The sequence below is a fragment of the Mesorhizobium sp. A623 genome (assembly GCF_054489405.1).
The window spans coordinates 1-112,128 of sequence record NZ_JBTMXB010000008.1 but is presented as its reverse complement, the minus strand read 5'-3'; the positions used below and the strand labels follow the sequence as shown (position 1 = coordinate 112,128).

Annotated in this window: 109 protein-coding genes, 3 tRNA genes, 2 other RNA genes and 2 pseudogenes (1 of these 116 only partly in view); 33 read left to right on the top strand and 83 right to left on the bottom strand. The window is 62.8% G+C overall.

The window, feature by feature from the left end:
- The 13 genes from rpoB to ACX3P1_RS10665 all read right to left on the bottom strand — a co-directional run.
- A protein-coding gene (gene rpoB / locus ACX3P1_RS10725; RefSeq protein ID WP_459079564.1) for a DNA-directed RNA polymerase subunit beta crosses the window boundary here: on the bottom strand, positions 1-81 show its beginning. 4,056 nt of this gene lie to the left of the window's left edge; the window shows 81 of its 4,137 coding nt (coding positions 1-81); its start codon is at positions 79-81; its stop codon lies beyond the left edge, outside the window.
- Between the two features lie 198 nt (positions 82-279).
- Positions 280-654, bottom strand: coding sequence for a 50S ribosomal protein L7/L12 (gene rplL, locus ACX3P1_RS10720; protein WP_459079563.1), 375 nt, complete (start codon positions 652-654; stop codon positions 280-282).
- 54 nt (positions 655-708) lie between these two features.
- On the bottom strand, positions 709-1,227 hold the full coding sequence (gene rplJ, locus ACX3P1_RS10715; RefSeq protein ID WP_459079562.1) for a 50S ribosomal protein L10: 519 nt from the start codon (positions 1,225-1,227) through the stop codon (positions 709-711).
- 381 nt (positions 1,228-1,608) lie between these two features.
- A complete protein-coding gene (gene rplA, locus ACX3P1_RS10710; RefSeq protein ID WP_459079561.1) occupies positions 1,609-2,307 on the bottom strand; it encodes a 50S ribosomal protein L1 in 699 nt (232 codons plus the stop codon).
- Between the two features lie 4 nt (positions 2,308-2,311).
- Positions 2,312-2,740, bottom strand: a complete 429-nt coding sequence (rplK, locus tag ACX3P1_RS10705) for a 50S ribosomal protein L11 (RefSeq protein WP_459079560.1) — start codon at positions 2,738-2,740, stop codon at positions 2,312-2,314.
- 210 nt (positions 2,741-2,950) lie between these two features.
- On the bottom strand, positions 2,951-3,490 hold the full coding sequence (gene nusG, locus ACX3P1_RS10700; protein ID WP_459079559.1) for a transcription termination/antitermination protein NusG: 540 nt from the start codon (positions 3,488-3,490) through the stop codon (positions 2,951-2,953).
- Between the two features lie 27 nt (positions 3,491-3,517).
- Positions 3,518-3,721 (bottom strand): preprotein translocase subunit SecE, encoded by a 204-nt coding sequence (secE, locus tag ACX3P1_RS10695; protein ID WP_459079558.1) that lies wholly within the window; start codon positions 3,719-3,721, stop codon positions 3,518-3,520.
- Between the two features lie 426 nt (positions 3,722-4,147).
- A tRNA-Trp gene (locus tag ACX3P1_RS10690) sits at positions 4,148-4,223 on the bottom strand.
- A gap of 99 nt (positions 4,224-4,322) precedes the next feature.
- The gene (locus tag ACX3P1_RS10685; RefSeq protein WP_459079557.1) at positions 4,323-4,856 is read right to left on the bottom strand and encodes a putative glycolipid-binding domain-containing protein; all 534 of its coding nucleotides are present in this window, start codon (positions 4,854-4,856) and stop codon (positions 4,323-4,325) included.
- A gap of 255 nt (positions 4,857-5,111) precedes the next feature.
- Positions 5,112-6,287, bottom strand: coding sequence for an elongation factor Tu (gene tuf, locus ACX3P1_RS10680; protein ID WP_459079556.1), 1,176 nt, complete (start codon positions 6,285-6,287; stop codon positions 5,112-5,114).
- A gap of 304 nt (positions 6,288-6,591) precedes the next feature.
- Complete coding sequence (locus tag ACX3P1_RS10675) at positions 6,592-7,107, bottom strand: hypothetical protein (RefSeq protein WP_459079555.1); 516 nt, start codon at positions 7,105-7,107, stop codon at positions 6,592-6,594.
- Between the two features lie 91 nt (positions 7,108-7,198).
- Positions 7,199-7,272: transfer RNA gene (locus ACX3P1_RS10670), tRNA-Gly, on the bottom strand.
- Positions 7,273-7,352: 80 nt separating this feature from the next.
- Positions 7,353-7,437: transfer RNA gene (locus tag ACX3P1_RS10665), tRNA-Tyr, on the bottom strand.
- Positions 7,438-7,629: 192 nt separating this feature from the next.
- Between ACX3P1_RS10665 and ACX3P1_RS10660 the strand changes: the two genes are divergently transcribed.
- The gene (locus ACX3P1_RS10660; protein WP_459079554.1) at positions 7,630-8,490 is read left to right on the top strand and encodes a TrmH family RNA methyltransferase; all 861 of its coding nucleotides are present in this window, start codon (positions 7,630-7,632) and stop codon (positions 8,488-8,490) included.
- A gap of 112 nt (positions 8,491-8,602) precedes the next feature.
- Here ACX3P1_RS10660 and ACX3P1_RS10655 read toward each other — a convergent pair whose 3' ends face one another.
- From ACX3P1_RS10655 to ACX3P1_RS10640, 4 genes are all read right to left on the bottom strand, one after another.
- The gene (locus tag ACX3P1_RS10655; protein WP_459079553.1) at positions 8,603-8,791 is read right to left on the bottom strand and encodes a DUF2065 domain-containing protein; all 189 of its coding nucleotides are present in this window, start codon (positions 8,789-8,791) and stop codon (positions 8,603-8,605) included.
- 6 nt (positions 8,792-8,797) lie between these two features.
- Positions 8,798-9,754: a protease modulator HflC gene (gene hflC / locus ACX3P1_RS10650; protein WP_459079552.1), complete on the bottom strand. Its 957-nt coding sequence runs from the start codon at positions 9,752-9,754 to the stop codon at positions 8,798-8,800.
- The gene (gene hflK / locus ACX3P1_RS10645) at positions 9,754-10,872 is read right to left on the bottom strand and encodes an FtsH protease activity modulator HflK (protein ID WP_459079551.1); all 1,119 of its coding nucleotides are present in this window, start codon (positions 10,870-10,872) and stop codon (positions 9,754-9,756) included. Before hflK ends, hflC begins: the two co-directional genes overlap by 1 nt.
- 162 nt (positions 10,873-11,034) lie before the next feature.
- Positions 11,035-11,556, bottom strand: a complete 522-nt coding sequence (locus ACX3P1_RS10640; protein ID WP_459079550.1) for a dihydrofolate reductase — start codon at positions 11,554-11,556, stop codon at positions 11,035-11,037.
- 157 nt (positions 11,557-11,713) lie between these two features.
- Here ACX3P1_RS10640 and cobF point away from each other — a divergent pair, with 157 nt between their 5' ends.
- Entirely contained in the window at positions 11,714-12,487 is a 774-nt protein-coding gene (gene cobF, locus ACX3P1_RS10635) for a precorrin-6A synthase (deacetylating) (RefSeq protein ID WP_459079549.1), read from the top strand.
- A 556-nt stretch (positions 12,488-13,043) separates the two neighbouring features.
- Here cobF and ACX3P1_RS10630 read toward each other — a convergent pair.
- The 4 genes from ACX3P1_RS10630 to modA form a co-directional block, all read right to left on the bottom strand.
- On the bottom strand, positions 13,044-13,385 hold the full coding sequence (locus ACX3P1_RS10630) for a winged helix-turn-helix domain-containing protein (RefSeq protein WP_459079548.1): 342 nt from the start codon (positions 13,383-13,385) through the stop codon (positions 13,044-13,046).
- Positions 13,386-13,467: 82 nt separating this feature from the next.
- Positions 13,468-14,580 (bottom strand): molybdenum ABC transporter ATP-binding protein, encoded by a 1,113-nt coding sequence (gene modC / locus ACX3P1_RS10625; protein ID WP_459079547.1) that lies wholly within the window; start codon positions 14,578-14,580, stop codon positions 13,468-13,470.
- On the bottom strand, positions 14,577-15,281 hold the full coding sequence (gene modB / locus ACX3P1_RS10620) for a molybdate ABC transporter permease subunit (RefSeq protein ID WP_459079546.1): 705 nt from the start codon (positions 15,279-15,281) through the stop codon (positions 14,577-14,579). The genes modC and modB overlap by 4 nt, the downstream gene beginning before the upstream one ends.
- A 19-nt stretch (positions 15,282-15,300) precedes the next feature.
- Positions 15,301-16,101, bottom strand: coding sequence for a molybdate ABC transporter substrate-binding protein (gene modA, locus ACX3P1_RS10615; protein WP_459079545.1), 801 nt, complete (start codon positions 16,099-16,101; stop codon positions 15,301-15,303).
- Between the two features lie 175 nt (positions 16,102-16,276).
- On the opposite strand from modA, the gene ACX3P1_RS10610 reads away from it, so the two are divergent.
- A complete protein-coding gene (locus ACX3P1_RS10610; protein WP_459079544.1) occupies positions 16,277-16,486 on the top strand; it encodes a TOBE domain-containing protein in 210 nt (69 codons plus the stop codon).
- A 51-nt stretch (positions 16,487-16,537) separates the two neighbouring features.
- Here the strand turns inward: ACX3P1_RS10610 and ACX3P1_RS10605 are convergent, their stop codons facing one another.
- Both ACX3P1_RS10605 and ACX3P1_RS10600 read right to left on the bottom strand, forming a co-directional pair.
- Complete coding sequence (locus ACX3P1_RS10605; protein WP_459079543.1) at positions 16,538-17,344, bottom strand: thymidylate synthase; 807 nt, start codon at positions 17,342-17,344, stop codon at positions 16,538-16,540.
- A gap of 258 nt (positions 17,345-17,602) precedes the next feature.
- The gene (locus ACX3P1_RS10600) at positions 17,603-17,911 is read right to left on the bottom strand and encodes a DUF2853 family protein (RefSeq protein ID WP_459079542.1); all 309 of its coding nucleotides are present in this window, start codon (positions 17,909-17,911) and stop codon (positions 17,603-17,605) included.
- Between the two features lie 163 nt (positions 17,912-18,074).
- Here ACX3P1_RS10600 and ssrA point away from each other — a divergent pair.
- Together ssrA and ACX3P1_RS10590 are read left to right on the top strand one after the other, a co-directional pair.
- Positions 18,075-18,434, top strand: a transfer-messenger RNA (tmRNA) gene (ssrA, locus tag ACX3P1_RS10595).
- Between the two features lie 113 nt (positions 18,435-18,547).
- The gene (locus tag ACX3P1_RS10590) at positions 18,548-19,102 is read left to right on the top strand and encodes an AAA family ATPase (RefSeq protein ID WP_459079541.1); all 555 of its coding nucleotides are present in this window, start codon (positions 18,548-18,550) and stop codon (positions 19,100-19,102) included.
- Between the two features lie 45 nt (positions 19,103-19,147).
- Here the strand turns inward: ACX3P1_RS10590 and ACX3P1_RS10585 are convergent, their stop codons facing one another.
- Positions 19,148-20,353, bottom strand: coding sequence for a multidrug effflux MFS transporter (locus tag ACX3P1_RS10585; protein WP_459079540.1), 1,206 nt, complete (start codon positions 20,351-20,353; stop codon positions 19,148-19,150).
- 166 nt (positions 20,354-20,519) lie between these two features.
- Between ACX3P1_RS10585 and ACX3P1_RS10580 the strand changes: the two genes are divergently transcribed.
- The 4 genes from ACX3P1_RS10580 to ACX3P1_RS10565 all read left to right on the top strand — a co-directional run bounded on the left by ACX3P1_RS10580 (position 20,520) and on the right by ACX3P1_RS10565 (position 22,299).
- Positions 20,520-21,200 (top strand): TetR/AcrR family transcriptional regulator C-terminal domain-containing protein, encoded by a 681-nt coding sequence (locus ACX3P1_RS10580; RefSeq protein ID WP_459079539.1) that lies wholly within the window; start codon positions 20,520-20,522, stop codon positions 21,198-21,200.
- Between the two features lie 118 nt (positions 21,201-21,318).
- Positions 21,319-21,852, top strand: coding sequence for an SspB family protein (locus ACX3P1_RS10575; RefSeq protein ID WP_459079538.1), 534 nt, complete (start codon positions 21,319-21,321; stop codon positions 21,850-21,852).
- Positions 21,853-21,868: 16 nt separating this feature from the next.
- Complete coding sequence (locus ACX3P1_RS10570) at positions 21,869-22,060, top strand: DUF4169 family protein (protein ID WP_459079537.1); 192 nt, start codon at positions 21,869-21,871, stop codon at positions 22,058-22,060.
- Positions 22,057-22,299 (top strand): ribbon-helix-helix domain-containing protein, encoded by a 243-nt coding sequence (locus ACX3P1_RS10565; protein ID WP_459079536.1) that lies wholly within the window; start codon positions 22,057-22,059, stop codon positions 22,297-22,299. The genes ACX3P1_RS10570 and ACX3P1_RS10565 overlap by 4 nt, the downstream gene beginning before the upstream one ends.
- 94 nt (positions 22,300-22,393) lie before the next feature.
- On the opposite strand, the gene ACX3P1_RS10560 is transcribed toward ACX3P1_RS10565, so the two are convergent.
- Entirely contained in the window at positions 22,394-26,338 is a 3,945-nt protein-coding gene (locus ACX3P1_RS10560) for an AsmA family protein (protein WP_459079535.1), read from the bottom strand.
- Positions 26,339-26,530: 192 nt separating this feature from the next.
- Between ACX3P1_RS10560 and ACX3P1_RS10555 the strand changes: the two genes are divergently transcribed.
- Together ACX3P1_RS10555 and ACX3P1_RS10550 are read left to right on the top strand one after the other, a co-directional pair.
- Positions 26,531-27,163 carry a DUF1326 domain-containing protein gene (locus ACX3P1_RS10555; protein ID WP_459079534.1) on the top strand — a complete coding sequence of 211 codons (633 nt, stop codon included), beginning with the start codon at positions 26,531-26,533 and terminating at the stop codon, positions 27,161-27,163.
- Between the two features lie 11 nt (positions 27,164-27,174).
- A complete protein-coding gene (locus tag ACX3P1_RS10550) occupies positions 27,175-27,951 on the top strand; it encodes a DUF2182 domain-containing protein (protein ID WP_459079533.1) in 777 nt (258 codons plus the stop codon).
- A gap of 12 nt (positions 27,952-27,963) precedes the next feature.
- On the opposite strand, the gene ACX3P1_RS10545 is transcribed toward ACX3P1_RS10550, so the two are convergent.
- On the bottom strand, positions 27,964-29,373 hold the full coding sequence (locus tag ACX3P1_RS10545; RefSeq protein WP_459079532.1) for an FAD-binding oxidoreductase: 1,410 nt from the start codon (positions 29,371-29,373) through the stop codon (positions 27,964-27,966).
- 103 nt (positions 29,374-29,476) lie between these two features.
- On the opposite strand from ACX3P1_RS10545, the gene ACX3P1_RS10540 reads away from it, so the two are divergent.
- Positions 29,477-29,962, top strand: coding sequence for a thioesterase family protein (locus ACX3P1_RS10540; protein ID WP_459079531.1), 486 nt, complete (start codon positions 29,477-29,479; stop codon positions 29,960-29,962).
- Positions 29,963-30,091: 129 nt separating this feature from the next.
- Complete coding sequence (locus ACX3P1_RS10535; protein ID WP_459079530.1) at positions 30,092-30,301, top strand: hypothetical protein; 210 nt, start codon at positions 30,092-30,094, stop codon at positions 30,299-30,301.
- 8 nt (positions 30,302-30,309) lie between these two features.
- On the opposite strand, the gene ACX3P1_RS10530 is transcribed toward ACX3P1_RS10535, so the two are convergent.
- On the bottom strand, positions 30,310-30,558 hold the full coding sequence (locus ACX3P1_RS10530) for a hypothetical protein (RefSeq protein ID WP_459079529.1): 249 nt from the start codon (positions 30,556-30,558) through the stop codon (positions 30,310-30,312).
- Between the two features lie 226 nt (positions 30,559-30,784).
- On the opposite strand from ACX3P1_RS10530, the gene ACX3P1_RS10525 reads away from it, so the two are divergent.
- Positions 30,785-31,180 carry a hypothetical protein gene (locus ACX3P1_RS10525; RefSeq protein ID WP_459079528.1) on the top strand — a complete coding sequence of 132 codons (396 nt, stop codon included), beginning with the start codon at positions 30,785-30,787 and terminating at the stop codon, positions 31,178-31,180.
- An 84-nt stretch (positions 31,181-31,264) separates the two neighbouring features.
- Here ACX3P1_RS10525 and ACX3P1_RS10520 read toward each other — a convergent pair.
- Positions 31,265-33,577: pseudogene (locus ACX3P1_RS10520) on the bottom strand (glucose/quinate/shikimate family membrane-bound PQQ-dependent dehydrogenase).
- A 187-nt stretch (positions 33,578-33,764) separates the two neighbouring features.
- Here ACX3P1_RS10520 and ACX3P1_RS10515 point away from each other — a divergent pair.
- The 3 genes from ACX3P1_RS10515 to ACX3P1_RS10505 all read left to right on the top strand — a co-directional run bounded on the left by ACX3P1_RS10515 (position 33,765) and on the right by ACX3P1_RS10505 (position 38,492).
- Positions 33,765-36,485, top strand: coding sequence for a UvrD-helicase domain-containing protein (locus ACX3P1_RS10515; RefSeq protein ID WP_459079527.1), 2,721 nt, complete (start codon positions 33,765-33,767; stop codon positions 36,483-36,485).
- Positions 36,486-36,884: 399 nt separating this feature from the next.
- Positions 36,885-38,210 (top strand): DUF2778 domain-containing protein, encoded by a 1,326-nt coding sequence (locus ACX3P1_RS10510; protein WP_459079526.1) that lies wholly within the window; start codon positions 36,885-36,887, stop codon positions 38,208-38,210.
- Positions 38,211-38,294: 84 nt separating this feature from the next.
- Positions 38,295-38,492, top strand: coding sequence for a hypothetical protein (locus ACX3P1_RS10505; protein WP_459079525.1), 198 nt, complete (start codon positions 38,295-38,297; stop codon positions 38,490-38,492).
- A 16-nt stretch (positions 38,493-38,508) separates the two neighbouring features.
- Here ACX3P1_RS10505 and ACX3P1_RS10500 read toward each other — a convergent pair whose 3' ends face one another.
- Together ACX3P1_RS10500 and ACX3P1_RS10495 are read right to left on the bottom strand one after the other, a co-directional pair.
- Entirely contained in the window at positions 38,509-38,790 is a 282-nt protein-coding gene (locus tag ACX3P1_RS10500) for a hypothetical protein (protein ID WP_459079524.1), read from the bottom strand.
- A gap of 93 nt (positions 38,791-38,883) precedes the next feature.
- The gene (locus ACX3P1_RS10495) at positions 38,884-39,312 is read right to left on the bottom strand and encodes a low affinity iron permease family protein (RefSeq protein ID WP_459079523.1); all 429 of its coding nucleotides are present in this window, start codon (positions 39,310-39,312) and stop codon (positions 38,884-38,886) included.
- A gap of 281 nt (positions 39,313-39,593) precedes the next feature.
- Here ACX3P1_RS10495 and ACX3P1_RS10490 point away from each other — a divergent pair, with 281 nt between their 5' ends.
- Positions 39,594-40,781, top strand: coding sequence for a hypothetical protein (locus ACX3P1_RS10490; RefSeq protein WP_459079522.1), 1,188 nt, complete (start codon positions 39,594-39,596; stop codon positions 40,779-40,781).
- Positions 40,782-40,843: 62 nt separating this feature from the next.
- Here the strand turns inward: ACX3P1_RS10490 and ACX3P1_RS10485 are convergent, their stop codons facing one another.
- The 3 genes from ACX3P1_RS10485 to ACX3P1_RS10475 form a co-directional block, all read right to left on the bottom strand.
- On the bottom strand, positions 40,844-41,191 hold the full coding sequence (locus tag ACX3P1_RS10485) for a hypothetical protein (RefSeq protein ID WP_459079521.1): 348 nt from the start codon (positions 41,189-41,191) through the stop codon (positions 40,844-40,846).
- A 191-nt stretch (positions 41,192-41,382) separates the two neighbouring features.
- Positions 41,383-42,021 carry a DapH/DapD/GlmU-related protein gene (locus tag ACX3P1_RS10480; RefSeq protein WP_459079520.1) on the bottom strand — a complete coding sequence of 213 codons (639 nt, stop codon included), beginning with the start codon at positions 42,019-42,021 and terminating at the stop codon, positions 41,383-41,385.
- A 100-nt stretch (positions 42,022-42,121) separates the two neighbouring features.
- Positions 42,122-42,625, bottom strand: coding sequence for a CreA family protein (locus ACX3P1_RS10475; protein ID WP_459079519.1), 504 nt, complete (start codon positions 42,623-42,625; stop codon positions 42,122-42,124).
- 203 nt (positions 42,626-42,828) lie between these two features.
- On the opposite strand from ACX3P1_RS10475, the gene ACX3P1_RS10470 reads away from it, so the two are divergent.
- The 3 genes from ACX3P1_RS10470 to ACX3P1_RS10460 all read left to right on the top strand — a co-directional run bounded on the left by ACX3P1_RS10470 (position 42,829) and on the right by ACX3P1_RS10460 (position 46,277).
- Positions 42,829-43,407 (top strand): SCO family protein, encoded by a 579-nt coding sequence (locus ACX3P1_RS10470; RefSeq protein ID WP_459079518.1) that lies wholly within the window; start codon positions 42,829-42,831, stop codon positions 43,405-43,407.
- A 17-nt stretch (positions 43,408-43,424) separates the two neighbouring features.
- Entirely contained in the window at positions 43,425-44,300 is an 876-nt protein-coding gene (locus ACX3P1_RS10465) for a 50S ribosomal protein L11 methyltransferase (RefSeq protein WP_459079517.1), read from the top strand.
- Between the two features lie 132 nt (positions 44,301-44,432).
- Entirely contained in the window at positions 44,433-46,277 is a 1,845-nt protein-coding gene (locus ACX3P1_RS10460; protein ID WP_459079516.1) for an aminopeptidase P family protein, read from the top strand.
- A gap of 235 nt (positions 46,278-46,512) precedes the next feature.
- On the opposite strand, the gene ACX3P1_RS10455 is transcribed toward ACX3P1_RS10460, so the two are convergent.
- The 23 genes from ACX3P1_RS10455 to mraZ form a co-directional block, all read right to left on the bottom strand.
- A complete protein-coding gene (locus ACX3P1_RS10455) occupies positions 46,513-46,809 on the bottom strand; it encodes an AzlD family protein (protein ID WP_459079515.1) in 297 nt (98 codons plus the stop codon).
- The gene (locus tag ACX3P1_RS10450; RefSeq protein WP_459079514.1) at positions 46,806-47,549 is read right to left on the bottom strand and encodes an AzlC family ABC transporter permease; all 744 of its coding nucleotides are present in this window, start codon (positions 47,547-47,549) and stop codon (positions 46,806-46,808) included. Before ACX3P1_RS10450 ends, ACX3P1_RS10455 begins: the two co-directional genes overlap by 4 nt.
- Before the next feature lie 110 nt (positions 47,550-47,659).
- Positions 47,660-48,349 (bottom strand): DUF2461 domain-containing protein, encoded by a 690-nt coding sequence (locus tag ACX3P1_RS10445; protein ID WP_459079513.1) that lies wholly within the window; start codon positions 48,347-48,349, stop codon positions 47,660-47,662.
- A 2-nt stretch (positions 48,350-48,351) separates the two neighbouring features.
- Positions 48,352-50,502: an NAD-dependent DNA ligase LigA gene (gene ligA / locus ACX3P1_RS10440; protein WP_459079512.1), complete on the bottom strand. Its 2,151-nt coding sequence runs from the start codon at positions 50,500-50,502 to the stop codon at positions 48,352-48,354.
- 129 nt (positions 50,503-50,631) lie between these two features.
- On the bottom strand, positions 50,632-52,308 hold the full coding sequence (recN, locus tag ACX3P1_RS10435) for a DNA repair protein RecN (RefSeq protein WP_459079511.1): 1,677 nt from the start codon (positions 52,306-52,308) through the stop codon (positions 50,632-50,634).
- Positions 52,309-52,314: 6 nt separating this feature from the next.
- Complete coding sequence (locus ACX3P1_RS10430) at positions 52,315-53,202, bottom strand: outer membrane protein assembly factor BamD (RefSeq protein WP_459079510.1); 888 nt, start codon at positions 53,200-53,202, stop codon at positions 52,315-52,317.
- A 193-nt stretch (positions 53,203-53,395) separates the two neighbouring features.
- Positions 53,396-54,346, bottom strand: a complete 951-nt coding sequence (gene lpxC, locus ACX3P1_RS10425) for a UDP-3-O-acyl-N-acetylglucosamine deacetylase (RefSeq protein ID WP_459079509.1) — start codon at positions 54,344-54,346, stop codon at positions 53,396-53,398.
- A gap of 323 nt (positions 54,347-54,669) precedes the next feature.
- A complete protein-coding gene (ftsZ, locus tag ACX3P1_RS10420) occupies positions 54,670-56,337 on the bottom strand; it encodes a cell division protein FtsZ (RefSeq protein ID WP_459079508.1) in 1,668 nt (555 codons plus the stop codon).
- Between the two features lie 67 nt (positions 56,338-56,404).
- Positions 56,405-57,709: a cell division protein FtsA gene (gene ftsA / locus ACX3P1_RS10415; protein WP_459079507.1), complete on the bottom strand. Its 1,305-nt coding sequence runs from the start codon at positions 57,707-57,709 to the stop codon at positions 56,405-56,407.
- Positions 57,706-58,644: a cell division protein FtsQ/DivIB gene (locus ACX3P1_RS10410; protein WP_459079506.1), complete on the bottom strand. Its 939-nt coding sequence runs from the start codon at positions 58,642-58,644 to the stop codon at positions 57,706-57,708. Before ACX3P1_RS10410 ends, ftsA begins: the two co-directional genes overlap by 4 nt.
- Entirely contained in the window at positions 58,632-59,558 is a 927-nt protein-coding gene (locus ACX3P1_RS10405; RefSeq protein ID WP_459079505.1) for a D-alanine--D-alanine ligase, read from the bottom strand. The genes ACX3P1_RS10410 and ACX3P1_RS10405 overlap by 13 nt, the downstream gene beginning before the upstream one ends.
- Positions 59,559-59,812: 254 nt before the next feature.
- Entirely contained in the window at positions 59,813-60,778 is a 966-nt protein-coding gene (murB, locus tag ACX3P1_RS10400; RefSeq protein WP_459079504.1) for a UDP-N-acetylmuramate dehydrogenase, read from the bottom strand.
- Positions 60,775-62,172 carry a UDP-N-acetylmuramate--L-alanine ligase gene (murC, locus tag ACX3P1_RS10395; RefSeq protein ID WP_459079503.1) on the bottom strand — a complete coding sequence of 466 codons (1,398 nt, stop codon included), beginning with the start codon at positions 62,170-62,172 and terminating at the stop codon, positions 60,775-60,777. Before murC ends, murB begins: the two co-directional genes overlap by 4 nt.
- Positions 62,169-63,296, bottom strand: a complete 1,128-nt coding sequence (murG, locus tag ACX3P1_RS10390) for an undecaprenyldiphospho-muramoylpentapeptide beta-N-acetylglucosaminyltransferase (RefSeq protein ID WP_459079502.1) — start codon at positions 63,294-63,296, stop codon at positions 62,169-62,171. Before murG ends, murC begins: the two co-directional genes overlap by 4 nt.
- A 7-nt stretch (positions 63,297-63,303) precedes the next feature.
- Positions 63,304-64,461, bottom strand: coding sequence for a putative lipid II flippase FtsW (ftsW, locus tag ACX3P1_RS10385; RefSeq protein WP_459079501.1), 1,158 nt, complete (start codon positions 64,459-64,461; stop codon positions 63,304-63,306).
- Complete coding sequence (gene murD, locus ACX3P1_RS10380) at positions 64,461-65,861, bottom strand: UDP-N-acetylmuramoyl-L-alanine--D-glutamate ligase (protein WP_459079500.1); 1,401 nt, start codon at positions 65,859-65,861, stop codon at positions 64,461-64,463. The genes ftsW and murD overlap by 1 nt, the downstream gene beginning before the upstream one ends.
- 10 nt (positions 65,862-65,871) lie before the next feature.
- Positions 65,872-66,954, bottom strand: a complete 1,083-nt coding sequence (mraY, locus tag ACX3P1_RS10375) for a phospho-N-acetylmuramoyl-pentapeptide-transferase (RefSeq protein WP_459079499.1) — start codon at positions 66,952-66,954, stop codon at positions 65,872-65,874.
- Between the two features lie 24 nt (positions 66,955-66,978).
- Positions 66,979-68,397, bottom strand: a complete 1,419-nt coding sequence (locus ACX3P1_RS10370; protein ID WP_459079498.1) for a UDP-N-acetylmuramoylalanyl-D-glutamyl-2,6-diaminopimelate--D-alanyl-D-alanine ligase — start codon at positions 68,395-68,397, stop codon at positions 66,979-66,981.
- Positions 68,394-69,848 carry a UDP-N-acetylmuramoyl-L-alanyl-D-glutamate--2,6-diaminopimelate ligase gene (locus ACX3P1_RS10365; protein WP_459079497.1) on the bottom strand — a complete coding sequence of 485 codons (1,455 nt, stop codon included), beginning with the start codon at positions 69,846-69,848 and terminating at the stop codon, positions 68,394-68,396. Before ACX3P1_RS10365 ends, ACX3P1_RS10370 begins: the two co-directional genes overlap by 4 nt.
- Positions 69,849-69,909: 61 nt before the next feature.
- Positions 69,910-71,619, bottom strand: coding sequence for a peptidoglycan D,D-transpeptidase FtsI family protein (locus tag ACX3P1_RS10360; protein WP_459079647.1), 1,710 nt, complete (start codon positions 71,617-71,619; stop codon positions 69,910-69,912).
- Positions 71,619-71,987 carry a cell division protein FtsL gene (gene ftsL / locus ACX3P1_RS10355; protein ID WP_459079496.1) on the bottom strand — a complete coding sequence of 123 codons (369 nt, stop codon included), beginning with the start codon at positions 71,985-71,987 and terminating at the stop codon, positions 71,619-71,621. The genes ACX3P1_RS10360 and ftsL overlap by 1 nt, the downstream gene beginning before the upstream one ends.
- A 6-nt stretch (positions 71,988-71,993) precedes the next feature.
- Complete coding sequence (gene rsmH, locus ACX3P1_RS10350) at positions 71,994-73,010, bottom strand: 16S rRNA (cytosine(1402)-N(4))-methyltransferase RsmH (RefSeq protein WP_459079495.1); 1,017 nt, start codon at positions 73,008-73,010, stop codon at positions 71,994-71,996.
- On the bottom strand, positions 73,007-73,459 hold the full coding sequence (mraZ, locus tag ACX3P1_RS10345; RefSeq protein ID WP_459079494.1) for a division/cell wall cluster transcriptional repressor MraZ: 453 nt from the start codon (positions 73,457-73,459) through the stop codon (positions 73,007-73,009). Before mraZ ends, rsmH begins: the two co-directional genes overlap by 4 nt.
- Before the next feature lie 403 nt (positions 73,460-73,862).
- On the opposite strand from mraZ, the gene ACX3P1_RS10340 reads away from it, so the two are divergent.
- On the top strand, positions 73,863-74,969 hold the full coding sequence (locus ACX3P1_RS10340; RefSeq protein WP_459079493.1) for a cystathionine gamma-lyase: 1,107 nt from the start codon (positions 73,863-73,865) through the stop codon (positions 74,967-74,969).
- Positions 74,970-74,972: 3 nt separating this feature from the next.
- On the opposite strand, the gene ACX3P1_RS10335 is transcribed toward ACX3P1_RS10340, so the two are convergent.
- The 8 genes from ACX3P1_RS10335 to ACX3P1_RS10300 form a co-directional block, all read right to left on the bottom strand.
- Positions 74,973-75,221: a type II toxin-antitoxin system RelE/ParE family toxin gene (locus tag ACX3P1_RS10335; protein ID WP_459079492.1), complete on the bottom strand. Its 249-nt coding sequence runs from the start codon at positions 75,219-75,221 to the stop codon at positions 74,973-74,975.
- Between the two features lie 73 nt (positions 75,222-75,294).
- Complete coding sequence (locus tag ACX3P1_RS10330; protein ID WP_459079491.1) at positions 75,295-75,579, bottom strand: type II toxin-antitoxin system ParD family antitoxin; 285 nt, start codon at positions 75,577-75,579, stop codon at positions 75,295-75,297.
- A 184-nt stretch (positions 75,580-75,763) separates the two neighbouring features.
- Positions 75,764-76,187: RNase P RNA component class A (gene rnpB / locus ACX3P1_RS10325), an RNA gene on the bottom strand.
- A 63-nt stretch (positions 76,188-76,250) separates the two neighbouring features.
- Complete coding sequence (locus tag ACX3P1_RS10320) at positions 76,251-76,949, bottom strand: lytic transglycosylase domain-containing protein (protein ID WP_459079490.1); 699 nt, start codon at positions 76,947-76,949, stop codon at positions 76,251-76,253.
- A 178-nt stretch (positions 76,950-77,127) separates the two neighbouring features.
- Positions 77,128-77,898 carry an N-acetylmuramoyl-L-alanine amidase gene (locus ACX3P1_RS10315; protein WP_459079489.1) on the bottom strand — a complete coding sequence of 257 codons (771 nt, stop codon included), beginning with the start codon at positions 77,896-77,898 and terminating at the stop codon, positions 77,128-77,130.
- A complete protein-coding gene (locus ACX3P1_RS10310; RefSeq protein ID WP_459079488.1) occupies positions 77,895-78,614 on the bottom strand; it encodes a TerB family tellurite resistance protein in 720 nt (239 codons plus the stop codon). Before ACX3P1_RS10310 ends, ACX3P1_RS10315 begins: the two co-directional genes overlap by 4 nt.
- 146 nt (positions 78,615-78,760) lie before the next feature.
- Complete coding sequence (locus tag ACX3P1_RS10305; protein WP_459079487.1) at positions 78,761-78,985, bottom strand: hypothetical protein; 225 nt, start codon at positions 78,983-78,985, stop codon at positions 78,761-78,763.
- A gap of 141 nt (positions 78,986-79,126) precedes the next feature.
- Positions 79,127-80,506 carry a serine hydrolase domain-containing protein gene (locus ACX3P1_RS10300; protein ID WP_459079486.1) on the bottom strand — a complete coding sequence of 460 codons (1,380 nt, stop codon included), beginning with the start codon at positions 80,504-80,506 and terminating at the stop codon, positions 79,127-79,129.
- A 218-nt stretch (positions 80,507-80,724) separates the two neighbouring features.
- Here ACX3P1_RS10300 and ACX3P1_RS10295 point away from each other — a divergent pair, with 218 nt between their 5' ends.
- Positions 80,725-81,516, top strand: coding sequence for a glycoside hydrolase family 25 protein (locus ACX3P1_RS10295; RefSeq protein ID WP_459079485.1), 792 nt, complete (start codon positions 80,725-80,727; stop codon positions 81,514-81,516).
- A gap of 72 nt (positions 81,517-81,588) precedes the next feature.
- Positions 81,589-82,767, top strand: coding sequence for a lytic murein transglycosylase (locus ACX3P1_RS10290; protein WP_459079484.1), 1,179 nt, complete (start codon positions 81,589-81,591; stop codon positions 82,765-82,767).
- 398 nt (positions 82,768-83,165) lie between these two features.
- Here ACX3P1_RS10290 and metF read toward each other — a convergent pair whose 3' ends face one another.
- On the bottom strand, positions 83,166-84,080 hold the full coding sequence (gene metF, locus ACX3P1_RS10285; protein ID WP_459079483.1) for a methylenetetrahydrofolate reductase [NAD(P)H]: 915 nt from the start codon (positions 84,078-84,080) through the stop codon (positions 83,166-83,168).
- Positions 84,080-85,102 (bottom strand): ArsR/SmtB family transcription factor, encoded by a 1,023-nt coding sequence (locus tag ACX3P1_RS10280; protein ID WP_459079482.1) that lies wholly within the window; start codon positions 85,100-85,102, stop codon positions 84,080-84,082. The genes metF and ACX3P1_RS10280 overlap by 1 nt, the downstream gene beginning before the upstream one ends.
- 116 nt (positions 85,103-85,218) lie before the next feature.
- Here ACX3P1_RS10280 and tsaA point away from each other — a divergent pair, with 116 nt between their 5' ends.
- The 3 genes from tsaA (at position 85,219) to ACX3P1_RS10265 (ending at position 87,062) form a co-directional block, all read left to right on the top strand.
- Entirely contained in the window at positions 85,219-85,716 is a 498-nt protein-coding gene (tsaA, locus tag ACX3P1_RS10275; RefSeq protein WP_459079481.1) for a tRNA (N6-threonylcarbamoyladenosine(37)-N6)-methyltransferase TrmO, read from the top strand.
- Positions 85,713-86,030, top strand: a complete 318-nt coding sequence (locus ACX3P1_RS10270; protein ID WP_459079480.1) for a DUF2293 domain-containing protein — start codon at positions 85,713-85,715, stop codon at positions 86,028-86,030. Before tsaA ends, ACX3P1_RS10270 begins: the two co-directional genes overlap by 4 nt.
- A gap of 84 nt (positions 86,031-86,114) precedes the next feature.
- The gene (locus ACX3P1_RS10265; protein WP_459079479.1) at positions 86,115-87,062 is read left to right on the top strand and encodes an aminotransferase class IV; all 948 of its coding nucleotides are present in this window, start codon (positions 86,115-86,117) and stop codon (positions 87,060-87,062) included.
- Positions 87,063-87,122: 60 nt separating this feature from the next.
- On the opposite strand, the gene ACX3P1_RS10260 is transcribed toward ACX3P1_RS10265, so the two are convergent.
- The 3 genes from ACX3P1_RS10260 to ettA all read right to left on the bottom strand — a co-directional run bounded on the left by ACX3P1_RS10260 (position 87,123) and on the right by ettA (position 90,835).
- Entirely contained in the window at positions 87,123-88,244 is a 1,122-nt protein-coding gene (locus ACX3P1_RS10260; protein WP_459079478.1) for a beta-ketoacyl-ACP synthase III, read from the bottom strand.
- Between the two features lie 156 nt (positions 88,245-88,400).
- On the bottom strand, positions 88,401-89,171 hold the full coding sequence (tam, locus tag ACX3P1_RS10255; RefSeq protein ID WP_459079477.1) for a trans-aconitate 2-methyltransferase: 771 nt from the start codon (positions 89,169-89,171) through the stop codon (positions 88,401-88,403).
- 14 nt (positions 89,172-89,185) lie between these two features.
- Positions 89,186-90,835, bottom strand: coding sequence for an energy-dependent translational throttle protein EttA (gene ettA, locus ACX3P1_RS10250; protein WP_459079476.1), 1,650 nt, complete (start codon positions 90,833-90,835; stop codon positions 89,186-89,188).
- 224 nt (positions 90,836-91,059) lie between these two features.
- Between ettA and ACX3P1_RS10245 the strand changes: the two genes are divergently transcribed.
- The 3 genes from ACX3P1_RS10245 to ACX3P1_RS10235 all read left to right on the top strand — a co-directional run bounded on the left by ACX3P1_RS10245 (position 91,060) and on the right by ACX3P1_RS10235 (position 94,893).
- The gene (locus ACX3P1_RS10245) at positions 91,060-91,989 is read left to right on the top strand and encodes an alpha/beta fold hydrolase (RefSeq protein ID WP_459079475.1); all 930 of its coding nucleotides are present in this window, start codon (positions 91,060-91,062) and stop codon (positions 91,987-91,989) included.
- Positions 91,990-92,074: 85 nt separating this feature from the next.
- Positions 92,075-93,247: a CaiB/BaiF CoA transferase family protein gene (locus ACX3P1_RS10240; RefSeq protein ID WP_459079474.1), complete on the top strand. Its 1,173-nt coding sequence runs from the start codon at positions 92,075-92,077 to the stop codon at positions 93,245-93,247.
- A complete protein-coding gene (locus tag ACX3P1_RS10235) occupies positions 93,244-94,893 on the top strand; it encodes a thiamine pyrophosphate-binding protein (protein WP_459079473.1) in 1,650 nt (549 codons plus the stop codon). Before ACX3P1_RS10240 ends, ACX3P1_RS10235 begins: the two co-directional genes overlap by 4 nt.
- A 14-nt stretch (positions 94,894-94,907) precedes the next feature.
- Here the strand turns inward: ACX3P1_RS10235 and ACX3P1_RS10230 are convergent, their stop codons facing one another.
- The 9 genes from ACX3P1_RS10230 to aptA all read right to left on the bottom strand — a co-directional run bounded on the left by ACX3P1_RS10230 (position 94,908) and on the right by aptA (position 104,681).
- Positions 94,908-96,188 (bottom strand): cystathionine gamma-synthase family protein, encoded by a 1,281-nt coding sequence (locus ACX3P1_RS10230; RefSeq protein ID WP_459079472.1) that lies wholly within the window; start codon positions 96,186-96,188, stop codon positions 94,908-94,910.
- 170 nt (positions 96,189-96,358) lie between these two features.
- Complete coding sequence (locus ACX3P1_RS10225) at positions 96,359-97,324, bottom strand: ABC transporter substrate-binding protein (RefSeq protein ID WP_459079471.1); 966 nt, start codon at positions 97,322-97,324, stop codon at positions 96,359-96,361.
- 25 nt (positions 97,325-97,349) lie between these two features.
- A complete protein-coding gene (locus ACX3P1_RS10220) occupies positions 97,350-98,459 on the bottom strand; it encodes an ABC transporter permease (protein WP_459079470.1) in 1,110 nt (369 codons plus the stop codon).
- Positions 98,456-99,334, bottom strand: a complete 879-nt coding sequence (locus tag ACX3P1_RS10215) for an ABC transporter permease (RefSeq protein ID WP_459079469.1) — start codon at positions 99,332-99,334, stop codon at positions 98,456-98,458. The genes ACX3P1_RS10220 and ACX3P1_RS10215 overlap by 4 nt, the downstream gene beginning before the upstream one ends.
- 121 nt (positions 99,335-99,455) lie before the next feature.
- Positions 99,456-100,286 carry an ABC transporter ATP-binding protein gene (locus ACX3P1_RS10210; protein WP_459079468.1) on the bottom strand — a complete coding sequence of 277 codons (831 nt, stop codon included), beginning with the start codon at positions 100,284-100,286 and terminating at the stop codon, positions 99,456-99,458.
- On the bottom strand, positions 100,286-101,737 hold the full coding sequence (gene hydA / locus ACX3P1_RS10205; protein WP_459079467.1) for a dihydropyrimidinase: 1,452 nt from the start codon (positions 101,735-101,737) through the stop codon (positions 100,286-100,288). The genes ACX3P1_RS10210 and hydA overlap by 1 nt, the downstream gene beginning before the upstream one ends.
- Before the next feature lie 60 nt (positions 101,738-101,797).
- Positions 101,798-103,048, bottom strand: a complete 1,251-nt coding sequence (locus tag ACX3P1_RS10200) for a Zn-dependent hydrolase (RefSeq protein ID WP_459079466.1) — start codon at positions 103,046-103,048, stop codon at positions 101,798-101,800.
- 14 nt (positions 103,049-103,062) lie between these two features.
- A complete protein-coding gene (locus tag ACX3P1_RS10195) occupies positions 103,063-103,353 on the bottom strand; it encodes a cupin domain-containing protein (RefSeq protein WP_459079465.1) in 291 nt (96 codons plus the stop codon).
- Positions 103,353-104,681 (bottom strand): omega-aminotransferase AptA, encoded by a 1,329-nt coding sequence (gene aptA / locus ACX3P1_RS10190; RefSeq protein ID WP_459079464.1) that lies wholly within the window; start codon positions 104,679-104,681, stop codon positions 103,353-103,355. Before aptA ends, ACX3P1_RS10195 begins: the two co-directional genes overlap by 1 nt.
- 239 nt (positions 104,682-104,920) lie before the next feature.
- Between aptA and ACX3P1_RS10185 the strand changes: the two genes are divergently transcribed.
- Positions 104,921-105,550 (top strand): TetR family transcriptional regulator C-terminal domain-containing protein, encoded by a 630-nt coding sequence (locus tag ACX3P1_RS10185; RefSeq protein ID WP_459079463.1) that lies wholly within the window; start codon positions 104,921-104,923, stop codon positions 105,548-105,550.
- A 48-nt stretch (positions 105,551-105,598) separates the two neighbouring features.
- Here the strand turns inward: ACX3P1_RS10185 and ACX3P1_RS10180 are convergent, their stop codons facing one another.
- The 4 genes from ACX3P1_RS10180 to ACX3P1_RS10165 all read right to left on the bottom strand — a co-directional run bounded on the left by ACX3P1_RS10180 (position 105,599) and on the right by ACX3P1_RS10165 (position 109,490).
- The gene (locus ACX3P1_RS10180) at positions 105,599-106,060 is read right to left on the bottom strand and encodes a carboxymuconolactone decarboxylase family protein (protein ID WP_459079462.1); all 462 of its coding nucleotides are present in this window, start codon (positions 106,058-106,060) and stop codon (positions 105,599-105,601) included.
- Between the two features lie 14 nt (positions 106,061-106,074).
- On the bottom strand, positions 106,075-106,590 hold the full coding sequence (locus tag ACX3P1_RS10175; protein ID WP_459079461.1) for an RrF2 family transcriptional regulator: 516 nt from the start codon (positions 106,588-106,590) through the stop codon (positions 106,075-106,077).
- Positions 106,591-106,809: 219 nt separating this feature from the next.
- On the bottom strand, positions 106,810-108,123 hold the full coding sequence (gene preA / locus ACX3P1_RS10170) for an NAD-dependent dihydropyrimidine dehydrogenase subunit PreA (RefSeq protein ID WP_459079460.1): 1,314 nt from the start codon (positions 108,121-108,123) through the stop codon (positions 106,810-106,812).
- Between the two features lie 2 nt (positions 108,124-108,125).
- Positions 108,126-109,490 carry an NAD(P)-dependent oxidoreductase gene (locus ACX3P1_RS10165; RefSeq protein ID WP_459079459.1) on the bottom strand — a complete coding sequence of 455 codons (1,365 nt, stop codon included), beginning with the start codon at positions 109,488-109,490 and terminating at the stop codon, positions 108,126-108,128.
- A gap of 242 nt (positions 109,491-109,732) precedes the next feature.
- Between ACX3P1_RS10165 and ACX3P1_RS10160 the strand changes: the two genes are divergently transcribed.
- Together ACX3P1_RS10160 and ACX3P1_RS10155 are read left to right on the top strand one after the other, a co-directional pair.
- On the top strand, positions 109,733-110,509 hold the full coding sequence (locus ACX3P1_RS10160; protein WP_459079458.1) for a VOC family protein: 777 nt from the start codon (positions 109,733-109,735) through the stop codon (positions 110,507-110,509).
- Between the two features lie 111 nt (positions 110,510-110,620).
- Complete coding sequence (locus tag ACX3P1_RS10155) at positions 110,621-111,211, top strand: transglycosylase SLT domain-containing protein (RefSeq protein ID WP_459079457.1); 591 nt, start codon at positions 110,621-110,623, stop codon at positions 111,209-111,211.
- A 42-nt stretch (positions 111,212-111,253) separates the two neighbouring features.
- Here ACX3P1_RS10155 and ACX3P1_RS10150 read toward each other — a convergent pair.
- A pseudogene (locus tag ACX3P1_RS10150) lies at positions 111,254-112,128 on the bottom strand (peptide ABC transporter ATP-binding protein); the annotation flags it as partial.

Genomic DNA, 112,128 nt, shown 5'->3' with positions numbered 1-112,128 from the left:
CGGCATTTCCGCCACTTCCGGAATTTTCCCGAAGAATTTCCTGACGCGTCTGCGGCCATTGAAAGTCTGTGTCTGGGCCATCGTCGCTCCTTAGCTACCTTCTCGGGGCAACCTCGCCGCGGTTGCCTTGCCTCGCTGCCGCTTGCGCCGCAGCCTGTCCAGAACGGGAGAAAACCCGTTTCCGGAAAGCCGCGAACGGCCCTCGGGAAAGAGGTTTCCGACAAATATCCCCGCTGCGGGGACGGTGGGCGGCGAAAAGCCGCCCACCAACACCACTGATTACTTCAGTTCGACCTTGGCGCCGGCTGCTTCGAGCTGGGCCTTGATCTTGTCGCCGTCAGCCTTGTTGACGCCTTCCTTGACCGCCTTAGGAGCCGCTTCGACCAGATCCTTGGCTTCCTTGAGGCCAAGACCGGTGATGGCGCGGACTTCCTTGATGACGTTGATCTTCTGAGCGCCGGCTTCGACGAGCATGACGTCGAATTCGGTCTGCTCTTCAGCCGGAGCGGCGGCAGCGGCACCACCGGCAGCAGCAACAGCCACCGGAGCAGCGGCGGAAACGCCCCACTTTTCTTCCAGAAGCTTCGACAACTCAGCCGCCTCAAGGACGGTCAGCGCCGACAGTTCGTCTACGATCTTTGCGAGATCAGCCATGTTTGTATTCCTTCGTAAGGTTCGAACGTGTGTTTATGATGGTGAGGAACGGCCTCATGCCGCCTCGTTCTTCCGGGCATAGGCGCCGATGACGCGCGCGACCGAAGCCGCTGGCGCATTGACGACCTGGGCGATCCGGGTTGCCGGCGTGGCGATCATGCCAACCAGCCTTGCGCGCAACTCGTCGAGCGACGGGAGTGCGGCCAGAGCCTTCACACCGTCGGCGTTGAGCGAGGTCGAGCCCATCGCGCCACCGAGAATGACAAGCTTGTCATTCGTCTTGGCGAAATCGGACGCGATCTTCGGCGCCGTAACCGGATCTTCCGAATAGGCAATCAGCGTCTGTCCTGTGAACAGATCGATGATGCTGTCGGATTCCGTGCCCTGAAGAGCGATCTTGGCTAGCCGGTTCTTCGCGACTTTGACGGTGCCACCGGCAGCGCGCATTTTCGACCGAAGGTCGTTCATTTGCGCGACGGTGATACCGGCGTAGTGGGCCACGACGACTGAACCAGCGCCTTTGAAAGCGTCGTTCAGGCTCGTGACGAGTTCGCGTTTTTCCGCTCTGTCCACTGCCTATCTCCAGTTGACCCCCGTCCTCGTAAAAGGGCAGGCGTCGGGTTACCTTTTGCCGGTCGGGCTATCCAGAAAGTCCAGATCTCCCGAACGACGCTCGAGGATCCTGCCCCCTTTCGCCACACCGCCCCGAAGAACGGTGCGCAGACAAAAGGCAAACACGGTTCGAACCTTTCATCGGAGCCAAAAGCTCCTTTGTCCGGTCTTCACCCGTCTCATGCAGGCCCGCATGAATTAAGGTCCAGATGGTTCGGACCGCCCACAATCTCGGACAGGATGCCGAAAGTCTTTCGACTTCCGACGTTCCAGACCCCAAACAGTGGGGCCCGGAATTCTTCAGCGGATCAGCGCTTTGTGCGCCGATCCGAACAATTCATCTCAGGACTCGGCAAGGCTCGCCACGTCCAGCTTCAGGCCGGGGCCCATCGTCGAGGTGACGGACACCTTCTTGACGTAGATGCCCTTGGCGCCGGTCGGCTTCGCCTTCGTCACCGCATCGGTGAAGGCGCGGATGTTTTCTTCCAGCGCCTTGACGTCGAACGACAGCTTGCCGACGCCGGCATGGATGATGCCGGCCTTTTCAACGCGGAACTCGACAGCGCCACCCTTGGACGCCGCAACAGCGGCGGTGACATCGGTGGTCACCGTGCCGACCTTGGGGTTCGGCATCATGCCGCGGGGCCCGAGCACCTTGCCCAGACGACCAACGAGCGGCATCATGTCCGGCGTGGCGATGCAGCGATCGAAATCGATCGTGCCTTTCTGGACGATTTCCACCAGTTCTTCCGCACCGACGATGTCCGCGCCGGCCGCACGGGCTTCATCAGCCTTGTCGCCACGGGCGAAAACCGCGACGCGCACGGTACGGCCGGTGCCGTTCGGCAAATTGACCACGCCGCGGACCATCTGGTCGGCATGGCGCGGATCGACGCCGAGGTTCATCGCGACTTCGATCGTCTCATCGAACTTCACCGTCGAACGATCCTTGAGCAGCTTCAGGGCATCACCCAAGGCATAGGCCTTGTTGGGGTCGACGCCTTCGCGGGTCTTGGCTACACGCTTTGCAATCTTTGCCATGATCTCAGCCCACCACTTCCAGGCCCATCGAACGGGCGGAGCCCTCGACCATGCGCATGGCCGACTCGACGTCGTTTGCGTTCAAATCCTTCAGCTTGGCAGTCGCGATCTCGCGCACCTTGTCGCGGGAAATCGTGCCGACGCTGACCTTGCCCGGCTCCTTCGAGCCCGACTTCAGATTGGCTGCCTTCTTCAGGAAAAAGGCCACCGGCGGCGTCTTCATGACGAAGGTGAACGACTTGTCCTGATAGTAGGTAATGACGACCGGAATGGGCGAACCCTTTTCCAGTTCCTGGGTCTGCGCGTTGAACGCCTTGCAGAACTCCATGATGTTGATGCCACGCTGACCAAGTGCCGGTCCGATCGGGGGCGACGGCGTCGCCGATCCCGCGGAAACCTGCAGCTTGAGCTGGCCTGCAATTTTCTTAGCCATCTCTCTTCCTGCTTTCTGTCATGCCGGCCCGTTGATCGGGAATGCCGGCGGTTGCAGTTCGGTGGTGCGGTTCGCATGGCCGGCTAAAGCCACACTCGCCTCCCACCCTCTTCTTGGGCACCGAACCGACGAAACCTGGTGGTTTGCGGCTCCATGCCCGGTTGCGCGATCGTCTGCGCACCCCCTCGCCTTGCGGCGAAGGATTTCGGATCAGCCCTTTTCGACCTGTCCGAATTCCAGATCGACCGGCACGGCGCGCCCGAAGATCGAAACTTCCACCTTGAGCCGCGCACGCTCCTCGTCCACTTCCTGGACGAAGCCGTTGAACGAAGCGAACGGACCATCCGAAACGCGGATTGCCTCGCCGATCTCGAAGGTAACCGACGGCTTCGGCCGCTCGACGCCCTCCTGCACCTGGTGCAGGATGCGGTCGGCTTCCTTGTCGGTGATATGCATCGGCTTGGACGTATGCTTGTCCTCGCCGAGAAAACCCGTCACGCGCGGGATATTCTTGACCATGCTGATGATCGCATCGTTCAGATCCGCCTTCATCAGCACATAACCGGGGAAGAATTTGCGCTCGGCATCGACCTTCTTGCCACGGCGAATCTCGACCACCTTCTCGGTCGGCACGACGACCTGCTCGACGCGCGCGCTCAGGCCCTTCTGCTCGGCCTTCTTCAAAATGTCCTCAGCGACCTTTTTTTCAAAGTTCGAATAGGCGTGGACGATGTACCAGCGCGCGGTCATTTCAAGATGTCTCCGTAATCGCCGGACTTATTGCCCAATGCCAAGGATCTTCCCGACAGCGAAGCCCATGATCATGTCGGCGCTAAAGAAAAACACCATGGCAAGGACGGCGAAGGCCAGAACCATCAACGTCGAGATCACGGTTTCGCGCCGCGACGGCCAAGTCACCTTGGCGGTTTCCGCGCGAACCTGCTGGAGAAATACGAAAGGATTATTGGTCTTCGACGCCATATGCCGCTCTGTCTTCAAGATTCGTTGACCGAATCTCCTGGATGATCCCGCTGGCCGGGATATGCCGTTCCAATTTGCCCACACCGGTATAGCGCGAAAAGCCGTTTCGCCTGCTGGTTCCGCCGCTTGACGCCTCGTTCGCATCAACCGATGCAACCATGCCGCCATGCAAATCGGACGCGTAAAGCCGATTTCTCAGCTCCACGCGTCGCGTGTCTGTTATCGTCTACATAAAACCGATTCTCCATCCACGCAAGTGGAAAGCACCGGCTTAATGCCCAAACACCGCATCGGAACCATCCAGTCGTCCCGTCCCGGCTATGCTGCTGTTATGCCTTGTTCTACCCAATATGGCAAGGCACCGGCCGATTTTCAACGCATCGGCCTGAAACTATCTGCAATCAACCATTTCACCGTCCGGTGAACTGGCACGGGCAGCAGGGTTCGAACCTACGACCTGCGGTTTTGGAGACCGCCGCTCTACCAACTGAGCTATGCCCGTAACCGCCACGCGTCATGCGCATGGCAGGCGCTTCCTAAAAGCTTCCGCGCCATCTGTAAAGACGCGATGAGCCCATCCACCCGTGATTTGGCCCTGTACCTATGCAAGCCGGCGAAAAAGCCCGGGATAGGTCGCAACAAAGCCGTCTGGTCCGAAAGACACTTCGCGACGGAAATCGCTATCCAGCGATTCGTAGCGATAAAGCCGTCCTTCCTCCAGGCAGGTATAGCGCTGCGGATCGACAGATATGGCAAGGCTCGGCACGTCGACATAGGCGGTGCGGATTTCCGCGCTTTCGCCTCGGGCGAGCCCCAGCCGCCTGACCGGAAACGTGTTGGTGAATGGCGTGATCGAAATATCCGGCTCCAGCGCGCCGTCGAGTTCGGGCGCCGGCCGGCCGCCGACACTCCAGCGCGCCCGGCCGTTGCTTTCCAGAAGCAGCGTCTCGCCGCCGGCCAGTGTCACCTCGACGCGCCTCGCCTGCCATGCTCGGTCGATCCCGATGCGAAAACGGGCGGCGAACGGATCGGAGCCGATGGCAAACCCGTCCGCGACAAGGCCACCGCCCAGCGGGCGCAAAAAGATATGCTGGATGCCCGGCCCTATTTCTTCGCGCCAGCGCAGGATCGTCATGCCGCTCTCCTCGACGTCTGAGCGTTTCGTGGTTAGATGGAAACATTCTGCCGGCGATGGTTCGAGACAAGGTCGAGGGCTTTGTCGATGGCCGCACTGGGGTGCGGTCGAGACGAAGACCGAAGGATTTGGCTCGAACCGGCCCGGCAGAATGTTTCCAGCTGGCCGTGAAGCGCTCAAAGAATAGCAGCCTAACGAAAAAGGGGCAGCCCGAAGGCCGCCCCTTTCGAAGTCATGCTGACAGAAGCTGCCGGCTTATTCCTTGATGGAAGCAACAATGCCTGCACCAACCGTACGGCCGCCTTCACGGATAGCGAAGCGCAGCTTCTCTTCCATGGCGATCGGCACGATCAGTTCCACATCGACCGTGATGTTGTCGCCCGGCATCACCATCTCGGTGCCTTCCGGCAGCGACACGATACCGGTCACGTCCGTCGTGCGGAAATAGAACTGCGGACGGTAGTTGGTGAAGAATGGCGTATGACGGCCCCCCTCTTCCTTGGTCAGGATGTAGGCTTCCGCCACGAACTTCTTGTGCGGCTTCACCGAACCCGGCTTGGCCAGAACCTGGCCGCGCTCAACGCCTTCACGGTCGACGCCGCGGATCAGCGCGCCGATGTTGTCGCCGGCCTGGCCCTGGTCGAGCAGCTTGCGGAACATTTCAACGCCGGTAACCGTCGTCTTCGAGGTGTCGCGGATGCCGACGATCTCGACTTCCTCGCCAACCTTGACGATGCCGCGCTCGACGCGACCCGTCACCACCGTGCCGCGACCCGAGATCGAGAACACGTCCTCGATCGGCAGCAGGAACGGCTTGTCGATCGGACGCTCAGGCGTCGGGATGTACTCGTCCACCGCCGCCATCAGCGCGCGAACCGCGTCTTCGCCGAGTGCCTTGTCGCCGTCATTGAGCGCGACAACCGCCGAACCCTTGATGATCGGCGTGTCGTCGCCGGGGAACTCGTACTTCGACAGAAGCTCGCGAACCTCAAGTTCGACCAGTTCCAGCAATTCCGCATCGTCGACCAGGTCGACCTTGTTCAAGAACACCACCAGCGCCGGAACGCCAACCTGGCGGGCAAGCAGGATGTGCTCGCGCGTCTGCGGCATCGGGCCGTCGGCGGCCGAAACGACCAGGATCGCGCCGTCCATCTGCGCCGCACCCGTGATCATGTTCTTCACATAGTCGGCGTGGCCGGGGCAATCGACGTGGGCATAGTGACGGTTAGGCGTCTCGTACTCGACGTGCGACGTCGAGATCGTGATGCCACGGGCCTTCTCTTCCGGCGCGTTGTCGATCTGGTCGTACGCCTTGAAGTCGCCAAAATACTTCGTGATCGCTGCCGTCAGCGACGTCTTGCCGTGGTCAACGTGACCAATCGTGCCAATGTTCACATGTGGCTTGTTACGCTCGAATTTGCTCTTGGCCATTTCTCATTCCTTGGACGAAGAAAGCAGGATGCGGTTTTGATCGGGGGCGATTAGCGATAAAGGCCAAAAAACACAAGCCCTTTTGGCCGGATGCTGCGTCATCCGGCTCTTCACCGATCCGGTTTTAGGGTGTGGCGCTTATATAGGGTGCTGAAACCAAAATAAAAGCAGGGGCCAACCCGGCTGACAAGGGGCTATCTTACCTGAAGGTCGGTGTCCTTTTCCGTTGGCGCCAACTGCCCGACCTCGCCGATACGGACATAAAGTTCAAGCAAGGGCGCCACCATCTGCTGGGTCGCCTTCATCACTTGCTCGTTATAGGCCTTGGTCTCTTCCTCGGTGGTGAGGTCCTTGCCCGCATTGGCGAAGATATCACGCCAAGCATGCCATTCATCGCCCCGTTCAATTCGGCAGAGGCTTTGGGACCGTTCGCAACCGTAAACATGGGCAACAGCGACAGGTTCTGGGCGCTGACCCGCGCTACGATCTCCTGAAGCTTGAACACGTCTTGCTGGACCTCCATCCCCGCCGCCTGCTTTTGCACGACAACGGTATAGAGGCCCTGAAAATCCTCCATCTTCGTACGCAGGTCGTTGTAGTTGCGAATGACGAAATCCGTCTTGATCTTCTGCGCCTCGAACTGGGCATTCACTTGCGGCGCAATGAAATAGGTGCCCGCCGCACCCGCCATCAGCGCCGCCACGGTAAACCACATCGGCGTTCGATCGCCCGCCAGGAACGATTTAACAGCCCGGCTTCGGCCGGCTTTCACATTTTCAGGGTTGAGTGAAGTGTCCGCCAAGAGAATGCTCGCCGCCACGTTGAACCCGAGCTTTTACCGGCAGGACGCGGCTGCGGCAACTGTACGTCCCTATCAATCGGGCAAGCCGAGGTACCTGTCAGCAAGAGATTGGAGCGGGTAGCGGGAATCGAACCCGCATATTCAGCTTGGAAGGCTGCTGCTCTACCACTGAGCTATACCCGCGATCCGTCCCGGTCGGCGCATGGCCCAATACCGAAAAGCGTTTCCGCCTTTCGGGCCATGCGCAGGCCCTGGTGCGACAGTGGTGGAGGAGGTTGGATTCGAACCAACGTAAGCTGAGCTAACGGATTTACAGTCCGTCCCCTTTAACCACTCGGGCACTCCTCCGTACTGTCTACCGGAGCCTTGCTGCGAGGCGTCAGCGCAACGCGACTGCAGGCAGCCGTTCCGCGCAGCGCCTTATGGCGGGACGCACCAAGACTGTCAACCGCCACAACCGGGCAACGCAGGCGATTTTCTTGGATGAGCCTGACCCGATGGCCGTATCCATCCGGCGCGGACGCCGCTATAGAAACGAACATGAGCAACGATGATCGATCCAGCACCCCCAAGGACACCCATTACGCCAAGCTGCGCCGCGCCTATCGCGACGAAAAGGCTGGCGGCACGCCTGCCTTCCGGCAGCGCCAGCCGGTGCCGCCGGGCGAAATCGCACCCGATGGGCTGGTCCGGCTCTACGGCCTGCATACGGTGCGCGCGGCCCTCGACAACCCGCGCCGTCGCATAAGGCGGATGCTGGTGACACGCAACGCGCAGGAGCGGCTGGAAATCGCCGACCTCGCCGCCCTGCCCTTCAAGACGGAACTGGTCGAGCCGCGTGATATCGACAGGCTGACCGGTTCGGACGCCGTCCATCAGGGCGTGCTGATCGAGGCCCAACCGCTGAAGCCCAAGCGTCTCGACGCGCTTGGCGAGACAAGGCTGGTGCTGGTGCTCGACCAGGTGACCGATCCGCATAATGTCGGCGCGATCCTGCGCTCCGCTGTCGCCTTTGGCGCCGGTGCGCTGATTACCACCGCGCGCCACAGCCCCCACGAATCCGGCGTCTTGGCAAAGTCGGCATCCGGCGCGCTCGAGCATATCGACCAGATCGAGGTGAAGAACCTGGCCGAAGCGCTCGACCAGCTGCACGAGGCCGGCTTCCGCACCGTCGGCCTCGATTCGGAAGGGCCGGCGGAACTGGAAACCAGCCTGTCGGGCGACAAGATCGCGCTCGTTCTGGGCGCGGAAGGCAAGGGCCTGCGCCAGAAGACGCGCGAGACGGTGACGACGCTTGCCCGGCTCGACATGCCCGGCCCGATTCGTTCGCTGAACGTCTCGAACGCCGCCGCCGTCAGCCTTTATGCGGCAAATGCGTTCCTGAACCGCAAGACGGACTGAGCGGGCATCGGCAAGAACCGATTCTGAAACAGGCCCTTAGGCAGGCTGGTTGATTCTATCCGGCCCAGCTGATTCTATCTGGCAATGCGGGCCTGTGAGCGCGGCGAAGGCTTTACCCGCCGCGCACCATCCACACGACCCCTACACCGATCGCGATCGCCGCAAGGCCGGCCACCCGGAGCACATTTTCCTGCATGGAAAGCACTTCGCCGGCAAGCCTCTTGGCCAGGCCGGGAAAGCCGCCATAGATCAGGCCCTCGACGACGAGAACCAGACCGATGGCGGCCAAGAAATCCTGCACCGCGCCTTACTGGCCGGTGCTGGACGGTGCTGCCGGCGGCGCCGCCGGAGCAGCCTGCGGTGCAGCTGCGCCCAACGCACCCGCCTTGCCGCCCGGATCGCGGAAATAGCGGAAGAACTCGGAATTGGGCGACAGCACCATCGAGGTGCCGGTACCGTCAAGCGCCTCCTTGTAGGCGTTCATCGAGCGATAGAAGTTGAAGAACTCCGGATCGCGCAGATAGGCCGACGCGAACGTCGCGCTTCGCTGCGCATCGCCTTCACCACGAAGGATTTCCGATTCCTTCTGGGCTTCGGCGACAATCTCCACTACCTCGCGGTCCGTGCGAGCGCGGATGCGCTGCGCCGCTTCGTTACCGCGCGCGCGCAGCCGTTCGGCCTCGGCCAGACGTTCCGCCTTCATGCGGTCGTAGGTCTGCTGCGAAACCTCCTGCGTCAGATCGGTACGGCGGATTCGCACGTCCACGATCTCGAGGCCAAGCGAAGCGGCATCCGGTCGCAATTGGTCTTCCACTTCGCGCATCATGATGGCGCGCTCTTCCGAAAGCGCCGCCTCGAAGTCGCGCAAACCGTAGACGCGGCGCAGGGCCGCATCGAGGCGCGTGCGCAGCCGCTGTTCGGCCAGTTCGACGCTACCCGAAACGGCGGAGCGGAAAATGCGAGGGTCCGAAATCCGGTAGGCGATGAACGCATCGACCTCATAGAACTTGCCGCCTGAAACCTGAACGCGGATGTTGTCCAGATCGAAGCGCAGCACGCGGTTCTCGATCAGTTGCACATTGTCGGCGTCAAAGAAGGGGAACGGCGCCTTGAAATAGATGCCGGGCTTCGATTCCACCTGGACGATCTCGCCGAAGCGCATGACGATGGCCTGCTGGCGCTGATTGACCACGAAGATCGACGAATAGAGCAGGAACAGAATGACCGCGCCGATAACGGCGATGATGGGAAGACGATTGGCCATTACTGGGCTCCTTCCGTGACGGCAGGCGCCGGCGTTTTGCCAGGTTGAAGCGCGGGTAACGGCAGATAGGGAACGACCCCCTGCCCGCCGCTCTGCTCCAGAAGCACCTTGCTGGAATCCTTCAGCACCTTCTCCATGGTCTCATAGTAAAGACGCTGGCGGGTGACTTCGGGGGCCTTGGCATATTCGTCATAGACGGAAATGAAGCGCTGGGCCTCGCCGTCGGCTTCCTGCATGACACGGTTCTTGTAGGCGGCGGCTTCTTCGCGCACTTGCGCTGCCTGGCCGCGCGCGGCACCCAGCTGCTTGTTGGAGTACTGGTTGGCCTGCTCGACGAACTTGTCCTCGTCCTGCTCGGCGCGCTGAACCTCGTCGAAAGCATCCGCCACTTCGCGCGGCGGCGCTGCGTCCTCGATGGACACGGCATTGATGTCCAGGCCGGCCTTGTAGCCGTCCAGCGTCCTCTGGATGATCTCGCGCACGCCGGTCGCGATCCCTTCGCGGTCGTCGCGGAAAATATCCTGTGCCGGACGCCTGCCGACCACTTCGCGCATCGCGCTCTCGGCTACCTGACGCAGCATGCCGTCAGGATCGGAAACGTCGAACAGATACTGCTTCGGATCGGAAACCTGATAGGCCACCGAGAACTGCACGTTGACGATATTCTGGTCGCCGGAAAGCATCAGGCCGGAATTGCCGGCGCTGCTGCCGGTGCCGGTGCCGCCGCCGATATTGACCAATTGCTCGGAAATCTTGGCGGTCTCGACCCTGTCCATCGGCCACCAATGGAAGTGCAGGCCGGGCTGGGAGAGTTCGGCCTTCGGCACGCCAAAGCGCAATTCAACGGCAACTTCGTCCGGTTGCACGGTATAGATCGCCTTGAAACCCCACAGTGCCACCAGGATGAGGGCGACCAGCCCGAACATCGCGGGGCTGAAGCCGCCGCCGCCGCCGGGTATCATGCCCTTGAGCCGATCCTGCCCGCGCCGGATGATATCTTCCAGGTCAGGAGGCGACCCTTGCGGACCAGTCGGTCCCTTTGGTCCCTGCCCCCATGGCCCGCCATTATTGCCGCTGCCCCATGGGCCGCCGCCACCGCTCTTGTCGTTCCAGGGCATGAATGTCCTCTCGTTGGGATTCCCTCATGCGCCGGGGCCGGCGCAAATCCTTATCATCCCTCTATAGGCACGCCATTGCGTGCTTTCAACGCATTGCCTGCCCGCATTCGGCTTTTGATGCAAGATAACCCTCGGGACAGGCCGCGACCCTTTGTCTTTGCGTCAGTTTCCCGCTTGCCGGCGCTCGTAAACGGCATAGCGCGTGGCAAAGCTGTCTTTTTCGCCGGCCGGAATCTCCCGCTCGCTCACCAATCGCCAATTGACCGGGTCGATGGGCGGAAAATACACATCACCATCGATCGAAGCCAGAACATGGGTGACGTGCAGCCGATCCGCCAAAGGCAGCGTCAGCGCAAAAATTTCGCTGCCGCCGATAACGCAGATTTCTTCCGCACCGGCCATTTCGCCCTCACGGCGTTTGGCCAGCGTCAACGCCTCCGCCAGCGAATGCACGATAGCGGCACCTTCGGCTGAATAGGAACTGTCGCGCGTGATGACGATGTTCTGCCGCCCCGGCAGCGGCTTTTTGGGAAAGCTCTCCCACGTCTTGCGACCCATGACGATGGGTTTGCCCATCGTATCGGCCTTGAAGCGCTTCAGGTCGCTGGAAAGCCGCCAAGGCAGCCCGCCGTCACGCCCGATCACGCCGTTTTCGGCGATGGCGACATAGATCGCGATATCCATCTCTTGCCGCCTCTTTTTTCGCACGCTGATCATCCTGGGCACATGCCCGGCGCGACCGTACTGGTTTCAAGGCGGCGTTCAAGGCTCTTGGCCCTGCCGGCGCTTGTGTTCAACAGCGCTCTGGACACCGCCTGTCGGGTCAGGCAGGAAACCGGCCATGCGCACGCTTCTCGTCATCGGCATCGGGGCCGGCAATCCCGAACACATGACGATCCAGGCAATCAACGGCCTGAACCGCGCCGATGTGCTGTTCATTCCCGACAAGGGCGCGAAGAAGAACGACCTTGCCGGCCTGCGCCGCGATATCTGCGACCGCTTCGTCACCAATCCGAATTCGCGCCGCGTCGAGTTCGACGTTCCGGTGCGCGACGAGCCATCGACGTCCTACCGGGCGACGGTCGACGACTGGCACGATGCCATCGCCGGCATCTATGAAAACCTGATCCGCGACGAACTTCCAGAAAACGGCTGCGGCGCTTTCCTGATATGGGGCGATCCCTCGCTCTACGACAGCGCGCTGCGCATTCTGGAGCGTGTCCGCCTGCGCGGCAATGTCGCCTTCGAATTGGAAGTAGTGCCCGGCATCACCGCCATCCAGTCGCTCGCCGCCAGCCACAAAATAGCGCTGAACCGCATCGGCGATCCGATCCTCGTCACCACCGGCCGCCGCTTGACCGAGGAAGGCATGCCGCAAAATGCCGGCAGCGTCGTCGTCATGCTCGACGGCAAATGCGCGTTCCAGACGCTGACCGACAAGGATCTTTTTATCTACTGGGGCGCCTATCTCGGCACGCCGGACGAGATTTTGGTGCATGGCCACGTTGGCGATGTCGGCGAGGAAATCGTGAAAACCCGCGAAGCCGCCCGCCGGAAAAAGGGCTGGATCATGGATACGTATCTGCTGCGAAAGGCCGGCGAGCCGGAGGAGTAGCGGCTGCCTTGCTCCGGACCGCCCGGCTTTCGTCACCCTCGCGGTTTCGTCACCCTCGAGCCATGGATTCCCGACACTCTCCGCTCGTTCCTCGCTCACGAGGTCGGGAATGACGGATTTCTCTTGGCTTCAGCGCAAAATCACCAGCGTCGAAGATTTGGCGCCCCTCCACCCATCCGTCATTCCCGGCCTCGTGAAGGAGCGAAGCGACTGGAGAGTGTCGGGAATCCATGGCTCGGACTAAAAACAGCAAATCCGTTGGAAATTTGCCGCGCGACGTGGATACATCTTTTGCGGAAGGCGGAACTGTGCGTCCTTCGAGGCTCGCTACGCTCGCACCTCAGGATGAGGGATGTCGGCGCTCAACGTTCCCATTGTTAGAAAGGAATGCGAAAGCAAAGCAAAGACGGGCGGGTTGAAATCGCCCCATACGGACACCTCGCACCCCCATAAGTCTCACACGCCCACCGCAATCCCATAACAAGGAACGTAACGGCAGCCCCGACCGTCCTCATCCTGAGGTGCGAGCGCAGCGAGCCTCGAAGGACGCACTCCCTCACCCCGCGTCGATCTCCGCTTGCAGCGCGTCCATATGCGCCGCTGCCGCCGCAGTTGCCGCGCGTTCGATAGCACGGAAGCGGCTGACTACGGCGAGGCCGACCGCCGTCAATTGCGCGCCGCCGCCCTTGCGGCCGCCGGTCTGCGCCGCCACCAGCGGCTTGCCGAACACGCGGTTCATGTCCTCGACCAGATCCCAGGCGTGCTTGTAGGACATTTCCATGCCGCGCGCGGCAGCCGAGATCGAGCCGAAGGCCGCGATCTGCTCCAGCAGTTCGATCTTGCCCGGTCCGATGCGGCCGTCCGGGTCGAGATTTATCCGCAAGCTCAGCGACGGCATCTTTTTTCCACTTTCCGCAATCACGGCCAGCAACACATAGCAGCGCTATTCCAAAACGACATAGCGCCAAATGACGACCCTGTCAGCCGTCCACCTCGACACGTGGGCCGATGGCGGTGTTTGCCGTGTCGAAACTCACCGTCTTGACCACCGCGAAAACGACGCGGCCGACCTCCAGTTCCAGCGCCTGCCGCGACTGCCGCGTGATGCGCGCCATCACGACGACGCCGTTGCAATCGATCCGCACCTCGACCGCAGCCCCCTCGCCCGCTTCGATCGCCGCGATCTTGCCCGCCAGCACGTTGAGCGCGCTCAACCCCTTCGGCTCCACGGTCGCGATCATCACATCGCGGGCGCGGATGCGCAGCCGCACCGCTGCACCGACCGGAAGTTCGAGATGCGACACGCGAATCTCGCCGGCCCTGGAGGCCAGCACCGTCATGCCGAAAACTTCGTCGTGGCGCAGCACCGTCGTTTCGAGCACCGCGCCGCCTTCGCCGCGCTCTTCCGCCGGCAGCAGGTCCAGCCGCTGCATGATTTCGCCGGTCGGGCCGGAGGCAACAACCTTGCCGTTTGCCAGCACCACCACATCGCTGGCCAACCGCGCCACCTCGGCAACCGAATGGCTGACATAGACGATGGGGATTTTGGTCTCGTCGCGCAGCCGCTCGATATAGGGCAGGATTTCGGCCTTGCGCGCATCGTCCAGCGAGGCCAGCGGCTCGTCCATCAACAGCAGTTTCGGGCTGGCCAGCAGCGCCCGACCGATCGCCACGCGCTGCTTTTCGCCGCCGGACAATTTTCCGGGCCGTCGTTCCAGCAAGGTGTCTATGCCAAGCAGGTTCACCACCGAATCGAAGTCGGCGTAGCGTTCCGCCGGCGGTGTGAACCAGCGCCCGAAACGCAGATTATGCGCCACACTCATATGCGGAAACAAAAGCGCTTCCTGGAAAACCATGCCGATGCGCCGCTTGTGCTTTGGCACGAAGATGCCGGCCTGCGTGTCCACCAGGACGCGGCCTTCGATCTCGACGCGGCCCTTGCGTGGCCGCGTCAGCCCGGCGATCACGCTGATCAGCGACGATTTTCCCGACCCCGATGGCCCGAACAGCGCCGTCAGCCGTCCGGAACTGGCGAAGCGCGCGTCGAGACCGAATTCGCCCAGCCGATGCGCGATGTCGACCAGAACCGTCATTCTATGTCCATCCGCCGCCCGACGCGCCGCGCCAGCGCCTCCGACACGACCAGCGCGCCCATGGAAATGACGATGCTGATGATCGTCAGCCGTAGCGCGCCCTCGTCGCCGCCCGGCATCTGCGTAAAGGTGTAGATGGCCGAGGGCAGCGTCTGCGTCTCGCCCGGAATGTTCGAAACGAAGGTGATCGTCGCCCCGAACTCGCCCATCGCCTTGGCGAAGGACAGGATCGCGCCTGCGATCATGCCGGGCAGGATCAGCGGCAGGGTGATCGTGGTGAACACCCATAGCGGATGCGCGCCGAGCGTGCCGGCGGCAGCCTCAAGCTTGCCGTCGACCGCCTCGATGGACAGGCGGATCGCCCGCACCATCAGCGGAAAGCCCATCACCCCGCAGGCAAGTGCGGCCCCCGTCCAGCGAAACGAAAAGACAATGCCGAAATGCTCGGCCAGAAACGCGCCGGCCGGCCCACGCCGGCCGAACGCCAGCAGCAGCAGATAACCCGTTACCACCGGCGGCAGGATCAGCGGCAGATGCACCAGCCCGTTAACCAGCGTCTTGCCCCAAAACTTCTTGCGGGCAAGCACGAAGGCGATGGCGATGCCCGGTGGCAGGCTGAAGACCATCGCCACCACCGACACCTTGATCGACAGCCGGACCGCGTTCCATTCGTCGGGCGTAAGGTCCGTGAGCCAGTTCATGCGTCGCGCGGTCGCCCGATCAGTTGGTCGGCGTCAGAACCGTAAAGCCCTGCGCCTTGAAGAGTTCGCCAGCCTTAGCAGACTGCAGGCACTTCAGGAACGCCGGCGCATCCTTGTCCGTGGAGTCCACCGTCTGCGCGATCGGATAGACGATCGGCGGATGCGAATCCTCCGGGAAGGTGCCGACGATCTTCACGTCCGGCTCCACCGCCGCATCGGTCTGGTAGACGATGCCCAGCGGCGCTTCGCCGGTCGCGACGAGTTTTAGCGCCGCGCGCACGTTCTCGGCCTGCGCCACGCTGCCCTCGACCGACCCCCATATGCCCAGCTTTTCGAGTGCTGCCTTGCCGTATTTGCCGACCGGCACCGCCTTGACGTCGCCCATGGCAAGCTTGCCGCCAGCAAGCAGGCCGGCCAGATCAAAACCCGTGCCGATCTTGGCTTCGGCCGTGGAGTCCTTCGGCGCGACCAGCACGATCTCGTTGCCGAGCAGCTTCACCTCGGTGTCCGCCTTGGTCAGCTTCTTGTCGGAAAGGTATTTCATCCAGTCGAGATCGGCCGAAATGAACAAATCGGCAGGCGCGCCGCTTTCGATCTGCTTGGCCAGCGCCGAACTTGCCGCGTAGGAGATCGTCGCCGCCTCGCCGACATCGGCGGCGCAAGCCTCGTTCACCTTGTCCAGCGCGCCCTTCATGCTGGAGGCCGCGAATACCACCAGCTTGTCGTCGGCCTGCGCGGCAGGTGTTGTCATCAACATGACCGTGGCCAGCCCGCCTACAGCTGCCAAAACCTTCAACCCGAAATTCTTGCTCGCCGGCATCGAATTCTCTCCCTGCATTCTCGATTGTCGATCCCGAATTCACCAATCGATATATCCAGATGAATATAACAAGGAAAGGCCTTTTCGTACGAAAGCGTTGTCTATGGACATAAAGGCGTCATACGATGAACCCCTCTGAACATAGCGAAGCGGAATCCATCCAGGGAGACACAGCATGAAGATCAGCGCGCGCAACACGCTCAAGGGAAAGATCATCGAGATCATCAAGGGCGCGACCACCTCGCATGTCCGGATCGACATTGGTGGTGGCGCTGTCGTCACCGCCTCGATTACCAACGAGGCTGTGGCCGAACTCAAGCTTGAAACCGGCAAGCAAGCTTACGCGGTCATCAAGGCGTCGGACGTGATGGTGAGGATCGACTAAGGCAAACACGCATTTTAGAGCCCATTCCGATGCAATCGGAATGGGTAGACCCTAAACCGCGATGGGCGCTTTGATGCTGGCGTCGGCGACGTAATTTTCCAGCCGGAAATCCTCGAAGCGGAAGGCGAAAAGATCCTTCACTTCCGGGTTCATCCACAGCGTCGGCAACGGCTTGGGCGTGCGGGAAAGCTGCTCGCGCGCCTGCTCGAAATGATTGGCGTAGAGATGCGCGTCGCCCAGCGTATGGATGAAATCGCCAGGCTCGTAGCCCGTCACCTGCGCCACCATCATCGTCAACAGCGCATAGGACGCGATGTTGAATGGCACGCCGAGGAAAATATCCGCCGAGCGCTGGTAGAGCTGGCACGACAGCCGCCCCTGCGAGGCATAGAACTGGAACAGGCAATGGCATGGCGGCAGCGCCATCGCCTCGACTTCGGCCGGATTCCAGGCGGAAACGATCAGCCGGCGCGAATTAGGATTCTTTCCTATCTCGTTCAGAAGATTCGCGATCTGATCGATGGTGCCACCACGCCCATCAGGCCCAATGGCCGGCCAGGAGCGCCATTGCTTGCCATAGACCGGGCCGAGATCGCCATTCTCGTCGGCCCATTCGTCCCAGATGCTGACGCCGTGATCGTTGAGATATTTGATGTTGGTGTCGCCGGCCAGAAACCACAGCAATTCGTGGATGATCGACTTCAGATGCAGTTTCTTGGTCGTGGTGACGGGAAAGCCCTGACGCAGGTCGAATCGCATCTGGTAGCCGAACACCGAGCGCGTGCCTGTGCCGGTACGGTCGCCACGATCAGTGCCGTTGTCGAGCACGTGCTGCAAGAGGTCGAGATATTGGCGCATCGGCTTTTCTTCGATTCGGAAAGTTCAGCCATTCATATAGGACAAGCCGCACCCGAACCACGCCGGCGCCAGCGAACGCCACCTAAAATTGTGGGCGATGCACACTTTCGCGCCCAAAGGCTTTTTGAAAACCGTCAGGCCGAGGCGAAAACAGCGCTCGGCGAGCACCGGAGCGGAGCGTAGCGTACATAAAGTACGTGAGCACCGGAGCGCAGCCGATCGCCGGTTTGCAGCCCGGCCTCACGGTTTTCCCACCGCTCAGAGCGAGCCGAGCTTGCCCAGTTCCTTGGCGACCAGATAGTAGAAGGTCACGCGGCCTTTCGAATTGTCGCCGGCCATCGCCTTGGCTGCCTTGGCGATTGCGGCTTCGGCTGCGGAAGCTTCGACGCCGAGCTTCTTGATGCCCCAGCTGTCGCGCACGCGGTCGAGTTCCTTCTGGTCGCTGGCGGCGACCATCGAGGAATCGCGGTTGCGAAGCGCGATGCCCAGATGCTTCACGATCTTGTCGACCACGGCGGCATCGGCGCCCGCGTCGTATTTCTTCACGTCTGCAAGATAGTCGGCCATAAAAGTTTCCCTCGTCGGCGCCATGGCACAAACGATGAGGCCTGCGGCGCGCCATCGCAACCCGTGCGCTGAAAGATTCGCCTCACCATTGCAAAGCTTGATTTGACGCAATCTCCGAGTCAAGCCTCAACGCCATTTTGCGCTTCGGATTAAGCCTGCGGGCGGCCTTTCATTTTCCACGATTGCCCCCTATATTCGTCCTGTCGGCTTGACCGACTATGGTGATAAATGGGCGATGTAATAAGCCGTTCGGACCCGGGGGCGGTACCCGGCGCCTCCACCAAAAGCCGTTCGCTCTCTTGGAGCGGTTTTTGCTGGGGGCGAAATAGGATCGACGAAGGTGTAAAGATCGTACTTTTGCCCGGCATGGTACCACCGTTATCGGGCTAAACCTGTAGTTGCAAATGACAACTATGCGGAAGCACGTCTCGCAGCGTAAGCTGTGCGATAGCTTCAAATTAAGCCCTAGCGGTTCGCACTTCTAGGCGGGGTTCGGAGGTACCTGGCAACAGAAACCTCCACTTTTTTCTCCCCTGCTTTTCCTACCAGAATGCGACGCTTGCGCCGCAGCGGACACGCTTCGCTTGTCTGCGCCGCGCGCGCCTTCCGTTCGGGCAAATCCAGGAATTTTCAGCAATGCCAACCGATCCCGACCGCTTCTTCGTCCTCACCGGCGGCCCCGGCTCCGGCAAGACGACACTGATCGAAGCTTTGCGCGCCAAAGGTTTCGCCACGACGCAAGAGGCCGGGCGCGGCGTCATTTGCGAGGAAACGCAAGGCGACGGGCGGGCCTTGCCATGGCTCGACCCGGAACGGTTCGCCGAACGCATGTTCGGGTGGGAACTCGGTTCCTATCGTCAAGCGGAGAGGGAAACAGGCACTGTGTTTTTCGATCGCGGGCTGCCGGACACGATCGGCTATCTACATCTCGAAGGGCTGGACGTCCCGTCGTGGATGGAAGAGCAGGTATGGCGGCTGCGCTACAACAAACGTGTTTTCATCGCGCCACCCTGGAAGGAGATATTCGGCCCCGACGAAGAGCGACGACAAAGCTGGCTAATTGCCGTGCGGACATACGAAATTATGGCCCGCACCTATACGGCGCTCGGCTACACGCTCATCGAATTGCCCCGCGTCTCGATCCCGGAACGGGTCCGATTCCTACTCGAAACGCTCGGGCTTGCCCGTTGAACAGTCCGAGGCCGCGGTACCCCACAGCCTCGACCCCACCTCCGCTTATTCGGCCGGCACTTCCGCCGCATCGCGCACGCGCCCCAGCGTAGCCTGCGCCAGCCCGAACGAAATGACCGCGCACAGCGCGATGCCGGCAACCATTGGCACCGGCGTCCCGTCGAAGAACAGGCCGCTGACCGCCATGGCGACCGCGCCGATGGCAAATTGCAGCGTGCCCATCAGCGCCGAGGCTGTGCCGGCGATCTCGCCGTGATCGTCCATCGCCAGCACCGAGGTAGTCGGGATGACGAGGCCGACAAAGCCGTAGCCGACGAACAGCAGCGCCGCCAGCACCGCCAGGCTGTCCACTCCGGAAGCCATGACCGCAAACAGCACCACCATGGTCGTGGCGAAGCCGGTAACGGCGACGCGCACGACACGGCGCAGGCCGAACCGCTCCGACAGCATTCCCGTCAGTTGCGACATGGCGAAGAACGACACCGCGTTGATCGAGAAGAACACGCTATAGATTTGCGGCGTCAGGCCGTAGTGATCGATCAGGATGAACGACGAACTTGCTAGATAGACGAAGAAGCTGGAGATGGCGAAGCCGCCGATGGCGGTCAGGCCGAGGAAATTACGGTCGCCAAGCAGGAAGCGATAGGCCGACAGCGCAGTCCTGAACGAACTGCCGACACGGGCCTCTGCCGGACGCGTCTCCGCCAGCGACGTCGCCAGCAGCACGGTCGCGATAATTGCCGCGATCGTCACTGCCCAGAATACGCCCCGCCAGCCGAAGGCTTCGATAATGAAGCTGCCGGTAAGCGGCGCCAAGATCGGCGAAATGGAAAACACCAGCATCAAGAGCGACATCAGCTTTGCGGCTTCGGGGCCGGTGTGCAGGTCGCGCACCACGGCGCGCGGAACGGCCATGCCGGCGCATGCACCCAGACCCTGCACAAAGCGAAAGGCGACCAGCCATCCGATCGAGGGCGCGAGCGCGGCGCCGATGCTGCCCGCAATGAACAGCACCAGGCCGGCATAAAGCGGTGTCTTGCGCCCGACCATGTCCGAGATCGGCCCGACCACGATCTGGCCGAGGCCCATGGACAGGAAGAAGATCAGCAGGCTCATCTGCACGGCAGCGCTGCTGGCCTGCAGATCGGCACCGATGGAAGGCAGCGCCGGCAGATACATGTCGATGGCAAACGGGCCAATAGCCGACAAAAGGCCGAGCACGACCGCGATGCGGAGGAATTTCGGTGTCATGACGATGGTTCTTTCAGATCTGGTTTCCGCAGCCATGCCACGGTCAACCCAAGGACGTTTCGATCCTCGCCGTCTCGACAGCGCGAGGGACTCGAAATTCCATTTTTTCTATCCAAAAAACTAGACATACTTGTCCAAATTGTCAATCGGGCGTATATAGTTTTCCATGAGACCGCAAAACGCTGCTGACATGCTCCCGCCACGCGGCCACGAGGCCAAGCGCATCTCGATCATCGAGGCCGCCGGCAACGTGTTCTGCCGCGAGGGCTATGCCGGGGCCAATATCGACCTGATCGCGACCGAAGCCGGCGTATCGCGGCAGACCGTCTATAACCATCACCGCGACAAGGAAAAGCTGTTCGTCGCCGTGGTTCGCGATCTGACCGAACGCTCCAATGCCGGTGTGTTCGCCACGCTTTCGACCTTCCCCGACCAGCCCGACGATATCGAGGCAGAACTGATTGCCTTTGCCACGCGGCTCAACCGCAACTGCATCTGCAACCGCGAGGGAAAATTCCTGCGCAAGCTGATCCAGGCGGAAAGCGACCGCTACCCCGAGCTTTTCGCCCCATGGCGCGAGGAAGGGCCGGGCAAGACCGCGTCGGCGCTTGCGGCCCGCTTTGCCCGCCTTGCGCATGCGGGACACCTCGACATCGACGACCCCGACGTCGCCGCACGCCAGTTTCTTGCCCTCATCAATGCCGACCTGCATATGAGCATGATGCTCGGTCTCACGCCGACCGACAGCCAGGTGCTCATTGCGGCCACCAACGCGGTGCGCACTTTTCTGCGCGCCTTCGGCAAAACACATCGCGTAGCCGGCCAACCGGCCCTGGCAGACGCCTGATCGAACAATAAATCGTTCCAAGCCCCTCCCCGAGACGGCAGGGCGAGCTATATCCGGTTTACGTCGCCCGCAAGCTTGATTACAGCTAGCAAGACGATTCAAGGGACCGCACCGCCACATGGCCGACGACCACATCCGCTACGACATACTGGCCCAGGAGGCATTGCGCGGTGTCATGCGCAAGGTTCTGGCCGAAGTCGCACGCACCGGCCTTCCCGGCAACCACCACTTTTTCATCACCTTCCTGACCGGCGCGCCCGGCGTGCGCGTTTCCAGCCGCCTGCGCGAACGCTATCCCGAGCAGATGACCATTGTCGTCCAGTTCCAGTATTGGGATCTGAAAGTGTCGGACACCGGTTTTGAAATCGGCCTCTCCTTCTCGGACGTGCCGGAGAAGCTGGAAATCCCCTTCTCGGCCGTTCGCGGTTTTTACGATCCGTCGGTCAATTTCGAGCTTGAGTTCGACGTAAAGACCGACGAGCAGCCCGCAGCGGAAGAACTCGACGCCGGCGCGCCAGCCATCGCCATCGTCTCGGAAAAGAAGGCCGAGGCCAAGGAAGCGAAGAAGAAGACCGACAAGAAAGCCGAAAAGGACGCGCCCCCGGCCAAGGGCGCCGATGTGGTTTCGCTCGACGCTTTCCGCAAGAAGTAAGCAGGCTGCCGCGCCGATGACTGAGATCGTCAATCTCCGCATGGCGCGCAAGCACAAGGTGCGCACGGACAAGGAGCGCCAGGCCGAACAGAACCGCGCCCTGCATGGCCGCTCCAGGGCTCAGCGCGATAGCGACCGCAAGGCCGCCGAACAGGCCGAAAAATTCATCGACGGCCACCGCCTCTCGCGCGATACGGACGAACAATGAGCCTCGTTCTGAAGCGGTCGGTGACCATTCGCGGCCACCGCACCAGCTATTCGCTCGAAAAACCGTTCTATGACGATCTCGTCGCGATTGCCGCTTTCCGGAGCATGACATTGGCCGCGCTTGTGGCCGCCATCGACGAAACACGCCCGGACGGGGCCAACCTTTCGTCAGCGCTCCGGCTTTATGTACTGGCCTGGGCCAAGCAGGCAGCTTCGGTCAATCAGGTCCATAGGCCTTAGAACCGGACCGGAAGGCGGCATCGGCTCTCGGGCTATTCTGAAGCTTTATCAAAATGTTAGAGCGCCATTTTGATTCACTTTTCGAAGCACAAAATCAACCGCCGCTCAGCGATTTCAGCAGGTTTTCGATGGAAAACGGCTCCGGCTTGGCTTTCGGCGCAGGCTGATCGGCTGACCAATTGTCGTTGGCCGGCGGAAGTGGCGCGCGCTCGATCTGGGCTTCCGCTTCTGCGGCCTTGCGGGCCGCCAGTGCCTGCGCGGCGGCTTTCGCGGCCTGATCCTGTGCCGCAGCTTTCGCGGCCTGATCCGCCTTGCGCCGCTCTTCGTCAGCCTTGGCCTTTGCCTCAACGGCAAGGCGCGCTTCCTCGTCGGCCTTCGCCTTGGCTTCAGCCGCCAGTTTCGCCTTGGCTTCAGCCGCCAGTTTCGCCTTGGCTTCAGCCTCGATCTTCGCTTGATAGTCGGCGGCGGCCTTGGCGCGCGCCTCGGTTTCGGCCTTCACCCGCAGTTCCTCCAGCAACCTGCGCTCCTCGGCCGCCTTGTCGCGCGCCACCTGTAGCGAGGCATAGTAGCGAACCTCCCGCCGCAGCCGCTGCTTTTCCAGAAGCTCCGCCTGCATCGCCTCGACCCGCCGCTGTTCCTTTTCCAGCGCACGCTGGGTCAGGAACTGCCCAAGCGGCTCGCTGTCGAACACGCGCTGCGCCGCGCCGAGCGGGCCTTCGAGCGTGAAATTCATCGCCGGCTCCGAACCCACCAGCGCCTCGTCGCCGGGCTTGTAGGTCACGCTTCCCCTGCCCGAAATCGTCGCAGCGCCAAGGTCTGCGGAAAGATCGACCGAAAGCGTCGCAGCCGGGTTTTCGAGATTGACGGGGGGAGCGCGAAGCACGCCGTTGGCGATGGTGAAGGCGGCCTGCGTATCCTGCGCCGCGAATACTCCGTCGGCTGCGATCTGCGGTGCGAACTGCGCCGTCTTGGCCGCATCGATGTCGCGGCCAACCGCATCCGCCCTGGCGATCAGCGGCGCAAACGCGTCCGGATTGACGCCCGCAACCGTCAATCCTTTCAGCGAGGCCGAGCCGGAACCGGACAGCGCCGCAATCATCCCGTCGACCGATTTGCCCCCGGCCGAAAACTCCGTCGAAAAGTCGGCCCGGCCGCTCAAGGCGTTGCCTGCCAACGCTAACGCAAGATCCGCATCGGCAAGTTTCAACTGGCCCGAAAGCAGTCCGGTCCCGTCATTATTCTTGAGGTCGAATGCGCCCGACAGCGCCCCGCCATACAGCTTGGCGTTCAGGCCCGAGACGCGAATTCCGCCCCGGTCCACCTTCAGCGCCAGCGACGCGTCATAGGCGGTGGCAAAAGGCCCGACTGATAGCGTGGCGGTCGTGAGATCGAGATCGGCGCTGAAAGGGGTCACCGACTTCTCGCTGAAGGGGGCCGACGGCCAGTTTCCGTCCGCACCGACGAATGCCTCATCGCCGAACAGCGTCGCGGCCATCGGGTCGAGATCGAGTTCGTCGAGCGCCAGGGAGCCGGCAAGATGCGGCAGCCCGTCCTTCACGTCCACATTGACGTCGCCGGAAACCGCGGCCTCGTTGACCGCGCCGGAAAGCCCGCTCAACACCAGCAGCCCGCTGGCATAATCCGCATCTGCGGTGAAATTCGCCGCCATGCCCGTTCCCATGCCGGGCAGGCCCATGCCGGTCGTCATCAGCCACGGTTCCGCATCGGCAGCATCGAGGTCGACCTTGCCCTTGATTGCCGCCCCCTGTTGCGTGTCGGCAATGGTGCCGTCGAACCCGGCCTTGAAATCCAGCCCGGACAGGCTGAAAATGGTTGCCATGCCGCCGGCCAGCGAGCCCTTGGCCGAAATGTCCGTGCTCGCCTCGCCGACCATGCCCAACGGCAGCACCGGCAGGCCGTAGAGCGCCAGAAGCGCCGTGGCGTCGGTATTCTTGGCACTGAACGTCAAGGCCAGCGGGGCTTTGGAGAGATTTTCCAGCGTGCCCTGCCCCGACAGGGAGGCTGAAAAGCCGGTCCCACCGGCCTTTCCTTGCGCGCTCAGCGCCACGCCGGTCGTGCCGTTGCCGTTATGCGCCGCACTCGCCACCAGATCGATCCGCGCATCCTGCAAAAGCTCGGGATAGGCGGCAATCCGGTCGGCCAGCCCTTTGAGCCACGCATTGCCGGGATAGCGCTGCACCGCGGCATCGACCAGCGGCCGCAAATCGACGGCGACCACGGAAGCGTCAAGGTCGCCGGTCGGGCGTGCCGGGAAATCCTTGATGCGGCCGGTGGCGCTGATCGAGGCACCCTCCAGTCCGCCCACCGCAAGCCTGTCCACCTCCAGCAGCCCGTCGCGCAGGCGAAGTGCCGTGTCGAGCGTATCGGCGGTCAATCCGCCAACCGTTACCGGCCCGGCCTTGATCTGGAAATCGAGGTCGCGGTCGGAAAAGCGGTTGGAACCTTTGTCGCTGACGAACAGCGAGGCGAAGGCAGCAAGACCGTCCACGTCGAGTTCGCCGCCATCCAGCTTCATCCGCACCGAAGGCCGGGCGTCAACCGGGCGGTTCGAATCGATCCGGCCGGAAAACCTGGCTTTGCCGAGGACGATTTCCAGATCGCTGAACGTCTGGCGCTCATCGGTCACGTCGACATTCGCCTTGAAGCCGGCTGCCGGTAGCCGCCGGATCGCCTCGTCGACATCCCTGGACAACCAGGCGGCGAAGCCCGACGGCTGCGCCACCGCCAAAAGCAGCGAACCGGTAAAGCCGAACTTGTCGGTAAGGCCAAGTAGCCCGCTGGCTTCCAGCGTCGTGCGACCGGGCAGCGTTGCCGACAGCGATTTCACGGTCCAGCCGGACGGAGCCGGTTCTGCCGAAAGATGCACGTCGCGAATGGTGGTGTCGCCGGCAACCACGGCTGGCAGTTTCACCTCGACGGTGCCCGGAATGGTCGGCTTCGGCAGAGCCAGCAGCGTCCGCTCCAGCGCGTCTATCCGCTGCGCCAGCGTCAGCCCCGTGCCGGCCTCACCGCCAACCGCCTCGTCGAACTGCACCTGCGCGCCGCTCGCCTCGACGGAAAAGCGTGGCTTGAGGCCAAGGTCGATGGAGGCGGTGCCATCAGCGGAATAGGGATTGTCCAGCGGACCGGTTTCAAACCGGAATTCATCGATGCCAAGCTTCTGGTGGTCGAGCGAGAATTTGCCGTTCAGCCGATAGCCCGGCTCCGCCTTCTGCGCGGCCTTGTCGGCGCGGACCTTCACCGCCTGGCCGTTCGAACCCCGCAACTGCGCCTCGTTGCGGTCGTCCCCTGCAATCCTGAACTGCCCGGCATAGACAACGGCGCCGTGGTTCATGCCGACATTGCCGTCGCTCTCGATCACCAGGGGATAGGCGTCTGGGTCGAGCTTGAGGCGCAGCCGCATCTGCCCTGCCGCCTCAACCCTGCCGGTCGAGGCCGTTAGCCTGGCGCGCAAACCGTCCAGCTTGAGCGTTCCGTCCATACGCCACGGCCCGGCCAGCGATTTGGCCGAAATGGTCGCGTCGACCTGCGAAAGCAAATGGCTGCGCCCGCCCGCTTCGTGGCGCAACGCGATCTGCCCGTCCGTAACCGTCAGCTTCTCGATCGAGATCTGGTTCAGGTCGAACGGCGACGATGGCCGCATCGCCCAGTCGACAGTGCCATCGGCGGCAATGTCGATGGTGGCGCTCGGCCGCACCAGCCGCATGTCGAAGATCAGCACCTCCCCGCGCAGGAACGGCGCGAGTTCGGCATCCATGGAAAACGTATCGACCGTCATCGCCGGCTGACCGTCCGGCCCGCCGGCAACCGAAACATCGGAGAACGTCACCGAGGGAAACGGCAGCAGCCTGGCGGTCGCGTCGCCCCGCACGATAACCTTGCGGCCAAGAATCGCGCTCGCCTCACGCTCGAAATCGGCCCGGTAGCTGGTCCAGTCGACAAAATACGGCCCCACCAGCGCCGCACAAAGCGCCAGCACGAACAGACCTCCGACAATCACGAACAGGCGAGCGAGCATCAACTCCAGTCAATCTGTCGATTTGAATTCCGGCATTTCGATTCTGGCGCACTCTACCCGCATCGCCATGTCGATAAAGAGGCAAATTGGCCGCCAGCACGTTGGGGCTACCTCGTTTGGCTGACTCCACCGGCAGATGGAATAGGAGTATTGTTTGCGGTTATCCCGGAGAACCCCCCAGGGAGGCTGAAAATGGCATCCGAGAACTGGAGACTGGAAGGCGAGTGGATCAAGAACTGTAATTGCGCTTTCGGTTGCCCTTGCGACTTCAACGCAAGGCCGACCAATGGCCACTGCGAAGGCCTCGTGGCGATGCATATCACCAAAGGCCACTATAACGAGACCAAGCTGGACGGATTGTGCTTTGCCGTGACCGTTCATTTCCCCGGCGCTCTGCACGAAGGCAATGGGCAGGCCCAGCCAATCCTCGACCAGCGTGCAAGCCCTGAGCAGATCGAGGCATTGGGCGCGATCCTGTCGGGCGAGCATTCCGACGAAGGAACGCTTTTCCACATCTTCAGCCTCATCGTCACCACGCATCACGACGCAATCGTCGCGCCATTCGAATTCCAGTTCGACCAGAAGGGGCGCATGGCGCGTCTCGTCGTTCCCGGTGTGCTGGAAACCGATGTCGAGCCGATCAAGAACCCGGTGACCGGCGCGCCCCACCGTATCCAGGTGGTGATGCCGGAAGGCTTTGAGCACAAGGGCGCGGAGGTCGCCTCCTCCAACATTCGCAGCCTTGGCGCGATCAAATTCCAGACGACGGCAACGCATAGCTCGCTGGCCCATGTCGTGCAGACGCCGCAGGGCGTGGCGGCCTGACGGTCGAAGCCATGGGTGTGCTCGCCACCCTGCACCGGCATGACCGGGCAATCGTCGCCGCGCTCCTGCTCGGCGTGATGCTGATATCGTGGCTCTATCTCCTGACCGGGGTTGAAATGCCAATGCCGGAAATGGCCGGCATGGCGATGCCGATGGCCGCACCGGACTGGACCGTCGGCCACTTCTTCCTGATGCTTGTCATGTGGTCGGCGATGATGGCGGTGATGATGCTGCCGAGCGCCGTCCCGATGCTGCTGTTCTACGATTCCATCGCGCAAAAGCGCAGCGGCCCCGCCATCGGCCTGACCATTCTGTTCGCGCTCGGCTATCTCGTGGTCTGGCTTGGCTTCAGCATAGGCGCCGTCGTCCTTCAATATGCGCTCGACAGGGCCAATTTGCTGTCGCCGCTGATGCAGACGACCAGCGCCGTGCTTGGCGGCGCTATCCTGGTCGGCGCCGGGCTCTATCAGTGGACCCCGCTGAAACAGGCATGCCTGCGCCGCTGCCGCTCGCCGCTGGATTTCGTCATGACGCAGTGGCGCGCCGGCAATCGCGGCGCGCTGTCGATGGGGCTGCGCCACGGCGCATTCTGCCTCGGCTGCTGCTGGATGCTGATGCTTTTGCTGTTCGTCGGCGGCGTCATGAATTTCGCCTGGATCGCCGGCATCGCCCTGTTCGTGCTGGTCGAGAAGCTTGCGCCCGCCGGCCACTGGATCGGCAAGGCCGCTGGCTTGTTTCTCATCGGCTGGGGCGGTTGGGTACTGGCTTCCCTCGCCTCGGCGGCCTGAGCGCCCAAAAGCTTACGCCGGCAAAACCTTGCCTGGATTGAGGATATTCAGCGGGTCGAGCGCCTGCTTGATGGTGCGCATCACATCGACGCCATGGCCGTGCTCGGCGCGCATAAAGCCGGCCTTGCCTTGGCCGATGCCGTGCTCGCCGGTGCAGGTGCCGTCCATGGCAATGGCGCGCAGATTGAGCCGCGCCACGAATTTCTCGACCAGCGCGATCTCGGCCGGATCGTCCGCGTCCATCAGCACCAGCGTATGGAAATTGCCGTCGCCGGCATGGCCGACGATCGGTGCGATCAGCCCCATTTCGGCGATGTCCGCTTCCGTCTCGGCCACGCATTCCGCCAGTCGCGAGATCGGCACGCAGACATCGGTCGATAGGCCCTTCGAGCCCGGCCGCAACGTCATCGAGGCCCAATAGGCATCGTGCCGCGCCTTCCACAGAAGGTTGCGCTCCTCGGCCACACGTGTCCACAGGAACGGCCCGCCGCCACTGTCTTCCGCAATCTCGCCAAACAGTTCGGCCTGTTCGGCGACCCCCGCATCGCTGCCATGAAATTCCACGAACAGGCACGGGCTTTCGGGATAATCGAGATGGGAATAATTCTTCATCGCCCGCATCTGCAGCGCATTGACCAATTCGATCCGCGCCACCGGAATGCCCATCTGGATGGTCGCGATGACGGCGTTGCACGCCGCATCGAGGCTCGGAAACGGGCATACGCCACCGGAAATCGCCTGCGGGATGCCGTGCAGCCTGAGCGTCAGTTCCGTGATGATGCCGAGCGTGCCTTCCGAACCGACGAGAAGCCGCGTCAGATCGTAGCCGGCCGCACTTTTCCGGGCGCGTTTTCCCGTCGTCACCGCCTCGCCGTCCGCCATCACCGCCGTCAGCGACAACACGTTCTCGCGCATCGTGCCGTAGCGCACGGCGTTGGTGCCCGACGCCCGCGTCGCCGCCATGCCGCCGAGCGAAGCGTTCGCGCCGGGGTCGATCGGGAAGAACAGCCCGGTATCGCGCAGATATTGGTTGAGGTCCTCACGCGTCACGCCGGGCTCGACGGTGCAGTCGAGATCCTGCGCGTGGACGGCAAGCACGCGGTTCATCCGCGCCATGTCGAGCGAGATGCCGCCGCCCGGCGCATTGGTGTGGCCCTCCAGCGAAGAACCGACGCCGAAGGCGATGACCGGAACACGGTGCGCGGCACAAGCCCGCACGATCTCCTGCACCTCCTGCGTCGTTTCCGGAAACGCCACCCCGTCGGGCGCTTGCGTCGGGATATAGGTGGTGGTGTGGGCATGCTGGGCGCGGATCGCCTGACCGGTCTGGAACCGCTCGCCGAAGCGCTGCTTGAGGATGCCGAGCACCGCCGAAATGCCTTCCTCGTTGCGTTCCACGCTCGACAGGTCGCTCAGCGCCATGCTTTCCTCCGCGAATGGGCCGGTGCGACCCTGATTTTTTCAATAGAGAGGTAGTCTCTCGCACTGTGTCGTGTCCAGCAACTTGCCAGAAGGAGCTTTTTTGATGCCCGTGCCCGCCCTGTTCGTATCCCGCCCGATGGACATCGAGAAAGACTGGATCGACTATAATGGCCATCTCAACATGGCCTATTACAATGTGCTGTTCGATCGCTGCGCCGACCAGGCGCTCGACGCCATGGGCATGGGGCTGGACTATGTGAAAGAGCGGCGGCTGACGATCTACACGGCGGAAGTGCATGTCTGCTACGTGCAGGAACTGCATCTCGACCACAAGGTCGTCGTCAGTTTCCAACTCATCGACCACGACGCCAAGCGGCTGCGCGCCTACCAGGAAATCCGCCATGTCGACGGCTGGCTTGCCGCGACCTCGGAAACGCTGTCGCTGCATGTCGACATGGAAGGCCCAAAAGTCGCGCCCTTCCCCGAAGACGTGCTGGCCAAGGTCGAGGCGATGCGCGCGGCCCATGCCGGCCTGCCGATGCCGGAACGCGCCGGCCGCTCCATCGGCATCCGCCGCAAAACCGCCTGAGCGCGCATTAACCTTACCAACTGTTAAACGCGAACGAGCAGACCTTATGCGTTGATCGAATCAGCGGACCGTCGGAGATTCGTCCCCAGGGCAACGAGCGGTGGGGCCGACACCGTATAAGGGACAGGCATGAGCACCGATATCAAGGTTGAAGCGGCAAGGCTGGCCGCCGATCCCGCCATCACCGACTATGACTTCTGGCGCTCGCTGAAAAACCTCAACAACGAGATATTTCACATCGCCAACAGCAACGAGCCGATCCCCTTCACCATGATTCGCTGGCGCGCCGTCCTCAGGCAGGCGCGCATGAGACGCGGCCACGCCGCGCCCCTTTCCTGAAAGCCGGTTCAAAAAACCAGGGCAAGCGTCGAGGCGATGGCCATCAGCGTCGCAAAGCCGATAAGCGCCGCATAAACACGCGGCATGTCGAAGATCATGGCATGCCCGGCAATCCAGGCAATCGTCGTCGCGCCGAGCGCGAACAGGAACGCGTCGCGGTCATGAAAGCCGATTGCGGCTGCCATCAGGCCCGCGACGATGAGCGCGCCGAAGGTGATGATGACGGCAACCGCGTATTTCTCGAAATTGTCTTCCATGCCAGGTCCTTTGCGCCGCGCAATTGCCAACGGGTAGGCGCGCGATCACCGTCGCGCGTACCAATCGCAACAGGTTTACCGCATCAGTTCCAACGGACAAGGCCAAAGAATGGCAGTCGGCCCATTTGATGGGCGAGTCCCGATATTGCGGGCACGGCATAAGAGATAATTGCAAGAGGGATATATTCGCTGATACCTTGGCTTGGGGCGTGAGAGGAACGAAGCCATGGACGTGCAGGACATCGTCAACACCATCGCCAACAAGGTCAACATCGATCCGCTGACCACGGAAAAGGTCGTGGGCACCATCCTCTCGGTGCTGGAACACGAGGCGCAGGGCACCAGCGCCGAAACCCTGTTCGACAAGCTGCCGGGTTCGCTGGAACTGGCGCAGAAATACGACGTGATGGCCGCAGGGGCTGCCTCTGGCGGCGGGTTGCTCAGTTCGATTACGTCGGCGCTGGGCGGTGTGCTCGGCGAAAAGTCCGGCGCTCTCGTCAACGGTCTTTCGACATTGCAGGCATCCGGGCTTACCCTCGAGGCACCACGCTGGTCCAGCAAGCCAAGGTCGTGGCCGGCCCCAACACCGTCAACCAGGTGCTTGCCGATGTGCCGGGCCTGAAAAGCCATCTGGGGTTGTAAGGGGGGCGAATAGCGAGTAGCGAGTAGTTGAAAAAACTATTCGCTACTCGCTACTCGCTATTCCCTACTTCCCCAAAACATACGCCACCACATAATCCCCGGCCTTGGTGCCGATCGAGCCGTGCCCGCCGGCGACGATGACGACGAACTGGCGGCCGTCGGCTACCGTGTAGGTCATGGGCGTGGATTGCCCGCCGGCCGGCAAGCGCGCCCGCCAGAGTTGTTTGCCGGTGGTCAGATCGTAGGCGCGCAGATAATCGTCCACCGCAGCCCCCAGGAATGCGACCCCGCCCGCCGTGATCATCGGCCCGCCAATGCCCGGTACGCCCACCTTGAACGGCAGCGGCAGCGGCGTCATGTCGTAAACGGTGCCGTTGCGGTGCTTGTAGGCGATCTGGCCTGTGCGCAGGTCCACTCCCGCCACATAGCCCCATGGCGGCGACTGGCAGGGAATGCCGAGCGGCGACAGGAACGGCCCCATGACCACGGCATAGGGCGCGCCCTCATTGCGGTTCAGACCCTGCTCGCTGCCGCGCCCATTATCCGGCGGCGGCACCTGGTCGCGGGGAATAAGCTGCGACTTGAACGCCAGATAGGTCGGCATGCCGAACATGACCTGCCGCACCGGATCGACCGCGACGCCGCCCCAGTTGAACGTACCGAAATTGCCGGGATAGATCAGCGAGCCCTACACCGAAGGCGGCGTATAGCGCCCCTCATAGCGAAGCCGCTTGAACTCGATCCGGCAGGCCAACTGATCGAACATGGAAATGCCCCACATGTCGGCCCCGGTCAGCGGCGGCGGATTGAAGCTCAAGCCGGAGCTAGGCTGCGTCGGCGCGGTACGGTCGCCATCGATCGCACCGCCCGGCGCTGGAACTTCCGTCACCGGAACGATCGGCTCGCCGGTTTCGCGGTTCAGCACATAGATGTCGCCCTGCTTGGTCGGTCCGACCAGCGCCGGCACCACGCCATTGGCCGTGGTGATGTCGATCAGCGACGGCTGCGCCGGCACGTCCATGTCCCAGAGGTCGTGATGCACGGTCTGGCGCACCCAGCGCACCTTGCCGGTATTCAGGTCGAGCGCTGTGATGGATGACGAGTATTTTTCGACGTTCGCGCTGCGGTTCATGCCGAGTTGGTCCGGCGTCTGGTTGCCGAGCGGCACGTAGACGAGGCCCAGCTTTTCATCAGCGCTCGCCGTCGACCACATATTGGGCGAGTTGGCGGTATAGGTCTGACCCGCGGCCAGCGGCGCGGTCTGTTCAGGATTGCCGGAATCCCAGTTCCACACGAGTTGGCCGGTATCGGCATCGAAGGCGCGAATAACGCCGGACGGCTCCTGCGTCGAATAATTGTCGTTGACCGCCCCGCCGACAATGATCTTGCCGCCGCCGATCAGCGGCGCCGAAGTGGAATAATAATAGCCGGCCTTGGGATAAGGCATTCCGGCTTCGAGATCGACTGTGCCTTGCCTGCCGAAGGCCGGGCAGATTTGCCCGGTCATGGCATCCAGCGCGATCAGGCGTGCATCCGACGTCGGCAGATAGACGCGCTCGGCACAGGATTGGCCGGCCGCGACCTTGGCATCGTGATAGTAGGATACGCCCCGGCAGGTCTGGTGCTGGCGCTGGCTTTCCGGTCCGATCTTGGGATCGAAGCGCCATTTTTCCTTGCCGGTCGCGGCATCGATGGCGATGGCGAAATTATGCGGCGTACAGATGTAGAGCGTGTCGCCGATTTTCAGCGGCGTTACCTGATAGGTCGTCTCGGTCACGTCGTCGGGACCGCGAATATCACCGGTCCGGTAGGTCCAGGCAGGCTTGAGGTCGGCGACATTGGCGGTGGTGATCTTGTCGAGCGGCGAATAGCGCTGGCCGAACTGCGTGCGGCCATAATAGGGCCATTCCCCCGCCGGCGCATCGCCGCCGAGATTGGCGGTCGGGGTGATGGGCTCGGTCGGCAGATTGCCGGCAACGTCGCGGGCGTCGATGGACATGGAGTAAATAGCGACGCCAAGCGCCGCCAGGATCGAGAAAATCAGCACGGCGCGGCCATCCGACCCGACCAGTTTCTTGCGCACCCATGGCGTCAAAAGCCACAACGCCACCAGCACCACGACGCCGCCTCGCGGTGCAAGCGACCACCAGTCGAAGCCGATTTCCCACACCGCCCAGATCAGCGTTCCAAGCACGATTGCCGCGTAAAGCCACAAGGCGCTGCTCCTGCGTCGATAGAGCAGCCATGCGGTGACGAGGAAACCCAGCCCGACAAGCAGGTAATACCAACTGCCGCCAAGGGCCGCGAGCCACGCGCCGCCTATGCCGAGGAACAGGCCGATAAGGGCGAGGATGATCGTGGTGATGAGAATAGCCAAGATGATGATCCCTCAGATGCCGACTGGACACCGCGAGGCCGGTATCCGCCAATTGATCTGTGGCGCGAAACCGTTCTGTCAAAAAAACAAGCGAAACCCTCGCCATGCGCCGCGCAAAAGCCTTCAAACCGGAACAAAACGGAGACGCTTCTGGCCTTTCCGTTGCGAATCACTACATTCCAGCAAGATGTCTAGCGTTGCAGACGATATGCCCTTTTTCGATGAACCCGATGCGCGGCCCCCGGCCCCGTCGGGTATTGCCGCGCGTGCGATGGCCGCACGGCAGAGCCACAATGCCGCGCCCGATTACCTGAAAGGGCTGAACCCCGAACAGCGGCTGGCGGTGGAAACCACCGAGGGCCCGGTTCTGGTGCTTGCCGGCGCCGGCACCGGCAAGACGCGCGTCTTGACCACCCGCATCGCCCATATCCTTGCGACCGGAAAAGCATGGCCAAGCCAGATACTTGCCGTCACCTTCACCAACAAGGCGGCGCGCGAGATGAAGAACCGCATCGGCCTGCTCGTCGGCGAAGCGGTCGAGGGCATGCCATGGCTTGGCACCTTCCACTCGATTGGCGTGAAACTGCTACGCCGCCACGCCGAACTTGCCGGGCTGCGCTCCGATTTCACCATCCTCGACACCGACGACGTGGTGCGGTTGATCAAGCAATTGATCCAGGCCGACGGCATCGACGATAAGCGCTGGCCGCCAAAACAGTTCGCGCAGATGATCGACGGCTGGAAGAACAAGGGCCTCGGCCCCGCCGACATTCCCGAAGGCGACGCCCGCGCCTTCGCCAACGGCAAGGGCCGCGAACTCTACAAGGCCTATCAGGACCGCCTGCTGACGCTGAACGCCTGCGATTTCGGCGATCTCCTGTGCCACCCGATCCGCATCTTCCGCGCCCATCACGACGTGCTGGCCGAATACCACCGCCGCTTCAAATACATCCTCGTCGACGAGTACCAGGACACCAACACCGCCCAATATATGTGGCTGCGTCTGCTCGCGCAGAGGCCTAAGCAATCGGGTGAAACGGGCCCGGGCACAAATACGATGGCTCGCGTACGAGATCCGTCCTCGGGCGAGGTTAACGAGCATACGGCCGAAGGCCGAGCGACCGACGGGTCGCCCGAGCTTATGCGAGGCCCCCGCGGAGGGCCCGCGCCTACTGGCGCGGAACAGCCCGTGAGCGAAACCAGAGTCAACATCTGCTGCGTCGGCGACGACGATCAGTCGATCTATGGCTGGCGCGGGGCGGAGGTCGATAACATCCTGCGCTTCGACAAGGATTTTCCCGGCGCGACCGTCATCCGGCTGGAGCGCAACTATCGCTCGACCGCGCATATATTGGGTGCCGCCTCCCACCTCATCGCCCATAATGAGGGACGGCTGGGCAAGACGCTGTTTACCGACCGGCCCGACCCGGAAGACGCCAAGGTCAATGTCCACGCCGCCTGGGATTCCGACGAGGAAGCACGCGCCATCGGCGAGACGATCGAGGCCTACCAGCGCGGCAAGCACAAGCTCAACGACATGGCGATCCTCGTGCGCGCCTCGTTCCAGATGCGCTCCTTCGAGGACCGCTTCATCGAGATCGGCCTGAACTACCGCGTCATCGGCGGTCCGCGCTTTTATGAGCGGCAGGAAATCCGCGACGCGATGGCCTATCTGCGGGTTGTCGCGCAAGGAGCCGACGACCTCGCCTTCGAGCGCATCGTCAACGTGCCCAAGCGCGGGCTTGGCGAAGCCGCCATCCGCCAGATTCACGACACCGCCCGCGCGCTGCGCGTGCCCATGCTGGAAGCGGCGGGCAAGCTGGCCGAATCCGACGAGTTGAAGCCGAAGCCGCGCGCGGCACTTCGCGAAATCACCGCCAATTTCGCCCGGTGGCAGGGCGCGCTCGACACCACGCCGCATAACGAACTGGCCGAAACGATCCTCGAGGAGAGCGGCTACACCGATATGTGGAAGAACGACCGCTCGGTTGAAGCGCCCGGCCGGCTGGAAAACCTCAAGGAACTGATCCGGGGCATGGAGGAGTACGAATCGCTGCGCTCCTTCCTCGAACATGTCGCGCTAGTCATGGACGCGGAGCAGAACGAGAGCCTCGACGCCGTTTCCATCATGACGCTGCATTCGGCCAAGGGTCTCGAATTCGAAACCGTCTTTCTGCCCGGCTGGGAAGAAGGCCTGTTCCCGCATCAGCGCGCGCTGGACGAAGGCGGCCGCTCCGGGCTGGAGGAGGAACGCCGCCTCGCCTATGTCGGCCTGACTCGCGCCAAGAAGAACCTGCATCTGTGGTTCGTGTCCAACCGCCGCATCCACGGCCTATGGCAATCGACCATTCCCTCGCGCTTCCTCGACGAACTGCCCGAAGCCCATGTCGAAGTGCAGGAGGCGGGCAATTCCTACGGCGGCTACGGCAACCCCTATGGCGGCTCGTCCTTCGCCGGCGGACGCGGCGGTTTTGGCGAGCGCGGCCGGCAAAATCCCTACGGCGCCTCGCGCTTTGACAAGCTCGGCGAAGGCGGCGCAGAAAAATCCGGTGCCTTTTCCAACACCTACGCGACGCCCGGCTGGCAGCGCGCGCAAGCCAACCGCACCGAGGCAACGAGCCGCAACTGGGGCACCCGCTCCGGCCATCAGGTCGAGCGCATCGGCTATGGCGAAACCGATTCGGGCTATGGCGCGGGCCGTGGTTCGGTCAAGGGTCGCACCATCGACGGCGAACTGGTGGCCAAGTCGGTTGCCGACACGCCGTCCGCCTTCAGCGTCGGCGACCGCGTCTTCCACCAGAAATTCGGCAACGGCAACGTCGCCGCCGTCGAAGGCAACAAACTGACGATCGACTTCGATAAGGCCGGCCAGAAGAAGGTTCTGGACGGCTTCGTCGCGCCAGCCTGAGCGGCCACGGGTCGGTTTCGCACCGGCCCTTCCCGACACCCGCACCGTCCGTCTTGACTTCCAAATAGGCTGGACATCCCTGTTTCCTTGACTTTTCGAGCCAAAACCGGCAGTTGACAGTCTGGGATGGGCTTTGTCGGCTTCTTGTTTGCGAGAGGGAACGTTCAAAAAAAGCGGGTGCGAACCCTAAAATTCGCGATAGGCAAGGGATTGGTTAACCATCCTTGTCCATCCTTTGCATCAATCGGTAACAGATATGCGCTTGCGAGGAACGCCTTCCTGCGCACTCGCGCGGTCTGTGTTTCTGGTTGAAGAAGAGTTGCTGGTATGGCGTTTGTGCGTAGTGAAATCCGGAGCGAGAATGACGCTGCCTCATCCAGGTCGTTGACCGGATCCGGCATGGTTGTCCGCTGCGTCGCGATCTCGGGCGCGGGCCTCGGCGTGGCCTTGCTGTCGCTGGCCGGCATTGCAGGCCTCGTCCTGATCGCGACCTCGCTGACCTCGTCCCCCGGCTACTCACGCAATGCCGCAACGCCGGCGCGGCTGGCACTGGCCGCAACCCTTTACGCCGCGCCATCACAGCCCGCCTGCATGCCCGAATGCCGGCAGCGCGAGCCGTATATCGTTCAACAGGCGAAGGCGCCGCGCTCGGCAAAAGCCGTCGATGCTACCTTGAAAACGATCTCACTTTTCGATGCCGCCGCACAGCAACGTCTCGACCGCACGCACGCCTCGCTCAGCCATAACCAGCTTGCGGCAGCGCTGGCCCATGCAAAAGCTCAACTAGCCGAGCTTGACCTGAAGCGGCGTGCTTCCCTCAACGACCGCTTCTACCCGGCGGCAAGGAATGTTTCGCTCGCCGATCCTTCCGGTCCGGACGCGGCGCGCTTTGGCCCGCAGGTGGCGGAAGTCGAACGGTCGTCACGTCTGGCCCTGGCGCTTTCCGGGGCGGCTGAAATCCGGCTCGCCTATGCACCGCAGGCCGCCATGCCGACCGGACCGGCCATGCCTTTGCTGGCGGCCCTGGAAGCCACCGCGCCGGTCGAAACCGCCGAGGTCGAGCTGTTCGAAATCGCGCCGGAGCGCGTGCCTCTACCCGATAGCCGCCCGACGCTGGAAGCGGCTCAGCCGCGCCGGGCCCAGACGGCGGAGCGCCAGGCGCCCAAGCCTGACGTGCAAAAGCCTGGGCGAAGCGGAAGCGAACGGCAGCAGACATTGGCTTATGCGCCACCGGACGACGATGCGCCGAGCATCGGCCAGGCGTTCAAGAACCTGTTCTCCTCGTCCGGCTCGCCCAGCGCAGGCAACGGCGTCGCCGTGTACGACATTTCCGCCCAGACCGTGACGCTTCCCAATGGGCAAGTGCTGGAGGCGCATTCGGGCGTCGGCCACATGGCAGACAACCCTCGCTATGCCAACCAGAAGATGAATGGCCCGACCCCGCCCAACACCTACCGGCTGGTGATGCGGGAGTCCCGATTCCACGGGGTGGAAGCCATCCGGATGCTGCCGGTCGACGGCAAGAACAAATACGGGCGCGACGGCATTCTTGCCCATAGCTACCTGCTACGCGGACGCCCTGGCCAATCGCATGGCTGTGTCGCTTTCGCCGACTACGACCGCTTCCTGAAGGCTTTCAAGCAGGGCAAGATCAAGCAGATCGTCGTGGTGCCGGGGCGCTCGCGCTCGTCCACCCGCATCGCCAAGAACGGCCAGGGCGTATAGCTCCCCTTTTACCCACAGCGCGTCCTCAAAAAATCTTTCCCCACCCCTTGCGGCCGCTTCGCCTACTGGATCCTCGCCGCCGAATTGCGACGTCTGCACGACGCCGATTCCGCCTTCGTCAAGGGGCTTGGGCGCGACAGCAAGGGCAAGCTCTCGCTGCTCCTTTACATTATAGGCATCCTGCTTACCCCGATAAGCCAGTGGCTCGGCCTCACGATCTATGTGATGGTCGCCACCATGTGGTTTATCCCTGACCGGCGGTTCGAGCGTCAGTTGAGATAATACCGGCGGCGCGGACCTATCCCCGCAGCGTCTTCAGCTTTTCGGCGACGCTGGCCGCGAGGTCGCCATAACGCTCCTCCAGCCGCTCGGCCGCCTGGATGACGGGAAAATCATGCCCGAACTTTTCCAGGGCCATCGTCAATTTCTCGACGAAATCGGCCTGCTGCTCAACGGCCGCAAACAGCGTCCTGACCTGATCTTCGGTGATGGCGGGATCGGCCAGCATCTCGGCCACGGCGCGGCTCATCTGGTCGCCGGTCGCAGTTTGCTGCTTCAGAATATCCAGCCAGTCGGTCAATATCGTCTCTCCATGCTGCGGCACCATGCGCAAGCAAGGCGCTGACGGTCAACCCTTGCGGCCGGTGCAGGGCTAGCCAATCGGGGGCGGTCTTCAAGCAGTCTTCTTTTTCGACACGCGCTTGCGCGCAATGGCTTTCGTGGCGGCAATTTTGGCAAGTTCCTTGTCGTGGCGCGTCGCGGCCTGCTCGCATTTGGTACGGATCTCCTCGACCTCGCTCTCGGTCAGGTGCTCGATGCCGATGAAATGATTGTGGCCGGTGCTGACGCGAACCAGTTCGTCAAGCTTGGCCTGGATGGCCGCACCGTCGCGGTTCTGCGTATTCTGGATCAGGAACACCATCAGGAAGGTCACGATGGTCGTGCCGGTGTTGATGATCAGTTGCCAGGTGTCGGAAAAATGGAACACGGGACCGCTGACCGCCCAGACGACAACCACCGACACACAGACGGCAAAGGTCAGCGGCAGGCCCGTGATATGGGCAACCTTGTTGGCAATTTTCGTGAACTTCTGTTCGAGCATGATCCGACCTCTCCTGGCGCAGAACAAAACATTCGGCGGCCCATCGGGTTCCGTCACGGCAAGCGGTCCAAGCCATCGCCACAACTTCATACAACTTAAAAGTTTATTATATTACAATTACACTTTATGCGATTGATGAGATGGTAGCCATGCAGGCAAGAAGCCTGTTCCTTCCGCTTCACGGCGGTGTACCCCGGCCCCTTCCGTCTCGACACCCCGCAGGCGGAAGGGGCTTGACCTGCGGAGGTTCTGGCCATGCTTCCCAGCCCGTGGCGTGAAAGATGACCCCAAGACCGGCACGAAGAAATACGCATCGGATCGTAGCCTGCCTGTTCGCCCTGTGCTGGGCCACCGCCGCACATGCCGGGTCCGAAGACGGCTTTCAGGCGACATCCAGCGTCGAGCGCCATTGGACCAGCAACGCGCTGGACAGCGACCTCGCCATTGCCGACTGGTACACGCTGATGCGCGGTTCCCTGGAGCGGCAATGGGGCGGCGACCAAGCCAATGTGACGCTCGGCGCGGAATTCCAGGCAACGCGCCACGACACGGTTTCCATCGAGGACGACCGCGCGCTGGCGCTATCGGTGCAGGCGTTCCGCCAGTTGCGCCCCGGCCTCGAACTGCGCGGCTCCCTCTCCTATCGCGTTTTCGACGAAGGCGACGATTTGGCGATCGGGCCTCTGGTCCTGGGAACGAACACGCTGAAGCACATCGTCGAGGCGACGGGCCAGATCGGCGTCGATCTCGGCAATGCCACGACGCTCGTCATCGAAGCCGCCGACAGCTTCGAAAAGATTGGCTCTACTCGCTTCCAAGACGATTGGCTGCTACCGGCAAAGCTCGACCCCGACCTCAACCGCGCCCGGCTCGGCATACGGCTCACGCGGAGCCTCGGCCGGCTTTCCATCGGGGCTTCCGGCGACGCCCTTGTCGTCTCGGTCGAAGAGCTGGGCTCCCCGCCGGTGGCGCTATCGCTATCGACTTATGCGTTGCGCGGCGAACTGACCTTTTCCGCTGAAGACGGCTCGACCTTCGGCTTTTCGGCGGGGGGCGAATTACTGCGCGGGGCCAACGGCATCTACAGCCGGTTGCGCCCGACATGGCAGGCAGGCTTCACCAAGAAGCTGCCGCATGGGCTGGAGTTGCGCGGCACCTATTTCGGCCGCTACGAGACGGTCAACAGCGACGACCCACTCGCCTCCTGGCTCCGGCGCGGCCAGTTGGAAATCGGCGCGCAAATTCGCGAGAACCTGGCCCTGGCGGCGGGCGTGTTCAAGGAAGCCAAGGAAAACCTGCTGTTCGAAAACGTCGAGCGAAAGCGGGGCCTCTATGCGGAATTGACCTGCGACATCAGCCCGTTCACCGCGATCATTCTGAGGCTGGACTATTCGAAGACGTTCAAGACCGCGATCGACGAACGTCAAAGCACGATCGATGCCTTCATAGGCCTGCGCGCAAAAATTTAGGCAGGAGGGAAAAAACCCTCCTGCCCGTTGATGTGGGCAACCGAATGCCCACACCTTGACCTTTAGCGGTGGCGCCGGCTGTGCAGCTTGTAGCTGGTCCGATTGCCGACCAGCGCGCTGCCGATCCCGCTAAGGCCGACCGTGCCGAGGATGCCGTTCCCGACATTGGTCCTGTTGCCGCTGAGGATGCCCGAAACGACATTGCCGCTCAGGATCGCATTCCCGCTGAGGATATTGTTCAGCGCGGTAACATTGCCGAGCCCGATCGACGGCGAGATATTGATCAGCCCGCTGGAAACGCCGCTATTGCCTCCGATGATCTTGGTCTTGCCGCCAAAACCACCGGCCTGGGCGCTCACAGAATAGAAAGAAACGGCTGCAACAGCGACTACAAATGCGAACTTATTCATGACTTCTCTCCTTGTTGCTGACAGTGTTTCCCTCGACTTCCTTTGGTGTACCTCCACAACCATTAGGACATTTGGAGAAATGAATTGCAACTAAGGATTGCTTATATTCGCCAATACAACCCGTTTTCCATTTGTTAACGCTAATCTTTACCGTTAAGCGAAATGGTTACCGGTGCGGGCCAAAAGGCGCGTTACGCGGCGGCTTCCCAACGGTCGAGGAACGCCTCGATCGGCAGCGTCTGCATGTCGGGGATGGCTTTCGCCAGCTTTTCCGCCGGCCAGTCCCACCACGCCAAGGCGTCGATCCGTGCCGCGACGGTTTCGGGGAACCGGCGGCGCAGCTTCTTTGCCGGCACCCCCGCGACGATCGTGTAGGCAGGCACATCCCGCGTCACCACCGCGTTGGCGCCGACGATGGCGCCGTTGCCGATGGTTATGCCCGGCATTATCACCGCGCCATGGCCGATCCACACATCATGGCCGATGGCGACCTGCTTGGCCTGCCGCCGCTCGCGAAAAGCGGAATCGACGCCGAGGAAGCGGAAATACTCGTTGGGCCGGTAGCTGACCTTGTGCGTGGTCAGCCGCTCCATCGGATGCTCCAGCGCATTGATGCGGCTGTTGGCGGCGATGGAGCAGAACTTGCCGATACTCGTATAGATCGCCTCGGCATGGCGCTCGAAATAGGAAAAGTCGCCGACGCTCACTTCGCGCAGGATAACGCGCTCACCGATGGAGACGAAGCGCCCGAGCCGGCACCCCTTCAGTTCCGCAGTCGGGTGCGCGCGCGGCTCGGAATCCTTGACTAGGAGGTGTTCAGGTCGGTCCATGGAGCGGCTTTAGAGCATCGGACCGAAAAGTGGAATCCGGTTTTCGGATTATTCCGATGCTCAAAGCAAAGTGTTTCACGCGCACCACCGCAAGCCGGTGCTATTTCGGCTGGCCCTTGCTCCACACCACGCTCTGGCCGTAGAGCGGCACGGAAGTCAGCGCCATCTTGGCGGAGCCGTCCTGTACCTGGCGCGAATGCGACAGATAAATCAGCGTATCGCTCGCCTTGTCATAGATGCGGTTCACCACCTGCTTCTTCCAGATCAGGCTGATGCCCTGTTTGAAGACTTCTTCGCCACCCTTGCTCATATCGATATCGCCGATGACGATGGGGCCTGTCTGGTGGCACGAAATCGCAGAATCGGACGGGTCCTCGAACCAGTTTCCCTTTTGCAGCCGGTCGACGATGCCGCGGTCGAAATAGGAGACATGGCAAGTCACGCCCTCGACCTTGGGGTCCTTGATCGCCTCGACGACGATATCGTTGCCCAGCCAGTCGACGCCGACCTTGCCGACCTGCTCGGCCCTGGCGGCGCCGGCCGCAGCCAGCACGCACGCCGCGACAAGGCCGCCGATCCATCTCTTTCCGGTCTTTTTCAGCAAGGATGCCTCCAGATCACAAATTCGTCAGCCTCAGGTGGGAAAGTCCGCCCCGCATTGCAAGCCGCCGCCTTACGCATTAGGCCTCGCTTGGCGTGATGATTACGACATTGCGGCATTGCGGCGCTTTGCCCGACCTGCGGCAAGGCGGTATGGTCGCGCTTCCCGCTCCAAGGGCAGGCTCGAAAAAAGACGGAAATTTTCACATGATGCGCTCGATCCTGATCGGCATTCTGGTCCTGATGCTGGCCGGCATAGGCTGGCTCTCCTTCGACTGGTATCGCGGCCACTATGGCGGCGAGGCATATGGCGCTGCCTTCACCCTGACCGACCAGCGCGGCGAGCCCATCACCGAGGCGGCGTTTCACGGCCACCCCAGCGTCGTGTTCTTCGGCTTCACCCATTGCCCGGAAGTGTGCCCGACCACGCTTTTCGAACTTTCGGGCTGGCTGAAGACGCTCGGCGACGAAGGTAAGAACCTGCACGCCTATTTCGTTTCCATCGATCCGGAGCGCGATACGCCCGAGGTGATGAACGCCTACGTCTCAAACTTCTCCGACCGCATCGTCGGCATTTCCGGCGACCCCGAAAAGGTCCACGCCATGGCCAAGGCCTTCGGCATCTTCTCGAAGAAAGTCGAAACGAGCGACGGCGACTACACCATGGACCATACGGCCTCCGTGCTGCTGCTCAACGCCAAGGGTGACTTTGCCGGCACCATCGCCTATGGCGAAGATCCGAAAAACGCCCTCGCCAAGCTCAAACGCCTGGCTGCGGAAGGCTAGGAAAGCGCGCCACCCCGATGACGCAGACCAGACTCCACTTCACCGCCGGAAAAACCGTGGCGGAGCGAGCCTTCGCCGCACTCGAACCAGCCTTCGAGGAAGAGGGCCTGCCGCTGGCGATCACGGAAATCGACGAGGATCGCGATATCCACGAAATCTCGCTCTATGCCTTCGATGAGAGCGTGGAGACGGTCGAGGCACGGATGCGGGCCATCCTCGCCGAACTTTCCATCGCCACGCCGATCCAGCGCGAAGTGCTGCCCGATATCGATTGGGTGACGCGCTCGCTCGAAGGCCTGAAGCCGGTGCGCGCCGGCCGCTTCTTCGTGCATGGCTCGCATGACCGCGACCAGCTCCGGCAAGGCGATATCGCCATCGAGATCGAGGCGGGCCTTGCCTTCGGCACCGGCCATCACGGCACCACCGCCGGCTGTCTCGAAATGCTGGAAAGCGTGGTGGAGGCCAAGCATCCGAAAAATGCGCTCGATCTTGGCACCGGCAGCGCCGTCCTCGCCATCGCGCTGGCCAAGCTTGCCCATATCCCGGTGCTGGCCACCGACATCGATCCGGTGGCGGTCGAAGTCGCGGCCGCCAACGTCAGCCTCAACGATACGTCGGAACTGGTCGAAACCGTAACGGCTCCGGGCTTCGAACATCCGATCTTCGCCCAGCGCGGACCGTTCGACCTCATCGTCGCCAATATTCTTGCCGGTCCGCTGATGGAAATCGCGCCCGACATGGCGGCGCATCTGAAGCCGGGCGGCTCGCTGATCCTGTCCGGCATCCTCGACCGTCAGCACGATGCGGTAGTGTCTGCCTATGTCGCGCAAAAATTCGAGCACATCAGCACCATCCACCTCGAAGGCTGGGTGACGATCCACCTCAAGCGCTGAGCACGGCATCCTATTGCGGTCAGGGTACCTTCCCTAGGCGATAGACACCGCTGGCCCACACGCCGCCGATTGTCAGCCGATGGCCAGACCGCTAGTTTCGCGCATAACAAATCCGGCAAAGGCGTTGCATCCATGTTCCAGGCTTTCGATTCCGCCGGCGATCCTTCGGTCGGCAGACCGCGCGTGGCCAGGCTGCGCGAATGGCTGGCGAAAAACGGATTGGACGGGTTCATCGTGCCCCGCGCCGACGAGCATCAGGGCGAATACGTCCCTGCCCGCGCCGCAAGGCTGAAATGGCTGACCGGTTTTTCCGGCTCGGCCGGCGTCGCCATCGTGCTCAAGGACAGCGCCTTCGTCTTCGTCGATGGGCGCTACACGCTGCAGGTGCGCAACGAGGTCGATCTCGAAATCTTCGCCATTGAGAGCCTTGTCGACAACCCGCCGCCGGCGTGGATCAAGGACAATTTGCGCAAGGGCGCGCGGCTGGGCTTCGACCCATGGCTGCATACGCTGGGCGAGGCAAAGGCGCTGAAAGCCGCCACCGACAAGGTCGGGGCGACGCTGGTGCCGCACGACCGCAACCCGATCGACGCCATCTGGGAAGACCACCCGGCAGCCCCCGTGGAGCCGGCTGAAATCCACCCCATCGCGTTTGCAGGCGAACTTGCCAAGGACAAGCTGGCGCGGCTCGCCGCCAGCATCGAGCACGACGGCGCGACGCACGCCGTGCTGACCGACCCCGCCTCCATCGCCTGGGCCTTCAACATTCGTGGCCGCGACGTTCCGCATACGCCGCTGGCGCTCGGCTTCGCCGTGCTCGCAGCCGACGGCAGCCATCGCCTGTTCATGGACCCGGCCAAGTTTTCACGCACGGTCGCCGCCTATCTGACGCAGCTTGCCGAACTGCATGCGCCCGGCGATTTCGAAACGGCGATTTCCGATCTGGCAAAAAGCGGCGCGAAAATCGCGCTCGACCCGGTGCTGGCGGCCGAGAAGCTGAAAATGCTGATCGAGGAACGCGGCGGCACGGTCGTTACCGCCGCCGACCCGGCACGCATCCCCCGCGCCACCAAGAACCAGGCGGAAATAACCGGCTCGCGCGCCGCACACCGCCGCGACGGTGCGGCGGTCACCAAGCTGCTCTGCTGGCTCGACCGCAAAAAACCCGGTTCGCTGGATGAAATAGCGGTAGTCACCAAGCTGGAGGAATGCCGCCGCCTCACCGGCGAGGAAACGCAGATGCCACTGCGCGACGTTTCCTTCGACACGATTTCCGGCGCCGGCCCGAACGGCGCGATCATGCATTACCGCGTCTCGCGCGCCACCAGCCGCAAGCTTGGCGAGGGCGAACTGTTCCTGCTCGATTCCGGCGCGCAATATCAGGACGGCACCACCGACATTACGCGCACCGTGCCGATGGGCCGGCCAAGCGAGGAAATGCGAGAGCGCTTCACGCTGGTGTTGAAGGGCATGATCGGCATTTCGACGCTGCGCTTCCCCGTCGGCACGCGCGGCTCGGAGATCGACGCGGTGGCGCGCGTGGCGCTGTGGAAGCATGGTTGCGATTTCGCCCATGGCACCGGCCACGGCGTCGGCTCCTACCTGGCGGTGCATGAAGGCCCGCAGCGCATCGCCCGCACCGGCACGGAAAAGCTGCTGGAAGGCATGATGCTTTCCAACGAACCCGGCTACTACAAGGAAGGCGCCTACGGCATCCGCATCGAAAACGTGATCCTGGTGACGCCGGCTTCCATGATCGATCGCGGCGACCTGCCGATGCACGATTTCGAGACACTGACGCTCGCGCCCATCGACAAGCGCCTGATCGTGGCCGACCTTCTGACGCGCGAAGAATTGCAATGGCTGGACGCCTACCATGCCCGCGTTCTGGCCGAAATCGGCCCGATGCTGGACGGCGAGACGCTGGCGTGGCTGGAACAGGCGACAGCGCCGCTGCCGCACGACGAAAAAGGCTGACACCTTCTTTTCAGTGCGTCCTTCGAGGCTCGCTTTGCTCGCACCTCAGGATGAGGAGGTCAGCGCAAACCGCCCTTATCTTGCACGCCCCTTGAGATGAGGAAGATCAGCACCAACCGCCCTCATCCTGAGGTGTGAGCGGAATCTTTGTCGGACATCACAGACGACACGGAGCGCACAAAGACCCCTCATCCTGAGGTACGAGCAAAGCGAGCCTCGAAGGACCCACAATATCTCATCCCACAAACTGTCGGCAAATAATCAACACGGCAGCACCGGCCAGGAACATCGTCATCAGGCCGCCGCGCAGCGAGGCGAGCGCCGTCACGATCAGGGCCGCCCATTCGGCGGGACCGGCCGTCAGCACCGCAGGCGCGACCAGCGTAGTCAGAACCGCGGCCGGCACCGCATTCAGCCCGGCTTCAACGCGCGGGTGGATGGTTTCGAACCGCGAAATCACCAGATGCCCGCCGATGCGGGTCAGGTAGGTCGCGACCGCCGCAAACAGGATGATCCAGACGGTGGTGCTCATACTTCCTGCTCCGTCGCCAGCGGGCGCGTGACGCCGCTGTGATGCGGCGGCAGGATGACCGCCAGCAGCACGCCCGCCAGCGCGCCCACGGTTACATGCCAAGGCGAGCCGATCGTCTTGTAGGCCAGGATCGATGCCGCCGCGCTGACGACGACCACCGGCAGCCACAGCGGCCGCTTGCGAAAGCCCATGACAAGCCCGAGAAAATAGATCGGCAGCAGGAAATCGATGCCAAGTGCTGCGGTATCGGGGATCAGCTTGCCGAGCAGCGCCCCGATCACGGTTTCGGCCACCCAGAATACATAGACCGGCAGGCCAAGACCCAGATACCAGACGAAGCCGACCTGCTTGCCCGCCTCCGCCCTCGCCTCGGCGATGGCGAACTGCGGATCTGTCAGGATGAAATAGCCGCAAGCCTGCTGCACGAGCGGCCAGTGCGCGATGCGCCGCCCGATGCCTGCCGAATAGAGCACATGGCGAAAATTCACGGCAAAGATCGAAAGTACGATCAGCCACGGCGCGACATGATGGCCGAAGAGTTCGATGCCGACCATCTGGCTGGCGCCGCCGAACACGGTGGCGCTCATCAGGAAGGCCTCGAACACCGAAAACCCATTGTCGATGGCCAGCGCCCCGAACAGCATGGCGAACGGCGCCGACGCCACCACGACAGGCAGGGACAGGCGCACGCCCTGCCAGAAATCGCTGGCCGCCGAGTTTTCAGTCGTATCCACAGGCATGCGCCACTCCATTGAGGGCCGCTATGTAGGATTCGCCACCCGGCTTGTCACACGAATTCGCTTGACCCAAGCAATCAGCGGAAGTGATGCGAGGAGAGACGGCAGTCCGGCTATCGCTGACCGGCCTTGGCTTCGATCGCCCTGCCCCATTCCAGCAACGGCCTGGCGCGTTGCGTAAACTCCATTAATTCATCGACCAGCGCCGGTCTGTGGATACCGTTCGGGTCGATGGTGTGGCGAACGACGAAATTCCGGTTGCGAATGGCCGCGCCGAGGTCGGCATCCGCCACAGGCTCGAAGCCGCGCGGCAGGCGCTTCAGGCACCCCTCAGGGTCCAGTTCCAGGCCATTTTCGCGCAACGAACGGACCACCGCGCGGAATTCTGTCGGACGGTTCGCGATGGCCTGCCGCATTGCCAGCAACAACGCCGCCTCCGGTCCCCACCAGGCGATCGCGGCATAGCAGCGCTCAAGCCCGATATGGACGAAAAAGACACCCTGTTCCATCTTGGTGCCGTCGTGCGACAGGATCGCCGACAGGTGTCGGTTGTAAGGCCGTTTATCCTTGGCGAAGCGCACATCGCGGTTGATGCGGAACAGCGATTTCTTGCGGTCGCCCTTCAGCCCCAATCCGGCTGCCGCAAACCGCGCGGTCAACGTATCGACCAGGTCGCCCAAAGGCTCGCGCAGTTCGCGCTCGAACAGATCCTTGTTTTCAAGGAACCATTCCCGGCTCTGGTGAAAGTCGAGCGCCTTCAGGAAGGGAATGGCCTTTTCGCCAAAACCTTGAAAGTCGCCCACCGTCAGGTTCCCTTGCCGATCCGCTCGAACCACGCGTCCTCGTCTATCACTTCGATACCGAGTTCGGCGGCAAGCTTGAGCTTCGATCCGGCGCCCGGCCCGGCCACGACGAGATCGGTCTTCTTCGATACCGAGCCGGCAACCTTGGCGCCCAGCCTTTCGGCCATCGCCTTGGCTTCGTCACGCGACATTTTCTCGAGCCCTCCGGTAAACACCACGGTCTTGCCGGCAACCGGCGACGAGATATCGCCGACCGGTTCCTCGTCCAGCGGCGTCACCTCGGCCAGCAGCGCGTCGACGACCTGCCGATTGTGTTCCTCGCCGAAGAAATCAACAACCGCCTCGGCCACCACCCCGCCTATGCCGTTGATGCCGTTCAATTCCTGCCATGCAGTGTTTCCGGAATCGCCCTTGCCCTGCGGCATCACCGCGTTTTGGCCGGCCTCGCGAAGGGCTGCGAAGGACAGGAAATGGCGAGCGATGCGCTTGGCGTTGGTTTCACCGACATGGCGGATGCCCAGCCCGAAGAGGAACCGCGAAAACGCGATTCTGCGCCGATCGTCGATGGCCGCATAAAGCTTGCCGACCGATGTCGCGCCAAAACCGTCGATATTTTCCAGCTTGGTCAGCGAGACCGCCTGCCGCGCCTTCAACGTAAAAATGTCGGCGGGCGACTGGATCTTGAGTGCCGGGTCTTCGGCGTGGAAGAAGAACTCGATCTGCTTTTCGCCCAGCCCTTCGATGTCGAAAGCCCCGCGCGAAACGAAATGGCGAAGCCGCTCCACCGCCTGCGCCGGGCAGATCAGCCCGCCGGTGCAGCGCCACACCGCCTCGCCCTCCTCGCGCGCCGCATGACTGCCGCAAGCCGGGCAGACATGCGGAAATTCGTAAGGCACGGCGTTTTCAGGGCGCTTTTCCAGTACCACGTCGAGAATCTGCGGAATGACGTCGCCAGCGCGCTGGATAAGGACCGTATCGCCGACCCGGATGTCGCGGCCGTCGCGGATCGGCTGGCCGCTATTGCCGATGCCCTTGATGTAGTCCTCGTTGTGCAGGGTCGCGTTGGTCACCACCACGCCGCCGACCGTCACCGGTTCCAGCCGCGCCACGGGCGTCATCGCTCCGGTGCGGCCGACCTGAATGTCGATACCGTTCAGCACCGTCATCGCCTTTTCGGCGGCAAATTTATGCGCGGTCGCCCAGCGAGGACTGCGTGAGCGGAATCCCAACCGTTCCTGCAGGTCGAGCCGGTCAACCTTGTAGACGACGCCGTCGATATCGTAGGGGATCTCGGCTCGCTCGGCCTCGATGCCGTGATAGTGCGCGAGGATTTCCTCAACCGAACTGCAGCGCACCATCCGGTCGTTGATCGCAAAACCCCAGTCACCGAACCGTTTGACCACGTCGTACTGCGTTTGCCCAAGCGGCGCGCTGGTTTCGCCCCAGGCATAGGCGAAGAACCGCAGCGAGCGCGAGCGCGTCACTTCCGGGTCTTTCTGGCGCAGGCTGCCGGCAGCGCCGTTGCGCGGATTGGCGATTGTCTGGCCGGTCTCGGCAAGCCGCTTTTGCAGCGCGAAGAAATCGTCGCGGCGCATATAGACCTCGCCGCGCACCTCCACCACGTCCGGCGCGTCCTTGGGCAGGTGATCGGGAATTTCCCCGATGGTGCGGATATTGGCGGTGACGTTCTCGCCAGTGGTGCCGTCGCCGCGCGTCGCCGCGCTCACCAGACGCCGGTTCTCGTAGCGCAGCGACATCGAAAGCCCGTCGATCTTCGGCTCGGCGGTAAAGACGATCCTGTCGTCAGCCGGAAAGGCGAGAAAGCGGCGCACGCTGACCACGAAGTCGCGCACGTCCTCGTCGGAAAAGACGTTGTCGAGCGACAGCATCGGCACGGCATGGACCACCTTGCCGAACGTGCCGGAAGGTGCGGCGCCGACCTTTCGCGACGGCGAATCCGCGCGCACCAGATCGGGAAAGCGCTGCTCGATGGCAAGGTTGCGCCGCCGCAGCGCATCGTATTCGGCATCCGAAATCGTCGGGGCGTCTTCGGCATGATAGCGCAGATCGTGGCCTGCGATTTCGTTGGCCAGCCGCTCCAGTTCGGCAATGGCCTCGCTTTCAATTAGGGTATCGACGGATTGTTCGGGCATGGCTTCGATCCCAAAATTGGAGCGTAACAATAAATCAGATTTGGGTTGAGGCGAGAGCCCTCATGTAAAAATCGTAGGAGAACAGCAGGATACTGCCATCTCCTGAATCAATTTCTCATCCCGCACGGCTCAGGAAGCCGCAGCCGTATTTTCCCTGAGCAGCCGCTCCGCGGCGGCGCGGGCTTCGACGGTGATGGTAGCACCGGCCAGCATGCGGGCGATTTCCTCTTGCCGCGCCGTCATGTCCATCTCGGCAATGCCGGTTGCGACCCGGTCCGCGCCACCGGACTTGGAAATGAGGAAATGCGTCGCCGCGCGTGCCGCCACCTGCGGCGCATGCGTCACCGACAGCACCTGTACCCGCTGCGATAGACGCGCCAGGCGCTGGCCGATGGCGTCGGCAACGGCACCGCCGACGCCGGTATCGATCTCGTCGAACACTAGAGTAGGTGCGGAGCCGCGATCGGCGAGCGCCACTTTCAGCGCCAGAAGGAAGCGCGAAAGCTCGCCGCCGGACGCCACCTTCATCATCGGGCCGGGGCGCGTGCCGGGGTTGGTGCGCACCCTGAATTCGACGCTGTCGATGCCCTCTTCCATGCGGCTGCCGGCTTCGCTGGTCAGGCCAACAATGAATTCGGCCCGCTCCAGCTTCAGTGCCGGCAGTTCGGCCATCACCGCCTTGGTCAGTCCAGCGGCAGCGCCATGGCGAAGCGCCGAAAGATGGGCTGCGGAAACGTCATAGGCGTCGCGCGCGGCCGCAGCCTGTTTCTCCAGCTCGTGCAGCCGTCCCTCGCCAGCATCCAGATCGGCAAGATCGGCCGACATCGTATCGCGCAGCTGCGCCAGATCGTCGACGGGAACGCCGTATTTGCGCGAGGCGGCACGCAGCGAAAACAGCCGCTCCTCGGCCTTCTCCAGACGTTGCGGATCGTATTCGGCAGCCCGCAGCGCCGCCTCCACGCCCGACTGTGCGGCGTCCAGCGACAGCATCGCCTCGTCCAGCGAATTGACCACCTCGTCGAGCAGACCCGGCGCATCCGTCAGCTTGCGCTGGAGGCGGCGAAGCAGGCTTGCCAGTTGCGGCAGGGGCGAAGCGGGGCCTGAAAGCACGTCCTGCGCATCCTGGATTTCAGACGCGATCTTTTCGGCCCGCATCATCGAGGCGCGCAGTTCTGCCAGATCGGTTTCCTCGCCCGGCTGCGGGTCGAGCCGTATGAGTTCGGCCACCGAGGCGCGCAAATAGTCAGCCTCGCGCGCGGCTGCCTCCACCTTGGCGCGATGGCGCGCAAATTCCTGCTCGGCCGCGCGCCAGAACCGCCAGGCTTCCGCTGTGGAGCGCGCCGCCCCGACATGGCCGCCGAACGCATCGAGCAGGTCGCGATGCGCGCCCGGATCGACCAGCGCGCGCTCGTCGTGCTGGCCGTGTATTTCCACTAGCGCATGGCCGATGTCGCGCATCAGAGTAACGCTGGAGGGCTGGTCGTTGACGAAGACGCGGGTGCGCCCGTCCGCCGTCTGCAAGCGGCGCAGGATGATGTCGCCATCGTCCTCGATGGCGTTGTCGGCCAAAAGCGTGCGGGCGGGATGGTTACGCGGCACGTCGAACACGGCCGTTACCTGGCCTTGGCTCGCGCCATGGCGCACCAGCGAGGCGTCGCCGCGCGCGCCAAGCGCCAAGGACAGGGCATCGAGAAGGATCGACTTGCCGGCGCCCGTTTCGCCGGTCAACACGGAAAGGCCGGACGAAAAGTCGATGTCCAGTTTTTCGATCAGAACGATATCGCGGATCGACAGCCTGGCGAGCATTGGCCGTCAGGCGCCGGTAATCAGTTTCCCGGCCTTGGAAATCCACGAGCCGGCATTCTCGCGCGGCGCAAGCCCGCCGCTCTGCAGCAGCTTGTAGGAATCCTTGTACCACGGGCTGACGGGATAGTTATGCCCAAGCACGGCCGCCGCCGTCTGCGCCTCGTCGGTCAGGCCCATCGCATAATAGGCTTCGACCAGCCGCGAAAGCGCTTCCTCGACATGGCGCGTGCTGGAGTAGTTCTCCACCACGGCGCGGAACCGTTTGATGGCCGCGATATATTCGCGCCGCTCGAGATAATAGCGGCCGATCTGCATTTCCTTGCCGGCCAACTGGTCGTTGGCGAAACGAACCTTGGCCTTGGCGTCCTCGACATATTCCGAATCGGGCCAGCGCGTGACCAGGTCCTGCATCACCTGCAAGGTCTGGCGGGCTTCCTTCTGGTCCTGCGTGACGTCCTTGATCTGCCGGAAATAGCTGAGGCCGATAATGTACTGGGCGTAGGCCGCGTCCGGGGTCGAGGGATAGAGGGTCAGATAGCGCTTGGCCGAACCGATGGCTTCGTCGTAATTGCCTTGGCGGTAATCGGCAAATGCGCCCATCACCATCGATTTGCGGGCGAATTCCGAATAGGGATGCTGGCGGTCGACCGCGTCGAACTTCTTGCTCGCCTCCTCCAGTCGCCCGGCATTGAGATTGGCCAGGCCCTGATTGTAGAGCACATCGGCAGGTTCCGTCTGCTCGACGTAAGTCGACAGGTCGATGTCCTTTTCCGACGACATGCACGCCGACAGCAACAGCGGCGCGGCAGCTACGGAGAGCGCCAGAAAGACGGAGCGCGCGGGATTGTTCGATTGCGCCGAAGCCTTCGAGTGGCCCGTTCTTTGGAAAAACATGATCCGGTTTTGCCCTTTCGGCGCGATTTCTCTCGTCGGCACGCAGCCATAGCCCATAACAGCCTTGCGCGGCAACGCTATCGTCCGGCAATCGTGCATTTTTGTGGCCGGCTCAAACAGCGTCGGCACTTATGCGATTTGGGTCGCCCGTGGTGCATCCTTGCAACAGGTGGCGTACCGTTATCCGTCCAGCTCAAAGCGTCCAGGGTGCGTAGACAGGTCCGCTCACCGCGCTGATCTCGACGGTGCGGCCGCGTTCATGCCGCGTCGTCTCGACAATCTCGAACGCGGTGCGGTCCGATAAGAGACGGCGCAGCGCGGCGGCATTCAGCCGGTGTCCGCCCCGGTAGGACCGGAAGCAGCCGATGAACCGCGCCCCGGCCAGCGCCAGGTCGCCCATGGCGTCGAGCGTCTTGTGGCGCACGAACTCGTCGGGAAAGCGCAAGCCTTCCATGTTGATGACGCGGTTGTCGTGACCGATTACCACGGAATTTTCCAGCGACGAGCCCAGCGCATAGCCCGCCGCCCAAAGCCGCTCCACGTCCTTCATGAAACCGAAGGTGCGCGAGCGCGCAATATCGCGGCGAAATACATCGGCATTCATGTCGGAGGCAAATAGCTGGCGGCCGATGGCCGGGCTTTCGAAATCGATCTCGACCTCGAAGCGCGTGCCGGAATAGGGGCGGAACTCGGCCCACGATGCCCCGTTCTCGATGCGCACGGGCTTCGTCACGCGAATATAGCGGCGCTTGACCGCAAGCTGCTCGATGCCGGCCTGGTCGAACGCGTCGACAAAGCCTTCGGCGCTGCCGTCGAGGATCGGCACTTCGCCGCCCTCGATCTCGACCACGACGTTGTCGATGCCGTAACCGAACAGCGACGCCATCAGGTGTTCCACCGTCGCGACATGCTGGCCGGCGGGATCGCCGAGCATGGTGCAAAGATCGGTCGCGCCGACTTCGGAAACCAGCGCGTGAAACACATGCTCCGCCCCTTTGTCGTCAATCACGTGGAAGACGACGCCCGTGTCGGCGTCGGCAGGCAAAAAGTGAGCGCTGACCTGCTTCCCGCTGTGAACGCCGATACCGGTAAGCGTCACGCGCGATTTCAGTGTCGTCTGATAGTCGTGCAAATCGAGCCCCATGTGCCTTGGCTGCCGCTTTCGCCGATACCGGCTCTACGACATGCATACTCTAGAGCATCAGAACGATCCGAAAACCGTCGCCGCTTTTCAGCCCAATGCTCCTGGCAGCCGAGCTTTTTTCCCCGCCAAGCTCGCCAACCATTATTCCAGGTGGCGAAGATAATGGCGAGGCAGGCCGTCTCCAAATCACGGTTTTTATCCTGTTGTAACGGCGAAGGAGAAACCGGGCTGGGCCTAACCATTTATTTTACATGGATTATAAAAGTTAACGGGCGAACGGTTTCCCGTTCGCCCGCTTGTTTTTGTTGCCGTGTGCTAGCGGATCAGTTCGCTTGCCGGCGAAGGAAAGCCGGAATCTCCAACTGATCGTCTTCCTGAGCAGCCCGGCTCTGCGGTGTCAGACGGCCATGATCGTCCAACTGGCCGCGGCGCGGCGCGTAGAGTTGCGCCTCCTGGCTAGCCACGCGGCGCGCTTCCGGCGCTGCCTGGCGCAGGCGCGGTTCGCGCGGCTGGGCCGGCTGCAGGCGCGCAGGCTCCTCCTCGCGGCGGGTAAGCCCGTTAGTCAGCCGCTTGAGCAGACCCATCGGGCCCCGATCCTCCTGGTCGAGCGGATGCGCCTTGGCTTCCACCTCGGCCCTCACCTGCGGCGGGAAGTCCTCGACGCGCGGCATGCGCTGTGGCGCGGCGGCAATCGGCTGCGGCGCCTCGCGCGGAGCAGCCTGCTGAACCGCCTGTGCCGCCGCGAACTGCATCTGCGGCTGCGCGGGCGGTGCCTGGAACAGCTTGTTCACCGGCCGGAATTCATCGGCATGATGGGCAGGTGCTGGACGCGCCTGCGCCATCTCGGCGGCATTGGCCTCGGCCATCTGGATGGCCTCGGCGACCGGATCGCCGGCGATCTCATGCGCCGGCTGCTGGGCAACCGCTACCTGGCGGATTTCGGTGACCGGGGCAGCGGCGCGAACCGGAGCCGGCTTCTGTGTCGGCATGCGGATGGCGATAGGCGCGGCGGCGATCTGCTCGGCCGATTTGTCGATGCCGGTGGCCACGACCGAAACGCGGATGACGCCTTCGAGATCCTCGTCGAAAGTCGCGCCGAGAATGATGTTGGCGTCCTGGTCCACTTCCTCGCGGATACGGGTTGCGGCTTCATCGACCTCGAACAGGGTCAGGTCGCGGCCGCCGGTGATCGAGATCAGCAGGCCCTTGGCGCCCTTCATCGAGGTTTCATCGAGCAGCGGGTTGGCGATCGCGGCTTCGGCAGCGGCCATTGCGCGGCCCTCGCCGGACGCCTCGCCGGTGCCCATCATCGCCTTGCCCATCTCGCGCATCACCGAGCGGACGTCGGCGAAGTCGAGATTGATGAGGCCTTCCTTGACCATCAAATCGGTAATGCAGGCAACGCCCGAATAGAGCACCTGGTCGGCCATGGCGAAGGCATCGGCAAAGGTGGTCTTGTCATTGGCCAGCCGGAACAGGTTCTGGTTGGGAATGACGATCAGCGTATCGACGCATTTCTGCAATTCCTCGATGCCGAGATCCGCCGTCTTCATGCGGCGCTGGCCTTCGAAGTGGAACGGCTTGGTGACGACGCCGACGGTGAGGATACCCTTTTCGCGAGCGGCGCGCGCGACAACGGGGGCGGCGCCCGTGCCGGTGCCGCCGCCCATGCCGGCGGTGACGAAGCACATATGGGTGTTGGAAAGATAGTCGACGATCTCGTCGATGCACTCTTCCGCCGCAGCACGGCCGACTTCCGGCTGCGACCCCGCGCCAAGCCCCTCGGTGACATGCGCGCCAAGCTGGATCAGCCGCTCGGCCTTGGATGTGGTCAGCGCCTGGGCGTCCGTGTTGGCCACGACGAACTCGACCCCGCGCAGGCCGGCGGTGATCATGTTGTTGACGGCGTTGCCGCCGCCGCCGCCGACACCGAACACGGTGATGCGTGGCTTAAGCTCGGTGATGTCCGGCTTTTGCAAATTGATGGTCATTGTCCTCGTCCTTTGCCTTTCCCGCCGCTTCGCCGCCGCGGCCGCCTAATGGGGCTGTCCCCTGAAATTAAAAACTGTCTCGCAACCACTCGCCCATCCGGTACAGTCTCCCGCCCGTGCCCGTCATTTTCAGACGGGCCATTCCCTGTACTGGGCGGCTTTCGAACGCCGCCATCTGCGGATAGATCAAAAGCCCGACAGGCACCGAAAAGGCCGGACCCTTGGCCGCCTCCGGCAGGCCCGCCACGCCGAGCGGCCGACCGATGCGCACATTGCGCCCCAAAACCCGACGTGCCGCCTCCGGCAATCCGGCGAGCTGGCTCGCACCACCCGTAAGCACCACACGCTTGCCTACGACGCTGCCATAACCGGACTTGTTGATGCGATCGCGCAGCAACTCCAACGTCTCGTCGACGCGGGCGCGAATAATGCGCGTCATCATCGAGCGCGGCACCTGCGCCGCCACGTCGCCGTCCTCGCCGATCGGCTGGATCGTAACGAGATCGCGGTCGTCGGCGCTGCCCGGCAGGGCCGAGCCGTGCATGACCTTCAGGCGCTCCGCCGCCGCGATCGACGTCGACAGGCCTTTGGCCAGGTCCAGCGTCACATGATTACCGCCGATGGCAAGCGCGTCGGCGTGAACGAATTTGCCCTCGGCAAAAACCGAAATCGTCGTCGTGCCGCCGCCCATGTCGATGCAGGCCGCGCCCATTTCCAGTTCGTCGTCGACCAGCGCCGCCAGCCCGGCGGCATAGGGCGTCGCCACCAGCCGCTCCACCGACAGATGCGTGCGGTTGATGCACAATTCGAGATTGCGCATCGGCGCCGAATCGCCGGTCAGGACGTGCATGTCCACGCCGAGCGCGTCACCGACCATGCCGCGCGGATCGCGGATGCCGCGTTCGCCGTCCAGCGAAAACCCGACGGGAAGCGAATGCACGACCTCGCGCTCCGACTTGAGCGCCTGCTTGGCGCCGGCGGCAAGCACGCGCTTGACGTCGCCCTCGCCCGCCTCGTGACCGCCCAGATTGATCGTGGCGGAAAAGGTTTCGCTCATCAAGCGGCCGGCCGTCATGTTGACGATCAGCGAATCGACGGTCAGCCCCGCCATCCGTTCGGCAGCGTCCACGGCAAGGCGAACCGCATGCTCGGCCCGGTCGAGATCGACGACGACGCCCGACTTCACGCCTTCCGATTTCTGGTGGCCGATGCCAATTACCTGGATGCGATGCGAGCGCCCGCGCAACAGCTTGCCGTCTTCGCACGGCTTCAGCTTCGCCACGACGCAGCACACCTTGCTGGACCCGACGTCCAGCACCGTCAAGGTGCCGGACTGGTGCACAGAATCGCCATGGCCGCCAAGCCAGTTCATATTTTCGTCTCCGCCTTGCGCTTGGGGGATTTCGCCTTGGCCGTCAGCATCGCCTGCCTGGCGGTCTGCGCCTCGGGCGAAAGCTGCACGACAAGCCTGTCGGAAAACCGCATGTCGACAGCAAGAATATCGCGTGCCAGAAGCCCGTCTTCCTGGTCGAGCGTAACCAGCCTGTCGATAGCCCGGTCCGCGCCGACTTCCGGCAATTTGACCGTAATGCCGTTTTCCAGCTTCAAGTCCCAGCGCCGCCCGGCAATGCTCACATAGCCTTTGACGCGCGTGGAAAGGTCGGGAAACTTGTTCATCACGGCAAGCAGTTCGGGAGCGTGCATCGGCGCATCGGCGCTAACGAAGAGGGGAAGCAAAGCCTGCCTGCCCCCAGAATAGGGCGTGATCACGCGGCCCGAGCGCTCGATGACCGAAAGCTCGCCGCCTTTTTGCCAGAGAGCGAAAGCCTGCCGCTCCTCGACATGGACCTCCAGCGTATGCGGATAGATTTTTCGCACCGTCGCCGCCTCGACCCAGGGAAGCGTCGCGATGCGGTCGCGCGCCGCGTCCACGTCAAAGCCGATCAGCGAAGTCCAGCCATCGAGGCCGAGACTGCCCAGAATATCGATTTCGGAGGTCTCGCGATTGCCGACCACCTTGATCTGATCGACCGCGAATCCGGTACGGGCGGTAAAGCCCTGCACGACGGCGTCGGCATGACCGCCGACATAGGCGCCGTAGGCGCTGCTCGACGCCAGCAATACCCCGGTCAGCGCGGTTGCCGCAAAGCGGGGCGGCGTAAAATCGCCATGCCCCAGCCGCGCGAGCATGCGCACCGGCCGACGAAGCAGCCGCGGCAAAACGAAGTGATCAAACGACAGGGTCACCCCGAACAGCGTCGGTCCGGCCGCAGCCCTTCTTCCCTGACGCCAATTCACCGCAGACAAGACGCGTCCTCCACCATCCAACTCAACAACTCGCCGAATGAATGCCCAGCCTGGGCGGCGATCTCAGGCACCAGCGACGTGGGCGTCATGCCCGGCTGCGTGTTGATTTCCAGCCAGACAATTTCGCCATTTTCCGAATGACGGTCGTCGTAACGGAAGTCAGACCGGGAGACGCCCCGGCAGCCGATCGCTTGGTGAGCCTTGAGCGACAGTGTTTGTATTTTTTGGTAAATATTCGGTAAAATTTTTGACGGGCATTCGTGCTTTGAGCCTCCGGCGACATATTTCGAATCATAATCGTAGAAGGAATGGCCGGTCGGAATGATCTCGCAGACGCCGATGGCCACATCGCCCATGACCGCACAGGTCAGCTCGCGTCCATGCACATAGCGCTCCACCATGACGCGGTCGCCAAATCCCCATTCCTTGGAGGAAATAAGCTGCGGCGGATGGGTCTGCTCCTCCTGCACGATCACGACACCGAAACTGGACCCCTCATTGACCGGCTTGACCACATAGGGCGGCTTCATCGGGTGCTTGTCGCGAATGTCGAAACGGTTGACCACTTTCGATTCCGCCACCGGAATCCCGGAAGCCTTGGCAATCTTCTTGGCCTGTTCCTTGTCCATCGCCAGCGCCGAGGCCAGCACGCCCGAATGCGTGTAGGGAATGGCCAGATATTCGAGGACGCCCTGGATGGTGCCGTCCTCGCCGAAAGGGCCATGCAGCGCGTTGAAGCAGACGTCGGGCTTGAGCGCGAGAAGCACGGCACCGACGTGACGCCCGACATCGACGCGCGTGACCTTGTAGCCTTCCTGCTCGAGCGCTGCGGCACAGGCGTTTCCAGAAGAGAGCGAAACAGGCCGCTCCGACGAAAAGCCCCCCATGAGAACCGCAACGTGCTTGTTTTTCATTGCCCGTCTTCCCCTTTGCGGCGGGTTTTCAATCGGCGTTCCGCTGAAGTGAGTCCGAGTCTCCCGGCAGGTTGCCCCTCCAGACGGAAAACGCTTTAACGCGTCGTTACGACTCAAATCAGGAAACGCTTTAGGGCAGAGAATCAGAGAGTTGATTCGGTGGCAAGGGCTTACGATTCCCGGCGATTCACTTTCGGGAGATTTCGTGACAAAAAGTGACCGATTGAGTCTTTTCCACCACGGTTGCGCAGAAGCTAAAGTAGCTGGCCCAAAAATTCCTGCACGGCATGGCCGGGCCGGAAATTGCCGATGCGCTTGATTTCCCACTGCAGCCTGATGCCGGAATGCTCCAGCACCCGCGTCCGCACCGTCTCGCCCAGATATTCCAGTTCGTAGCCGGTAGCCGATCCCGTATTGATCATGAAGTTGCAGTGCATCGGCGACATCTGCGCGCCGCCCACCATCAGCCCCCGGCATCCGGCCTCGTCGATCACCTTCCAGGCGGAATGCCCTTCCGGGTTCTTGAAGGTGGAGCCGCCGGTCTTTTCGCGGATCGGCTGCACCGTCTCGCGGTGATGCTGCACCGCATCCATCGCCGCCTTGATCGCATCCTTGTCCTCGGCAAAGCCTTCGAAAACGGCCGAGACGAAAATGAAATCGGCCGGTGCCGACGAGTGGCGGTAGGCGTAGCCCATGTCGGCATTCGACAGCGTATGGAGATTGCCCTTGCGGTCGAGCGCGCGCACTTCGACGACACGCTCCCGCGTTTCGACGCCGTTGGCGCCGGCATTCATCCGGAGCGCCCCGCCGATGGCGCCGGGAATGCCGTGGTAGAAATGAAACCCGCCAATGCCGGCTTCATGGGCCACAGTTGCGAGGCGCTTGTCGGGAATGGCGGCCCCTGCCCGTATGCGCGTCGGCGAAAGCACTTCCGCCTCGCCGAACCCCTTGGCCGACAGCCGGATGACGAAGCCCGGAATGCCGCCATCGCGCACCAGAAGGTTGGAGCCGATGCCGACCACCATCAGCGGCACGTCTTCCGGCACAGCCTTCAGGAAGGCGGCAAGGTCTTCCTCGTCCGCCGGCTGGAACAGCGCATCGGCCAGCCCGCCTGCGCGAAACCAGGTGACCTTGTCCATTTCGGCATTTGGCGTGATACGCCCGCGCAGTCCGGCAAACCGGTCTCCCAGTGAGGCAAGGAGCGTTTCGCCGCGCGTCATGATCCGTTCAAATCCTTGGGCAGCGCATAGGCCCATTGCGTGATGTTGCCCGCGCCGAGAAAGATGACGAAATCGCCGGGCTTGGCCAGTTCGCACACAATCGGCGCAATCGCGGCCGGCCCCTCGATGTAGCGGGCGTCGCGGTGCCCGCTCGCCCGTATGCGCGCCACCAGCGCCTCCGAGGTCGCGCCTTCGATCGGGTCTTCGCCCGCCGTATAGACCGGCGCGACCATCACCGTGTCGGCATCGTTGAAGCAGGTGGCAAAATCGTCGAACAGGTCGTGGAGCCGGGTGAAGCGGTGCGGCTGGGCGATGGCGATGACCCTGCCCTTGGTTGATTCGCGCGCGGCCTTCAGCACGGCCTTGATCTCGACCGGATGGTGGCCGTAGTCGTCGAAGATATCGACGCCGTTCCACACACCGGTGTGGGTGAAGCGGCGCTTGACGCCGCCGAAGGAGGAAAGGCCCTTCCGGATCGCCTCGGGCGACAGGCCCAACTCATGCGCGACCGCAATCGCGGCGGTCGCATTGGAGACGTTGTGGCGACCCGGCATCGGTAGGCGCAAGCCCGCGATTTCCGTCTGGCCGCCCTTGCGGTCGCGGATCACCACGTCGAATTCGGAAGACGCGCCGTCCATGCGGTGGTTGCTGAAGCGCACGTCGGCCTGCGCGTTCGCGCCATAGGTGATGACGCGCCGGTCCTCGATGCGGCCGACCAGCGCCTGCACTTCCGGATGATCGGTGCACATGACGCCGAAGCCGTAGAACGGCACGTTTTCGACGAACTGCCGGAACGCCTCGCGCACCGCGTCGAACGAACCGTAATGGTCGAGATGCTCGGGATCGATATTGGTGATGACGGCGATGTCGGCCGGCAGCTTCAGGAAGCTGCCGTCGCTCTCGTCGGCCTCTACCACCATCCACTCGCCGTCGCCCATGCGCGCATTGGTGCCATAGGCGTTGATGATGCCGCCATTGATGACGGTCGGATCGAGCCCGCCGGCATCGAGCAGCGTCGCCACCATCGAGGTCGTCGTGGTCTTGCCATGCGTGCCGCCGATGGCGACCGCCTGGCGAAAGCGCATCAGTTCGGCCAGCATTTCGGCCCGACGCACGATGGGCAAGATCCTTTCGCGCGCGGCCATCAGTTCCGGGTTGGATTTCTTGATCGCGGTCGACACCACCACCACCTCGGCGTCGCCCAGGTTTTCGGCGGCATGGCCGACGAAACATTCGATGCCCTTGTCGCGCAGGCGCTGCACATTGGCGCCGTCGGCCTGGTCGGAGCCCTGCACCTTGTAGCCGAGATTATGCAGCACCTCGGCAATGCCGCTCATGCCGATGCCGCCAATGCCGATGAAGTGCACAAGCCCGATCGTCTGCGGCATTTTCATGGGCGCACCTCTTTCTTGAATTCCGCTGCTGATTTGCCTGACGCAATAGCCTCTGTCAGATCGGCGAGCAACTGCGTAGCGTTTGGCTTTCCGGCCGATTTCGCCGCCGCGGCCATGACGCCAAGCTTTTGCGGGTCGTCCATGAGATCGCCGATCAGGGCAGCGACCCGCTCCGGCGACAGCGTCGACTGCGGATGCACTTGCGCCCCACCCGCCGCCGCAAGTGCGGCCGCATTCGCCGCCTGGTCATGGTCGAGCGCATGCGGATAGGGCACCAGCAAGGCCGGCCGGCCGATGACGGCGATTTCAGACACGGTGGATGCTCCCGAACGCGAGACCACCAAATGCGCCGCGGCCAGCAGCCCGGCCATGTCGGTGAAAAACGGCGACACCTGTGCATCGACGCCAAGCGCTGCGTAGGCTGCCTTGACCCTGTCGGCGTCCTCGGCTCTCGCCTGCTGCCTAATGATAAGCCGCTTGCGCCGGTCTTCGGGCAACAGCGCCACGGCGGCCGGCACCGCATCGGAAAAGAATTGCGCGCCCTGGCTGCCGCCAAACACCAGCAGGCAAAACGGCTCGCCGGCAGCGGACGCCGCGTAGGGTGTCCTTGCCGCCTCCAGCACCGCCGGCCGCACCGGATTGCCGGTGGTGACGGTCTTGCTCCCGGCTGCACTTTTGTCTTCCGGCAGAAATCCGCCGGCAATCGCGCTCACCCTTCGCGCCAAGGCGCGGTTGGCGCGGCCCATCACCGCGTTCTGTTCATGGATCAGCGTCGGTACTTTGCGCCTTGTCGCGGCATAGAGCGGCGGCAGCGTCGGATAGCCGCCGAAACCGACGACGACATTCGGCTTCAACCGGCCAATGAGCGCGGATGCCTGGCGAACGCCTCGCCAGATTTTCCAGAATGCGCCGATCAACGCCAGCGGGTTCTTCGAGCCGAAGGTGGCGGAACGGATCGGATGGATGGCGACGGCCGGAAACTGGCCGGCAAACCGCCCAGCCCGGTCGTCGGTCGCCAGATGCACGCTCCAGCCGCGCGCCGCCAGTTCATGCGCCAGCGCTTCAGCCGGAAACAGGTGGCCGCCGGTTCCGCCGGCCGCCAGCAGGATCGTTCCCTTGCCCATGAAAGCCCTATTCCGCCGGCATTGCCCGCGACGCGGCGGAATACCCCATCTGCATGCGCTTTTCAGGCTTCCTGCGTGTCAGCGCCAGCACCATTCCCATGGAAAGCGCGATGGCGATCTGCGAGGAGCCACCATAGGAAATAAAGGGCAGCGTCATGCCCTTGGCCGGCATCAATTGCAGGTTCACGCACATATTGATGACCGACTGCAGGCCAAACACGGTGACAAGACCGCCAACCGCATAGCGGGTGAAATCGTCGTGCTCCTTGAGCGCGGTATTCAGGCCGCGCAACACGATGAAGCCGAAGATCACCATGATGAAGAAGCACATGATAAGGCCGAACTCCTCGCCCGCGACCGCGAACACGAAATCGGCATGGCTATCGGGAATGACGCGCTTGATCGTACCCTCGCCCGGCCCGACCCCGAACCAGCCGCCATGGATCAGCGCTTCCTTGCCCATATCCACCTGGAAAGTGTCACCCTCGCCGGTCATGAACCTGTCGATGCGGCCGGCGACATGCGGAAACACTTCATAGGCGGCGAACACGCCGCCTATGCCGGCAGCGCCCAGCATGACGATCCATACCCATGAGAGGCCGGCCATGAAGAACATCACGCCCCAGGTGCCGGCGACGAGCATGGTCTGGCCGAAATCCGGCTGCGCCACCAGAAGCGCAACCACCAGCGCCACAAGGATCATGGCGAACAGATTGCCGGGAATATCGGGCCGTCGCTTGTGTTCGGAAAACAGCCACGCACAGATGATGACAAAGGCGGGCTTGAGGAATTCGGACGGCTGGACCGACAGGCCGGCGAGCGAGACCCAGCGGCGCGCGCCCTTCACTTCTATGCCGATGTAAAGCACCGCCACCATCAGGACGAGCATCACGCACAACAGAGCCAGCGCCACGCGCCTTATCTGGCGCGGCTCCAGAAACGACACGGCCAGCATCACGCCGAGCGCTGGAATGGTGAAGATGATCTGGCGCTCGGCAAAATGGAAGGGACCGAGGCCGATGCGCAGCGCAACGGAAGGGCTTGCCGCAAAGGAAAGAATGATGCCAAGGCCCATCAAAGACAGGAACGCCGCCAGAAACCAGCGGTCGATGGTCCACCACCAATTTGCAACCGGGCTTGTATCGAGACGGCTGCGCTGTGCCATTAGTTTTGTGCTCCGATTGCCTTGACGCCATCAATAGCGCGCGCAGCTTGCCTGAAGGTAACGCCGCGAACCTCGAAATTCTTGAACTGGTCGAAGCTGGCGCAGGCCGGCGACAACAGCACCACCACCTCGCCGCTATCGTCGTTTTCGGCGTCGCGTGCGGCATGCTCGACAGCGGCCCCCAGCGTGCCCGATATTTCGTAGGGCACGGTCTCGCCAAGCGTCGCGGAAAAGGCAGGCGCGGCCTCGCCGATGAGGTAGGCCTTGGCGATGCGGGGAAACAGCCCGCGCAACGGTTCGATGCCGCCCTCCTTGGGCAGGCCTCCGGCGATCCAGTAGATGCGGGGAAAACTGGAAAGCGCAGGAGCCGCCGCATCGGCATTGGTCGCCTTGGAATCGTTGACGAACAGCACATGCCCTTTCTTGCCGACCTGCTCCATGCGGTGTTCCAGGCCCGGAAAGCTCTCCAGCCCCGACTGGATTTCACCGAGGTCCAGCCCGACCTTTAGGCAGGCGGCGACCGCGGCGAGCGCGTTTTGCGCATTGTGCTGGCCGCGCAGGGAACCGATGCCCTCGAGAAAGCCGATACGGCTGTAGCGCCCGTGAACCGCCTCCATGAGATCGCTGCCATCGGCAAAATAGCCGTCGGTCAGCGGCAGCCGCTTGGAAATGCGAATGACCTCCTTGCCGACACGCTCGAGCCGGTCGGCAATCTGGACGCACCAGCTGTCGTCGATGCCGATGATCGCGGTTTCGCTGCCAGCCACCAGCCTTTCCTTGATCGAGGCGTAGTGCTGCATGGTGCCGTGGCGGTCGAGATGGTCGGGCGTAAGGTTGAGCAGCACGCCCGCCGTGGGATTGATTGAAGGCGCGAGATCGATCTGATAGGACGAGCATTCGACCACGTAGTGGCGGCCTGGCTGCGGTGGGTCGAGCGTCATCACCGCACGGCCGATATTGCCGCCCATCTGGACGTCGCGGCCGGCTGATTTCAGGATGTGCGCGGTCAGTGCCGTCGTCGTCGATTTGCCGTTGGTGCCGGTGATCGCGATGAAGGGCGCGTCCGGCGCCGTGGCGATCCGCTCGCGGCAAAAAAGCTCGATATCGCCGATGATCTCGACGCCGGCGCCGCGCGCCAGTTCCACCGACCAATGCGGCTTCGGGTGCGTCAGCGGCACGCCGGGCGACAGGACGAAGGACGAAAACCGCGCCCAATCGGCGCCGCGCAGATCGCCGGTCGGGATACCCTCCGCTTGCGCCGTAGCGACGCTGCCCGGATTGTCGTCCCAGGCCAGCACGTCCGCGCCACCCTCGATCAGCGCGCGCGCCGTCGCGATGCCGGAGCCACCCAGTCCGAAGAGGCCGACACGCTTGCCTGAGAATGTTGCGGCGGGGATCACGGCCCGGTTCCTATCTGAGCTTGAGGGTGGAAAGGCCGACCAGCGCCAGGATGACCGCGATGATCCAGAACCGGATCACCACCTGGCTTTCGGTCCAGCCGAGCTTTTCGAAATGGTGATGGATGGGCGCCATCAGGAACACCCGCTTGCCCGTCATCTTGAAGTAGCCGACCTGAATTATAACCGACAATATCTCCACCACGAAGAGGCCGCCGACGATGACCAGCACGATCTCGTGCTTGGTCGAAACCGCGACCGTGCCGATCAGGCCGCCGAGCGCCAGCGAGCCGGTGTCGCCCATGAAAATGGCCGCTGGCGGCGCATTGAACCATAGAAACCCGAGCCCCGCGCCGATCACCGCGCCCAGCATCACCGCCAGTTCGCCGGTGCCTGGAACGAAATGAATCTGCAGATATTCGGCAAATACCGCGTTACCCGAGAGATAGGCAATTACCCCAAACGATGCGGCGGCGATCATGATCGGTACGATGGCCAGCCCGTCCAGCCCATCGGTCAGGTTGACGGCGTTGCCCGCGCCCACCATCACGAAGGCCCCGAACGGGATGAAGAACCAGCCCAGGTTGATGAGGAACTCCTTGGCGAACGGAAAGGTCAGCGACGACGAGAACGGTTCCTGCCCGGCATGCATGATCGCCCAGCTGGCGATGCCGGCGATCAGGAATTCAAGCGCCAGCCGGGCCTTGCCCGAAAAGCCCAGATGCGACTGCTTGGTCACTTTCAGGTAATCGTCGTAGAAGCCGATCGCGCCGAAACCGATGGTCACGAAAAGCACGACCCAGACATAGACGCTGCGCAGATTGGCCCACAGCAGCGCCGAGATGATGATGCCCGTCATGATCATCAGGCCGCCCATGGTCGGTGTGCCGGCCTTCTTGAAATGCGTCTGCGGGCCGTCCGCGCGGATCGGCTGGCCCTTGCCCTGCCGCAGCCGCAGCGAATTGATGATCGCCGGCCCGAAAATGAAGACGACGAGCGCCGAGGTAATCAGCGCACCACCGGTGCGGAAGGTGATGTAGCGGAAGACATTGAAGGCCGCGAAACGGTCCGCAAAATCAACGAGCAATGTCAGCATGCTATGTCTTTCCCCAAACCGGCTTCAGCGATCGCCTTGCGCCGGAAATTTCTTGAGCAGCGCGTCGACAAGTTTCGAAAAGCCGATGCCCTTGGACGATTTGACCATGACCACGTCGCCGGGGCCGATGGCGCCCATGAGCATCGGTTTCAATTCGTCGACGCTTGCGCGATAGGCGGTGGCGATGTCGCCGGGCAGCGCTTCGGCGAGCGCCTTCATTTCCGGCCCACCCAGGAACACGGTCTCGGTGCCGACGATCAGTTCGGCAAGGTCCGCATGCAGCTTGGCCGAGTGCTCGCCCAGTTCCAGCATGTCGCCGAGCACCGCGATGCGGCGGCCATTGCCCGCTACCGGCGTCGCGTTGAGCAGAGCCAGTGCCGCGGCCATCGAGGCGGGGTTTGCGTTGTAGCTTTCGTCGATCAACGTGAACGAGCCTTGGCCATGGCGCAGCACATGCCGCTGTCCCCGTCCGGCCTCGGCCGAAAGGCTGCCCAGCGCCAGCGCCACCTGGCCGACATCCGCGCCCGCAAGATGCGCCGCCCCTAGCACGGCAGCGGCATTCTGCACGATATGCCGGCCCGGCGCGCCGATGCGCGCGACGATTTCCTGCCCGCCGATGCTGGCGACAAGCGTGGAATGGTCCGCATGAAGCGCGAATTCGAGCAGCCGATAAGTCGCCCGCTTATGCTCGCCAAAGCCGGCAATATGCTCGACGCCCAGCGCCGTGGCCAGCTTCTCCAGAAGCTTCGAACGCGGATCGTCGCGGTTGAGCAGCGCTGTGCCGCCCGGTTCCAATCCCTCGAAAATCTCGGCCTTGGCCTTGGCGATCTCCTCCAGGTTGCGGAAGAAGCCGAGATGCGCGGCAGCGATCAGCGTGATGATGGCGATATGCGGCCGCACCATCTTGACCAGCGGCCTGATCTCGCCGGGGTGGTTCATGCCGATCTCGAACACCGCGTAATCGCAGTCGTCCGGCATCCGCGCCAGCGTCAGCGGCACGCCCCAATGGTTGTTGAGCGACTTGTCCGACGCATGCACCTTGCCCACGGTGGACAGAGTGTGGCGCAGCGCCTCCTTGGTGGTGGTCTTGCCGACCGACCCGGTAACCGCGATGATCTTCGCCTGCGAGCGGGCACGCGCCGCAACGCCCAGCTTCTCCAGCGCTTCCAGCACGTCCGGCACGACGATCATCGGGGCCGTCAGCAGCCGGCCGAGCGCCGGCAGCTTGCCCTCCGCAACGACCAGCACGCCGGCGCCCGCCTTGATCGCGGCAGTGGCGAAGTCGTGGCCGTCCATCGTCTCGCCCTTGATGGCGAAGAAGGCGTCCCCCGGCTGCAGGCTGCGCGTATCGATGGAAATGCCGCCGACGCCTTCCGGCATCGGCCCGAGCGGCCTGCCGTCCATGGCGGCGACCAGCGCCTCGCAGGACCACAAAAGGCTCATGCGGCACGATCCTTCAACGCCGCACGCACTTCCTCATGGTCGGAGAAATGAAGCGTTTCCGCCCCGATCGTCTGGCCTTCCTCGTGCCCCTTGCCGGCGACGATCAGCGTATCGCCGGCGTGAAGCATGGCGACCGCCACGTGGATGGCCTGTCGCCTGTCGCCGATCTCGATGGCGCCGGGGGCCGCAGCCAGGATGGCGGCGCGGATGGACGCGGGCGCTTCCGAGCGGGGATTGTCGTCGGTAACGATGGTGACGTCCGCCAGCCGCGTGGCGATCTCGCCCATGATCGCACGCTTACCCCGGTCGCGGTCGCCGCCGCAGCCGAACACCACGACCACCTTGCCGGTGGTAAAGGGCCGCACGGCAGCCAGCACGTTTTCCAGCGCATCGGGCTTGTGGGCGTAATCGACATAGACCGGCGCGCCGGCGGCCGTGGTGCCGACGAGGTCGAGCCGGCCCGGCGCGCCCTTCAATTTCTCCAGCGCAGCGATCGCGCGGGCGGTGGGCGTTCCGGTGGCGATGGCAAGGCCGACAGAGACCAGCGCGTTCGATATCTGGAAATCGCCGGCCAGCGGCAGGTCGATCTCGTGCAGGACGCCATCGGCTTCGACCTCCGCCCGCTGGCGGTGGCGCTCGTGCTCGACGCGCTTGAGCTTCAGGAAGGCCCCCTGCCGCCCGACCGTCAGCACGTCCAGCCCTGCCGCGCGCGCGGCGCGGATGGTCGGCTCCGACCATGGGTCGTCGGCAAAAATCACCGCCGGCGCGCCTTTCGGCAGCAGCGTATCGAACAGGCGCAGCTTGGCGCGGTGATAATCCTCGATGGTCGGATGATAATCCATGTGATCGCGGCCGAGATTGGTGAAGCCGCCGGCCTTCAGCCGCACGCCGTCAAGCCGGCGCTGGTCGAGGCCGTGGCTGGACGCTTCCATCGAGGCATGCGTCACGCCGGCCTGCGCCAGTTCGGCCAGCAGCCTGTGCAGCGCCACCGGATCAGGCGTGGTCAGCGAACCGTATTCGTTGCGGCCGGGCGCAACGACCCCGGTGGTGCCGATCGAAGCAGCCGACAGGCCGGCATGTTCCCAGATCTGGCGCGTGAAGGCTGCGACCGACGTCTTGCCGCTGGTGCCCGTCACCGCCACCATCGTCTCCGGTTGCGCACCGAAGAAACGTGCAGCGGCAAGCGCCAGCGCAAGGCGGGGATCGTCCACCGTCAGAACCGGAACCGACAGGCCGGCCAGTGTACTGTCTTTGGCGGCGACGACCGCCACGGCTCCGCGCCGGGCTGCATCGGTGGCATAGGCGGCGCCATCCGCCTTGGTGCCCGCCAACGCAAAAAACAGCGTTCCCGGCACGACCTGCCGGGAATCGGAGGAAATACCGGCAATCTCCAGGTCAAAGGACGCGGCGCCTTCGACGGGCAGGATACCGGCAAGTGCTTTCAGCTTCATGGAAATCCGTCGTCCCACCGTTTGCAAAAACGACGCGCTGTTGCCGGCGCGTCGAGGAGAATCACTCCATGGAAACCAGCGTTGCACCGTTTTCATGGCTGAAATCCGGCTTCACGCCAAGCAACGCCGCCGAGCGGGCAATGATGTTGTGGGCCATGACCCCGGCATTGTAAGCGGCGGTCCCGCCCATGCCCGGCTTTTCCGGCTTCGGCTCGTCGGCAATGGTCAGCACGATATATTGCGGATCGTCCATCGGGAACGCGGCAACAAACGCGTTGAAGTTCTTGTCCTTCGAGTAGCGGCCGTTGACCACCTTTTCCGCCGTGCCCGTCTTGCCGCCGACCCGATAGCCGGGAACCCGCGCTTTGCGACCCGATCCTTTTTCGGCGTTCAGGGCATAGACATAGCGCATCGCGTCGCTGGTCTTGTCGCTCACCACTTTCTTGGCAACCGTCATTGCCTGTTCTTGGCTACGCGCCAGGAAGGTCGGTTCGATGAGGTAGCCGCCATTCATTAAGGCGGCGCAGCCGACCGCCGTTTGCAGCGGCGTCGTCGAAATACCATGACCGAAGGCGATAGTGATCGAATTGATCAGCTTCCATACCCTTGGCTCCGTCGGGCGCGCGACTTCCGGCAATTCGGTCTGCATCCTATCCAGCAAGCCGAGGCGATGCAGGAATTCGCGGTGCCCTTCGATGCCAACCGCTTCGGCCTCCTTGGCCGAACCGATGTTGGACGAGTAGATGAAGACTTCCGGCACCGTCAGCCAACGGCCCTTGCCGTGAAAATCGTGGATGGTCTGGCCAGCGATGCGGATCGGGCGCGTCGCATCCAGTTTGCTCGCCAACGTCATTTTTCCGGAATCGAGCGCCATGGCCGTGGTGAAGCTCTTTAAGGTCGAGCCCATCTCGTAGAGGCCGGCCGACATGCGGTTAAGCTTGTCCTTGTCTTGCGCATTGTAAGGATTGTTCGGATCGAAATCCGGCACGGAGGCCATGGCCAGGACTTCGCCGGTCTTGACATTGAGAACGACCGCGCCCGCTGCGATGGCATGGTATTTTTCCATGCCGGTAGCGATCTCGTCATGCACGATGTGCTGGACGCGCAGGTCGATCGACAGCTTGACGGGCTCCAGATCCTTGGCGACCGCGAGACCCGACGCCTGGAGCGCGCTGAGGCCCTGATTGTCGATATACTTCTCCATGCCGGAGATGCCCTTATTGTCGATATTGGTCAGGCCGACAATGTAAGCCGAGGTGCTGCCGCTGGGGTAGAAACGGCGCTTTTCCGTGCGGAATCCGATACCGGGAATGCCCAGTTGCAGGATGTCGTTCTGCTGCTTGGGCGTCAGCTGGCGTTGCAGCCAGACGAAGCCCGCGCCGCTTTTCAGCTTGTGATAGGTCTGCTCGTAGTCGATTTCGGGGAGCACCGTTGCAAGTCGTTCGATGGCCTCGTCGGCATCGACGATATGGCGCGGCTCCGCAAACAGCGATGCCGTCTTGATGTCCGTGGCGAGCAATTCGCCGTTGCGGTCGACAATATCGGGCCGCGACGCCGTAACCCGGCTTGCCGGCGCGCCGGAATTGTCCGCATCCTGGAAGCCCAGATAGACGAGCCGGCCGGTGATGACCGCGTAAATGCCGAAGAAGACCGCCATGGTCATCAGCACGCGGGTCCTGGCCCTGCCGCCGGTTGCCTTGCGCGCCCCGTCGACGACGATGGAACCGGAGTCCTGGGCTTTTTCACTGCGCCGCAGCATTTTACCGATCATCATTGGATGCCTCCGGTAACGATCGCATCCTTGCCGTTTGCGGCCACGTCCGGCTGTTCGGCCATCAGCTTTTCGATGGTCAGCGTGCGCGGCGGCAACTGATCCAGACCAACGATCTGATGGCCGGTGACCGGGGCAAGTTCCAGTTGCGGTTGATAGATTGCCGCCAGCTTCTGCAGGCGTTCCGGCTGCGTCAGCAGGCTCCAGTCCGCCTTCAGCAGATCGATGGTGTCCTCTTCCGTATGAATTTGCGCCTTCAGCTTGTGCACCACCGCCACCTGGACTTCGGCGTTGCGCTTGATCGTGTAGGTCATGGCGGCAGCGGCGACCATGACCGCAATCAACACGATGTCACTGGTTCGAAACATGAACGCTTACCTCTCGCCCGACTGGCCGATGACTGGAAGTTTTGGAAGGCCGAAAATGGAAAAGTCGCCGGCGCGCGCCGGCGCATCGGTGCGGACCGCGGCCCGAAGCCGGGCCGAGCGCGCCCGGGGATTGAGCGCTATTTCAGCATCGCCGGGCGTTACCCCGCCGCCCGCCTTGAGAAAGGTCGCCGGCTTTTCCTGCACCTGCGGCATGTAGCGCGAACCGGAAGCGGCATCCGCACGGTCGGCGACGAAGCGCTTGACGATGCGGTCTTCCAGGGAATGAAACGTCACCACGACGAGCCGGCCACCGGGCCTCAACGCCCGCTCGGCGGCGAAAAGCGCCTTCGCCAATTCGCCAAGCTCGTCGTTGACATAGATGCGCAACGCCTGGAACACGCGCGTCGCCGGGTGGATTTTGTCGCCCGGCTTGCGGCCGACATGCGTCTCGATGGCGTCCGCGAGGTCGAGCGTGCGCTCGAACGGATGCTTTTCGCGGCGCGTTTCGATCATGCGGGCAATACGCCCGGCATGGCGCTCTTCGCCCAGAAAGCCGAAAATGCGTGCCAGGTCGCCGGCCTTGAAGCCGTTGACGACATCGGCGGCACTCACGCCCGCCTGCGCCATGCGCATGTCGAGCGGGCCGTCGGCGCGGAAGGAAAAACCGCGCGCCGCCTCGTCGATCTGCATGGAAGAAACCCCGATGTCGAGCACCACGCCGTCAGCACCTTCGACATGTTCGTCCAGCGTCGAGAATGGCGCGTGCACAAGCCGGAGCCGCCCGCCGGACTGGTCCTCAAGTGCCCTGCCCGCCGCGATCGCATCGGGGTCGCGGTCGATGCCTATTACATTTGCGCCGGTTGCAAGGATCGCCCTGCTATAGCCGCCGGCACCGAACGTGCCATCGACGATCACCTCGCCGGGCTTGGGCGCCAGCGCCTCCAGCACTTCGGCGAGAAGAACAGAAATGTGACGGGCCGGTCCGCTAGCGGCGTGATGGTCATCGCCATGGCCCGTCGTCATTCCGGTCGCTCCCTCGTCCCCTGCCGAAGCTGCAACAGCCGCGCCCGCGCCTGCGCCCCATAGGCGGCAAGCCGGTCCGGCTCCCACATCTGAAAAAAGCTCCCACGCCCGACAAAGGCCACCTCGCCTGCAATGCCGGTATGTTCGCGCATGAAATCGGTCACCGTGATGCGGCCGTCCTGGTCGAGTTTCAAAAACGTGCCGTCGCCATGGCAGAAGAACGACATATCGTGCGCCGTCTGCAAAAACGGGTCTTCCTGCGCGATGCGCTGCTCGTAGCGGTCGAGCAGGTCGAGCCCGCCGACATCCATCGCCGGGATATCCAGGCAACGCAGCGCATAAAGCTCCGAGTAGCCGCGTTTCTGCACCACCGAGCGGAAATGCGCCGGCACGGAAACCCGCCCCTTGGCATCGATCCGGTTGACGGCGCTCGACAGAAAACGGTCCATGACGCCTTGCGATCGCCTGGGCAACCGCACCCTTCCCCAGTTTGCCGCCAGCGCGGTCGCGAGGCGGTTTCATGCTCTTTTCGCCATCGTCCGCGCAGCTGGAAATCGGCAAACGCCCGGCCACAGCGGCGGCCCGAGTGGCGTACGCTTCACCATCACACGAAACGAAGGCTTGAGTATCGAAACGGGATAACATGGGGCACTATGGGCGTCAACGGGAACAGCTAGGGTGGATCGGCATCCCGAGGCCGTAAAAACGGCTTTGGGGGCATTGTCGTCTTTATCCTCCATTAAGCCTAACGAAGCGTTTAGAAATGGCGTCGGGAACCCGCCATGGCTTGCCGCACGCCGCAAGCAGGCATAGCGTCGGCGCATTCTCATCAGAGTCCCAGGTTCACGATTGATGTCCGAAACCGCCAGGCGCGCCGCCGCCCTTCCCCACTTGCGCAACAAAAGCTTCGCCAAGGGCGACCCGATAGCGCTTCCGCTCACCATGGCCTCGATCTTCCACGCGCCGGGCGATGCCACCGGCTTCAACCAGTATGGCCGGTTCTCTAATCCGACATGGGCGGCGGTGGAGCATATGTTGGAGCATCTGGAGGACGCGCCATGCGTGGCGTTCCCCTCCGGCATGGCGGCGATTTCGGCGGTATTTTTCGGCCTACTCAAATCCGGCGACCGGGTGCTGCTGCCGTCGGACGGCTATCCGACATCGCGCGGCGTGGCCGACCGCTACCTGAAGGGCTTCGGCGTCGAGTGCGATGTGCGGCCGACGGCCTCGTTTCTGGACGGAGGCTTTGACGGCTATCGTCTGGCCTTCGTCGAGACGCCTTCCAATCCCGGTCTCGACATTTGCGATATCGCAGCCGTCGCCAAGGCAGCGCACGCCGCAGGCGCGCTGCTGGCCGTGGACAACACGACCATGACGCCCTTCGGCCAACGCCCACTCGATCATGGCGCGGACATCGTCGTTGCGGCCGATACCAAGGCGCCCAACGGCCATTCGGACGTGCTGTTCGGCCATGTCGCCAGCCGCGATCCCGAGATCGTCACCGCCATCCAGGATTGGCGCAAGACATCCGGCAGCATTCCCAGCCCCTTCGATGCCTGGATGCTGCATCGCGGACTGGAAACGCTCGACGTCCGCTTTGAGCGCATGTGCACAAGCGCCGGGCTGATCGCGCGGCGCTTGCAGGCGCATCCGGCCGTGCACAGCGTGCGCTATCCGGGCCTCGAAACCGACCCGTCGCACAACCTCGCCAGCGCCCAGATGGAGCGGTTCGGCTTCCTCATCAGTCTCATACTCGACACAGAAGACAAGGCCGAAGATTTCATCAATGGTTGCGCCCTGATGCAGGCGGCCACCTCGTTTGGCGGCGTCCATACTTCGGCGGAGCGCCGAACGCGCCGCGGCGACGCGGTTCCGCCCGGCTTCGTGCGCCTGTCGGTCGGCTGCGAGCCGGCGGAAGAATTGTGGAAAGCGTTCCAGGAATCGCTGGACCGGCTTTAAACGTCAGCCCTTGATCTCGTCCCGTTCGACGTTACGTCTGCCGTGCAGCACGCGAAGGATCTCCACGGCGTCCGTGTTCACACGGTAGAAGGTCAGATATCGCACATGCTGGAAGGCGCGAAGGAAGGCCTCGACCAACGACAATATGGCGAATGCCGGCCCCGATATCGTCACGCGCTGCACCGGAAAACGGATAAAGGGCGAGCAGACCCCAACGCTGCTCGAAGGCTTCGATAATCCTGAGCGCGGCATTCGGGCTTTTGCCTGCTGATATAATCGCCGATCTCCTCGACATCGACTTCCGCTCGCGGGAGCAGCCGGTATTTCACTCTTTCAGGCCTGCACCGGCAATCATGCCCAAATATTTAGCACGCAGCCGTTCCATGATCGGAGGGCCGTCCCGCGCAGGCCCGCTGTCGATGCCCTCCTGCACCAGCGTCCGCAACTCTTCGAGCGTGTAACCGAACAGGTCGCGCCTGTCCTTCCACTGTCGCAAGGCATCGCGCACGACCTCGCTTGCGGACGCATATTCGCCGGCGGCGACGACGTCGTCCACCGCCGCCGCAAGTTCCCGCGAAAGCGTGATGCTGCGTTTATCGACATGGCCCATGGCTTCGCTCCGTCATCGCTTTCCAATAATGGTACGATTAAATCCCACCATTTTCAAGAAGTGCGGTTTGCGTGTGCCAGGCCGACCGACACCAGGCTTGATTCAAATTCTCGATCGCTTGATTCAGAACGCGGGGAAAAGAAGCCAACGGATTGATACGCCGGAATAATCGCTTGGGAGAAAAAATGTCAGCTGGCCTGTAAGCCGGGTTTTGTATGGCCCTCTTCCCTTGCGGGGCGAGAACGTGGCGACCATTCATCTTGGACGCATGTTGCCATGCGCCTCACGCAACCTACCCGAACGGTGAGCCGGAAACAGCCCTCGAGGGTTTCCCCCCGCACCGTCCCTATTCGGTTTTGCTCCCGGTGGGGTTTACCGTGCCGCTCCTGTTGCCAGTCGCGCGGTGGGCTCTTACCCCACCCTTTCACCCTTACCCCGACGGACGATCTCCTTGCGGACACCGGCCGGCCGAGGCGGTTTACTTTCTGTGGCACTTTCCCTGGGGTCGCCCCCGCCGGCCATTAACCGGCACCGTATTTCCATGGAGCCCGGACTTTCCTCACCCACGGCCTTTCGGCGATTGTAGGTGCGGCCGCCCGGCCAGCTGACAGGGGCGTATAAAGGGGTTTGTCGCGGAAAACGCAAACGAAAAAGCCGACGGACGCCAGCGATCAGATGGACGTCCCGAGCCTCGCCATATGCACCTTGACCTTGCTGCAATAGGCGGACGACACCGGGTTCATTCGCTTCGCGGCGTGGCCGGCATTGTATTTGAGGATGGTGCCGCAGGTGGTGCCGCCGCCAAGGCCTTGCGCCATGGCCAGATACTTCATGCCGTATTTGATGTTGGTTTCCGGGTCGTAGAGCCCCTTGACCGAACCGCTATAGCCCATCATGCGCGCCGTCGCCGGCTTGATCTGCATCAGGCCGACCTCGCCGGCACTGCCCGTCAAATGCGGCCGATAATTGCTCTCGACCCTGATGACGGCCCGCGCCAGCGAGAAAGGCACACCATAGCTTGCCGCATAGCGCGCAACGATGGCGGAATAGGGAACCGCCGCCTTGGCGGATTTGGCTGCGTTCACCGGCCCGATTGACGCGGTGGTCGTTCTGTCGATGGCGGTCTTTTTTCTGGCGGCCTTGCGCTTGGCGGCCGCTTTTGCCGTCTTCGTTCCGGTCTTCTTCGCCACCTTTTGCTTTGTGGTCTTGTCGCCTGTCTTCTTGGCGTCGGCCGCCTTTGTCTTGTGCGCCTGGGCAGGGATGGCACCCTGATCCGTACGGAAATTCGGTGGCGCGCTATGCGCCACAGTTACGGCAAAACTCATCACGCCGGCAGCAAGGGCTGCCGTTACACCAGTCAATTTGTACATGCTGTCCTGTTCTTAAGAATCGCGCGAAGATATCCGCGCGACGGTGCTCGCTGGAGGCCGGAATAGCGAAAGCATTGAATCCGGCATCGGTGTGGCCTCGCTTTGACGGCTCAATTAGCGGCAAAGAAGGCAGAGCAAGTCACTTTAAGTGACACAATGTAATTTAGCGGTTTCGAAACTACGCTTCGGCGAGACTTTTCGCCATCGAATCCAGCAGGCGCCGCAGCGTCCGCAATGTCGACCGATCGGCCACCCCATCCACCCGGCGCGGCCGGAAATGGCGCTGGAACGCCTCCACCACGATCTCGCTCTGCCTGTCGAAAATGCCGGTGATCTCCACACCGTAGCCGTAGAACGCCAGCATCGATTGCAGATCTTCGACCGGCTCGCCGCTGTCGCCTGCCTTGAGTACCGGCCCCCTCCGGATGGGCGCGGCATCGATCAGGTGTCCAATGCCGGCCTCGAACAAGCGCCGCCAGGGAAACCTTTCGCCCGGATCGATCTTGCGGCCGGGTGCGATATCGGAATGAGCAAGCACCCTTTCCGGCAAAACCGCATGTCGGGCAACGATGCCGCCGCACAGGTCGATGACCGCCCCGATCTGTCGCGCAGGAAAGGCCGGATAGCCAAACCCATGGCCCGGATTGACGATCTCGATGCCGATCGAGCAGGAATTGATATCTGTTTGGCCGCGCCACGAACTTTTACCGGCGTGCCAGGCGCGGTCGCTTTCGCGTACCATCTGCACAATGCCACCGTCCTCATGGACGAGGTAGTGCGCCGACACCTCGCTTGCCGGATCGCACAGCCAGCGCGCCGCCGCCACGCCGGTCGCCATGCCGGTATAGTGCAGCACGATCATGTCCGGCTTGAGCGGTTCGCGTCTCGGCCCGAAATTCGGCGACACCCTTATGTCGGCGCCGGGCTGGTCGGGTGAAAAGCCGCTCATGCGCGCTTCAAACCACGTTCGATCATTTCATAGGCGGCATTGATCGCGGCGATGCGGCTTGTCGCGATCTTGATGAACTCCTGCGGCAGTCCGCGCGCGATCAGCCGATCGGGGTGGTTGTCCTGCACCAGTTTCCGATAGCGCTTGCGCACGACCTCAAAAGGTTGGCCGCGTTCGACGCCCAACACCACATAGGGATCGCCTGTCCCCAGACTGACATGGCGAGCAAGGATGCTCTGGTAATGCGCCTCGTCGATGCCGAAGATGTCGGCGATGCGATGCAGGAACTGCCCCTCGCGCTCATGCACCACGCCATCGGCCTTGGCGATATGGAAAAGGCCGTCGAGGATATCCTCCAGCATCAGGCAGTTGGGATGGCCCGAACCGCAAAGCCGCGCCATCTGCCGTGCATAGGTTTCGTACCCCGCCACGTCCTGCTTGGCCAGATCGAAAAGCCGCGCCACATGGTGCGTTTCCTTGGGTGGAACCTCGAATATCTGCTGGAAGGCGCTGACCTCGTCCTGCGTCACGACGCCGTCGGCCTTGGCCATCTTCGCCGACAGGGCGATCATGGCAACCGAAAACGCCACGCGACGGCGCAGGTCCGCATCGCCGGAAAACAGGGTCCGTACCGCCTCGACAAGCCCCGCCACCCCCGACGTCGCCGAAGACGATAAACGCGTAATGAAGTCGCCGAGGCGGTCCCAAATCGACATGCGCGCTACTTAGGGCGAACCAACCGTCCTTTTCAACCCGGCGCGAGACCCGGCACCGGTTTTTGATGACACCGCATCTGCTGGCAAACCCACAAAGAAGAAAGGCCGGAGCGATCCGGCCTTTCCTACTCGTGTTATCGGTTAACTTACTGCGCGGGCGCCGGAGCCTCGGGTGCAGGTGTCGAACCATCCGTTGCCGGAGGCGTCGCCTGCGGCGATGTCGTTGTATCCGGGGTTGTCGGCGTCATCGGCTCTTCGGCGGCAGGCGGATTGGTGCTCTGCGTGGTGGAATCGTCGGTCCCGCTATCGCTGCAGGCTGCAACGCCCAGCAGGGCAACGGCGGATACAGTCGCGAGAATGAGTTTTTTCATGACATCTCTCCTTCAACAACGCCCGTTTATAGGGGGCGATCGAAGGGAAAATGCGGCACGCCGGCATACGTTGCGTAACATTGCGTTTCGCGCTGTAACGGGAAGATCGCCGAGGCGGCAGATGGCGCAACTTTTCCGCCGCTAAGGCAGCGCCTTCACCAGCGTTGCCGCCATAGCCTGCGGTCGATAGCCGAGCCTGGCCGGCGTCAGCCCCATGCGCACCACCACCAGCCCCCTGGACGGCATTACGGCGACGGTCTGCCCGTCATGCCCCTGCAGCCAGAACGTGCCGGATGGCAGGCCCTCGGTGACACCGGCACCCGGCCGATCCTCGTCGCCCGGCCCTTCCAGCCAAAGCTGTCCCCTGCCGTAAACGCCGTTGGCCGGAGCCTTTTCGCGCATCCACGAAACAAAACCCGCCGGCAGGATCTGCGCGCCGTTCCAAACGCCATCCTGTAACAGGAGCTGGCCGAAGCGCGCCCAGTCGCGCGCCGTTGCATAAAGGTAGGACGAGCCGACGAACGTGCCGTGCTCGTCTGTTTCAAGCACAGCGCTTTGCATGCCGAGCGGATCGAATAAGGAAAGCCGCGGCCATGCCAATGCTTGTTCCGGGTCGCCGATCGCATTTTGCCACAGCCGCGACAAAAGCACCGCCGTGCCGCTCGAATAGTTGAACACCTTGCCCACTTCGCCGGCCAGCGGCTTGGCCTCGGTAAAGCCGGCCATGTCCGGCTCGAGATAAAGCATGCGCGTGACGTCTGCGACGTCGCCATACTCCTCGTTGAACTGAAGCCCGCTCGACATCGCCATCAGATCGGCAAGGCTGATGGCCGCGCGTCCGTCCGCCTTCCACGGCCCGAACAGTCCCTTGTCGGTGACCGTCAGCTTGCCGGCCTTGATCACGGTGCCGATCAGCGCCGCGTTGACCGTCTTGGTCATCGACCAGCCAAGCAGCGGCGTCTTTTCCGAAAAGCCGTCGCCATAGCGTTCGCCGACGATGCGGCCGTTCTTGACCACGACGACGGCGCGCATGCCGGGACCGGTCAGCGCCGCATCGTCGAGAATGGCGGAAATATCGGGGTTTTGCGAAGCATCGACACGTCCGCCTTGCGGCCACAATACATCAAGCGCCGGTGCCGGCGTCAGCGCGGCACCTTTGACCTTTGCGGCCTCGGCGACATTTCCGTCCGGAACATTGGTGCAGCCGAGACCGTCGCGAACGATGGCGACGCTTTCGCCGAAGACGCCAAGCAGGCTGGCGGAGACCGTTCCTGCCTCCTTGTCCACCGAAACTTTCATCAGCCGCAACAGCGGATTGCCGGGTGCCTGCACATCCACCGCCAGCACATCCTGCGCATCGCGACCGGCCAGAAACACGTTGGAGCAGACGATCTTGGCCGAATAGCCGGTGCCGATGCGGATCAATTCCGGCGGGGCGATTGCCAGCCAGGCAGCCAAGGCGAGCACCGCCAGAACGACCATCCCGGCGAGCCATTTTGCGGTCTTCCAGAATACGCGCATGGCTCATTCTCCCCGGCTATTCGATTCGGCCATGGATTTAGGCCCATTCGTCGTGCAATTCTGGCTATGTGTCGAATGCCATCAACCGAAAATCAACCATGTTGAGCGATGAGAGGGAATGCGGGATGCTCATCTGCGGCACGGCATGCGCCGTGATGCGGCCAAGCCACCATCGTCAATCGAGCATAGGCCGGCTTGACCGGGTTGGGGACCAGAAAATGCGTCGTTTCGCGGCTCTCGCCATGCTGGCTTTCCTTAGCGCCTGCTCGACCATGGACGATCTTGCGCCCCTCGCGCCCGGCGCCGCCACAGCTACAGGCCGCGCACCGCGCTTTGCCGACACGGACCCGCACGAATGGGATTCCGGTGCGCCGTGGAACTACGCCGTCCATGGAACCGACGTCTCCAAATACCAATCCTCGATCGATTGGCGTTCCGCCAAGGCAAGCGGTATTTCCTTCGCCTTCATCAAGGCGACGGAGGGCGGCGACCGCGTCGACGAGTATTTCGCCGAGCACTGGCGACATTCGAAAGCCGCCGGAATCCCGCGCGCGGCCTATCATTTTTACTATTTCTGCCGTCCGGCGGCGGAACAGGCGCGCTGGTTCATCGAAAACGTGCCGAACGACCGCTCAGCGATGCCGCCCGTGCTCGACATGGAATGGAACCCGCAATCGCCGACCTGCAAGCTTCGTCCGCCCTCAGAGACGGTGCGCAGCGAAATGAGCATTTTCCTTGGCATGATCGAGCGACACTACGGCAAGAAGCCGATCATCTACACGTCGATCGACTTCTTCGACGACAACAATCTCTCGACCTTTCGCGGCTATCCCTATTGGCTGCGCTCGGTCGCCGGCCATCCGCGCCAGAGATACGGCAGCCACCCCTTCACCTTCTGGCAATATACCGGGACGGGCGTGGTTCCCGGCGTGAAAGGCAACGCCGACATCAATGTTTTCAACGGCAGCGAAGCCGCATGGCACAAGTGGCTGCGGCAGAACACCCGTTGACAGGGCACCGATAGCCTGCTTTTCGAAAAGCGCGATCGGCGTGCAGCCACGCGAATTTCCGGAGAAAAGGCAATGCGACTGCGCTCCACACTTCTCGCGGCGTTGCTTGTGACCGCGACGGCCGTGCCCGCGCTGGCGCAGGAATGCGGCGGCGGCTTCGAGGCGTGGCTCCAGGGTGTCTCGGCCGAAGCGACCACAGCCGGCATCGGCACGGCCGGGCATGCGGCGCTGGCTACGGCCATCCACGATCCGAAGGTGCTGGCCCAAGACCGCGCACAAGGCGTATTCACCCAGACCTTCATCCAGTTCTCCAAGCGGATGATTTCGGACTACCGCCTGAAGCAGGGCGCGGCCAACCTCAAGAAATATGCCGATGTTTTCGCCCGCGCCGACCAGCAATTCGGCGTGCAGGGCCCGGTCATTGCCGCCTTCTGGGCGCTGGAAACCGATTTCGGCGCGGTACAGGGTGATTTCAATACGTTGAACGCGCTGGTGACGCTGGCTCATGATTGCCGCCGCCCCGAGCTTTTCCGCAAACAGCTCATCCCGCTCTTGATGCTGATCGATCGCGGCGTGGTGCCGGCGGACGTCAAGGGCGCATGGGCCGGCGAGATCGGGCAGACGCAGATCCTGCCGTCCGATTATCTCGGCGAGGGCACAGACGGCGACGGCGACGGCCTGGTCGATCTGCGCGGCAGCGCCCCCGACGCCATAATGACCACCGCCAAAAAACTTCAGGTGAAGGGCTGGAAACGCGACCAGCCATGGATCGAGGAAGTGCGCGTGCCCGAAAACATGCCATGGGACCAGACCGGCCGCACCAACAAACTGCCCTTGACCCAATGGGCCGAGTGGGGCGTCACCAACCCGAACGGCACGCCGCTGACCGACAACGGCCTGAAGGCAGGTCTGGCGCTGCCGATGGGGCGCAACGGGCCAGCCTTCCTCACCTATGAAAATTTCGACGTCTATCTCGAATGGAACCAGTCCATCACCTATGCGCTGACCGCCGCCAACCTTGCGGCGCGGCTGGCCGGCGCACCGGCCTTCGATCCCCGCAATGCCGAAATCGGCCTGAGCGGCGACCAGATGAAGGAATTGCAGACGAAGCTGGAAGCCAGGGGACATGACGTCGGCACCGTCGACGGCATTCTGGGCACCAACACGCGCGAGGCGATCCGCCAGGAGCAGATGCGGTTGAGCCTGCCGGTGGACGGTTGGCCGACGCAGGAACTGCTGGCGAAACTGTAAGCGCGTCCCCTTCCCCATACGGAAGGAAGAACCGATCCGCTAATTTTCTGCCAGATTTGACCACAATTTATTCACAGCCGTGAACGCCGCTTTTGAACAGCGATTTCAATATCTAACGGCAACGATCAGGTCGAAAATTTCACAATTCTGTCGCATTCTGGAAAATTTTCCGCTTGCCTGTGACCGAAATGCTCCTAGACTCCCACTCATAGCTCTTTAAGAGGAGGCTATATATGGGACTTACAAGGCCAATCAACGCACTGATGATTTGTGCTGCATTCGCCTTCATCGGGGCCCTAATTATGGGTGTCCTGCCATAGGCCGCAGTGGCGGATTGTGATCCGTCAAAAAGAGTAGAAAAAATTGAAAAGGCCGGGTTTTTCCCGGCCTTTTTGCTTTTATGCCGCCGCCGACCCCTCGAGCGCCGGCTGCGAGCGGATGCCGATCATATGGCAGATGGCGACGACCAGATCGGCCCTGTTCATCGTATAGAAGTGGAAATCGCCGACCCCGCGCTCGACCAGGTCCAGAACCTGTTCAGCCGCAACCGCGCATGCCACCAGCGCGTGCGTCTGCGGGTCGTTCTCCAGCCCCTCAAAACGCTCGGCCAGCCATGTCGGCACATGGGCCCCGGCCCGCGACGAGAAATTGGCGACTTGCCGGAAGCTGTGAATCGGCTGGATGCCCGGCACGATGGGAATGTAGATGCCGGCCCGGCGCACGCGCTCGACATAGCGCTCATAGGCGTCGTTATCGAAGAAGAATTGCGTGATGGCGCGCGTCGCACCATTGTCGACCTTGCGTTTCAGCATTTCGATATCGGTGGCGAAGTCCGGACTTTGCGGATGCTTTTCCGGGTATGCAGCAACCGAAATATCGAAATCGCCAGCGGCCTTCAGGCCGGCGACCAGATCGGCTCCGTTTTCGTAGCCGCCCGGATGCGGGCGATAGGCAGCACCGACGCCGGATGCCGGATCGCCGCGAAGCGCCACGAAGCGGCTGATGCCGAAAGACTGGTATTCGCGGATGACGGCGTCGATCTCGTCTCGCGTGGCGCCGACGCAGGTCAGATGCGCTGCGGCGGGAATGGCGGCTTCGGTCAGGATGCGCCGGACCGTGCGCGCCGTGCGCTCACGCGTCGAGCCGCCCGCGCCATAGGTAACCGACACGAACTGCGGCTTGAGCGGCTCCAGCCGCGTCACCGTATCCCAAAGCCTCGCCTCCATCTCGTCGCTCTTCGGCGGGAAGAACTCGAACGAAACGCGGACCTTGTCGCCGAGATCGGAACGGCGGGAAAAGCGAAACTGGTTCATCAGGCAATTTCCCCTACCGGGCGCACACCGGCTGCTTGCGGTTCACGGGACGGATCGGCCATCAGAATGCGCCGGTCGCGGCCAAGCCACAGTTTCACCGTCAGCCTGGCTTCCGTGCCGCCGCTTGGTTCGAATTCCTCGCTGTCCTCAAGGTCGAGGCCGGCTTCCGCGAACCACTCCACAATCTGCTTGTCGGCAAAGCCGAGACGCAAATGCGCATGTTCCTCGCGCAGGAAGTCGAGCGTGTGCGGCGCGAAATCGACGATCACCAGCCGCCCCGCCGGCCGCAGCAGCCGGGCCGCTTCGCGCACGGCGCGGGCCGGGTCGTCGAGATAGTGCAGCACCTGGTGGATGGTGACGAGGTCGTAGGCGTCGCGCTCCACCGGCGGCGAAAAGATGTCGCCCTGCCGCACCTGCGCGTTGGCGATGCCGGCCTTGTCGAGATTGGCGCGCGCAACGCTAAGCATCTCGCGTGACATGTCGATGCCGACGCCGCGCCGATAGAGCGGCGAAAAAATCTCCAGCAGCCGCCCGGTGCCGGTGCCAAGATCGAGCATCGCTTGGAACGGCCGTTTGCCGACGAGCTTGAGAAGGGCGGCTTCCACGGCGCGATCGGGCACATGCAGCAGGCGGATCTGGTCCCAGCTTGCCGCGTTCTGCGAAAAATATTCGGCAGCGCGGTCCTGCCGCTTGCGCTTGACCGAAGCCAGACGCTCCAGATCGCGCTCGACCTGCGGATCGGCGCCGCTGATGCCGGCGATCAGGCCCAGCACGAAGTCGCGCGCGGCATCCGAATCCGAAAGCCGGAAGAACGCCCAGGAGCCCTCCTGATAGCGGCCGATCAGCCCGGCCTCCATCAAGAGCTTCAGATGGCGCGAAACGCGCGGCTGCGACTGGCCCAGTATTTCGGTGATGTCGGAAACGGTAAGGTCACCGTGCGCCAGCAGCGCCAGAATGCGAAGCCGGCTGGATTCGGCGGCCGCCTTCAGCGTATCTACCATTGTATCGAGCGGAACGGGCATGTACGGCACTCTCATAAAAAAGATATAAACATATGTTTATGTCGGTTTTGGCTGACGTGCAAGCGCAATGTCGCTCATCGACACGAAAATGACGCAGGCATCTCGGGAGCGAAACAATGTTCGAGCGGCGTGAGGGCGAGGAAATCCTCGACATTGACCCAGCGATCATGCCGCCGGACGGCCATATCGTGTTTATCGGCCACATGAATTCGCCGTGGACGTCGCGGGAAACCTGCCCGAAGAACATGCGCGCCGCGCGCGAAGCCGGGCAGCCGGCTTCACTTGTCATCGATGCGCCCTACCGCGACGGATTGCGTGGGCTGGAGCAGGCCAGCCACGTCATCGTGCTCTCCTGGCTGCAGCACGCCATGCGGAATCTGATTGTGCAAAAACCGCGCCATGCCACGGAATCGAAAGGCGTTTTCGCCTTGCGCTCCCCTGCCCGGCCAAATCCTGTCGGCCTCCATATCGTCCGGCTGCTTTCGCTCGACAGCGCCACTGGGCGGCTGGAACTCGAAGCCATCGACGTTCTCGACGGCACGCCGGTCATCGACATAAAGCCCTATTTCGCCTCGGTCGACGCCGTCCCCGAAGCAACGATTGCCGAGCGATGAAACCCGCCCCGACCGGCCGCCGCCGCGCCATCGCCAAGGCGCTCACCGCGCTGCTGCCGGCAGCGCCTTTTGCGGACATGGAAAGTATCCGAACGGCTGCCGGCGCGGTCCACATGAAGACACTGCCGCCTTCCATCGCCGTATGGCTCGCCACCATCGCCCATGTCCGCCACGTCCATACTGACTACGAAAAACTGCTCACTGAGGGCTACGACCGCGATTCGGCGCGCTTCTTCGTCATCGGCCAGACCAACGCCCTGCTAACGCGCTGGCGCGCTACCCGCCTGCTCGACCCTGACGACGAAGAGGAATGATGGCACATCGATAAACGGCGCGTGCGCCTTGCCGAGTTGACGGGATTTACCGATACGGGACCGTCGCCACCTCCGGAGGACACCATGGACACGACCGCTTCCGCCATGCCCGCCATTTCCAGCCGGCATGTCGACCCGCACCGCTATCCCGATGGCATCGCCTTCATGGATGGCCAGTATCTGCCGATGGCGCAGGCCAAGCTTTCGGTGCTGGACTTCGGCTTTCTGCATTCCGACGCCACCTATGACACCGTGCATGTCTGGAACGGCCGCTTCTTCCGGCTCGACCTGCACCTCGACCGCTTTTTTGCCGGCCTCGGCAAGCTTCGCATGTCGATCCCCTTCGACCGCGAGCAAGTCGCCCAGATCCTGCACGATTGCGTGGCGTTGTCCGGCCTCCGCGCCGCCTATGTGGAAATGCTGTGCACGCGCGGCACCTCGCCGACATTCAGCCGCGACCCGCGCGAGGCCGTCAACCGCTTCATGGCCTTCGCAATCCCGCTCGGCTCCGTCGCCAATTCCGAGCAGATGCAGCGCGGGCTGTATGTGGCCATCAGCGACCGGGTACGCATTCCGCCGGCCTCCATCGACCCGACGATCAAGAACTACCATTGGCTCGATCTGGTCCGCGGCCTTTACGATGCCTACGATCAGGGCAGCGAAACGGCACTGATCCTCGACTTCAACGGCAATGTCGCCGAGGGTCCGGGGTTCAACGTCTTCGCGGTGAAGGACGGCAGGTTGACGACACCGGCGACAGGCGTGCTGCAGGGCATCACCCGCCGCACCGTCTTCGACCTCTGCGCCGAGACCGGCTTGCCGGCAAACGCCGCCGATCTCGCGGTCCCTGCGCTAAAACGGGCCGATGAAGTATTCATCACCTCCACCGCCGGGGGCATCATGCCGGTAACCAGGGTCGACGGCGCGGCTATCGGCGACGGCAAGGTTGGCCCGATTACCAAGCACCTGACCAAGCTTTACTGGGACAAGCACGCCGACCCGGCCTGGTCGATGCCGGTCCGCTATCCGTGAGGAGAAGCCCGGCAGCGGAAATCCATTGCTCGCTCATGCGGACCGGGACTTGTCCGCCGGCTACAGCATTTTCAGCAGCGCGCCGCCAATCGAATAGCCAGCTCCGAACGCGCATAAGAGGCCGTAGTCGCCGGCTTTCATGTCGGCATGGTTTTCCGACAGCGCCACGATCGCCCCCGCCCCTGCCGTGTTGCCGAGTCGGTCGAGCACCATCGGCGCGCGGTCCTGATCGACATCGTGGCCGAAAGCCAGCCGCAGGATCATGGCGTTCATGCGGGCATTGGCCTGGTGCAGCCAGAAACGCCTGATGCCTTCCGGCGTCAGTCCATGTTCCGCCAGGAATTCCACGATGAACTTGTGCCCGGCAACGGTGACTTCCTTGAACACCTTGTTGCCGACCTGCTTGATCATGTTGCCTTCGAGGTCGATCTGGTAGGGATCGTCCTGCGCCGTGCGGGTCAGATAGCCGAGATTGGTGCGGATATTGTTGGAAAGCTGCGTCCACAACCGCGTGTCCAGCACTTCGAACCGGCCCGGCCGCGCCGAGCCTTTCGTCAGGCCCTCGACCACGATCGACACCGAGGCGTCGCCGAAGATGAAATGCGTCTGGCGGTCGCGGAAATTGAGATGGCCGGTGATGATTTCCGGTGTCGTCACCAGCACGCGCTTGTGCGTCCCGGCGCGCACCAACCCGACCGCCACATGCAGGGCCGCCACCGCCGACGAGCAGCCAAGCCCCATGTCGAACGCAGCACCCCGCGTACCCAGCGCCTGCTGCATTTCGATGGCAATGGCCGGATAGGGTCGTTGCAGGTGCGACGACGAACAGATCACGAGGTCCACGTCGGCCGGCGCGACGCCCGCTTGGCGCAGCGCCTTGCGGGCAGAGGCGACGCCGAATTCGGCCTGCAGCGAAAGCGCCTCGTCGGGGCGCGCCGCAATGTGCGGCGCCATGCGTGCCGGATCGAGAATGCCTTCGCGCTCGATGACATGGCGGCTGCGCACGCCGGAGGCATGCTCGATGAAGGCGCTGTCGGACTTTTGCAGCAGCGGCTCGCCGGTGGCAATGCGCCGCGGGTTCTCGGCATCGACCCAGGCGTTGAAGCTTGCCACGAGTTCGTCATTACTGATGGAGGCCTCGGGAATTTCGACACCGAGGCCGCTGATGATGACGCGATGCATTGTCTGTCCGCCTGTACGCTACGCCCTCATATGGGCACGCCCGTGCCCCGCGCAACAATGCGCCAGCGCGCTTTACGCCAACTTGGCGTTTCGCGCGACCGTTTCCTGAACGAGCGCTATCGGGGACACGATTTTGTGTTGGATTTCGAAACCGGCCTACGCTTTCGCTTGGGCGACGATGAACAATCTCGGAAACCGCAGCAGCACCTTCCCCGTCACCGTCGCCGGATAGGCTTCTGCGATCTTCGCCGTATAATTTTCAAGGAAAAGCCGACGCTCCGCCCCGTCCAGCGGGTCGAGAAACGGCTTTAGCCCCGTCGACTTCAGCCATTCGACGATTGCCCTGGCACCCGCCAGAGGGTGATTGTAGAAAGTGTGCCAGATGTCGAGCCGTTCGCACAAGGGCGACAGCAGGTCGTAGTAGAAGGCAACCGGCGGCAATTTCTCGCGCGCCGCGCCCGCCATCTTTTCCGCAAACGGCATTTCCGAAGCCGCTTCGCGCATCAACCTATGCGACGGCTCATCCATATTGTCGGGCATCTGGACCGCAAGCGCGCCGCCCGAAGCCAGAAAGCCCATCAACCGCTGGAAGATCGCCGGATGTTCGGGCAGCCACTGGAACACCGCATTGGCGAAGATCACGTCGACCGGCTCGTCCGGCTGCCACGCGGCGGCATCGGCCAGAGCGAAGGTCACGCCAGGCAACCGCACTTTCGCCTTCTCGATCATGTCGGGCGAACTATCGAAGCCACTGACCGATGCCTGCGGCCAACGCTCGACCAGAAGCTCGGTCGAATTTCCCGGCCCGCAACCGATGTCGACCACGCGCTGCGGGTTCGGCACCGGTATCTGTGCCAGAAGATCGCGCGCCGGCCGCGTCCGCTCATCCTCGAATTTGAGATATTGAGCGGCGGACCAGTCGGGCATTTTCTTCCCCTAGATTACCGCGTGAGGCGCTTGTACGTCATGCGGTGTGGGTTGACGGCTTCGGCGCCGAGGCGACGGATCTTGTCCTGCTCGTAATCTTCGAAATTGCCTTCAAACCATTCGACATGGCTGTCGCCCTCAAAGGCGAGGATGTGGGTCGCCAGCCGGTCGAGGAACATGCGGTCATGCGAGATAATGACGGCGCAGCCGGCAAAATTTTCCAGCGCGTCTTCAAGAGCGGCCAGCGTTTCCGTATCGAGGTCGTTGGTCGGTTCGTCGAGCAGCAGCACGTTGCCGCCGGTCTTCAGCATCTTGGCCAGATGCACGCGGTTGCGCTGGCCGCCGGACAAATTGCCGACCTTCTGCTGCTGGTCGCCGCCACGGAAGTTGAACGATGCGCAATAGGCGCGCGTATTGGCCTCGAACTTGCCGAGCTTGACGACTTCCGCCCCGCCCGAGATTTCCTCCCACACCGTCTTGGCCGGATCGAGCGTATCGCGGCTTTGGTCGACATAGCCGAGCTTGACCGTCTCGCCGACGCGGATGGAACCGCTATCGGGCGTTTCCTGGCCGGTGATCATGCGGAACAGCGTCGTCTTGCCGGCGCCGTTGGGGCCGATGATGCCGACAATGCCGCCGGGCGGCAGCTTGAAGGTCAAATTCTCGATCAGCAGATCGTCGCCAAAGCCCTTCGACAGGCCTTCGACCTCGATCACGACATTGCCGAGCCGCTCGCCATGCGGAATGACGATCTGCGTATCGCTCGGACGGCGCTTGTCGGCCGCATCCAGAAGGTCCTGGAACGCCTGGATACGCGCCTTGGATTTGGTCTGCCGCGCCTTCGGGCTCGACTGGATCCACTCGCGCTCGCGGCCGATGGCGCGCTGGCGGGAATCGTCCTCGCGGCCTTCCTGCTTGAGACGCTTGGCCTTGGCTTCCAGATATTTGGTGTAGTTGCCTTCATAGGGAATGCCGCGGCCGCGATCCAGCTCGAGAATCCAGCCGGTGACGTTGTCGAGGAAGTAGCGATCGTGGGTGATGATCATCACCGCGCCCTTATAGGCGCGCAGGTGTTTTTCCAGCCAGGCGGTCGTTTCGGCGTCCAGATGGTTGGTCGGTTCGTCGAGCAGCAACAGGTCGGGCTCGCGCAGCAGAAGCTGGCACAGCGCCACGCGGCGGCGCTCGCCGCCCGACAGATTGGTGACGTCGGCGTCCTTGGGCGGACAGCCGAGCGCTTCCATCGCCATCTCGACCTGCTGTTCCAGGTCCCACAGATTGAGCCGGTCCATCTCGTCCTGGAGCTTGGCCGACTCATCGGCCGTCTCGTCGGAGTAGTTCATCATCAATTCATTGTAGCGCTCGATGATCGCGGTCTTGGCGGCAACGCCTTCCATGACGTTTCCGAACACGTCGAGCGCGGGATCGAGCGACGGCTCCTGCGCCAGATAGCCGACGGTCGCACCCTCGGCCAGCCAAGCCTCGCCGTTCCAATCCTTGTCGATCCCGGCCATGATCTTGAGGATGGTCGACTTGCCGGCTCCGTTAGGGCCGAGAATGCCGATCTTGGCGTCGGGATAGAAGGAAAGATGGACGTTCTCCAGCACCTTCTTGGTGCCGTAGGCCTTGTTGAGGCCGGCCATGTGATAGATGAATTGGCGTGCCACGCGCGCGTTCCCTGTACAGTGACTTGAAGGTCAATATGGATGGAGGTTGCGAGCTATGTAGGCGATGGGGCGGCAAACGGCAATCGGTTTTGACGCGGACGCACCCTGCTTGGCCATCGTGACGAATCAGGGTCAATGGACATTCAGGATTTGATACCGGCGAAGCCCGCCGCGCTTGACGGCGGCTTTGCCATCTCCAAAAGTCAGTAGGGGAGGAGCGCCGCATGCCGTTCGAGCGCCAGATGAAGCTTGCGTCACCGAGCGGCGCGCTTCTCAATCTTTACGTCAAACCTGCTGAGGGGATCGGCCGCGGCGTCGTCCAGATCAACCACGGCCTGGCCGAACATGCGCTGCGCTACGGGCGCTTCGCCGATTTTCTTGCCCATAGCGGCTTTCATGTCTATGCGCACGACCATCGCGGCCACGGCTTCACCACGGCCCCCGACGCACCACTTGGCCGCTTCGCCCAGGCGGACGGCAGTGAAAAAGTCATCTCCGATGTCGTTGCCGTGCATGACCTGATCGAAAAGCAACACCCCCATTTGCCGGTCATCGTCTTCGGCCATTCCATGGGCGGGCTGATCGCGCTCAATTTCGTGCTGCATCACTCGGGCCGCATCCACGCCGCCGCCATCTGGAACGCCAATTTTTCGGCCGGGCTCGCCGGCCGCGCAGCACTCGCCATGCTTGCCTGGGAACGCTTCCGGCTCGGCTCCGACGTGCCGTCGCGGCTCCTGCCCAAGCTGACCTTCCGGGCATGGGGCAAAGCCATCCCCGGGCACCGCACCCCTTTCGACTGGCTGTCGCGCGATACGGCGGAGGTGCAGAAATACATCGCCGATCCGCTCTGCGGTTTCGACGCGTCGGTGTCGCTGTGGCGTGACCTGTTCGGCTTCATCTTCGAGGGTGCCGACGACGCCAATTTTGCCCAGGTCGCCAAGGCATTGCCTTTCCATCTCGTCGGCGGCGCAAAGGACCCGGCGACCGACGGCGGCAAGGCCGTCGAACACCTCGCAGCGCGGATGAGGCAAATGGGCTTTTCGAATCTGGTTTCAACGACTTACCCCGAAACCCGCCACGAAAGCCTGAACGAGGTGAACCGCGATGCCATCATGGCGGATTTCGCGGCGTGGGCCGAACGAATACTGAAATAGGCTGGTACAGTTCAAGGACCGTGACATCCTCGTGCCGGGTTGATAGAGCCTTGGCTTCAACCTTCGCCCGCTCGTCTGGTGTCAAATGGCCGATTCCCCGCTGAAAGGCGTCCGTGTCGTCGAACTCGCCCGCATCCTTGCCGGACCGTGGGCGGGCCAGTTGCTGGCCGATCTCGGCGCCGATGTCGTCAAGGTCGAAAGCCCGGATGGCGACGACACCCGCAAATGGGGCCCGCCTTTCGTTACCGGCCATGACGGCGAGAACCTCTCGGCCGCGTACTATCATGCCTGCAATCGCGGCAAGCGCTCGATCGTCGTCGATTTCTCGACGCCTGAAGGGGCGGAAACCGTGCGCAAGCTGGTCGCAACCGCCGATGTGCTGATCGAAAACTTCAAGCTTGGTGGCCTGAAGAAATACGGGCTCGACTATGAAAGCCTGAAGGCGGCGAACCCGCACCTCGTCTATTGCTCGATCACCGGCTTCGGCCAGACCGGCCCGTATGCGCCGCGCGCAGGCTATGACTTCATCGTGCAGGGCATGTCCGGCCTGATGTCGATTACCGGCCCGGCGGGCGGCGAGCCGCAAAAGGTGGGCGTTGCCGTTACCGATCTTTTCACCGGGCTCTATTCGGTCGTCGCCATCCAGGCAGCCCTTCGCCATGCCGAAAAAACCGGCGAAGGCCAGCAAATCGACATGGCCCTGCTCGACGCGCAAATCTCGGTGCTGGCCAACCAGAATTTGAACTATCTGGTATCGGGCATCCCGCCCGTGCAGATGGGCAATGCCCACCCCAACATCGCGCCCTACGAGGTACTGCCGGTCAAGGACGGCCATTTCATTCTCGCCGTCGGCAATGACGGCCAGTTCCGCAAATTCTGCGGCGTGATCGGGCTTGAGGACCTGGCCGATAATCCCGATTTCGCCACCAATTCGGCCCGCGTCGCCAATCGCGTGGCGTTGCGCGAAGCAATCGTTGCGCCACTTGCCGTCCTCACCCGCGAAGAACTGCTGCCCAAACTGGAAGCGGCTCACGTTCCGGCCAGCCCGATCAACACCATCGGCCAGGCATTTGCCGATCCGCAGACGATCGCGCGCGGCATGCGGCTCGAGCTTGATGACGGCCACGGCAATGCGCTGCCTTCGGTGCGCGCGCCCATGCTGCTGTCGGCGACGCCGCTTGCCTACGACCGCCCCTCGCCCCGGCTGGGCGAACACACGCAGGAAATCCTTGCCGAACTGGAGAAAACCGGAAAATGAAGACCGGCGGACAACTGATTGTCGAAGCGCTTGAAGCAAACGGAGTGGAGCGGGTCTTCTGCGTTCCGGGCGAATCCTATCTCGCCGTTCTCGACGCGCTGCACGATTCGGCCATAAAAACCATCATCTGCCGCCAGGAAGGCGGGGCCTCCATGATGGCCGACAGCGAGGGCCGGCTGACCGGCAAGCCCGGCATCTGCTTCGTCACCCGCGGTCCGGGCGCCACAAATGCCTCGCCCGGTATCCATATCGCCAGGCAGGACTCCATTCCGATGATCCTGTTCATCGGCCAGATCGCCCGGAAGGCGCGCGAGCGCGAAGCGTTCCAGGAGGTCGATTACCGCGCCTTCTACGGCCCGATCTGCAAATGGGCGACCGAGATCGACGATGCCGCGCGCATCCCCGAAATCCTGACGCGCGCCTTTTCCGTCGCCACCTCCGGGCGGCCGGGTCCGGTGGTCATCGCGCTGCCGGAAGACATGCTGACCGATCTGGTCGACGCGCCTGCAGCCCTCCCCTTCACGCCGGTCGAAACAGGTCCCGGCACCGCTGAACTCGACCAGTTCGAGGCGTTGCTCGCAAAGGCCAAGCGGCCGTTCTTCATCCTTGGTGGTACGCGCTGGGGCTATGAGGCCTTCGAGACCATGCGCACCCTGGCGCATGACTGGGCCTTGCCGGTCGGCGTCGAATTCCGCCGCCAGATGCTGTTCGACCATCTCGATCCGAACTATGCCGGCGATGTCGGCATCGGCATCAACCCGAAACTGTCGGACTATATCAAGCAGTCCGATCTCGTGGTGCTTTTGGGCGGCCGCTTCGGCGAAATGCCGTCTTCCGACTACACGCTGCTGAAAAGCCCCTATCCGGACCAGCCGCTGGTGCATATCCATCCGGACGCCGGCGAACTCGGCCGCGTCTACCGCCCGACGCTGGCGATCAACGCTTCGCCGGCGGCCTTCGTGGAAGCTTTCGCCAAGCGCAGGCCGGCGCAGACTCCCGTTTGGGCCGAGGCGACGAAAACGCTGCACGAAAACTATCTCGCCTGGTCGATCCCGCCCGAAAGTGGCCCCGGTGCGGTCCATATGGGTCCGATCATGAACTATCTGGAAAAGGTGCTGCCGCAAGACGCCATCATGACCAACGGCGCGGGTAACTACGCCACCTGGGTGCATCGCTACCACCGCTTCCGCCGCTACGGCACCCAATCGGCGCCTACCTCCGGCTCGATGGGCTACGGCCTGCCGGCAGCGGTCGCCGCCAAGGCCCTGCATCCGGACCGCACGGTGGTCTGCTTCGCCGGCGACGGCTGCTTCATGATGAACGGGCAGGAATTCGCCACCGCCGTGCAATACGGGCTGCCGATCATCGTCATTGTCGTCAACAACGGCATTTTCGGCACCATCCGCATGCATCAGGAGCGCGACTATCCGGGCCGGGTTTCCGGCACGTCGCTCAACAACCCCGATTTCGCCGCCCTTGCCCGCGCCTATGGCGGCCATGGCGAGACGGTGGAAACCACCGACGCCTTCGCACCCGCTTTTGAGCGCGCGCTGGCCAGCGGCAAGCCGGCGCTGATCGAGGTCAAGCTTGATCCGGAAGCCATCACGCCGACAAGGACGCTCAGCCAGATACGCGACAAGAGCTGAAGCAGAACGGAGCGTCAGGCGCTAGTCAGCGCCTGCGCCAGATCGGCGATGAGATCGTCGGGATGCTCGACGCCGATCGACAGGCGGATGGTCGAGTCCAGCACGCCGATGCGCTCGCGCACATCTGCCGGCACACCCGAATGCGTCATCGCCGCCGGATGGCTGGCCAGCGATTCCGTGCCGCCAAGGCTGACCGCCAGCTTGAACACCAGAAGCGCGTTGAGAAACGCGAATGCCGCCGCCTGCCCGCCGACAATGTCGAAGGAGAAGGTCGAGCCGGCACCGCTGCACTGCGCCCTGAAGACGCGCGCCGCCGGCGTGTTTTCCTCCAGGAACGGCAGGTAATGCACCTTGCCGACCTTGGCATGGTCGCGCAGGAATTCGGCGACCAGACGGCCATTGCTGTTGGCGCGTTCCATGCGGATCGACAGCGTCTCCAGCGAGCGGCCAAGCATCCAGCAGGAATGCGGATCGAGTTGCGTGCCGATGGCCCCGCGCAAGAGCTTGATCGGGCGGGTGACCGCCTTCGAGCCCATGACAGCGCCGGCGATCAGGTCCGAATGGCCGCCGACATATTTGGTCAACGAATAGAGCGACAGGTCCGCCCCTAGCCCGACCGGTCGCTGGAACACCGGCCCAAGCAGCGTATTGTCGCACATCACCACCGGGCGGCTTCCCTGTTTTTCGCCAAGCTCGTCGGCAATCACGCGCATAAGTGCGATGTCGATGACGCTGTTGGTCGGGTTCGACGGCGTTTCCACCAGGATGATCGACACCCGCCCCTTGGCAGCCGCCTCCTCCGCCGCCTTGCGCACCGCATCCGCGTCCACGCCGTTCGAGAATGAAACCGCGCCGATGCCGAAACCAGCCAGCGTACGCGCAATCAGTGTTTCCGTGCCGCCATAAAGCGGCTGCGAATGCAGCACCACGTCGCCCGGCCGCGCATAAGTCAGCACGGCGGTAGCGATGGCCGACATGCCCGACGAAAACAGGATGCAGCTTTCCGTCTCCTCGTAGATCGCCAGCCGATCCTCGACGATCTCGCTGTTGGGGTGGTTGAAGCGCGAATAGACCAGCCCCGCACCGCCGCTCGGCGGTTCCTTGCGGCCCGATGTGTAGTCGAAGAAATCCCTGCCCTCCTCCGCGCTCTTGAACACGAAGGTCGAGGTCAGGAACACCGGCGGCTTGACCGAGCCTTCCGACAGAAGCGGATCGTAGCCATAGCCCAGCATCATGGTTTCCGGATGCAGACGGTGGTTGCCGATATGGGTTCGGGACGGTTTTGGCGCGGGCATGGCAGGGTCCTTCGAAATTGAACATCGCCAAGCTACGCCACTGGTGACGGATCGTCCTGCTATTTGCGCCTAACCGGAGCCGATTTCACGCAAATCATTGCCCGAAAAAAGAACGGCGCCTCTGACCGATGGCCAGAAGCGCCGTTCCTATGTATCAGGTATAAAGCGCCTTATTTGAGCGCCTTGTCGGTGATCTCCGTCGTGTAGGCGCCTTCCGGTGCCTTGGCGATGATCTTTTGGTCGAGCAGCGCCTTGGCCGTGCGCTCATAGGTAACTGGATCGAGCTTGCCTGAGCCGATCAGCTTGGCGACTTCGCCGACCATGCGCTTCTGGTGGTTCTCATCCTGCCCGCCGGCGTCGATGACCATGCCGGCCGCTTCGTCCGGATGCTCGATGGCATAGTGCCAGCCCTTCATCGAGGCGCGCACGAAGCGGACCATCTTGTCGTCGAAGGCCGGGTCCTTGAGCTTGTCGGCCAGGACATAAAGCCCGTCTTCGAGCAGGTCGTTACCGAGCGCGGTATAGTTGAACACGATCAGGTCTTCGGGCTTGAAGCCGGCATCGATCGCCTGCCAGTATTCATTGTAGGTCATGACCGAAATGCAATCCGCCTGCTTCTGGATCAGCGGCTGCACGTCAAAGCTCTGCTTGAGAACGGTGACGCCGTCCGGCCCGCCTTCGGTCGGCAGCCCAAGCTTGTTCATCCAGGCATAGAACGGATATTCGTTGCCGAAGAACCAGACGCCCAGCGTATGGCCCTTGAAGTCGGCTTCGGTCTTGACCGGGCCGTCCTTGGGGCAGATCAGTTCGAGGCCGGACTTGGCGAAGGGCTGGGCGATGTTGACGAGATTGACGCCTTTGTCACGGGCCGCAAGCGCTGCCGCCATCCAGGTGACGATGACGTCCGCGCCGCCGCCGGCAATCACCTGCTCCGGCGCGATATCCGGCCCGCCGAGCTTGATGTCGACGTCGAGGCCTTCGTCGCTGTAGAACCCCTTGTCCTTGGCCACGAAATAGCCGGCGAACTGACCCTGCGCCACCCATTTGAGCTGCAGCGTCACCTGGTCCGCGGCCCAGGCCTGTACCGCCGCCAGCGACATGGCGCCGGCCAGCATGGAAACAATCAGTCTTTTCATTGTTTTTTCCACCTCTGAAGTTCGCCTAGCCACCACGGATAGACGGATGCCAAAACGTCACTGCCCTCTCCACCAGGGCGACTGCGCCATAGAAGACCGAACCGGCGACGGCTGCAACCGCGATTTCCGCCCACACCATGTCGATGTTCATGCGACCGACCTCGGTCGAGATGCGAAAGCCCATGCCGACGACCGGCGTGCCGAAGAATTCGGCGACGATGGCGCCGATCAGCGCCAGCGTCGAATTGATCTTGAGCGCGTTGAAGATGAACGGCATCGCCGCCGGCAGCCTGAGCTTGAACAGCGTCTGCCAGTAGCCGGACGCATAGGTGCGCATCAGGTCGCGCTCCATGTGGCCCGAGGCCGTGAGGCCGACAACGGTGTTCACCAGCATCGGGAAGAAGGTCATGACCACGACGACTGCCGCCTTCGACTGCCAGTCGAAGCCGAACCACATCACCATGATCGGCGCCACGCCGATGATCGGCAGCGCTGCCGCCATGTTGCCGATGGGCAAAAGCCCGCGCCGCAGGAACACGAAGCGGTCGGCGGCGATGGCGGCAGCAAAACCTGAAGCGCAGCCGATCACATAGCCGGCGATCACCGCCTTGAAGATCGTCTGCCGAACGTCGGCGGCCAGCACCGAAGCCGAAGCCGCCATCCGCACCGCAATCGCGCTCGGCGGCGGCAAAAGCAGGAACGGGATGCCCGCGCCGCGAACAATGGCCTCCCACAGGATGAGTATCCACGCGCCGAAGATGATCGGGATGATGAGCGTGAGCGCGATGGACTCTGCCCTGCCCGACGGTTTGAGCGAAGAAAGCACCGTCGCGCAGCGCCATGCCAGCAACCACGCGCCAGCCAGCGCGAAGTAGAAAGAAACGCCCGCATTGCCCTCGTGGCCGGTGATCCCAGCAAGCAACAGCCAGGCCGCCAGATGCGCGCCGACGAAAAGCACCAGCGCCTCGACCCGAGGACGCGCCGTCGCCAAGGCCGAAACCACCGTCGTCACAGCGACAAGACCGAGCGACGGCCACACATCGGCCGCCCCGTGCGCCGCACCGGCTTCGAAGGCGACGCCCACAATGCTTAAAACCAGCGCGACAATCGCCTGCCAGGAATAACCCCACATCATGCCGGCCTCCCGCCCATGGCGCGGTCGGTGATGCGGCCGGCAATGCCGACCAGCGCCACCAGGATCACCGCGACCAGCGAGCCGGCAACGAGCGCGGCCCACATTTCGATGGTCTGGCTGTAGTAGGAAGCGGCCAGCAGCTTGGCGCCGATGCCCGCGACCGCGCCGGTCGGCAATTCGGCGACGATGGCCCCGACCAGGCTTGCGGCAACCGCCACCTTCATCGAAGCGAACAGATACGGGATCGACGCCGGCACCCTCAGCTTCCAGAAAATCTGCGGCTTGCTGGCACTATAGGTGTGCATCAGGTCGAGATAGAGCAGGTCCGGCGAGCGCAGCCCCTTCACCATGCCGACCGCGACCGGGAAGAACGACAGATAGGTGGAAATCAGCGCTTTCGGGAACAGGCCGGTAATGCCGATGGCCGCGAACACCACCACCACCATCGGTGCGATGGCGAGGATGGGAATGGTCTGCGAGGTGATGATCCACGGCATCAGGCTGCGGTCGAGCGAGGCGAAATGCACGATGCCGACTGCGATCAAGATGCCAAGTGCCGCCCCGAAGACGAAGCCGACAAAGGTCGAGGACAGTGTCACCCACGAATGATAGACGAGGCTGCGCGCGCTCCACGGCTTGACCATGAACGTGGTCTTGAAGAAGTTCTGGGCCACCTGATGCGGTGCCGGCAAGGTCGGCTTGGGCTGTGACCAGGTCTTGACCAGGAACTCGGAATAGCTCGGCGTTTCGCCAGCACGCCTGTCGAGATCGCGCTGGAACGGGCCGTTGAGCACCACGGCAAACGCGTACCAGCCGACAACCAGCAGCGCCAGAAGCGTGGTGACAGGGACGATCTTGTCGCGAAGGCGATCCATCTAAGCGTCCAACGCTCTTCCGTTTGTGCATCGAGCGCGCAACACCATGGGCTCAAATGCCACAACATCCCTCATCCTGAGGTGCGAGCGCAGCGAGCCCCGAAGGACGCACATGGTCGCCTCAATCCTCATAGCTATGCCCTGCCCGCAAGCCATCGCGAACCCGCGCCGCGATCGCCAAAAACTCCGGCGTCTCGCGAATATCGAGCGGGCGCTCTTTCGGCAGCGTGGATTCGATGATGTCGGTGACACGCCCCGGACGCGGCGACATGACGACGATGCGCGTGGACAGGTAAACCGCCTCGGGAATGGAGTGCGTGACGAAGCAGATCGTCTTGTCGGTGCGCGCCCACAATTCGAGCAACTGCCCATTGAGGTGGTCGCGCACGATCTCGTCCAGCGCGCCGAACGGTTCGTCCATCAGCAAAAGATCGGCATCGAAGGCCAGCGCTCGGGCAATCGAGGCGCGCTGCTGCATGCCGCCGGACAGTTGCCACGGATACTTTTTCTCGAAGCCGGAAAGGTTGACCAGATCTAGCGTACGCTGGATGCGCGCCGCCCGCTCGGCCTTGGGCAGGCCCATGATTTCCAGCGGCAGCGCGACATTGCGCTCGATGGTGCGCCACGGATACAGCGCCGACGCCTGGAAGACATAGCCATAGGCGCGTTTCTGGCGTGCCTGCTCGGCGCTCATGCCGTTGATCGAAATCGTGCCCGATGTCGGCTTTTCGAGGTCGGCGATGACCCGCAGCAGCGTGGTCTTGCCGCAGCCGGAAGGGCCGATGAAGGAAACGAACTCGCCCTTTTCGATGCCGAGGTCGATGCTGGAAAGCGCCTCTACCGGGCCGTCCGCCGTATGGAAGGTAAGGCCGAGCGCCTTCGTCTCGACGACGGTGTTGTGTGCTGGCTTCAAGCTGGCTCTTTCTTCACTTGCCGAATGCAGGCCCGGCATCAAACGCCGGTGGCCGGAATGCCGGTGCGCTCCACCTTACGCGGCGCGGAAATTTCCTTCCACGTCGAAAGCGCCCTGTTCACAGCCGGGTTGGGATCGCGCGCCACGAACTGGCCGTGGCCGGGCCGGGTCTCGACCTTGTTTTCCTCGATCGCCAGTTCGCCGCGCGTGAACACGAAGCGCGGCAGGCCGGTCAGTTCGAAACCCTCGAACACGTTGTAGTCGATCACCGACTGCTGGTCCTTGGCCGAGACCGTCTTCTTGCGCTTCGGGTCCCACACGACGATGTCGGCGTCCGCGCCTTCGACGATGGCGCCCTTCTTCGGGTACATGTTGAGGATTTTTGCGCTGTTGGTAGAGGTGACCGCGACGAATTCGTTCATCGTCAGTCGGCCGGTGTTGACGCCCCTGGTCCACAGCACCGGCATGCGGTCCTGAAGCCCGCCGGTGCCATTGGGGATCTTGGTGAAATCACCGACGCCGGTGCGTTTCTGCGCGGTGGTGAAGGCGCAATGGTCAGTCGCCACCACTTGCAGCGAACCCGCCTGCAGGCCGGCCCACAGCGAATCCTGATGCATCTTGTTGCGGAAGGGCGGGCTCATCACGCGGCGCGCCGCATGGTCCCAGTCCTTGTCGAAATACTCGCTCTCGTCCAGCGTCAGGTGCTGGATCAGCGGCTCGCCGAACACGCGCATGCCCTTCTGGCGCGCGCGGCGGATGGCCTCGTGGCTCTGCTCGCACGACACATGCACGACATAGAGCGGCACGCCGGCCATGTCGGCGATCATGATGGCGCGGTTGGTCGCCTCGCCTTCCACTTCCGGCGGCCGCGAGAACGCATGGCCCTCGGGGCCGTTATTGCCCTCGGCCAGTAGCTTCTGGCTGAGCGCCGCCACCACGTCGCCATTCTCGGCATGCACCAGCGGCAGCGCGCCAAGAGCCGCGCAGCGCTGGAACGACGCGAACATCTCGTCGTCGTCCACCATCAGCGCGCCCTTGTAGGCCATGAAGTGCTTGAACGAGTTGATGCCCTTGTCGACGACGGTCGCCATCTCGTCGAACACCTGCTTGCCCCACCAGGTGATCGCCATGTGGAACGAATAATCGCAGGACGCCTTCGAGGTCTTGTTGTCCCACATCTGCAGGGCTTCGAGCAGCGATTGCTGCGGCGCGGGCAGGCAGAAATCGACCACCGTCGTGGTGCCGCCGGCAAGGGCGGCGCGCGTGCCGCTCTCGAAATCGTCGGCGGAATAGGTGCCCATGAACGGCATTTCGAGATGGGTGTGCGGGTCGATGCCGCCCGGCATCACGTAGCAACCGGTCGCGTCGAACTCATGGTCGGCATGCAGGCCCGCGCCGATGGCGACGATGGTGCCGTGCTGGAACAACACATCGGCCTTGAAGCTGCGGTCGGCCGTGACGACGGTGCCGTTCTTGATTACCCTGGTCATTATCTCAGTTCCCTAGTTTATTCGCGCTTCTTGTGAGCTGCGTTCGGCAAGCGATTCAACTCACTCCACAATCACCGCCGTCTCGACCACCGCGTGGAACAGTACGTCGGCACCCGCCGAAGCCCAATCCTGGTAGATATCCTCGGCCTCGTTGTGGCTCAGCCCGTCGACGCACGGGCACATCACCATGGCGGTGGGGGCGACGCGGTTGATCCAGCAGGCGTCGTGGCCCGCACCCGAAACGATGTTGCGATGCGAATAGCCGAGCCGGTCGGCGGCGTCGCGGATCGCCTTGACGCAGCCCTCATCGAAGGTGACCGGATCGAAATGGCCGACCTGCTCGATCTCGAACTGGATGTCGAGCGCCTCGCAGATCGTCGCCACGCCCTCGCGGACGCGCGCGTCCATGGCGTCGAGCACTTCCTTTTCCGGCGAGCGGATATCGACGGTGAACACCGTCTTGCCGGCGATGATGTTGCGCGAATTCGGAAAGACTTCCATGTGGCCGACAGCACCGACGGCGTCCGGCTGGTAGTCCATCGCCACTTCGTGGACGAGTTCGATCACCCGCGCCATGCCGAGCCCGGCATTGCGGCGCTTGGGCATCGGCGTCGAGCCGGTATGCGCTTCCTTGCCGGTCAGCGTCACTTGCAGCCACTTCAGGCCCTGTCCATGCGTGACCACGCCGATATCGATGAGTTCATCCTCGAGGATCGGCCCCTGCTCGATATGCAGTTCAAAGAAAGCGTGGATCTTGCGGTCGCCGACTTTCTCGTCGCCCTTCCAGCCGATGCGCTCCAGTTCCTCGCCGAACTTCTTGCCCTGCTTGTCGGTGTGAGCATAGACGTCCGCCTGGTCGAGCACGCCGGCGAAAACGCCGGACGCCATCATGGCAGGCGCAAAGCGCGCGCCCTCCTCGTTCGTCCAGTTGGTGACGACGATCGGGTGCTTGGTCTTGATGCCGAGATCGTTGAGCGAGCGGATGATTTCAAGCCCGCCTAAAACGCCAAGCACGCCATCGAACTTGCCGCCAGTCGGCTGCGTATCGAGATGGCTGCCGACATAAACCGGCAGCGCGTCGGGGTCGGTGCCTTCGCGGCGGGCAAACATGGTACCCATCTGGTCGAGGCCCATTTCAAGCCCCGCTTCCTCGCACCAGCGCTTGAACAGGCGGCGCCCTTCGCCGTCCTCGTCGGTTACTGTCTGGCGGTTATTGCCGCCGGCGATGCCGGGGCCGATCTTCGCCATTTCCATCAGCGAATCCCACAAACGGTCTGAATTGATTCGCAGATTCTCGCCGGGTGCGGCCATGTTTTCTCAGATCCTCAGTTCTTCAATTCAACTTCCACAAACGACATCGGCGCACTCGCCGCATTGACGACATTGTGCTCGACACCTTCCCCCCGGCGGTAAGCTATGCCAGCCTCCATATCGACCCGGCGGCTTCCTCCGCCGGGCTCTTCCAGAAGCATGCTGCAGGGCGTCACCGTGGTGATCACATAGTCCATCCCGTGCCGATGCCAGCCGGTTTCCGCGCCGGGCACAAAGTCCCAGCGCGTCACGCGCACCTTATCGTCGTCGATGAGTACCTCATGTGTCGCCTGGGGACGCTCCATCAGTCGATGGCTTTCAACACGTCACGAACGGTATCGACCAGTTCGTCGATCTGGCCCTTGCTGATGATCAGCGGCGGCGACAGCGCGATGATGTCGCCGGTCGTGCGGATCAAAAGGCCGCGTTCGAATGCCTTGAGGAACGCCGAAAACGCCCGCTTGGTCGGCTCGCCGGCAATCGGCGACAATTCAATCGCACCGACAAGGCCGATATTGCGGATATCGATGATGTTCGGCGCATCTTTCAGCGAATGCAGCGCATCTTCCCAATAGGGCGCCAGTTCCGCGCCACGCGTCAGAAGGCCCTCTTCCTTGTAGGTGTCGAGCGTCGCCAAAGCCGCCGCGCAGGCGATCGGGTTGCCCGAATAGGTGTAGCCGTGCATGAACTCGATCATGTGTTCCGGCCCGGTCATGAAGGCGTCGTGGATTTCCTTCTTCACGAACACCGCGCCCATCGGGATGACGCCGTTGGAAACGCCCTTGGCCGTGGTCATGATGTCGGGGATGACGCCGAAATAATCGGCCGCGAACGGCGTGCCGAGACGGCCGAAGCCGGTGATGACTTCATCGAAGATCAACAGGATGCCGTGCTTGGTGCAGATTTCGCGCAGCTTCTGCAAATAGCCCTTCGGCGGCAGGATGACGCCGGTGGAACCGGCAACCGGCTCGACGATGACGGCCGCGATGGTCGAGGCGTCATGCAGCGCGACGATCCGCTCCAACTCGCTGGCGACATCGCCGCCATGCTCCGGCACGCCGCGCGAAAACGCGTTCTTGTCGGGGAAATGCGTGTGCGGCATGTGGTCGACGCCGGTCAAAAGCGTGCCGAACATCTTGCGGTTGGAAACGATGCCGCCGACCGAGATGCCGCCGAAATTGACGCCGTGATAGCCGCGCTCGCGGCCGATCAGGCGGGTGCGCGAGCCTTCGCCTTTGACGCGATGATAGGCCAGCGCGATTTTCAGCGCGGTTTCGACTGATTCCGAACCGGAATTGGTGAAGAACACATGGTCCATACCTTCGGGCGCGAGGTCGACCAGGCGGTTGGCCAGTTCGAACACGATCGGGTGACCCATCTGGAAGGCCGGCGCGTAATCGAGTTCGGCGGCCTGCTGGGAGATCGCCTCGGTGATCTTGGGACGGCAATGGCCGGCATTGACGCACCACAGGCCGGCGGTGCCGTCCATGATCTGGCGGCCATCACTGGAGGTGTAATGCATGTCCTTGGCAGCGACCAGCATGCGCGGCGTCTGCTTGAACTGGCGATTGGCCGTAAACGGCATCCAGAATGCACTAAGATCGTTCGGCGTTACCTTGAGCCGGTTCGACATGACCAAGCTATCCTTTCAAAAAACTTGTTTCGTGTGGCCAACGCTTGGTCTTGGGCGCATTTTCATGCTACGCAATTTTTGACCGTTTGGACAAACGTTAGCACCGCCATGGCGGCGGTCAAGGGACTAAGTAGCCGAAATGCGGTATCGAAAGCGCGCTCCACAGGCCAACAAAAACTGGTCCAGCATATTGGTCCAGTTATTGCCCGACGCCTTGCCGCAAAAGGGGTAGAACCCGCATGGAAGCGCCCGCCCCTCACCGTACACGCATTCAGCAGGAAAAGCGCGAGATCATTCTGGAAGCGGCGCTGGAAGTATTCGCCGCGCATGGCTTTCGCGGCGCTACCATCGACCAGATCGCCGACGCGGCATCGATGTCGAAGCCGAACCTGCTCTATTATTTCCGCCGCAAGGAAGACATCCACGAAGCCTTGATGCAGCGCCTGCTCGATACCTGGCTGCAGCCGCTGCGCGAACTCGACGATGTCGGCGATCCGCTGACCGAATTACGCGCCTATATCCGCCGAAAGCTGGAAATGGCGCGCGATTTTCCCCGCGAAAGCCGGCTGTTCGCCAACGAAATCCTGCAAGGCGCGCCGCGCATCATGCCGCTGCTGGAAGGCGAACTGAAAGCGCTGGTCGATGAAAAGGCAGCCGTAGTCGAAGGCTGGGTGCGCTCAGGCCGCATCGCCCACACCGATCCCTACCACCTGATCTTCTCGATCTGGGCGACCACCCAGCACTATGCCGACTTCGACGTGCAGGTGCGCGCCGTGCTGGGGCCGGACCGAAGCGGGGAAACCCGCTTCGAGGATGCCGCCCGGTTTCTGGAAAGGCTGTTCATCGAAGGCTTGAAGCCGAAGGGCTGATGCGGAAAGGCGCGGCCCGCTTTCTTGCAGGCCGCGCCCACCGTTTCCTTAGGCGGCAGCCTTTGCCGCCGGCATCGGATGCAGCGCGTGGAAGGGCACGCACAGCCTGTTCCACACGTTGATCACGCCGATGGCCACGCTGAGCTTGACCAGTTCCTCTTCCGAAAAGTGCTTCAGCGTCGCTTCATAAAGCGCATCGGGCATGCCGGCGTTGGAAATCAGGGTTACCGCTTCGGTATAGGCGAAGGCAGCGCGCTCGCGCTCGGAGTACAGCGGCGATTCCTTCCAGGCCGAAACCAGGAAAACCCGCTGCTGCGTTTCACCGTCCTGCAACGCTTCCTTGCTGTGCATGTCGACGCAGAACGAACAGCCGTTGATCTGCGAGGCGCGCAGCTTGACCAGATGCAGCAACGAACGTTCCAATCCGCACTCGTCGACGGCCTTGTTAAGCGCCTGCACCTGCTTGATGAGTTCCGGCGCCTTGGCGTAAAACTGCAATCTCTGTTTCATCGTCTTTCCTTTCTTTACTGCTTGGGAGAGCTGGATTTCTGTGGGCGTTGATGGCGCTCCACGAAGGCGCAGCCGGCCGCGACCGAACGGGGATCGGCCTCGACCATGAACTGCGCCACGATGTCGGAAAGCTTTTCGTTTGCGAGGGCTGCGCGATAGGCCTTTTCGGCCCGCAGCATCGCGGCATTGATGCCGCACGGCTTGACATAAGCCGATGCCGGCAACTTCACCGGGCCGTCGCGCCGGATTTCGCCGCAGCGGAATGCCGGTTGCGGCCCCTCCACCGCCAGCACGATATCGAGCAGCGATATGCGCTCCGCCGCCCGCGCCAGCCGGTAGCCGCCTGCCGGTCCCGGCACCGATTCCAGCACGCCCGCCGCCGTCAGCGCATTGAGGTGCTTGAGCAGATAACTCGGCGACAGGCCGAACTGCATCGCAAGTGCGGCCCCCGGCATCGTCGCATCGCCCTCGACGCCCGCAAGCGTCGCGGCACAATGGATGGCCGCTTCCACGCCTTCGCCCAGTTTCATCGGTTCTCTTCCCTAATCATGGACCAAAAATATCGTGGATATTTTTTATCTTCAATAAGAGCGAACGAAAAAAGAAACCCTCCTGACACTTCCTGAAATTCAGAAAGCCGGAACATGGATGCAGTTCAGGAAAAGGCTGGATAGATGGCACGGCCGCCACGCCTCAAGCGCAGGCGGAACCGCTTCTCCTCGAAGCGATCCCGCCTGGCCTGGGAGGAACTATTCGGCGGCGACTTTGGCCGCCGGATTGTTCGGGTGCGTCGTCCAGTTGGCGTAGATCGGCGAAACCGGCTTGCCGGTGCGCTCGTCCAGTTCGCCTGCCGCCAGCGGCACCATGGTGATGCAGCCTTCGACCGGGCAAACGTTGACGCAAAGATTACAGCCGACGCATTCGTCGTCCATCACCTCGAAGTGCCGTTCGCCATCGAGCATCGAGGTGATCGCCTGGTGCGACGTGTCCTCGCAGGCGATGTGGCAGCGGCCGCATTTGATGCAGGCATCCTGGTCGATATGCGCCTTGGCGACATAATTCAGGTTGAGATACCGCCAATCGGTGACGTTGGGCGTGGCGCGCCCGATGACGTCGTCCAGCGTGGCATGGCCATTCTCGTCCATCCAGTTCTTCAGGCCCTCGATCATTTCCTCCACGACCTTGAAGCCGTAGGTCATGGCCGCCGTGCAGACCTGCAGATTGCCAGCCCCCAGCGCCAGGAACTCGGCCGCGTCACGCCACGTCGTGATGCCACCGATGCCCGAAATCGGCAGGCCACGGGTCTCGGGGTCGCGCGCGATGTCGGCCACCATGTGCAGCGCGATCGGCTTGACCGCCGGGCCGCAATAGCCGCCATGGCTGCCCTTGCCGTCAATCGACGGTTCGGGCGAAAACGTATCGAGATTGACCGAGGTGATCGACGAGATCGTGTTGATCAACGACACGGCGTCGGCGCCGCCGCGCTTGGCGGCGCGGGCGGGATGGCGGATATCGGTGATGTTGGGCGTCAGCTTGATGATGACGGGCATGCGCGTATATTGCTTGCACCAGCGCGACAGCATCTCGATATATTCGGGCACCTGGCCCACGGCAGAGCCCATGCCACGCTCCGACATGCCATGCGGACAGCCGAGGTTGAGTTCGATGCCGTCCGCCCCGGTTTCCTCGACCGCGGGCAGGATCGCCTTCCAGCTTTCTTCCTCGCAAGGCACCATCAGCGAAACGACGAGCGCCCTGTCCGGCCAATCGCGCTTGACCTGCTTGATTTCCTGCAAATTGAGCTGCAAGGCGCGATCGGTGATGAGTTCGATGTTGTTGAGGCCGAGCAGGCGGCGGTCCGCCCCCCAGATCGCGCCATAGCGCGGGCCGTTGACGTTGACGACCGGCGGGCCTTCCTCGCCAAGCGTTTTCCACACGACGCCACCCCAGCCGGCCTTATAGGCGCGCACGACGTTGTAGGCCTTGTCGGTCGGCGGCGCGGAGGCCAGCCAGAACGGATTGGGCGACTTGATGCCGACGAAGTTGTTGCGAATGTCTGCCATGCTCATGCCCTCCCGTTAGAGGTGAGTGCCCGATGAATACTTTCGGCGGCGTCACGCCCTTGCGCCACGGACGTCACCGTCAAATCCTCGCCGGCACGCACACAGTCGCCGCCGGCCCAGACTTTGGCCAGCGAAGTGCGGCCTTCCGCATCGACCTTGATGCGCCCGCCTTCCAGTTCGATCGAAGCGCCGCTGCCGTTGAGCGCCGCCGGCACGAAAGTCTGGCCAATGGCCTTGAACACCTGGTCGGCGTTGAGCGTCAGCGTCTCGCCGGTGCCGATCAGCCGGTCACCTTCCAGCAGCGTATATTCCAGTTCGATGCCGCTGACCTTGCCGCCCTCGGAAATCACGCGCTTCGGCTGCATCCAGTGGCGGATGGTGACGCCGTTGGCCGAGGCCAGATCCTGCTCGAAGCCGGAAGCGTTCATATGCTCCTGCCCACGCCGGTAGCAGATCGTCACTTCCTCCGCGCCGAGCAGCTTCGACTGCACCGCCGCGTCGATGGCCGTCATGCCGCCGCCGATGACGACGACGCGCCGCCCGACCGGCAGGCTGGAAAGATCGCTCGCCTGGCGCAGTTCGGCGATAAATTCGACGGCATTTTCCACGCCCGACGCATCTTCGCCATCGGCCGTGAGCGCATTGATGCCGCCAAGCCCCATGCCCAGGAACACCGCGTCATAATCTCCGGTCAGGTCGGAAAGCTGAAAATCGCGGCCGAGCAGCATGTCATTCTGGATGTCGATGCCGCCGATAGCGGTCACATAATCGACTTCGAACTGGGCGAAATCGTCGGTGCTCTTGTAGGCGGCAATGCCGTATTCGTTCAGCCCGCCCGACTTGGGTTTGGCCTCCAGCACCGTCACTTCATGGCCGTGACGGGCCAGCCGATGCGCCGCCGCCAACCCGGCCGGGCCGGCGCCGACCACGGCGATTTTCCTGCCGGACGGGGCCGCGCGTTCGTAGAACTGCTTGTCCTCGGCCATCGCGATGTCGGTGGCATAGCGCTGCAGCCGCCCGATCTGCACCGGCTTGCCCTCGGCGATCTCACGCACGCAGACCTCTTCGCACAACGTTTCCGTGGGGCAGACGCGGGCGCACATGCCGCCCAGAATATTCTGGTCGAAAATGGTCTTGGCCGAACCGATCGGGTTACCGGTCGAAATCTGGCGAATGAACAGCGGAATGTCGATCGAGGTCGGGCACGCATGCATGCACGGCGCATCGTAACAGAAATAGCAGCGGTCGGACTCGACCAACGCCTCGTGATGATCCAGCGGCGGATGCAGGTCCGAAAAATTGTCGGCATAGGTTTCCGGCGAGAGCCGGCCCGCCTCTATGCCTGCTTTGAAATGACCAGTCGCCATTCCGCATTCCCCATTTGTTATAATTTCGGGAAGGCTAGCACGTTTTATTTTTTTATCAATTGGTCAATTTTTTGCGCAAGTGCCTGAAATCGCTTAAAAATAACATGATAACTTTTGTCATGTTTTCAGATTTCTGCACCTCCCCCGAAACATATTTTTACCGCGCCTGTCGGGTTGCCGTCACCTTTTGCGTCTTATGATGGGTAGCCCGTTACGAACGGAAAAACAGAGAGGAGCCTTCGATGCCAAAAACTGCGCAATCCTTCTTCTGGTATGAACTGATGACCACCGATATCGATGCCGCCGAAGCGTTCTATACCGATGTGGTCGGCTGGACGGCGCAGCCCTTCGAGACATCGGCCGGCATGCCGCGCTACACGATTATGAATGCCGGCGATCGCGGTATCGGCGGGCTGATGACCCTGCCTGAGGATGCACGCCAGATGGGCATGCCGCCGGCCTGGCTCGGCTATATCCACACAAATGACGCCGACGCCTCCACCGAGGCAGTCAAGAAGGCAGGCGGAACGATCCACCGCGCGCCTGACGACATTCCCGATGTCGGCCGCTTTTCCGTGGTCGCCGACCCGCAAGGCGCGATCTTCATGTTCCTCCAGCCCAACGGCCCAGACCAGCCGCCCGTGCCGATGACGACACCCGGTCATATCGGCTGGCACGAACTGTACACCACCAACTCGCAGGCGGCGCTTGATTTCTACACGAGCCAATTCGGCTGGGAGAAGGACCAGCCCTTCGATATGGGCGAAATGGGCCTCTACCGGATATTCAAGGTCGGCGGCGAACCCACCGGCGGCATCATGAACAAGCCCGAGCAGATGCCGACGCCGGCGTGGCAGTTCTATTTCAACGTGCCCGCCATCGACGCCGCCGCGACGCGGGTTAACGACGGCGGAGGAAAGGTGCTGATGGACCCGATGGAAGTCCCCGGCGGCAGTTGGGTCATCAATTGCACCGACCCGCAGGGCGCACATTTCGCGCTGGTCGCGCCGACGCGGTAGCGGGAACGGGGCGCTATTTTCCAACGATTGACCGGCAGCACGGGCGACGCCGGTCAATCGTTAACAAACCTCGAAAGGAACCCTTTATGTTTTTCGCCTAAAGCTCGGCGCATGGTTGCGTTGCGTTTTAGTATAATTGTTCCGGTTCTTGGCCTGCTGGCGCTTTCGGCTTGCGCCACGCCGCCGCGTCACATCAACAACATCTGCGCGGTATTCGACCAGCGCGACGGCTGGTTCAACAACTGGCAATCCGCCGCCCAGCGCGCCGAGCGCAAATATGGCGTGCCGGTTCCCGTGCTGATGGCGACGGTGCGCAAGGAGTCCGGCTTCAAGGCGAACGCCAAGCCGCCGCGCACCAAGCTGCTCGGCTTCATCCCGTGGAAACGCCAATCCAGCGCGACAGGCTTTTCGCAGGCGCTGGACGGCACCTGGTCGCAATATGTCCGCGAGAGCGGCAATTTTACCGCCCGCCGCACCAATTTCGCGGACGCCGTCGACTTCGTCGGCTGGTATCACGAAAAAACGGCCGACAATCTTGGCGTCGCCAAGAACGACACCTTCAATCTCTATCTGGCCTATTATTCCGGCTGGACCGCCTACAAGCGCGGCAGTTGGAAAAGCAACGCCAGCCTGCAACGCTACGCCCGCGACACCGAGCAGATGGCCCGCAACTATGCCGATCAATTGCGGGGCTGCAACTGACCGGCATATCGGCACGCACGCGGGGCCACTAAAACTGGCGCGCTACCTCGGCTTCTTCCCGAACACACGGACATATTCCGCCTCGCCCCCCTTGGCGAGCGCCTTGGCCTGACGCACCCAATCGTCCCTCTCGATCCGCCCGCCGAAGCGTAGATGCGCATCGATCCATTCGCGTTCGGCCTTCTTCCATGCCGCGACCTGTTCGAAGCGATAAATGCCGAGCCCGTTCAGGATCGTCTCGATTTTCGGGCCGACGCCGGCGATCAATTTCAGGTCGTCCGGCGACTTCGGCTTTGCGATGCCGGACGGACGGTTGCGGTCGACTGGCGTCGAAGAGCCAGCCGCCGGCTTGCGCGCTATCAGCGCCGCCGCTTCCTGCTCGCGCGGCGAAATTTTCGCGCGCACCGCCTGTTTGGCACCGGAAGGCCGTTTTACGGCCGCAGCCTTCGGACGCTCGGTCCCGGCGGAAGCGACCTTCTTTCCGGCGGCGAACGCGGATGGCGCCCTTTCGTCCAGGGCTTGACGCCCGCTGCCTACGTGCGTTTCCTCGAAAGGCGCAACCGTCGAAGCCGACCGGCGCGCCGCGCCGGCACCCTGGCCACCCCGTTCGCTTCTGACCTCGTGGCGACGCGCACTGCCGGAAGCTTCTGCTTCTTCCACCGCACCGCCGAGCTTACCAGCCTCGGGCTTGGCCGTCTTGCCGCGAGGGCGACGCGGCGCAGCGCCCGCAAAGCCGGGACCTGTCCCATGTGGCGCATCTTCGGGTACGCCCTCGTTTGCAGCGTGATCCTTGGCGAAACTGATTACCGGCTCCATCGTCGCCAGCACGTCGTCGGACAACCAGCACAGGCTCTGATGGCCGTCGCCCAGGTCCTTGACCGGCGGCACCTGCGTTTCGCATTTGTTGCCGGGCACCA

Coding starts and splice junctions, on each gene's coding strand:
- rplL (WP_459079563.1), bottom strand. CDS start 654: ATGGCTGATCTCGCAAAGATCGTAGACGAACTGTCGGCGCTGACCGTC.
- rplA (WP_459079561.1), bottom strand. CDS start 2,307: ATGGCAAAGATTGCAAAGCGTGTAGCCAAGACCCGCGAAGGCGTCGAC.
- rplK (WP_459079560.1), bottom strand. CDS start 2,740: ATGGCTAAGAAAATTGCAGGCCAGCTCAAGCTGCAGGTTTCCGCGGGA.
- nusG (WP_459079559.1), bottom strand. CDS start 3,490: ATGACCGCGCGCTGGTACATCGTCCACGCCTATTCGAACTTTGAAAAA.
- secE (WP_459079558.1), bottom strand. CDS start 3,721: ATGGCGTCGAAGACCAATAATCCTTTCGTATTTCTCCAGCAGGTTCGC.
- ACX3P1_RS10685 (WP_459079557.1), bottom strand. CDS start 4,856: ATGACGATCCTGCGCTGGCGCGAAGAAATAGGGCCGGGCATCCAGCAT.
- tuf (WP_459079556.1), bottom strand. CDS start 6,287: ATGGCCAAGAGCAAATTCGAGCGTAACAAGCCACATGTGAACATTGGC.
- ACX3P1_RS10660 (WP_459079554.1), top strand. CDS start 7,630: ATGAGCAACGATGATCGATCCAGCACCCCCAAGGACACCCATTACGCC.
- hflC (WP_459079552.1), bottom strand. CDS start 9,754: ATGGCCAATCGTCTTCCCATCATCGCCGTTATCGGCGCGGTCATTCTG.
- hflK (WP_459079551.1), bottom strand. CDS start 10,872: ATGCCCTGGAACGACAAGAGCGGTGGCGGCGGCCCATGGGGCAGCGGC.
- ACX3P1_RS10640 (WP_459079550.1), bottom strand. CDS start 11,556: ATGGATATCGCGATCTATGTCGCCATCGCCGAAAACGGCGTGATCGGG.
- cobF (WP_459079549.1), top strand. CDS start 11,714: ATGCGCACGCTTCTCGTCATCGGCATCGGGGCCGGCAATCCCGAACAC.
- ACX3P1_RS10630 (WP_459079548.1), bottom strand. CDS start 13,385: ATGCCGTCGCTGAGCTTGCGGATAAATCTCGACCCGGACGGCCGCATC.
- modC (WP_459079547.1), bottom strand. CDS start 14,580: ATGACGGTTCTGGTCGACATCGCGCATCGGCTGGGCGAATTCGGTCTC.
- modB (WP_459079546.1), bottom strand. CDS start 15,281: ATGAACTGGCTCACGGACCTTACGCCCGACGAATGGAACGCGGTCCGG.
- modA (WP_459079545.1), bottom strand. CDS start 16,101: ATGCCGGCGAGCAAGAATTTCGGGTTGAAGGTTTTGGCAGCTGTAGGC.
- ACX3P1_RS10610 (WP_459079544.1), top strand. CDS start 16,277: ATGAAGATCAGCGCGCGCAACACGCTCAAGGGAAAGATCATCGAGATC.
- ACX3P1_RS10605 (WP_459079543.1), bottom strand. CDS start 17,344: ATGCGCCAATATCTCGACCTCTTGCAGCACGTGCTCGACAACGGCACT.
- ACX3P1_RS10600 (WP_459079542.1), bottom strand. CDS start 17,911: ATGGCCGACTATCTTGCAGACGTGAAGAAATACGACGCGGGCGCCGAT.
- ACX3P1_RS10590 (WP_459079541.1), top strand. CDS start 18,548: ATGCCAACCGATCCCGACCGCTTCTTCGTCCTCACCGGCGGCCCCGGC.
- ACX3P1_RS10585 (WP_459079540.1), bottom strand. CDS start 20,353: ATGACACCGAAATTCCTCCGCATCGCGGTCGTGCTCGGCCTTTTGTCG.
- ACX3P1_RS10580 (WP_459079539.1), top strand. CDS start 20,520: ATGAGACCGCAAAACGCTGCTGACATGCTCCCGCCACGCGGCCACGAG.
- ACX3P1_RS10575 (WP_459079538.1), top strand. CDS start 21,319: ATGGCCGACGACCACATCCGCTACGACATACTGGCCCAGGAGGCATTG.
- ACX3P1_RS10570 (WP_459079537.1), top strand. CDS start 21,869: ATGACTGAGATCGTCAATCTCCGCATGGCGCGCAAGCACAAGGTGCGC.
- ACX3P1_RS10565 (WP_459079536.1), top strand. CDS start 22,057: ATGAGCCTCGTTCTGAAGCGGTCGGTGACCATTCGCGGCCACCGCACC.
- ACX3P1_RS10560 (WP_459079535.1), bottom strand. CDS start 26,338: ATGCTCGCTCGCCTGTTCGTGATTGTCGGAGGTCTGTTCGTGCTGGCG.
- ACX3P1_RS10555 (WP_459079534.1), top strand. CDS start 26,531: ATGGCATCCGAGAACTGGAGACTGGAAGGCGAGTGGATCAAGAACTGT.
- ACX3P1_RS10550 (WP_459079533.1), top strand. CDS start 27,175: ATGGGTGTGCTCGCCACCCTGCACCGGCATGACCGGGCAATCGTCGCC.
- ACX3P1_RS10545 (WP_459079532.1), bottom strand. CDS start 29,373: ATGGCGCTGAGCGACCTGTCGAGCGTGGAACGCAACGAGGAAGGCATT.
- ACX3P1_RS10540 (WP_459079531.1), top strand. CDS start 29,477: ATGCCCGTGCCCGCCCTGTTCGTATCCCGCCCGATGGACATCGAGAAA.
- ACX3P1_RS10535 (WP_459079530.1), top strand. CDS start 30,092: ATGAGCACCGATATCAAGGTTGAAGCGGCAAGGCTGGCCGCCGATCCC.
- ACX3P1_RS10530 (WP_459079529.1), bottom strand. CDS start 30,558: ATGGAAGACAATTTCGAGAAATACGCGGTTGCCGTCATCATCACCTTC.
- ACX3P1_RS10525 (WP_459079528.1), top strand. CDS start 30,785: ATGGACGTGCAGGACATCGTCAACACCATCGCCAACAAGGTCAACATC.
- ACX3P1_RS10515 (WP_459079527.1), top strand. CDS start 33,765: ATGTCTAGCGTTGCAGACGATATGCCCTTTTTCGATGAACCCGATGCG.
- ACX3P1_RS10510 (WP_459079526.1), top strand. CDS start 36,885: ATGGTTGTCCGCTGCGTCGCGATCTCGGGCGCGGGCCTCGGCGTGGCC.
- ACX3P1_RS10495 (WP_459079523.1), bottom strand. CDS start 39,312: ATGCTCGAACAGAAGTTCACGAAAATTGCCAACAAGGTTGCCCATATC.
- ACX3P1_RS10490 (WP_459079522.1), top strand. CDS start 39,594: ATGACCCCAAGACCGGCACGAAGAAATACGCATCGGATCGTAGCCTGC.
- ACX3P1_RS10485 (WP_459079521.1), bottom strand. CDS start 41,191: ATGAATAAGTTCGCATTTGTAGTCGCTGTTGCAGCCGTTTCTTTCTAT.
- ACX3P1_RS10480 (WP_459079520.1), bottom strand. CDS start 42,021: ATGGACCGACCTGAACACCTCCTAGTCAAGGATTCCGAGCCGCGCGCG.
- ACX3P1_RS10470 (WP_459079518.1), top strand. CDS start 42,829: ATGATGCGCTCGATCCTGATCGGCATTCTGGTCCTGATGCTGGCCGGC.
- ACX3P1_RS10465 (WP_459079517.1), top strand. CDS start 43,425: ATGACGCAGACCAGACTCCACTTCACCGCCGGAAAAACCGTGGCGGAG.
- ACX3P1_RS10460 (WP_459079516.1), top strand. CDS start 44,433: ATGTTCCAGGCTTTCGATTCCGCCGGCGATCCTTCGGTCGGCAGACCG.
- ACX3P1_RS10455 (WP_459079515.1), bottom strand. CDS start 46,809: ATGAGCACCACCGTCTGGATCATCCTGTTTGCGGCGGTCGCGACCTAC.
- ACX3P1_RS10450 (WP_459079514.1), bottom strand. CDS start 47,549: ATGCCTGTGGATACGACTGAAAACTCGGCGGCCAGCGATTTCTGGCAG.
- ligA (WP_459079512.1), bottom strand. CDS start 50,502: ATGCCCGAACAATCCGTCGATACCCTAATTGAAAGCGAGGCCATTGCC.
- recN (WP_459079511.1), bottom strand. CDS start 52,308: ATGCTCGCCAGGCTGTCGATCCGCGATATCGTTCTGATCGAAAAACTG.
- ACX3P1_RS10430 (WP_459079510.1), bottom strand. CDS start 53,202: ATGTTTTTCCAAAGAACGGGCCACTCGAAGGCTTCGGCGCAATCGAAC.
- lpxC (WP_459079509.1), bottom strand. CDS start 54,346: ATGGGGCTCGATTTGCACGACTATCAGACGACACTGAAATCGCGCGTG.
- ftsZ (WP_459079508.1), bottom strand. CDS start 56,337: ATGACCATCAATTTGCAAAAGCCGGACATCACCGAGCTTAAGCCACGC.
- ftsA (WP_459079507.1), bottom strand. CDS start 57,709: ATGAACTGGCTTGGCGGCCATGGCGATTCTGTGCACCAGTCCGGCACC.
- ACX3P1_RS10405 (WP_459079505.1), bottom strand. CDS start 59,558: ATGAAAAACAAGCACGTTGCGGTTCTCATGGGGGGCTTTTCGTCGGAG.
- murB (WP_459079504.1), bottom strand. CDS start 60,778: ATGACGCGCGGCGAAACGCTCCTTGCCTCACTGGGAGACCGGTTTGCC.
- murC (WP_459079503.1), bottom strand. CDS start 62,172: ATGAAAATGCCGCAGACGATCGGGCTTGTGCACTTCATCGGCATTGGC.
- murG (WP_459079502.1), bottom strand. CDS start 63,296: ATGGGCAAGGGAACGATCCTGCTGGCGGCCGGCGGAACCGGCGGCCAC.
- ftsW (WP_459079501.1), bottom strand. CDS start 64,461: ATGGCACAGCGCAGCCGTCTCGATACAAGCCCGGTTGCAAATTGGTGG.
- mraY (WP_459079499.1), bottom strand. CDS start 66,954: ATGCTGACATTGCTCGTTGATTTTGCGGACCGTTTCGCGGCCTTCAAT.
- ACX3P1_RS10370 (WP_459079498.1), bottom strand. CDS start 68,397: ATGAGCCTTTTGTGGTCCTGCGAGGCGCTGGTCGCCGCCATGGACGGC.
- ACX3P1_RS10365 (WP_459079497.1), bottom strand. CDS start 69,848: ATGAAGCTGAAAGCACTTGCCGGTATCCTGCCCGTCGAAGGCGCCGCG.
- ACX3P1_RS10360 (WP_459079647.1), bottom strand. CDS start 71,619: ATGATCGGTAAAATGCTGCGGCGCAGTGAAAAAGCCCAGGACTCCGGT.
- ftsL (WP_459079496.1), bottom strand. CDS start 71,987: ATGTTTCGAACCAGTGACATCGTGTTGATTGCGGTCATGGTCGCCGCT.
- rsmH (WP_459079495.1), bottom strand. CDS start 73,010: ATGACGACGGGCCATGGCGATGACCATCACGCCGCTAGCGGACCGGCC.
- mraZ (WP_459079494.1), bottom strand. CDS start 73,459: ATGGACCGTTTTCTGTCGAGCGCCGTCAACCGGATCGATGCCAAGGGG.
- ACX3P1_RS10340 (WP_459079493.1), top strand. CDS start 73,863: ATGTCCGAAACCGCCAGGCGCGCCGCCGCCCTTCCCCACTTGCGCAAC.
- ACX3P1_RS10335 (WP_459079492.1), bottom strand. CDS start 75,221: ATGCCGCGCTCAGGATTATCGAAGCCTTCGAGCAGCGTTGGGGTCTGC.
- ACX3P1_RS10330 (WP_459079491.1), bottom strand. CDS start 75,579: ATGGGCCATGTCGATAAACGCAGCATCACGCTTTCGCGGGAACTTGCG.
- ACX3P1_RS10320 (WP_459079490.1), bottom strand. CDS start 76,949: ATGTACAAATTGACTGGTGTAACGGCAGCCCTTGCTGCCGGCGTGATG.
- ACX3P1_RS10315 (WP_459079489.1), bottom strand. CDS start 77,898: ATGAGCGGCTTTTCACCCGACCAGCCCGGCGCCGACATAAGGGTGTCG.
- ACX3P1_RS10310 (WP_459079488.1), bottom strand. CDS start 78,614: ATGTCGATTTGGGACCGCCTCGGCGACTTCATTACGCGTTTATCGTCT.
- ACX3P1_RS10305 (WP_459079487.1), bottom strand. CDS start 78,985: ATGAAAAAACTCATTCTCGCGACTGTATCCGCCGTTGCCCTGCTGGGC.
- ACX3P1_RS10300 (WP_459079486.1), bottom strand. CDS start 80,506: ATGCGCGTATTCTGGAAGACCGCAAAATGGCTCGCCGGGATGGTCGTT.
- ACX3P1_RS10295 (WP_459079485.1), top strand. CDS start 80,725: ATGCGTCGTTTCGCGGCTCTCGCCATGCTGGCTTTCCTTAGCGCCTGC.
- ACX3P1_RS10290 (WP_459079484.1), top strand. CDS start 81,589: ATGCGACTGCGCTCCACACTTCTCGCGGCGTTGCTTGTGACCGCGACG.
- metF (WP_459079483.1), bottom strand. CDS start 84,080: ATGAACCAGTTTCGCTTTTCCCGCCGTTCCGATCTCGGCGACAAGGTC.
- ACX3P1_RS10280 (WP_459079482.1), bottom strand. CDS start 85,102: ATGCCCGTTCCGCTCGATACAATGGTAGATACGCTGAAGGCGGCCGCC.
- tsaA (WP_459079481.1), top strand. CDS start 85,219: ATGTTCGAGCGGCGTGAGGGCGAGGAAATCCTCGACATTGACCCAGCG.
- ACX3P1_RS10270 (WP_459079480.1), top strand. CDS start 85,713: ATGAAACCCGCCCCGACCGGCCGCCGCCGCGCCATCGCCAAGGCGCTC.
- ACX3P1_RS10265 (WP_459079479.1), top strand. CDS start 86,115: ATGGACACGACCGCTTCCGCCATGCCCGCCATTTCCAGCCGGCATGTC.
- ACX3P1_RS10260 (WP_459079478.1), bottom strand. CDS start 88,244: ATGCATCGCGTCATCATCAGCGGCCTCGGTGTCGAAATTCCCGAGGCC.
- tam (WP_459079477.1), bottom strand. CDS start 89,171: ATGCCCGACTGGTCCGCCGCTCAATATCTCAAATTCGAGGATGAGCGG.
- ACX3P1_RS10245 (WP_459079475.1), top strand. CDS start 91,060: ATGCCGTTCGAGCGCCAGATGAAGCTTGCGTCACCGAGCGGCGCGCTT.
- ACX3P1_RS10240 (WP_459079474.1), top strand. CDS start 92,075: ATGGCCGATTCCCCGCTGAAAGGCGTCCGTGTCGTCGAACTCGCCCGC.
- ACX3P1_RS10235 (WP_459079473.1), top strand. CDS start 93,244: ATGAAGACCGGCGGACAACTGATTGTCGAAGCGCTTGAAGCAAACGGA.
- ACX3P1_RS10230 (WP_459079472.1), bottom strand. CDS start 96,188: ATGCCCGCGCCAAAACCGTCCCGAACCCATATCGGCAACCACCGTCTG.
- ACX3P1_RS10225 (WP_459079471.1), bottom strand. CDS start 97,324: ATGAAAAGACTGATTGTTTCCATGCTGGCCGGCGCCATGTCGCTGGCG.
- ACX3P1_RS10220 (WP_459079470.1), bottom strand. CDS start 98,459: ATGATGTGGGGTTATTCCTGGCAGGCGATTGTCGCGCTGGTTTTAAGC.
- ACX3P1_RS10215 (WP_459079469.1), bottom strand. CDS start 99,334: ATGGATCGCCTTCGCGACAAGATCGTCCCTGTCACCACGCTTCTGGCG.
- ACX3P1_RS10210 (WP_459079468.1), bottom strand. CDS start 100,286: ATGCCGGGCCTGCATTCGGCAAGTGAAGAAAGAGCCAGCTTGAAGCCA.
- hydA (WP_459079467.1), bottom strand. CDS start 101,737: ATGACCAGGGTAATCAAGAACGGCACCGTCGTCACGGCCGACCGCAGC.
- ACX3P1_RS10200 (WP_459079466.1), bottom strand. CDS start 103,048: ATGGCCGCACCCGGCGAGAATCTGCGAATCAATTCAGACCGTTTGTGG.
- ACX3P1_RS10195 (WP_459079465.1), bottom strand. CDS start 103,353: ATGGAGCGTCCCCAGGCGACACATGAGGTACTCATCGACGACGATAAG.
- aptA (WP_459079464.1), bottom strand. CDS start 104,681: ATGTCGAACCGGCTCAAGGTAACGCCGAACGATCTTAGTGCATTCTGG.
- ACX3P1_RS10185 (WP_459079463.1), top strand. CDS start 104,921: ATGGAAGCGCCCGCCCCTCACCGTACACGCATTCAGCAGGAAAAGCGC.
- ACX3P1_RS10180 (WP_459079462.1), bottom strand. CDS start 106,060: ATGAAACAGAGATTGCAGTTTTACGCCAAGGCGCCGGAACTCATCAAG.
- ACX3P1_RS10175 (WP_459079461.1), bottom strand. CDS start 106,590: ATGAAACTGGGCGAAGGCGTGGAAGCGGCCATCCATTGTGCCGCGACG.
- preA (WP_459079460.1), bottom strand. CDS start 108,123: ATGGCAGACATTCGCAACAACTTCGTCGGCATCAAGTCGCCCAATCCG.
- ACX3P1_RS10165 (WP_459079459.1), bottom strand. CDS start 109,490: ATGGCGACTGGTCATTTCAAAGCAGGCATAGAGGCGGGCCGGCTCTCG.
- ACX3P1_RS10160 (WP_459079458.1), top strand. CDS start 109,733: ATGCCAAAAACTGCGCAATCCTTCTTCTGGTATGAACTGATGACCACC.
- ACX3P1_RS10155 (WP_459079457.1), top strand. CDS start 110,621: ATGGTTGCGTTGCGTTTTAGTATAATTGTTCCGGTTCTTGGCCTGCTG.